Origin of the sequence: Pantoea sp. OXWO6B1 (genome assembly GCF_001641135.1) — a bacterium.
Lineage (GTDB): Bacteria > Pseudomonadota > Gammaproteobacteria > Enterobacterales > Enterobacteriaceae > Pantoea > Pantoea allii.
Genome location: NZ_LWLR01000001.1, coordinates 2,897,450 through 3,012,792, shown reverse-complemented (window position 1 = coordinate 3,012,792; position 115,343 = coordinate 2,897,450). Strand labels below are relative to the sequence as shown.

103 protein-coding genes and 2 pseudogenes (2 of these 105 running past the window's edge) are annotated in these 115,343 nt (G+C 52.5%); 47 read left to right on the top strand and 58 right to left on the bottom strand.

Features of this window, described 5'->3' with window-relative positions:
- Positions 1-422, bottom strand: partial view of an MFS transporter gene (locus A6A26_RS16280; protein WP_063879698.1) — the start only. The gene continues 826 nt to the left of window position 1, outside the view; the window shows 422 of its 1,248 coding nt (coding positions 1-422); its start codon is at positions 420-422; its stop codon lies off the left edge, out of view.
- A gap of 94 nt (positions 423-516) precedes the next feature.
- Between A6A26_RS16280 and A6A26_RS16275 the strand changes: the two genes are divergently transcribed.
- The 3 genes from A6A26_RS16275 to bioD all read left to right on the top strand — a co-directional run bounded on the left by A6A26_RS16275 (position 517) and on the right by bioD (position 3,569).
- Complete coding sequence (locus tag A6A26_RS16275; protein WP_063879697.1) at positions 517-1,401, top strand: LysR family transcriptional regulator; 885 nt, start codon at positions 517-519, stop codon at positions 1,399-1,401.
- A gap of 136 nt (positions 1,402-1,537) precedes the next feature.
- Complete coding sequence (locus A6A26_RS16270; RefSeq protein WP_063879696.1) at positions 1,538-2,755, top strand: sugar metabolism global transcriptional regulator Mlc; 1,218 nt, start codon at positions 1,538-1,540, stop codon at positions 2,753-2,755.
- A 115-nt stretch (positions 2,756-2,870) separates the two neighbouring features.
- The gene (bioD, locus tag A6A26_RS16265) at positions 2,871-3,569 is read left to right on the top strand and encodes a dethiobiotin synthase (protein WP_063879695.1); all 699 of its coding nucleotides are present in this window, start codon (positions 2,871-2,873) and stop codon (positions 3,567-3,569) included.
- 148 nt (positions 3,570-3,717) lie between these two features.
- Here bioD and osmV read toward each other — a convergent pair whose 3' ends face one another.
- Genes osmV through A6A26_RS16245 form a run of 4 tightly spaced genes read right to left on the bottom strand, consistent with a single transcriptional unit; the run spans position 3,718 to position 7,155 of the window.
- Positions 3,718-4,854 (bottom strand): osmoprotectant ABC transporter ATP-binding protein OsmV, encoded by a 1,137-nt coding sequence (osmV, locus tag A6A26_RS16260; protein WP_063879694.1) that lies wholly within the window; start codon positions 4,852-4,854, stop codon positions 3,718-3,720.
- The gene (gene osmW / locus A6A26_RS16255; RefSeq protein ID WP_063879693.1) at positions 4,854-5,501 is read right to left on the bottom strand and encodes an osmoprotectant ABC transporter permease OsmW; all 648 of its coding nucleotides are present in this window, start codon (positions 5,499-5,501) and stop codon (positions 4,854-4,856) included. Before osmW ends, osmV begins: the two co-directional genes overlap by 1 nt.
- A gap of 9 nt (positions 5,502-5,510) precedes the next feature.
- Positions 5,511-6,422 carry a glycine betaine ABC transporter substrate-binding protein gene (locus A6A26_RS16250; RefSeq protein ID WP_063879692.1) on the bottom strand — a complete coding sequence of 304 codons (912 nt, stop codon included), beginning with the start codon at positions 6,420-6,422 and terminating at the stop codon, positions 5,511-5,513.
- Positions 6,423-6,438: 16 nt separating this feature from the next.
- Positions 6,439-7,155 carry an ABC transporter permease gene (locus A6A26_RS16245; protein ID WP_063879691.1) on the bottom strand — a complete coding sequence of 239 codons (717 nt, stop codon included), beginning with the start codon at positions 7,153-7,155 and terminating at the stop codon, positions 6,439-6,441.
- A 378-nt stretch (positions 7,156-7,533) separates the two neighbouring features.
- Between A6A26_RS16245 and A6A26_RS16240 the strand changes: the two genes are divergently transcribed.
- On the top strand, positions 7,534-9,000 hold the full coding sequence (locus A6A26_RS16240) for an MDR family MFS transporter (RefSeq protein ID WP_063879690.1): 1,467 nt from the start codon (positions 7,534-7,536) through the stop codon (positions 8,998-9,000).
- Between the two features lie 89 nt (positions 9,001-9,089).
- Here A6A26_RS16240 and A6A26_RS16235 read toward each other — a convergent pair whose 3' ends face one another.
- Together A6A26_RS16235 and A6A26_RS16230 are read right to left on the bottom strand one after the other, a co-directional pair.
- Positions 9,090-9,386, bottom strand: coding sequence for a DUF1161 domain-containing protein (locus A6A26_RS16235; RefSeq protein ID WP_063879689.1), 297 nt, complete (start codon positions 9,384-9,386; stop codon positions 9,090-9,092).
- Positions 9,387-9,431: 45 nt separating this feature from the next.
- Positions 9,432-9,755, bottom strand: a complete 324-nt coding sequence (locus A6A26_RS16230; protein ID WP_063879688.1) for a DUF1283 family protein — start codon at positions 9,753-9,755, stop codon at positions 9,432-9,434.
- A gap of 133 nt (positions 9,756-9,888) precedes the next feature.
- On the opposite strand from A6A26_RS16230, the gene A6A26_RS16225 reads away from it, so the two are divergent.
- On the top strand, positions 9,889-10,215 hold the full coding sequence (locus A6A26_RS16225; RefSeq protein ID WP_063881184.1) for a YnfA family protein: 327 nt from the start codon (positions 9,889-9,891) through the stop codon (positions 10,213-10,215).
- 28 nt (positions 10,216-10,243) lie between these two features.
- On the opposite strand, the gene ydfG is transcribed toward A6A26_RS16225, so the two are convergent.
- Positions 10,244-10,990: a bifunctional NADP-dependent 3-hydroxy acid dehydrogenase/3-hydroxypropionate dehydrogenase YdfG gene (ydfG, locus tag A6A26_RS16220; protein ID WP_063879687.1), complete on the bottom strand. Its 747-nt coding sequence runs from the start codon at positions 10,988-10,990 to the stop codon at positions 10,244-10,246.
- Positions 10,991-11,374: 384 nt separating this feature from the next.
- On the opposite strand from ydfG, the gene guaD reads away from it, so the two are divergent.
- From guaD to dcp, 5 genes are read left to right on the top strand one after another with little or no spacing between them, the layout of a single operon-like run.
- Positions 11,375-12,703 (top strand): guanine deaminase, encoded by a 1,329-nt coding sequence (gene guaD / locus A6A26_RS16215; protein ID WP_063879686.1) that lies wholly within the window; start codon positions 11,375-11,377, stop codon positions 12,701-12,703.
- Positions 12,700-14,139: a xanthine dehydrogenase small subunit gene (gene xdhA / locus A6A26_RS16210; RefSeq protein WP_063879685.1), complete on the top strand. Its 1,440-nt coding sequence runs from the start codon at positions 12,700-12,702 to the stop codon at positions 14,137-14,139. Before guaD ends, xdhA begins: the two co-directional genes overlap by 4 nt.
- Entirely contained in the window at positions 14,129-16,495 is a 2,367-nt protein-coding gene (xdhB, locus tag A6A26_RS16205) for a xanthine dehydrogenase molybdopterin binding subunit (RefSeq protein ID WP_063879684.1), read from the top strand. The genes xdhA and xdhB overlap by 11 nt, the downstream gene beginning before the upstream one ends.
- Positions 16,482-17,258: a xanthine dehydrogenase accessory protein XdhC gene (gene xdhC, locus A6A26_RS16200; protein ID WP_063879683.1), complete on the top strand. Its 777-nt coding sequence runs from the start codon at positions 16,482-16,484 to the stop codon at positions 17,256-17,258. The genes xdhB and xdhC overlap by 14 nt, the downstream gene beginning before the upstream one ends.
- A 60-nt stretch (positions 17,259-17,318) precedes the next feature.
- Complete coding sequence (gene dcp, locus A6A26_RS16195) at positions 17,319-19,361, top strand: peptidyl-dipeptidase Dcp (RefSeq protein ID WP_063879682.1); 2,043 nt, start codon at positions 17,319-17,321, stop codon at positions 19,359-19,361.
- Positions 19,362-19,398: 37 nt separating this feature from the next.
- Here dcp and hpxO read toward each other — a convergent pair whose 3' ends face one another.
- Complete coding sequence (gene hpxO / locus A6A26_RS16190; protein ID WP_063879681.1) at positions 19,399-20,556, bottom strand: FAD-dependent urate hydroxylase HpxO; 1,158 nt, start codon at positions 20,554-20,556, stop codon at positions 19,399-19,401.
- 260 nt (positions 20,557-20,816) lie between these two features.
- On the opposite strand from hpxO, the pseudogene A6A26_RS16185 reads away from it, so the two are divergent.
- Both A6A26_RS16185 and ampC read left to right on the top strand, forming a co-directional pair.
- A pseudogene (locus tag A6A26_RS16185) lies at positions 20,817-21,997 on the top strand (glycosyltransferase).
- Between the two features lie 333 nt (positions 21,998-22,330).
- Positions 22,331-23,470 (top strand): class C beta-lactamase, encoded by a 1,140-nt coding sequence (ampC, locus tag A6A26_RS16175; protein WP_305790317.1) that lies wholly within the window; start codon positions 22,331-22,333, stop codon positions 23,468-23,470.
- Between the two features lie 54 nt (positions 23,471-23,524).
- On the opposite strand, the gene A6A26_RS16170 is transcribed toward ampC, so the two are convergent.
- Positions 23,525-24,418 (bottom strand): SDR family oxidoreductase, encoded by an 894-nt coding sequence (locus A6A26_RS16170; RefSeq protein ID WP_063879678.1) that lies wholly within the window; start codon positions 24,416-24,418, stop codon positions 23,525-23,527.
- Between the two features lie 609 nt (positions 24,419-25,027).
- Between A6A26_RS16170 and A6A26_RS16165 the strand changes: the two genes are divergently transcribed.
- Positions 25,028-25,777 (top strand): helix-turn-helix transcriptional regulator, encoded by a 750-nt coding sequence (locus A6A26_RS16165; RefSeq protein ID WP_063879677.1) that lies wholly within the window; start codon positions 25,028-25,030, stop codon positions 25,775-25,777.
- Here the strand turns inward: A6A26_RS16165 and A6A26_RS16160 are convergent.
- Positions 25,749-26,381 (bottom strand): acyl-homoserine-lactone synthase, encoded by a 633-nt coding sequence (locus tag A6A26_RS16160; RefSeq protein ID WP_063879676.1) that lies wholly within the window; start codon positions 26,379-26,381, stop codon positions 25,749-25,751. The genes A6A26_RS16165 and A6A26_RS16160 overlap by 29 nt on opposite strands.
- A 525-nt stretch (positions 26,382-26,906) precedes the next feature.
- Between A6A26_RS16160 and A6A26_RS16155 the strand changes: the two genes are divergently transcribed.
- The 4 genes from A6A26_RS16155 (at position 26,907) to A6A26_RS16135 (ending at position 32,655) form a co-directional block, all read left to right on the top strand.
- Positions 26,907-28,286: an MFS transporter gene (locus A6A26_RS16155; protein ID WP_063879675.1), complete on the top strand. Its 1,380-nt coding sequence runs from the start codon at positions 26,907-26,909 to the stop codon at positions 28,284-28,286.
- Positions 28,287-28,308: 22 nt separating this feature from the next.
- Complete coding sequence (locus tag A6A26_RS16150; protein ID WP_063879674.1) at positions 28,309-30,684, top strand: glycoside hydrolase family 3 N-terminal domain-containing protein; 2,376 nt, start codon at positions 28,309-28,311, stop codon at positions 30,682-30,684.
- A gap of 616 nt (positions 30,685-31,300) precedes the next feature.
- A complete protein-coding gene (hipB, locus tag A6A26_RS16140) occupies positions 31,301-31,540 on the top strand; it encodes a type II toxin-antitoxin system antitoxin HipB (RefSeq protein ID WP_063879673.1) in 240 nt (79 codons plus the stop codon).
- Entirely contained in the window at positions 31,540-32,655 is a 1,116-nt protein-coding gene (locus A6A26_RS16135) for a HipA domain-containing protein (protein ID WP_063879672.1), read from the top strand. Before hipB ends, A6A26_RS16135 begins: the two co-directional genes overlap by 1 nt.
- Before the next feature lie 11 nt (positions 32,656-32,666).
- Here the strand turns inward: A6A26_RS16135 and A6A26_RS16130 are convergent, their stop codons facing one another.
- Positions 32,667-33,083 carry a GFA family protein gene (locus A6A26_RS16130; protein WP_063879671.1) on the bottom strand — a complete coding sequence of 139 codons (417 nt, stop codon included), beginning with the start codon at positions 33,081-33,083 and terminating at the stop codon, positions 32,667-32,669.
- 601 nt (positions 33,084-33,684) lie between these two features.
- Positions 33,685-35,553 (bottom strand): low affinity potassium transporter Kup, encoded by a 1,869-nt coding sequence (gene kup, locus A6A26_RS16125; RefSeq protein ID WP_063879670.1) that lies wholly within the window; start codon positions 35,551-35,553, stop codon positions 33,685-33,687.
- Positions 35,554-36,439: 886 nt separating this feature from the next.
- Here kup and A6A26_RS16120 point away from each other — a divergent pair.
- The gene (locus A6A26_RS16120; protein WP_063881183.1) at positions 36,440-38,080 is read left to right on the top strand and encodes a methyl-accepting chemotaxis protein; all 1,641 of its coding nucleotides are present in this window, start codon (positions 36,440-36,442) and stop codon (positions 38,078-38,080) included.
- 127 nt (positions 38,081-38,207) lie between these two features.
- Here the strand turns inward: A6A26_RS16120 and A6A26_RS16115 are convergent, their stop codons facing one another.
- Genes A6A26_RS16115 through A6A26_RS16105 form a run of 3 tightly spaced genes read right to left on the bottom strand, consistent with a single transcriptional unit; the run spans position 38,208 to position 40,010 of the window.
- On the bottom strand, positions 38,208-38,855 hold the full coding sequence (locus A6A26_RS16115; RefSeq protein WP_063879669.1) for an anti-sigma factor: 648 nt from the start codon (positions 38,853-38,855) through the stop codon (positions 38,208-38,210).
- On the bottom strand, positions 38,852-39,406 hold the full coding sequence (locus A6A26_RS16110; RefSeq protein ID WP_063879668.1) for an RNA polymerase sigma factor: 555 nt from the start codon (positions 39,404-39,406) through the stop codon (positions 38,852-38,854). Before A6A26_RS16110 ends, A6A26_RS16115 begins: the two co-directional genes overlap by 4 nt.
- A 40-nt stretch (positions 39,407-39,446) precedes the next feature.
- Positions 39,447-40,010, bottom strand: coding sequence for a fasciclin domain-containing protein (locus A6A26_RS16105; protein ID WP_063879667.1), 564 nt, complete (start codon positions 40,008-40,010; stop codon positions 39,447-39,449).
- A gap of 405 nt (positions 40,011-40,415) precedes the next feature.
- On the opposite strand from A6A26_RS16105, the gene A6A26_RS16100 reads away from it, so the two are divergent.
- The gene (locus tag A6A26_RS16100; RefSeq protein ID WP_156506673.1) at positions 40,416-40,811 is read left to right on the top strand and encodes a (R)-mandelonitrile lyase; all 396 of its coding nucleotides are present in this window, start codon (positions 40,416-40,418) and stop codon (positions 40,809-40,811) included.
- Positions 40,812-40,844: 33 nt separating this feature from the next.
- Here the strand turns inward: A6A26_RS16100 and A6A26_RS16095 are convergent, their stop codons facing one another.
- Positions 40,845-41,753 carry a LysR family transcriptional regulator gene (locus A6A26_RS16095; RefSeq protein ID WP_063879665.1) on the bottom strand — a complete coding sequence of 303 codons (909 nt, stop codon included), beginning with the start codon at positions 41,751-41,753 and terminating at the stop codon, positions 40,845-40,847.
- A gap of 94 nt (positions 41,754-41,847) precedes the next feature.
- On the opposite strand from A6A26_RS16095, the gene A6A26_RS16090 reads away from it, so the two are divergent.
- From A6A26_RS16090 to A6A26_RS16075, 4 genes are read left to right on the top strand one after another with little or no spacing between them, the layout of a single operon-like run.
- A complete protein-coding gene (locus A6A26_RS16090) occupies positions 41,848-42,978 on the top strand; it encodes an alanine racemase (protein ID WP_063879664.1) in 1,131 nt (376 codons plus the stop codon).
- A gap of 34 nt (positions 42,979-43,012) precedes the next feature.
- The gene (locus A6A26_RS16085; protein WP_063879663.1) at positions 43,013-44,485 is read left to right on the top strand and encodes an aldehyde dehydrogenase family protein; all 1,473 of its coding nucleotides are present in this window, start codon (positions 43,013-43,015) and stop codon (positions 44,483-44,485) included.
- A gap of 32 nt (positions 44,486-44,517) precedes the next feature.
- The gene (locus A6A26_RS16080; protein ID WP_063879662.1) at positions 44,518-45,849 is read left to right on the top strand and encodes an NAD(P)/FAD-dependent oxidoreductase; all 1,332 of its coding nucleotides are present in this window, start codon (positions 44,518-44,520) and stop codon (positions 45,847-45,849) included.
- A gap of 9 nt (positions 45,850-45,858) precedes the next feature.
- Entirely contained in the window at positions 45,859-46,248 is a 390-nt protein-coding gene (locus A6A26_RS16075) for a RidA family protein (RefSeq protein ID WP_063879661.1), read from the top strand.
- A gap of 83 nt (positions 46,249-46,331) precedes the next feature.
- On the opposite strand, the gene A6A26_RS16070 is transcribed toward A6A26_RS16075, so the two are convergent.
- Positions 46,332-48,200: a M48 family metallopeptidase gene (locus A6A26_RS16070; protein ID WP_371560335.1), complete on the bottom strand. Its 1,869-nt coding sequence runs from the start codon at positions 48,198-48,200 to the stop codon at positions 46,332-46,334.
- 404 nt (positions 48,201-48,604) lie between these two features.
- Positions 48,605-49,651 carry a GntR family transcriptional regulator gene (locus A6A26_RS16065; protein WP_082875199.1) on the bottom strand — a complete coding sequence of 349 codons (1,047 nt, stop codon included), beginning with the start codon at positions 49,649-49,651 and terminating at the stop codon, positions 48,605-48,607.
- Positions 49,652-49,957: 306 nt separating this feature from the next.
- Here A6A26_RS16065 and A6A26_RS16060 point away from each other — a divergent pair, with 306 nt between their 5' ends.
- From A6A26_RS16060 to A6A26_RS16010, 11 genes are all read left to right on the top strand, one after another.
- Positions 49,958-51,334: an amidase family protein gene (locus A6A26_RS16060; RefSeq protein ID WP_063879659.1), complete on the top strand. Its 1,377-nt coding sequence runs from the start codon at positions 49,958-49,960 to the stop codon at positions 51,332-51,334.
- A gap of 20 nt (positions 51,335-51,354) precedes the next feature.
- Positions 51,355-52,230, top strand: a complete 876-nt coding sequence (locus A6A26_RS16055; protein ID WP_063879658.1) for a polysaccharide deacetylase family protein — start codon at positions 51,355-51,357, stop codon at positions 52,228-52,230.
- A gap of 34 nt (positions 52,231-52,264) precedes the next feature.
- On the top strand, positions 52,265-53,635 hold the full coding sequence (locus A6A26_RS16050; RefSeq protein WP_063879657.1) for an MFS transporter: 1,371 nt from the start codon (positions 52,265-52,267) through the stop codon (positions 53,633-53,635).
- A 9-nt stretch (positions 53,636-53,644) separates the two neighbouring features.
- On the top strand, positions 53,645-54,418 hold the full coding sequence (locus A6A26_RS16045; RefSeq protein ID WP_063879656.1) for an SDR family NAD(P)-dependent oxidoreductase: 774 nt from the start codon (positions 53,645-53,647) through the stop codon (positions 54,416-54,418).
- Positions 54,419-54,427: 9 nt separating this feature from the next.
- Positions 54,428-55,174 (top strand): SDR family NAD(P)-dependent oxidoreductase, encoded by a 747-nt coding sequence (locus A6A26_RS16040; RefSeq protein ID WP_063879655.1) that lies wholly within the window; start codon positions 54,428-54,430, stop codon positions 55,172-55,174.
- A gap of 10 nt (positions 55,175-55,184) precedes the next feature.
- On the top strand, positions 55,185-55,469 hold the full coding sequence (locus tag A6A26_RS16035; protein WP_063879654.1) for a hypothetical protein: 285 nt from the start codon (positions 55,185-55,187) through the stop codon (positions 55,467-55,469).
- Positions 55,470-55,489: 20 nt separating this feature from the next.
- Positions 55,490-56,506, top strand: coding sequence for a CobW family GTP-binding protein (locus A6A26_RS16030; RefSeq protein WP_063879653.1), 1,017 nt, complete (start codon positions 55,490-55,492; stop codon positions 56,504-56,506).
- Positions 56,507-56,510: 4 nt separating this feature from the next.
- The gene (locus A6A26_RS16025; RefSeq protein WP_063879652.1) at positions 56,511-57,707 is read left to right on the top strand and encodes an ABC transporter substrate-binding protein; all 1,197 of its coding nucleotides are present in this window, start codon (positions 56,511-56,513) and stop codon (positions 57,705-57,707) included.
- 61 nt (positions 57,708-57,768) lie between these two features.
- Complete coding sequence (locus A6A26_RS16020; protein WP_063879651.1) at positions 57,769-58,209, top strand: NUDIX hydrolase; 441 nt, start codon at positions 57,769-57,771, stop codon at positions 58,207-58,209.
- Positions 58,210-58,685: 476 nt separating this feature from the next.
- Positions 58,686-59,075 carry a hypothetical protein gene (locus A6A26_RS26040; RefSeq protein WP_253851896.1) on the top strand — a complete coding sequence of 130 codons (390 nt, stop codon included), beginning with the start codon at positions 58,686-58,688 and terminating at the stop codon, positions 59,073-59,075.
- A gap of 253 nt (positions 59,076-59,328) precedes the next feature.
- On the top strand, positions 59,329-59,565 hold the full coding sequence (locus A6A26_RS16010; protein ID WP_063879650.1) for a hypothetical protein: 237 nt from the start codon (positions 59,329-59,331) through the stop codon (positions 59,563-59,565).
- A 976-nt stretch (positions 59,566-60,541) separates the two neighbouring features.
- Here A6A26_RS16010 and A6A26_RS16005 read toward each other — a convergent pair.
- Positions 60,542-61,282, bottom strand: a complete 741-nt coding sequence (locus tag A6A26_RS16005; protein ID WP_063879649.1) for a GntR family transcriptional regulator — start codon at positions 61,280-61,282, stop codon at positions 60,542-60,544.
- 98 nt (positions 61,283-61,380) lie between these two features.
- Complete coding sequence (locus A6A26_RS16000; RefSeq protein ID WP_063879648.1) at positions 61,381-62,484, bottom strand: sugar phosphate isomerase/epimerase family protein; 1,104 nt, start codon at positions 62,482-62,484, stop codon at positions 61,381-61,383.
- Between the two features lie 509 nt (positions 62,485-62,993).
- Here A6A26_RS16000 and A6A26_RS15995 point away from each other — a divergent pair.
- Genes A6A26_RS15995 through A6A26_RS15970 form a run of 6 tightly spaced genes read left to right on the top strand, consistent with a single transcriptional unit; the run spans position 62,994 to position 68,914 of the window.
- The gene (locus A6A26_RS15995; protein ID WP_063879647.1) at positions 62,994-64,100 is read left to right on the top strand and encodes an ABC transporter ATP-binding protein; all 1,107 of its coding nucleotides are present in this window, start codon (positions 62,994-62,996) and stop codon (positions 64,098-64,100) included.
- 20 nt (positions 64,101-64,120) lie between these two features.
- The gene (locus tag A6A26_RS15990; RefSeq protein ID WP_063879646.1) at positions 64,121-65,170 is read left to right on the top strand and encodes an ABC transporter substrate-binding protein; all 1,050 of its coding nucleotides are present in this window, start codon (positions 64,121-64,123) and stop codon (positions 65,168-65,170) included.
- A gap of 9 nt (positions 65,171-65,179) precedes the next feature.
- A complete protein-coding gene (locus tag A6A26_RS15985; protein ID WP_063879645.1) occupies positions 65,180-66,007 on the top strand; it encodes an ABC transporter permease in 828 nt (275 codons plus the stop codon).
- Entirely contained in the window at positions 66,000-66,824 is an 825-nt protein-coding gene (locus A6A26_RS15980; protein WP_063879644.1) for an ABC transporter permease, read from the top strand. Before A6A26_RS15985 ends, A6A26_RS15980 begins: the two co-directional genes overlap by 8 nt.
- Positions 66,825-66,840: 16 nt before the next feature.
- Positions 66,841-68,265, top strand: coding sequence for a M24 family metallopeptidase (locus A6A26_RS15975; RefSeq protein WP_063879643.1), 1,425 nt, complete (start codon positions 66,841-66,843; stop codon positions 68,263-68,265).
- 1 nt (position 68,266) lies between these two features.
- The gene (locus A6A26_RS15970) at positions 68,267-68,914 is read left to right on the top strand and encodes a flavin reductase family protein (protein ID WP_063879642.1); all 648 of its coding nucleotides are present in this window, start codon (positions 68,267-68,269) and stop codon (positions 68,912-68,914) included.
- A gap of 232 nt (positions 68,915-69,146) precedes the next feature.
- On the opposite strand, the gene A6A26_RS15965 is transcribed toward A6A26_RS15970, so the two are convergent.
- From A6A26_RS15965 to A6A26_RS24895, 4 genes are all read right to left on the bottom strand, one after another.
- Positions 69,147-69,683 (bottom strand): C40 family peptidase, encoded by a 537-nt coding sequence (locus A6A26_RS15965; protein WP_063879641.1) that lies wholly within the window; start codon positions 69,681-69,683, stop codon positions 69,147-69,149.
- Between the two features lie 254 nt (positions 69,684-69,937).
- Positions 69,938-70,651, bottom strand: coding sequence for an MgtC/SapB family protein (locus A6A26_RS15960; protein WP_063879640.1), 714 nt, complete (start codon positions 70,649-70,651; stop codon positions 69,938-69,940).
- A gap of 311 nt (positions 70,652-70,962) precedes the next feature.
- Entirely contained in the window at positions 70,963-73,290 is a 2,328-nt protein-coding gene (locus A6A26_RS15955) for an FdhF/YdeP family oxidoreductase (RefSeq protein ID WP_063879639.1), read from the bottom strand.
- 174 nt (positions 73,291-73,464) lie between these two features.
- On the bottom strand, positions 73,465-73,608 hold the full coding sequence (locus tag A6A26_RS24895; protein WP_074181021.1) for a DUF2256 domain-containing protein: 144 nt from the start codon (positions 73,606-73,608) through the stop codon (positions 73,465-73,467).
- Between the two features lie 190 nt (positions 73,609-73,798).
- Between A6A26_RS24895 and A6A26_RS15950 the strand changes: the two genes are divergently transcribed.
- The 3 genes from A6A26_RS15950 (at position 73,799) to A6A26_RS15940 (ending at position 76,876) form a co-directional block, all read left to right on the top strand.
- Positions 73,799-75,100, top strand: a complete 1,302-nt coding sequence (locus tag A6A26_RS15950) for a glycoside hydrolase family 10-like protein (protein WP_063879638.1) — start codon at positions 73,799-73,801, stop codon at positions 75,098-75,100.
- Between the two features lie 22 nt (positions 75,101-75,122).
- Complete coding sequence (locus A6A26_RS15945) at positions 75,123-75,533, top strand: GNAT family N-acetyltransferase (protein WP_253851895.1); 411 nt, start codon at positions 75,123-75,125, stop codon at positions 75,531-75,533.
- Positions 75,534-75,646: 113 nt separating this feature from the next.
- Positions 75,647-76,876 carry an MFS transporter gene (locus A6A26_RS15940; protein WP_082875198.1) on the top strand — a complete coding sequence of 410 codons (1,230 nt, stop codon included), beginning with the start codon at positions 75,647-75,649 and terminating at the stop codon, positions 76,874-76,876.
- Between the two features lie 39 nt (positions 76,877-76,915).
- Here the strand turns inward: A6A26_RS15940 and malT are convergent, their stop codons facing one another.
- A complete protein-coding gene (malT, locus tag A6A26_RS15935; protein WP_063881180.1) occupies positions 76,916-79,618 on the bottom strand; it encodes an HTH-type transcriptional regulator MalT in 2,703 nt (900 codons plus the stop codon).
- Between the two features lie 281 nt (positions 79,619-79,899).
- Here malT and malP point away from each other — a divergent pair, with 281 nt between their 5' ends.
- Together malP and malQ are read left to right on the top strand one after the other, a co-directional pair.
- Positions 79,900-82,302 carry a maltodextrin phosphorylase gene (gene malP / locus A6A26_RS15930; protein ID WP_063879637.1) on the top strand — a complete coding sequence of 801 codons (2,403 nt, stop codon included), beginning with the start codon at positions 79,900-79,902 and terminating at the stop codon, positions 82,300-82,302.
- 8 nt (positions 82,303-82,310) lie between these two features.
- Positions 82,311-84,371 (top strand): 4-alpha-glucanotransferase, encoded by a 2,061-nt coding sequence (gene malQ, locus A6A26_RS15925; protein WP_063879636.1) that lies wholly within the window; start codon positions 82,311-82,313, stop codon positions 84,369-84,371.
- A 246-nt stretch (positions 84,372-84,617) separates the two neighbouring features.
- On the opposite strand, the gene A6A26_RS15920 is transcribed toward malQ, so the two are convergent.
- The 22 genes from A6A26_RS15920 to A6A26_RS15815 form a co-directional block, all read right to left on the bottom strand.
- Positions 84,618-84,821: a hypothetical protein gene (locus A6A26_RS15920; protein ID WP_063879635.1), complete on the bottom strand. Its 204-nt coding sequence runs from the start codon at positions 84,819-84,821 to the stop codon at positions 84,618-84,620.
- A 271-nt stretch (positions 84,822-85,092) separates the two neighbouring features.
- Entirely contained in the window at positions 85,093-86,616 is a 1,524-nt protein-coding gene (locus tag A6A26_RS15915; protein WP_063879634.1) for a sensor domain-containing diguanylate cyclase, read from the bottom strand.
- 301 nt (positions 86,617-86,917) lie between these two features.
- Positions 86,918-87,652 carry an EAL domain-containing protein gene (locus A6A26_RS15910; protein ID WP_063879633.1) on the bottom strand — a complete coding sequence of 245 codons (735 nt, stop codon included), beginning with the start codon at positions 87,650-87,652 and terminating at the stop codon, positions 86,918-86,920.
- A gap of 418 nt (positions 87,653-88,070) precedes the next feature.
- A complete protein-coding gene (locus tag A6A26_RS15905) occupies positions 88,071-88,391 on the bottom strand; it encodes a winged helix-turn-helix domain-containing protein (RefSeq protein WP_063879632.1) in 321 nt (106 codons plus the stop codon).
- Between the two features lie 89 nt (positions 88,392-88,480).
- Positions 88,481-89,422: a Csu type fimbrial protein gene (locus A6A26_RS15900; RefSeq protein WP_063879631.1), complete on the bottom strand. Its 942-nt coding sequence runs from the start codon at positions 89,420-89,422 to the stop codon at positions 88,481-88,483.
- Complete coding sequence (locus tag A6A26_RS15895; protein ID WP_082875196.1) at positions 89,413-91,770, bottom strand: fimbria/pilus outer membrane usher protein; 2,358 nt, start codon at positions 91,768-91,770, stop codon at positions 89,413-89,415. The genes A6A26_RS15900 and A6A26_RS15895 overlap by 10 nt, the downstream gene beginning before the upstream one ends.
- Positions 91,730-92,437, bottom strand: a complete 708-nt coding sequence (locus A6A26_RS15890) for a fimbrial biogenesis chaperone (protein WP_063879629.1) — start codon at positions 92,435-92,437, stop codon at positions 91,730-91,732. The genes A6A26_RS15895 and A6A26_RS15890 overlap by 41 nt, the downstream gene beginning before the upstream one ends.
- A gap of 18 nt (positions 92,438-92,455) precedes the next feature.
- On the bottom strand, positions 92,456-92,947 hold the full coding sequence (locus A6A26_RS15885; RefSeq protein WP_063879628.1) for a Csu type fimbrial protein: 492 nt from the start codon (positions 92,945-92,947) through the stop codon (positions 92,456-92,458).
- 577 nt (positions 92,948-93,524) lie between these two features.
- A complete protein-coding gene (locus A6A26_RS15880; protein ID WP_063879627.1) occupies positions 93,525-93,992 on the bottom strand; it encodes a hypothetical protein in 468 nt (155 codons plus the stop codon).
- Positions 93,989-94,798: a winged helix-turn-helix domain-containing protein gene (locus A6A26_RS15875; RefSeq protein ID WP_063879626.1), complete on the bottom strand. Its 810-nt coding sequence runs from the start codon at positions 94,796-94,798 to the stop codon at positions 93,989-93,991. Before A6A26_RS15875 ends, A6A26_RS15880 begins: the two co-directional genes overlap by 4 nt.
- 493 nt (positions 94,799-95,291) lie before the next feature.
- Positions 95,292-95,837, bottom strand: a complete 546-nt coding sequence (locus A6A26_RS15870; protein WP_063879625.1) for a hypothetical protein — start codon at positions 95,835-95,837, stop codon at positions 95,292-95,294.
- Positions 95,830-96,879, bottom strand: coding sequence for a plasmid segregation protein ParM domain-containing protein (gene parM, locus A6A26_RS15865; RefSeq protein ID WP_063879624.1), 1,050 nt, complete (start codon positions 96,877-96,879; stop codon positions 95,830-95,832). The genes A6A26_RS15870 and parM overlap by 8 nt, the downstream gene beginning before the upstream one ends.
- A 72-nt stretch (positions 96,880-96,951) precedes the next feature.
- On the bottom strand, positions 96,952-97,593 hold the full coding sequence (locus A6A26_RS15860) for a C40 family peptidase (RefSeq protein WP_074181020.1): 642 nt from the start codon (positions 97,591-97,593) through the stop codon (positions 96,952-96,954).
- 137 nt (positions 97,594-97,730) lie between these two features.
- Positions 97,731-98,672 carry a putative lateral flagellar export/assembly protein LafU gene (gene lafU / locus A6A26_RS15855; RefSeq protein WP_063879622.1) on the bottom strand — a complete coding sequence of 314 codons (942 nt, stop codon included), beginning with the start codon at positions 98,670-98,672 and terminating at the stop codon, positions 97,731-97,733.
- A complete protein-coding gene (gene motA / locus A6A26_RS15850) occupies positions 98,672-99,538 on the bottom strand; it encodes a flagellar motor stator protein MotA (RefSeq protein ID WP_063879621.1) in 867 nt (288 codons plus the stop codon). The genes lafU and motA overlap by 1 nt, the downstream gene beginning before the upstream one ends.
- Before the next feature lie 7 nt (positions 99,539-99,545).
- Positions 99,546-100,241: a FliA/WhiG family RNA polymerase sigma factor gene (locus A6A26_RS15845; protein ID WP_074181051.1), complete on the bottom strand. Its 696-nt coding sequence runs from the start codon at positions 100,239-100,241 to the stop codon at positions 99,546-99,548.
- Positions 100,242-100,260: 19 nt separating this feature from the next.
- On the bottom strand, positions 100,261-100,728 hold the full coding sequence (locus A6A26_RS15840; RefSeq protein WP_063879619.1) for a flagellar basal body-associated FliL family protein: 468 nt from the start codon (positions 100,726-100,728) through the stop codon (positions 100,261-100,263).
- Between the two features lie 9 nt (positions 100,729-100,737).
- On the bottom strand, positions 100,738-101,631 hold the full coding sequence (locus A6A26_RS15835) for a flagellar hook-length control protein FliK (protein WP_172823897.1): 894 nt from the start codon (positions 101,629-101,631) through the stop codon (positions 100,738-100,740).
- A 98-nt stretch (positions 101,632-101,729) separates the two neighbouring features.
- Positions 101,730-102,029 carry a flagellar protein FliT gene (gene fliT, locus A6A26_RS15830; RefSeq protein ID WP_063879617.1) on the bottom strand — a complete coding sequence of 100 codons (300 nt, stop codon included), beginning with the start codon at positions 102,027-102,029 and terminating at the stop codon, positions 101,730-101,732.
- Positions 102,022-102,417: a flagellar export chaperone FliS gene (gene fliS / locus A6A26_RS15825; RefSeq protein WP_063879616.1), complete on the bottom strand. Its 396-nt coding sequence runs from the start codon at positions 102,415-102,417 to the stop codon at positions 102,022-102,024. The genes fliT and fliS overlap by 8 nt, the downstream gene beginning before the upstream one ends.
- 13 nt (positions 102,418-102,430) lie before the next feature.
- Entirely contained in the window at positions 102,431-103,735 is a 1,305-nt protein-coding gene (gene fliD / locus A6A26_RS15820) for a flagellar filament capping protein FliD (RefSeq protein ID WP_063879615.1), read from the bottom strand.
- Between the two features lie 196 nt (positions 103,736-103,931).
- Complete coding sequence (locus A6A26_RS15815; RefSeq protein WP_063879614.1) at positions 103,932-104,780, bottom strand: flagellin N-terminal helical domain-containing protein; 849 nt, start codon at positions 104,778-104,780, stop codon at positions 103,932-103,934.
- 661 nt (positions 104,781-105,441) lie between these two features.
- On the opposite strand from A6A26_RS15815, the gene A6A26_RS15810 reads away from it, so the two are divergent.
- Entirely contained in the window at positions 105,442-106,341 is a 900-nt protein-coding gene (locus tag A6A26_RS15810) for a winged helix-turn-helix domain-containing protein (protein WP_253851894.1), read from the top strand.
- A complete protein-coding gene (locus A6A26_RS15805; protein WP_156506672.1) occupies positions 106,319-106,837 on the top strand; it encodes a hypothetical protein in 519 nt (172 codons plus the stop codon). The genes A6A26_RS15810 and A6A26_RS15805 overlap by 23 nt, the downstream gene beginning before the upstream one ends.
- A gap of 107 nt (positions 106,838-106,944) precedes the next feature.
- On the opposite strand, the gene A6A26_RS15800 is transcribed toward A6A26_RS15805, so the two are convergent.
- The 10 genes and pseudogenes from A6A26_RS15800 to flgD form a co-directional block, all read right to left on the bottom strand.
- The gene (locus A6A26_RS15800) at positions 106,945-107,949 is read right to left on the bottom strand and encodes a hypothetical protein (protein ID WP_063879611.1); all 1,005 of its coding nucleotides are present in this window, start codon (positions 107,947-107,949) and stop codon (positions 106,945-106,947) included.
- Positions 107,950-107,953: 4 nt separating this feature from the next.
- A complete protein-coding gene (flgL, locus tag A6A26_RS15795; protein ID WP_063879610.1) occupies positions 107,954-108,871 on the bottom strand; it encodes a flagellar hook-associated protein FlgL in 918 nt (305 codons plus the stop codon).
- Positions 108,872-108,891: 20 nt separating this feature from the next.
- Complete coding sequence (flgK, locus tag A6A26_RS15790; RefSeq protein ID WP_063879609.1) at positions 108,892-110,262, bottom strand: flagellar hook-associated protein FlgK; 1,371 nt, start codon at positions 110,260-110,262, stop codon at positions 108,892-108,894.
- Positions 110,263-110,370: 108 nt separating this feature from the next.
- A pseudogene (locus A6A26_RS15785) lies at positions 110,371-110,661 on the bottom strand (rod-binding protein); the annotation flags it as partial.
- A 9-nt stretch (positions 110,662-110,670) separates the two neighbouring features.
- Positions 110,671-111,762: a flagellar basal body P-ring protein FlgI gene (locus A6A26_RS15780; RefSeq protein ID WP_074181019.1), complete on the bottom strand. Its 1,092-nt coding sequence runs from the start codon at positions 111,760-111,762 to the stop codon at positions 110,671-110,673.
- Positions 111,763-111,773: 11 nt separating this feature from the next.
- On the bottom strand, positions 111,774-112,439 hold the full coding sequence (flgH, locus tag A6A26_RS15775) for a flagellar basal body L-ring protein FlgH (RefSeq protein ID WP_063879606.1): 666 nt from the start codon (positions 112,437-112,439) through the stop codon (positions 111,774-111,776).
- A gap of 19 nt (positions 112,440-112,458) precedes the next feature.
- On the bottom strand, positions 112,459-113,244 hold the full coding sequence (flgG, locus tag A6A26_RS15770) for a flagellar basal-body rod protein FlgG (RefSeq protein WP_063879605.1): 786 nt from the start codon (positions 113,242-113,244) through the stop codon (positions 112,459-112,461).
- Between the two features lie 30 nt (positions 113,245-113,274).
- The gene (locus A6A26_RS15765; RefSeq protein WP_063879604.1) at positions 113,275-114,006 is read right to left on the bottom strand and encodes a flagellar basal body rod protein FlgF; all 732 of its coding nucleotides are present in this window, start codon (positions 114,004-114,006) and stop codon (positions 113,275-113,277) included.
- On the bottom strand, positions 114,006-115,193 hold the full coding sequence (gene flgE, locus A6A26_RS15760) for a flagellar hook protein FlgE (RefSeq protein ID WP_063879603.1): 1,188 nt from the start codon (positions 115,191-115,193) through the stop codon (positions 114,006-114,008). Before flgE ends, A6A26_RS15765 begins: the two co-directional genes overlap by 1 nt.
- 35 nt (positions 115,194-115,228) lie before the next feature.
- A protein-coding gene (gene flgD, locus A6A26_RS15755; protein ID WP_063879602.1) for a flagellar hook assembly protein FlgD crosses the window boundary here: on the bottom strand, positions 115,229-115,343 show its 3' end. The gene runs 560 nt beyond the window's last position; only the last 115 of its 675 coding nucleotides appear in the window; its start codon lies beyond the right edge, outside the window; it ends in the stop codon at positions 115,229-115,231.

Below are 115,343 nucleotides of genomic sequence, written 5' to 3'. Positions count from 1 at the left end.
GCCACACCGCTCAGCGACAGGCCGATTAACGCCCGCATCAGCAAAATGCCGTGCCAGCTGGTCATGGTGGCCGACAGCAGGGTGCAGATTGACGCCAGCATTAATGCCGTCACCATCACGGACTTACGTCCTATCGCGTCCGACAGCGGGCCAGTAACCAGCAACCCCAGGGCCATCATCGCGGTTGAAATGGACAAAGAAATGCTGCTCGCGGCGGGTGAAACGCCAAACTGTGTGGAGAGCACCGGCAGAATAGGCTGTACGCAATAGAGCAAGGCAAAGGTCGCCAGCCCGGCAGAGAACAAGGCGAGCGTAACGCGCATAAACGGGCGTGTGCCGCGCACGATGCCGTCAGACGCAGGAACGTCAGACTGTTCCGGCACGTTTCTGTCCAGCGGCAGCGCAGGTGAGGAGCGATTCACAATGGGTCCTTATGAGTAAAAACATAGCGTTACTCTAGAAAAGGCAGATTAGGTTGTCTAATATATTAATAATCTCAAATAAGATGTTTAACATATGAATATAGAGCTGCGTCATCTACGTTATTTCATCGCCGTTGCGGAAGAACTTCATTTTGGCCGCGCAGCCCAACGCTTACACATCTCGCAACCGCCGCTGAGTCAGCAAATTATGCAGCTTGAGGCGGAAACAGGCGCGCAGCTCTTTAACCGCACCAATCGCAGCGTGCAGCTCACGCCCGCCGGACAGCAGTTTTTACAGGACGCGCGGGCCATCCTGCTGCAGGTTGATCAGGCAACGCAACGCGCTGCGCGTTTGCATCGCGGTGAAGAGGGGGAGCTGCGCATTGGTTTTACCTCTTCTGCTGCTTTTATCGGCGTGATGTCGGATGCGCTTTATCGGTTTCGTCAGCGCTGGCCTGAGGTGCATGTTCAGATGCAGGAAATTAATACCCGCCAGCAATTGGCTCCGCTGCATGAAGGGAAGCTGGACCTTGGGGTGATGCGTAACACGCCGCTTCCGGCGGATCTGCATCATCAGCTTTTGCTGCGTGAGCCGCTGTGTGCCGTGGTGCATAAAGCGCATCCGCTGGCCGCAGCAGGGCAGATTTCGCTACAGGCACTGGCCAGCGAACCTTTTGTGTTTTTTGATCCCCAGGTGGGAACGGCGCTTTATAGCGAAATTCTTGATCTCCTGCAGCGCTATCAGATCCGGCCCTATATCACTCAGGAAGTCGGCGAGGCGATGACCATATTAGGACTGGTGGCGACCGGGCTGGGCGTTTCCATCCTGCCTTTGTCATTCAGCCACGCGCGCCTCGCGAATGTGGTATGGCTGCCGCTTAAGGAACCGGATGCGCTCTCGGAGATGTGGCTGGTGTGGTCGGGTGAAAGAGAGATGAGCGCGCAGATGACGCATATGATGGCTTTGCTGCGTCGCTAAAGGGCAGCTATCCCACAATGTCAGAAAAATTATGTGTGATAAATCACATATCTAAGCAAATCTTTGCCGTAACAAGCCAATCTGCCGCACCATAGCGGATATTTATTTAGAAGCGCGAAAATAACCGGAGCAGGGTGTGAGTTCGGACAGTCAACCTGGCCATATTGACCAAATCAAACAAATTAATGCGGGGGGCGTTTACCGGTTAATCGATCAGCATGGGCCCATTTCTCGTATTGAACTGTCAAAACGGGCCCAACTGGCCCCTGCCAGCATCACAAAAATCGTGCGGGAAATGCTTGATGCCCACCTGGTTCAGGAAACCGAGTTTCAGGAGCCGGGTGCCCGTGGGCGTCCGGCGATTGGCCTCATTCTTGATACGGATGCCTGGCACTATCTGGCTATCCGTTTGCATCGTGGCATATTGACGCTCACCTTACGTGATCTGAGCAGCAGGGCGCGGGTTGAGGATCATCTGCCTTTGCCCGATGACCCAACACAGCCGTTGCTGACGACCCTGACCGACCATGTCGATGCGTTTTTTATTCGGCACCAGAAGCAGTTAGAAAGGCTCACCGCGATTGCCATCACCTTGCCGGGCTTGATTAATGCCGCCTCCGGCGTCGTGCACCGTTTACCGGGTTACCGTTGTCATGATATGCCTCTGGGCAGCACCCTGGCGGCACGCACCGGTCTGCCGGTATTTATCCAGCATGATATCTCAGCCTGGACGCTGGCTGAGTCGTTGTTTGGTGCGTCTCGTGGCGCACAGGACGTGATACAGATTGTGATCGATGAAACCGTCGGCGCGGGTGTCATCACGGGCGGTCAACTGCTGCACAAAAGCGGACGGGCGCTGGTCGAAGTGGGCCATACTCAGGTCGATCCTTACGGTCAGCAGTGCTACTGCGGCAATCACGGCTGCCTGGAGACGGTTGCCAGCACCGGCAGCCTGCTGGCGCTGGTCGCCCAACGGCTGCCAGGCCAGCCTGACAGCCTGTTACATCATCAGGCGTTAACGCTTTCCGCTCTCTGCGAGGCGGCGCAGGCCGGCGATCGGCTCGCCCGGGATGCGATCGCGACGGTGGGACATCACGTTGGCAGAATCCTGGGCATGATGGTCAACATCTTTAATCCTCAACAAATTCTTATAGGTTCGCCGCTAAATCAGGCGGCAGATATTTTATTTCCCGCCGTACAGAACACGATTCATCAGCAGTCTTTACCTGCTTACAGCGCTGAAATTCAGCTAGCACCGACTGAATTTACTGAGCCTGGCACACTTGGCGCCGCCGCCTTGATCAAGGATTCACTCTACAGTGGTTACCTGTTAGTTAAGTTACTGCAAGGTTAAGCATCACTAACCTTGCGCTAACGCAATCTGCCCGGCCTTTTCCTTCCTTAGAATGTTAATTCGCACGAAAGCCTAATCGTCGATTAGCCCATACCGCTTGTGAAGGAGAAGTCGAGTGAAAACGCTATTTATTACTGGAACCGATACCGAAGTGGGAAAAACCGTGGTCTCACGCGCGCTGCTACAAAGTTTTAGTCAGGCGAACGAGCGGGCAGCGGGTTACAAACCTGTTGCCCGCTGCGGGGTCAGGACAGAAGAGGGCCTGAGAAACAAGGACGGTTTATTTTTGCAAAACGCCTCTTCCCTTGCGCTGCCGTATCATGCCGTCAATCCGGTGATTTTTGAGAAAGAGGAGATTTGCGGCTATCCGCCTGAAAAGGTGGACTATGCGCAAATCACCCAAGGGTTGCAGCACCTCAATCAGCTTGTCGACCGCGTGGTGGTCGAAGGCACCGGTGGCTGGCGCAGCCTGATGAACGATACGCAACCGCTTTCGACCTGGGTGGTCGAGCAGCAACTGCCGGTGATCTTAGTCGTCGGTATTAAGTTAGGCTGCATCAGCCATGCGCTGCTGACGGCCGAGGCGATTCTGGCAGACGGTTTACCGCTTGTGGGTTGGGTCGCAAACCGTATTAATCCCGGACTGGCGCACTATGCCGATATCATTGCTGTCCTGCGTGAACAGATTTCCGCGCCCCTTCTGGGTGAGTTACCTTATTTACCGCGCGCAGAGCAACGCGACCTGTCGCCATATCTTGATATCTCGCGGCTTAATGCGGATAACCTGCATTTTGCCCGTGCAAAAATAGCCTGATATAAACCGCAATATCAGGGTAGTCCGCTAATCAGAACGCTTTATTTTTTCAGACGTGATGTGTCTGAGAGCACCAACAGACAGTGATATGGGATGAGAAGCAAGGTCAATCATAAAAGGGCCGCAATGCGATTGCGGCCCTGATTCGTTACGGGTTCAGACGACGACGTGTCCGCCCTGAGCTGAGATAGTCAGCAATATAATCCTGAGAAATTTCCCCGCTGTAGCGTCCATCCTCATCCACAATTGGCATCCATACAGTGTTGTGCTCATAGAGTTTTGACAGCACCACACGCAGGTTTTCCTCGGCTTTGCCGGTGACTTTAAAGGTATGCAGCATCTCTTCGCAGCGACCGCTGGCGTTTCGTGCTTCGCGACGTTTCACAAAACCTAATGGCTTACCGTCGTCGTCCACCACGGTAATGGAACGCATGTCGTTGTCGTCCATGGTGCCAAAGGCCTCCGTTAACGGCGTTGAGCGTTTCACCGTGATCGTTGGCTGCTGGTCGGTGACATCGCCGGCCTGAACTAACAGCAGACGCTTCAGGGTACGGTCCTGACCGACGAACGAGCCAACAAACTCGTTTGCTGGCGTTGCCAGCAACTCATCCGGGCTGGCGCACTGGACAATTTTGCCCTGACCAAAGACCGCGATACGATCGCCTAGCTTTAACGCTTCATCAATATCGTGGCTGACCAGCATCACCGTTTTCTTTAACTGGCGCTGCATATCCAGAAACTCGTTCTGAATCACTTCCCGGTTTATCGGGTCTACCGCGCCGAAAGGCTCATCCATCAGCAGCACCGGTGGGTCCGCCGCCAGCGCGCGGATCACCCCGATACGTTGCTGCTGGCCCCCGGACATTTCGCGCGGATAGCGGTGCAGAAACTTGTGCGGATCAAGCGCCACCATGCTCATCAACTCCGTTGCCCGCTCGCGGCACTGCTTCTTATCCCAGCCCAGCATGCGTGGCACGACGGTAATGTTCTCTTCAATCGTCATATTGGGGAACAGGCCGATTTGCTGGATCACGTAACCGATATTGCGGCGCAGGGTGGTGGTGTCCTGCGTACTGGTATCTTCGCCGTTAATTAAAATCCGGCCGCTGGTGGCGGGAATCAACCGGTTAATCATTTTCAGCGTGGTGGTTTTACCACAGCCGGAAGGGCCCAGGAGCACACACATTTCTCCGGCGGGAACTTCCAGACTCACATTGTCCACCGCTTTCATCAGCGTGCCATTTTTCTGGCTGAAGGTTTTCGTCAGATTTTCAAGTTTTATCATTATCGAATTCCCTTAGGAGTCAGCGCCAGCTGCAAACGGTGCAGCAGCCAGTCAAGAACAATAGCCAACAGACAAATCATCAGCGCCCCGGCGATCAGCATACGAATATCACTGCCGCTGATACCATCCAGCAACAGCATGCCCAGGCCGCCCGCGCCGATTACGGCAGCGATAGCCATCACGCCGACGTTCATGACCACAGCGGTACGGATACCACCGAAGATCACCGGGAGCGCCATGGGAATCTCCACCCAACGCAGGCGCTGCCAGAACGTCATGCCAATGCCGCGACCGGCTTCACGCAGGCCATCTGGCAGATTCTCCAGCGCGGTGTGGGTATTACGTACGATGGGCAGTAATGAGTAGAGGAACACCGCTGTGATAGCGGGCAAGGCACCGATTCCCTTACCAATAAGGGAGAACAGCGGAATCATCAGGCCAAACAGGGCAATGGTTGGGATGGTCAGTACAATCGTGGCAACCCCGAGCACCGGCGTTGCCAGCCATTTGAACCGCACAATCAAAATGCCAAGCGGCACGCCAATCACAATGGCCCATCCCACCGCGACCAGCACCAGCCAGGTATGTTGCCAGGTAAGCGTGAGCAGGTTATTCCAGTTATCAATGATGTAATGAAGGGTATCCATGATGCCTCCTTACAGCATGTTTTTGGATTGAAGGAAATCGCGCGCCACCTGTTCAGGTGACTGGTGGTCGATGTCCACCCGCTTGTTCATCTCGGTGATGGCCTCGTCGGTAATCAGCGGGGAAAGCTGATTCAGCGCCGCCTCAAGACCGGGATGGCTCTCCAGGACGTCTTTACGCACCACCGGCGTCACGTTGTAGCTGGGGAAGAAGTGTTTATCGTCTTCCAGCACCTTAAGATCGAACCCTTTCACGCGCCCGTCCGTGGTGTAAATCAGCCCGGCATCAACAAAACCATCGCGTACAGCGTTGTAGACCAGGCCCGGGTCCATCTGGCGAATCTGTGGCCTGTCGAGCGTCAGGTTATAGGCCTTCTGCAGGGGCTTCATCCCATCGGAACGGCCATAAAATTCCAGGTCCAGACCGAGACGCCAGTTGTGTTTCGGGTCCGTTTTTCGCACCTGTTCCATTTTTGCAACCAGTTGCGACAGAGTAGAAATGCCTTCTTTTTCAGCCCGGGCGCGCTGCATGGCAAAGGCATAGGTGTTGTTCATCGGGGCCGGTTTGAGCCAGATAAGGCCCAGTTTGGCATCCAGATTTTTAACGGTGTTGTAAGCCTCCTCAGAGGACATCGGTTTGTTGATATGGTTGAAGATAATCAGCGAGGTACCCGTGTATTCCCAGGTCATGTCGATCTGCTTATTGATCATGGCATTACGACTGATGGTGGTCGCGATGTTGCGTTTCGGGACAACGTCAAAGCCTTTCTTTTGCAGCCACATCACCGTCATGGCAGACAGAATGTGTTGCTCGGTAAAGCTTTTAGTCGCGAGCACCAGCGGTGTGGCGGCTTGTACGGTCTGGCTGAGTGCCAGCGTGGTCATCAATGCCAGAGTACAACTCTTAATCCAGCGCGTTAGCATTACAAACCCCTTATTGTTATGCCGCAGCGTGCGGACTGAGATAGCGCCCTAATGACGCCAGTAGCATATCCAGCACCAGTGCAACCAGCGCGGTTGCAACCGCACCCAGAATAAGCACAGGGAAGTCGTTAAGATAAATGCCGGGGAAAATCAGCTCGCCAAAACTGCTGGCGCCAATCAGGAAGGCCAGCGGGGCGGTGCCTACGTTAATGGCCGTGGCGATGCGCACGCCGGCCAGAATCACTGGTAAGGCGTTAGGGATTTCAACCTGACGCAGGCGTTGCCACTTGGTCATACCGATGCCGTTTGCCGCCTCGAGCAGGGAAGGCGGCACTGCGCTGAGTCCGGAATAGGTGTTACGGACAATCGGCAGTAAGGAGGCCAGAAACAGCGCGATCAGGGCAGGCTTGTCACCGATGCCGATGACCACCATGGCCAGCGCCAGTACGGCCAGCGGCGGCAGCGTATTACCGACGTTAAAGATTTGCATCACGTATTCCGCCCAGCGACGTGCAAAAGGGCGGCTGAGCAGGATACCGCTGGGAATACCGACCAGCAGCGCGAACAGCATTGACCAAAACACCAAAAACAGGTGCTGCTGTCCAAGGTAAATCAGATCGACTCTGCGGGCGACCAGTGTATCCCAGCCAAGCCCCCAGACCAGTGCGCCCAACACTGCTACAACAGCAAGCAGCGCAAGACCGGCACGTTTGGCCAGTGAAGCGTTATGCATATGGATTCTCCCTGTTAACAGATCTGTTGTTATACATACCCAAAACAGCATGACAAAAGCGGCTAAATTGATTGCAGCTTCCAAAACCATGACTGTCGCTAAAGATCGAAAACCGCTGCCATTTTCTGCGTAATTTCAGCAACTGCAGAAAATACAGCTTTATTCCTATAGCAGCGCCAAGCGAAGCGCGCCAGTTTTTATCGGAAAAATCAGGAAGATAGGAATAGCCCAAAAGCGCCTGAGCCCTTATAGCAACTGGTTTAAGAGCGAAACTACCTAAAAACGCATCTATTAGGTGACGGTGTCACATATTAAGCTGAAGTGATTCCTGTCGCGCTAAATTTGCGCTAGCCTTAGAGGACTCAAAAAGGGAGCATCATGACCAACAGCACCTCCGCACCATCGCGCCGTCACTGGATTCTTCTTGCCTGTATGCTGGCGATGTTTATGGCGGCTATTGAAGTCACCATTGTGGCGACCGCGATGCCCACTATTGTGGCTGACCTGGGCGGCTTTTCGCAGTTCGGCTGGGTTTTCTCGGTCTATCTCCTGACGCAGGCGGTAAGCGTGCCGCTCTATGGACGGCTGGCCGACCTGTGGGGACGAAAAAAGATGCTGTTCCTTGGCATCATCCTCTTTCTTATGGGGTCCGTGCTCTGCGGCTTTGCCCAAAGTATGCTTTGGCTGATTATTTTCCGCGCCTTCCAGGGGCTGGGTGCCGGTGCCATCATGCCGCTGAGTTCCACCATCGTGGCCGACGTCTATTCCCCGCGTGAACGGGCCAGCGTGCAGGGCTGGTTGTCCAGCGTGTGGGGCGTCGCCGCCATTATCGGCCCGTTGTCTGGCGCATGGCTGGTTCAGCACTTTAGCTGGTCAGTGATCTTCTGGGTCAACGTACCGATTGGCATGATCAGTATGCTGATGCTGGCGGCGCTGTTGCCCGCTCACCCGCAGAAAGCACAGCCGTCTCAGTCCCTGAATCTGACCGGCAGCGGCTGGCTGACGTTATGCATCAGCGCCGTACTGATTGCGCTGTTGCAGGCGGAGCAGTTGGGATACTGGCTGTTGCTGTTTTTACTCATTGGCCTGGTGGCGGGCTGGCAGTTAACCCGCCATGAGCAGCGCACCCGGTCGCCATTGTTTCCGTTAGTCATCTGGAAGAGCCGGCTTATCATCGCAGGAAACTTAGGCAATCTGGTGATTGGTGCGACCATGATGGGCGTCAGCGCTTTTCTGCCGACCTGGATTCAGGGCGTGACGGGAGGATCGCCGCTTCAGGCGGGGACCGCGCTGGCGATGATGTCGATAGGCTGGCCGCTGGCAAGCACCCTGAGTGGCCGGTTGATGCTGGTGACATCCTACCGCTTTACCGCGCTGTTGGGCGCGCTGTTGCTGATTAGCGGCAGCGCCTTGCTGCTGCTGTTACACAGAGAAAGCTCGCTGTTTCAGGCCGGATTTACGGCGTTTGTCATCGGCACCGGCATGGGAATGACCAGCACGACGTTTCTGGTGTCCGTGCAGAATCATGCCGATTATGACGTGCGCGGTATCTGTACCGCGTCGGTTATGTTTAGCCGCATGATCGGTTCGGCGTTGGGTACGGCGGTGATGGGTGCCGTGCTGAATCTGAATCTGCAGTGGCGACTGCCGCAGGCGCAGGACCCGGTTCAGCAAATCATGTCACAGGAAACCCGCGATCGGCTGGCCCCCGATGTTCTGCAACATATGCTGCAGGCCATTGCCGCATCGCTGCACTCGGTATTTATCGTGGCGTTGGTGATTGCGTTACTGACGATGTGGGTAGCATGGAAAATGCCGCGCCAACAGCCACAGCAGGCTGAATAAGGCGGGAGCAGCAGTAACGCGTTGCGTGACAGGCGGTCAGAGAGATAGCGCGGCAAAAGAAAGGGCGACAGTTATCGTCGCCCTGAACGTTATTGTGTTGAGGTATCTTGCGAGCTGCCTGCGCTGTCCGGCACAGATGCACCTTCATCGCGGCCCAGCTTTTTATAGACGATTTTCTGGCTGTCGTTGTCGCAATGGCCGACCACCTGACCGCCCGCCTGATCAACCTGATCGTTGGCGACCACGTCAAGGCTAAAGCCAGATTCGGGCACACCGTTTTGAATGATTTTCTGGCTGATATCCGCTTTTACAGATTCGCAGGATGCCTGAGCCAGCAAGGGGAATGCCAAAAACGTCGCTGTCAGTAATGCAGTCTTGATCTTCATAACCCTTTCCTTTTGTCATGCGTCAGTCATTACTATAGCTGAAATTTACGGCAGTACCGGGCGGCCTGTGCGGCGATCTAAACAGCGCAGCGTGTTCGGTTCCCAGTAAGCATTCAGGTTAGCACTTTGTTCGCACTTATCCCGTGTGTCGAAGGCGCGATCGGCCTTATCGAACTCTTTTTCCACCCGATTGTTCACTTTATTACGCAGCATATGCGTATCATTCCACTGCTCTTTACTCTGGCGTGCCGCTTCGTTATTCAGCGCGCTGCTGCCGTTTTCAATAATCAGGTGATCGGTAGCTGCACTCACAGACAGGGCGGTCGCAGAAAGCAGGGCCACCATCAGAACCGGAACCAATTTTTTCATCGTAATATCCTTCGATTAACTCTGCTTTTACCTATGGGTAAAACTATTGCATCAAATGAGGATAGTATACCATTGACGATTACTTGCTCACCAGTTGTGTGCATGTTGTTTACCTGTCAGAGAGATTATCGTGCTGCTCAAAACCACCTTCCTGTTTTTTATAACCGCACTGGCGGAAATTATTGGCTGTTTTCTGCCGTGGCTCTGGTTGAAGAAGGGCGCCTCTGTCTGGTTGTTATTTCCTGCTGCATTAAGCCTGGCGCTGTTTGTCTGGTTGCTCACCTTACATCCTGCCGCCAGCGGACGTGTTTATGCGGCTTACGGCGGCGTTTATGTGCTGACGGCGTTGCTGTGGCTGCGCGTAGTCGACGGGGTCAGGCTGAGCGTATGGGACTGGAGTGGCGCACTCATTGCTCTGAGCGGCATGGTAATTATCGTGGTGGGCTGGGGCAAAGCGTAAACGCCAGCCCGGGCGGCTGGCGCTGCGATCAGGGTTTGTGGACTTTCAGTCCCGCCAGGGTCTGACTGACAGGCATCATTTCCAGAGTGTTAATGTTGACGTGCTTCGGCAGTGTCGCCACCCAGTAAACGGCTTCGGTGACATCTTCCGGCGTCAGGGCTGTCGCGCCTTCGTAAACCCGATCGGCCTTGTCATCGTCGCCTTTAAAGCGCACGTTGGAAAACTCGGTACCGCCGACCAGGCCCGGCTCAATATCGGTCACGCGCAGTGCCGTGCCGTGCAAGTCGGTACGTAAGTTGAGGCTGAACTGGCGCACAAATGCCTTGGTTGCCCCATAGACATTGCCCCCGGCATAAGGCCAACTCCCGGCAATGGAACCAATATTAATAATGTGGCCGACGTTACGCTCTACCATGGCAGGCAAGACGGCGCGCGTCATATAGACCAGCCCTTTGGTATTGGTGTCGATCATATTTTCCCAGTCATTCACATCTGCCCGGTGCGCCGGTTCGATGCCCAGCGCCAGGCCAGCGTTATTCACCAGAACATCAATATGACGCCACGCATCAGGCAACTGCGTGATGGCTTCTTCAATGGATGCCCGGTTACGCACATCTAACTGAACGGTATACAGATTGTCGCCCAATTCCGCTTTTAGCGCCTTCAGGCGTTCTGCACGACGTCCACTGGCGATGACCTTATGACCGGTTTCGATGAACCGGCGGGTAATGCTTTGGCCAAATCCTGCGGTGGCCCCCGTAACAAATATAATCATCTCGCTTTTCCCTTATCCCGTTTCGTGGTGTTTGCATCACCTTAGCATGTCAGTTTTGCGTATGCCCGTTGAATTCTGAGGTAATGATGACCGCGACGTTGCGCTGTTTTAGCGCAGGCTGCACTGAAACCGTGCAGTGCCCGACGCTGCCGGGGAAGCATTCAGGCGGCAGATGGCTTAGCAACCGATTGCCTTGAGTGAGCAATCGGTTGCGTGGAGAATTTGTCAGCGTAAATGTTGCGCAACAAATAAATCCATCTATCTTTATGAAAATAAAGGATTTTAATTAAACTGCTGCTGGCACGACTCTTGCAAAGTGATTACCTATAGAGAGTGTTAAAGGAACAGGACGACGAGATGACGCGTCCGGTAAGAGGAAACCCTATGTTTACAAGCTCGGACACAGCGATTCGCGCCAGCTTTTTCGATTTCGTCGACGTGGCAAAAGATCCTGAGGCTATTTTAGCCCAGGCGCGTTATATCGACGATGGCCTGCTCATTTTACGTGAGGGCCGCGTCGTGGCGCTGCATGACTGGCATGAGGTGAGGGACAGCCTGCGTCCAGACGCCGTGATCGATTTGCGCGGTAAGTTGATCATGCCGGGTTTTGTCGACTGCCATATCCACTATCCCCAAACGGAAATGATCGGTGCCTTTGGTGAACAGCTTCTCGAATGGCTGAATCAGTATACGTTCCCGGTGGAAGGCCAGTACCGCTGCCCGGAACATGCCGCGCAAATGTCGGCGTTTTTTCTTCACCAGTTGCTGGCCAACGGCACCACCAGTGCGTTGATCTTTGGCACGGTTCATCCTCAGTCGGTAGAGGCTTTATTCAGCGCGGCTGAAGCGCTGAATATGCGCATCATTGCCGGAAAAGTGATGATGGATCGCAACGCCCCCGATTACCTCGTCGAAACGCCGGAAGAAAGCTATCAGCAAACCCGTGCGCTGATTGAACGCTGGCACCAGCGGGGCCGCCTGGGCTATGCCCTGACGCCGCGTTTTGCGCCTACGTCTTCGCCCGCCTTGCTGGAAAAAGTGCAGACGCTTCGTACGGCCTATCCTGATGTCTGGCTCCATACGCACCTCAGCGAAAACCCGCAGGAGGTGGCCTGGGTGAGAGCGCTGTTCCCCGACCACAATGGCTATCTCGACGTTTACCACCAATACCAGTTGACCGGTCGTCGCAGCGTGTTTGCACACTGCCTGCATCTGGAAAATCATGAATGGCAGTGCCTGCATGATACCGATTCCGCCATTGCCTTTTGCCCGACCTCAAACCTGTTTCTGGGAAGCGGCCTGTTTAATATCAAACGCAGCTGGCAGCAGGGCATCAACGTCGGCATGGGCACCGATGTGGGGGCGGGAACCACCTTTAATATGCTGCAAACGCTGGGGGAAGCCTACAAGGTCGGCCAGCTGCAACAATACAGGCTGAGTGCGGCAGAAGCCTTTTATCATGCCACGCTGGGCGGTGCTCATGCCCTGGATCTTGACCAGCACATTGGTAATTTTTTACCGGGTAAAGAAGCCGATTTTGTCGTGCTGGATATGGCCGTTTCCCCGTTGCAAAAGCTGCGCATGAGTAACTGCAAGGATATCTGGGAGAAACTGTTTGTGCTGATGACCCTGGGCGATGACAGAAACATCGTTCAGACCTGGGTTAACGGTCAGCCAGTCTGGCAATCCGCCACAAGGGAGAATGCCGCATGATTCAGTTCCTGCTTAACGATTTACCGATTACCGAAGAACAGATCGATCCTAATCTGACGGTGCTGTCTTATCTGCGAACCCACAAGCGCCGTTGTGGAACCAAAGAAGGCTGTGCTTCGGGTGATTGTGGTGCCTGCAGCGTGACGCTGGGCAGTGTGGTAGACGGAAAATTACAGTATCAGACCGTTAACAGCTGCCTGATGCTGGTCAGTGGATTACAGGGCAAACAGCTTATTACGGTTGAAGATTTACGTCAGGGCAAAACCCTGCATCCCGCTCAGCAGGCCATGGTGGACTGCCACAGTTCACAGTGTGGCTTCTGCACACCGGGTTTTGTGATGTCGTTGTTCAGTTTGCAGAAAAACAATCATGGCTGGGATCGTCAACAGGCAGAGCACGCGCTGGCCGGCAACCTGTGCCGCTGCACCGGCTATCGTTCCATCATGGCAGCCGCCGAGCAGGTGGTGACGCAGCCGCAGCCTGACCGCTTTGATCGGCAGGAAGAGAAGGTAGTTGAGCGCCTGACCGCGCTGGACAGCCAGGAAGTCCAGGTGGTGCAGGACAAAGGCCGCTACTGCTATATCCCCAAAACCGTTGAACAGCTCGCCACGCTCTACGCGGCGCAGCCCGACGCCGCGTTGCTGGCAGGGGGCACCGATCTCAGCCTGCTGATCACCCAGCGTTACCAGAGCATTCCGTTGATGATTGCGCTAGGACAGGTTGATGCGCTGAAAGTGTGCCATGAGGATGACGCGTATTATCGGCTGGGAGCCGCGGCCTCGCTGGAAAAAATCGCCAATTTTATGGCGACGCGCATACCGGGTTTGACCGAGATGCTGACGCGTTTTGCCTCACTGCAAATTCGTCAGCTCGGCACCCTGGGCGGTAATCTTGCGAATGCGTCCCCGATTGGCGATGCTTCACCTACGCTGCTGGCGTTAAATGCTTCCTTGCTTCTGCAGAAAGGCAACACGCAACGTACCTTGTCACTCGACGACTTTTTTACCGATTACCGCCAAACCGTGCTCGAGGCAGGGGAATTTATTCATAGCATCATCATTCCAAAAGTGACGGTGTCACCTGGTTTTGTGGCCTGGAAGGTGTCAAAACGCCTGGATGATGATATTTCGGCCGTGTTTGCCGCCTTTAACATCCACACCGAGAACGGCATTGTCACCGCGGCGCGCATCGCCTTTGGCGGTATGGCGGCAACGCCAGTACGCGCGGCGGGCTGTGAGCAGGCCATCGTCGGATTACCCTTAACCGCAGAAACGATGGCAAAGGCCTGCCAGGCGCTGGCAGAAACCTTCCAGCCGCTCAGCGACTTCCGCGCCAGTGCCGATTACCGCCTGCAGGTGGCGGGCAACCTGCTGCGCCGTTATTTCTACCGTCTGAATGGATTATCCATTACCGAGGTAAGCCGCTATGTCTCATAACCGTCCGGCATTGCCCGATTCCGCCTTACCCATTGCCCATGCGCGTGACATCAGCAGCGGCGTGGGGCGCAGCAATAAACATGAAAGCGCCGATAAACATGTGTCTGGCGAAGCGATGTATATCGATGATAAAGCGGAGCAGCCCGGCCTGCTGCATCTCTGTCCTCGCCTGAGTGAACATGCACATGCCCGCATCATGCATGTTGACGTGCAGCCGTGCTATGCCATTCCCGGCGTGGTGCGCGTCCTGACCTGGCAAGAGGTGCCCGGGGTAAACGACGTCGGGCCACTGCAGCCCGGCGATCCGCTGCTGGCGCAGGAAAAAGTCGAATACGTTGGGCAGATCATTCTTGCCGTCCTGGCCGAAACCCCAGACGCGGCCAGGCAGGGCGCGATGGCGGCCATCATCGAGTATGAGGTTCTGCCCGCATTACTGGACGTGGAACAGGCGCTGCAACAGGGCAGCTTTGTCCAGGAACCCCACATTCACCAGCGCGGTGACGTCGAGGCGGCGCTGGCGCGTGCCCCGCACCGCGTTCAGGGCGCATTTCATATCGGCGGACAAGAGCACTTTTATCTGGAAACCCAGACGGCGATGGTCATCCCCGGTGAAGACGATGCGCTGCAGGTCTTTTGCTCCACGCAAAATCCAACGGAAATTCAAAAGCTGGTGGCAGAGGTTATGGGCATCAGCATGAACAAAGTGACGATTGATATGCGGCGCATGGGCGGGGGATTTGGCGGCAAAGAAACCCAGGCGGCGAGCGTTGCCTGCCTGTGCGCGATCGCAGCGAACCTGACCGGGCGCGCGGTTAAAATGCGCCTGGCCCGGCGCGATGACATGCGAATTACCGGCAAACGGCATCCTTTTTATGTGCGTTACGATGTGGGTGTGGACGACGACGGACGGCTGTGCGGTGTAAAAATCGATCTTGCCGGGAACTGCGGCTACTCGCTCGATCTGAGCGGATCGATAGTGGATCGGGCCATGTTTCATGCGGATAACGCCTATTACCTTGGGGATGCGTTGATCACGGGCTACCGTTGTCGCACCAATACCGCATCCAATACGGCTTTTCGCGGCTTCGGCGGTCCGCAGGGCATGGTCGCCATCGAACAAATCATGGACCACATCGCCCGTGAACGGGGGCTGGACCCGCTCACGCTGCGCAAACGTAACTATTACGGCAAACATGAGCGCAATATCACCCATTACCACCAGCAGGTGAAAGACAATCTGCTGGATGAGATTACGGCGCAGCTGGAAACCAGCAGTGACTATTATGCCCGGCGCGAAGCCATCGCAGCGTTTAACGCGACGCATCCCGTGCTGAAACGCGGACTGGCGCTGACGCCGGTTAAATTCGGTATTTCCTTTACCTCCAGTTTCCTCAATCAGGCCGGGGCGCTGATTCTGATCTATACCGACGGTACGGTGCAGCTCAACCATGGCGGGACGGAAATGGGTCAGGGACTCAACACCAAAGTGGCGCAGATTGTCGCCCAGGTGCTGCAAATTGAGGTCGATCGCATTCAAATCACCGCCACCGATACGGGTAAAGTACCCAACACCTCGCCGACGGCGGCGTCCAGTGGCACAGATCTTAACGGCAAAGCGGCACAGAACGCCGCCGAAATCCTGCGTGAGCGCATGACGAACATGTTGTGCACGCTGCACGCGTGCGCGCCAGATGCGGTGAATTTCAGCAACGGCATCGTTCGGGCGGCGGATCACTATTACACCTTTGCTCAGGTCGCCCAGCTTGCCTGGCTGAACCAGGTGCCGCTTTCGGCTACCGGCTACTATCGCGTGCCCGGCATTCATTACGATCGCCAGGCCGGTCGCGGCGAACCTTTTTACTACTTCGCCTACGGTGCGGCCTGCTGTGAGGTGATTATTGATACGCTGACGGGTGAATACCGGCTGCTACGGGCGGATATTCTGCACGATGTGGGCGCGTCGCTGAATCCGGCTATCGACATCGGACAGGTTGAAGGCGGATTTGTACAGGGGCTGGGCTGGCTGACCTGTGAAGAACTGGTCTGGAATGACCACGGCCAGTTGATGACTGACGGCCCCGCGAGCTACAAAATTCCTGCCATCAGTGATGTACCGGCCGACATGCGCGTCACCCTGGTGGAAAACCGCAAGAACCCGCAGGACACGGTTTTTCATTCGAAAGCCGTGGGCGAACCGCCTTTCATGCTGGGGATTGCCGCCTGGTGTGCATTGCAGGATGCGGTGGCCAGCGTGGCCGGTTATCGCCTGCATCCCGGGCTGGATGCGCCCGCCACGCCGGAGCGGGTATTCTGGGGTGTACAGCGCATGACCGGAGGCGCGGATGATTTATCATGACTGGATTACCATTCTGCACGACCTGCGCCAGAAGCGGCAACACTGCGTACTGATCACCGTGCTGAAAGACCGAGGCTCGGTACCGCGTGACGGTGGTGCCAAGATGGTGGTGACGGACAGTGAAACCTTTCTCACCATCGGTGGCGGTCACCTGGAGTTTCAGTGCATCGCTCAGGCACGGGCGCTGTTAGAAGGTGGAGAGCGGCGTCCCCATACCGAAGAGTTCAGCCTGGGCGCGCGACTGGGGCAGTGCTGCGGCGGAATGACCACGATTCTGTTTGAACCGCTCATGCAGGCGCAGCCAGAAATCCTGGTGTTTGGTGCCGGTCATGTCGGTCAGGCGCTGGTTAGCCTGCTGGCTACGTTACCCTGTCACGTTAACTGGATTGACAGTCGGGATAACCAGTTTGCGTCGGTGCCGCCTGGCGTCAACGTCCAGCAGCCCGACGATCCCCTGGACTGCGTGGCCGGGGCGGCCCCCGGAAGCTATTATATCGTTATGACCCACCATCATCCGCTGGATCTTGCCCTGTGCGAGGCTATCCTGCGGCGGGGTGATTTTCGCTATGCCGGCGTCATCGGTTCGCAAAGCAAAAGTCAGCGCTTTCGCTACCGGCTGGAAGGCAAAGGGATTGGCGAAGACCGGCTGGCGCGACTGCGCTGTCCCATGGGCTTACCCGATGTCAAAGGGAAGCTGCCCGCCGAAATCGCCGTCGCGATTGCGGGTGAAATTATCGCGGTGTATCAACAACCACGCGGGTAGGTTGTTCTGTCAAAGGCAACCTGCCACTATGAGACTCTGTGTTGTTCTCCAGGAGCGCCTATGAACGCCCGTCAAAATCCTTTTTTTAGCGTCAGCAGTTTGCCTTATCACACGCCACCCTTTGATCAGATTCAGGAAACCGACTTTCTCCCTGCGCTGCAGGCCGGTATCGAAGAAAAGCGCCAGGAAGTGCAGGCCATCGCCACCGATCCTGATGCGCCGACTTTTATTAACACCTGCGAGGCGCTGGAGAAAAGCGGCCAACTGCTGACCCGCGTAAGCCTGGTGTTCAACGCGATGACCTCCGCCCATACCAGCCCCTATCTTCAGCAGATTGACGAGGACATCGCGCCACAGCTCACCGCACTAAACGATGAGATCATGCTGAACCGGCCGCTGTTCTCACGCATCGATCAGGTCTATTTGCAGCGCAACCAACTTGATGCCGAATCGAAACGCCTGGTCGACGTGCTATGGCAGCGCTTTCAGCTGGCGGGGGCGAACCTGCCGGAAGCGCAAAAGCAGCAGTTAAAGGCGCTGAACCAGGAAGCGGCCCGACTCAGCACGCAGTTTACCAACAAGCTGCTGGCTGCCACCAAGGCGGGCGGGTTGATGGTGAATGATGTCCAGCAACTCGCGGGGCTGAGCCCGTCCGATCTGGCCGTCGCCCAGGCGGCTGCCCGCGCGCGTGGCCTGGAGAATGCCTGGTGGCTGGTACTGCAAAATACCACGCAACAGCCTGCGCTTCAGTCTCTGGAAGACCGCGCGACGCGGCAGGCCTTGTTCCATGCCGCCATGACGCGCAGTGAGAAAGGCGATGACAACGACACGCGAGCGCTGGTGTTGCGTCTGGCACAGGTGCGCGCTGAGCAGGCGAAGCTACTGGGATTTGCCAGCTTTGCCGCCTGGCAGTTACAGGATCAGATGGCAAAAACCCCGGATGCTGCCTTCGCCTTTATGCGTAATATCGTTCCCGCCGCCCGAGCCCGTGCGGAGCGGGAAGCCTCGGCCATTCAGCAAACCATCGACAGCCAGCAGGGCAACTTCACGCTCAGCGCGTGGGACTGGAATTTTTATGCAGAACAGGTGCGGCGGGCACAGTACGATCTGGATGAAAGCCAGATCAAACCCTATTTTGAACTCAACACGGTGCTCGAAAATGGCGTGTTTTGGGCTGCGACCCAGCTCTATGGTATTCAGTTTGCCCCGCGTCACGATCTGCCGGTTTACCATCCAGACGTACAGGTATATGAAATCTTTGATGTTGACGGCAGTGGGATGGCGCTGTTTTATACCGATTTCTTCAAGCGTGACAGTAAAGGCGGCGGCGCATGGATGAGCAACTTTGTTAACCAGTCCACGCTGCTCGACGCCAAACCGGTGATCTACAACGTCTGTAACTACACCAAACCCGCCGACGGTGAGCCCGCACTCCTGAGCTGGGATGAGGTTATTACCCTGTTCCATGAGTTCGGTCATACGTTGCATGGCCTGTTTGCCAGTCAGCGTTATCCCAGCCTGTCAGGAACGGAAACGCCGCGTGATTTCGTCGAGTTCCCCTCGCAGATTAACGAGCACTGGGCAAGTGAGCCGCAGGTGTTTCGCCATTTCGCCCGGCATTACCAGACCGGCGAACCCATGCCGGCGGCGCTGCATGAAAAAATCATCAGGGTTGGCAAATTCAACAAAGGTTATGAGATGACCGAGCTGCTGGCTGCCGCGCTACTGGACCTTCACTGGCACAGCCTTGACGGTCGAACGCCGATGCAGTCCGTTGACGGATTCGAGCAGCAGGCGTTACGCAGCGACGATATTGATTTGGCTGCCGTTCCCCCACGCTATCGCTCCAGCTATTTTCAGCATATCTGGGGCGGCGGCTATTCTGCGGGTTATTATGCCTATATCTGGACCCAGATGCTGGCCGACGACGGCTACCAGTGGTTTGTCGAACAGGGCGGCTTGACGCGGGAAAATGGCGATATCTTTCGACAAAAGATTTTGTCACGCGGCAACAGCAGCGATCTTAAAGCGTTGTATGAAGCCTGGCGCGGCGGTGAGCCGCAGCTCGAACCTATGTTGAAAAACCGCGGCTTAGCGGAATAAGCAAGAAGCGAAAGGGCGGCGATGCCGCCCTGTTTTATTAACCCAACGGACCGCCTTCAATGGTTTCGCACAACCCAGCCAGTACCCGTTCACCCGTTTCCGTCTTCAGCGACTGATACCACGCCGAGGTCATTTGGGGATCTTTAGCATGTGTGATGTCACAGCGTTTACGCGCTTTCAACACCAAATCCTTAACGCGCTCGACACGGCGCATCTGGTAACGCAGTAGCGCATCCTCGATGCCAAGCGAATGCGCAGACAGCGCGGACGCCAGCACAATGGCATCTTCCATGGCCGCACAACCGCCCTGGCCGATATCGGGCGTGGTGCTGTGTGCCGCGTCGCCAAGCAATACCACCCGGCCTTTAACAAAACGCTGAAAAGGTTCAATGTCGTGAATTTCGACCCGGTTGGTGGTGTCCACGTCAATTGCCGAAATAAGCTTTTGCACGGGTTCAGACCAGTCGCTGAAGTAGTGGCGCAAATCGTCCCGCATCGTTGAACGATCCTGCTCCAGACCGGAAGGCAGCGGGACATCGAAGAAGAAGTAAAAACGATTACCGCTTACCGGCATCAGTGAAACGCGCTTGCCATCGCCCACAAAGGTTGTCCATTGGTCAGCGGGCGCGATGGACTCATCAATCCTGACCAGACCGTTCCAGTTCACATAGCCCGCGTAGCGGCGTGGCAATTTTTCATCCAGTACATAATCGCGGATCACCGAATGCGTTCCGTCTGCCGCGACCAGAAAGTCGCCTTGCGCCTGGCTGTTATCGTCAAAGGTGGCGATAACGCCGCTGGCGTACTGCTCCACCTGGACGATACGTTTGCCAAAATTTACCCGACTGCGGCCATAAGCATCCAGCAGCATCGCCTGTAGCTCCGCGCGGGCGATGGGGTAAGGGAATTCGCCCACCTGTTGCACCAGCGGTGACAGGCTAAAGCGGGTCAGCGTGTCACCCGAAAACGCGTCTTGATAGGCCATAAACGCCATGTTACCGCCCAGAGCGCGGACTTTTTCTTTCAGTCCCAGTGCATTAAGGCACTTCACGCCGTTTGGCCAGACAGAAATCGCCGCGCCAACAGGCCGTATCGTTTTGACCGCCTCATAAACTTCAGTTTCGAAACCGGCCTGTTCCAGAGCCAGTGCGGCGGTCATCCCACCCATTCCGCCACCAATGACGATCGCTTTCATATGTTATCTCCTGTGTACATATCAGTAATTTGCAACTTTTGTACCAGAAGCGAAAAGGGCCGGATGCCTGAATCTGTCGGGATAACACAACAGATAACCTCAGTCGATGCACGGTCGCTGTGCAACGATCTGCACCTGGCCGGTGCAGAGAAATCTGTAAACCACAGTAACCCTGCGTTTTTAAGATGTTACCTATAATCCGTTTCATATTTAGCGTGATATAGATCACGTTCGCCCTCACAATGACTTCGGAATCCTCCATGAAAATCGGAATAAGTAACAATCACTATCCGGAGCAGCGCAATATTTTGGTCAATCCGGAAAACGACTATATCAACCTGAAAAAACGTAACGTTTTCTATTTCCTCAATCCGCTGCGTACCCGTTTATTGAAAAAAATAAAAGCTTTGTCTTTTTACCTGTGCCATTTGCAATGGGGCAGAAGCCCGATATTTTGCATCTGTTTAATGAAGTGGCGATCACCCAGATGAACTGGGTGGCGACATTTGAAACAGAACTGCCGCGCGTGCTGCCGGTGGCGGGGGTTGCCAAACAGGACAACCCAGAATTAAAGCGCCTGATTCCGTATTTACTGAAAGACAACTGTTTCGGCCTGATTGCCATTTCAGAGGCCACGCTTCATATTCAGATGAAGCTGTTTAAACCCGATGTCGCCGCAAAAATGCGTGCCAAAACCCTGGTGATGCATCCGCCGCAAACGTTGTTTACCCCAGAAAAAACTGCACGCCAGAGTGACAACATCCGTCTGGTGTTTGTCGGCAACGAGTTTTATCGCAAAGGCGGCGCAGAAATTGTGCTGGCGCTGAGCGAACTGGTTGAAGCCGGCCAGATTGATGCGTCGCAGCTAGACGTTCAGCTTATTGGTGACCTGAATAAGCGGCATAATGTGGCACACCGTCAGTTCCAGGACGATGACGCCTTTTATCGCACTATTCAGGATCGCATTTCCCGCCTCAGCTTTATTACCCATCACTCTCAGATGGCGAATCCGGAACTGTTGAAACTGTTTCAGCGCAGCGATGTTGGCTTATTACCCACCTGGCAGGAAACCTATGGCTTTTCGGTACTGGAAATGCAGGCGAGCGGTTGCCCGGTATTAACCAGTAATGTGCGCGCGCTGCCGGAAATTAACCCCGACAGTGCAGGCTGGACGATCGGCGGTACGCTGAATGACGATCGCGAATATCAGGTCAACAGCGAAGCCGATAAACACCGTCTGCGCCGGGCGTTAATTGACGGCCTGAAATCAACACTGCTGGATATCCTGGCGCATCCACAGGTATTAACGGAAAAGGCTGAAGGATCGATTTTACGCATTAAACAGCAGCACGATCCGCGCCAGTATTGCGCGCGCCTTAACGAAATTTATCGTCGTGGCGTCGTCGATGTTGTTGAACATCCACCCGCGATCTCAATTTAGTAAGATTTATCAGACGTTACGCGCCAGAGTCACCATACTTAACTGACGCGTTTCTCTGGAGATCGGTTATGAAATATCTGCTTGCTTTGCTGCTGTCCGGCCTGATGGTCAGCAGCGCATTGTCACAACCCGCACCTACGTTCCCCTCACGCGCGCCGTTACCTCAGTTAACGCCCGTCGCCGCAAAATGTGATCTCTCCAGCTGTCAGACGCGTTGTTATGTTGAGCAATCGCATTGTAATACGCGTAATTCCGGTGCCTGCAGTACCCAGGCACAGCTTTGCGTGCAATCATGCGCGGCTCAATGTAAATAACCTGCCACCTGAATGAGTGCTGATGAAACGATACCTTACTGCATTACTTGTCGCCCTTAGCGCCAGCAGCAGCGCTGCAGATTTATCCTCGCAGGACATTGCCTCGCGGGTGAAGAACATCATTACGCCGCTGATGGAGCAGGAGGGGATACCTGGCATGTCGGTCGCAGTGCTGTATAAAGGCCGCCCGCAATACCTGAACTTTGGTGTAGCCGATACCGCATCCGATCGACGCGTAACCGAAAACACGTTGTTTGAACTGGGTTCTGTGAGCAAAACGTTTACCGGCTTACTGGCGGGCGTGATGATGCGTAACAGCCAACTTCATCTCAACGACCCGGTACAAAAGTACTGGCCCGCCCTGAAAGGCCCCCAGTGGCAGGCGATTAAAATGGTGCACCTTGCCACCTACAGTGCTGGCGGCATGCCATTACAGCTTCCCGCCAGCGTGACCGACCAGGATACGTTGCTGACTTACCTGCAACAGTGGCAGCCTGACGCCGCGCCCGGCACGCAGCGCCGCTATTCCAATATCAGCCTGGGGTTGCTGGGATATTTGATGATAAAAGGTGAGTTTGAAGAGGCGATGCAGAAGAACGTCTTTACGCCATTGCGGCTGACGCGCACCTTTTACAGGGTTCCGGCTTCCATGATGTTTGACTATGCGTGGGGATATAAAGACGGACAGCCGGTGCGCGTCTCGCCCGGTATGCTGTCAGCAGAAACCTATGGCGTGAAGTCTACCGCGCGCGACATGATGACCTTTATGCAGGCCAATGCAAATCCGAACGGATTATCGTCCGGTAATACCGTTTTGCGAAATGGCATGATGACGGCACAGTCGCGCTACTTAACGGCAGGCAAGCTGTCTCAGGGGCTGGGTTGGGAAATCTATCCCTGGCCGATGGCTACCCAAACGATCGTTGACGCCAGCGACAACAACATGGCGCTACAGGCACAACCGGCAACGCTGTTGAACCCGCCCAAACCGGCGGATCGTGCCAGCTGGATTCATAAGACCGGCTCCACAAACGGATTCGGTGCCTACATTGCCTTTATCCCACAGTTGAACAGCGGCGTTGTGATGCTGGCGAATAAAAACTACCCCAACCCGGCGCGGATAAAAGCGGCTGCCGCCATCCTGGAGGCCATGCAGTAACGCAGAGACTAAAAAAATGGCCGCTGTGCGCGGCCATTAGGGGATCAATGCGGATTAGAGCGTACCGGTACCGCCGTCAGAGCACCATACCTGTCCAGATGCAAAGCTGCATTCATCTGAAGCCAGGGTAACGTAGAGCGGGGCGATCTCTACCGGCTGGCCTGGACGGCCTAGCGGTGCATCGGCACCAAACTGCTCCACTTTCTCCTGTGGCTGACCGCCGCTCGGCTGCAGAGGCGTCCAGTAAGGGCCAGGGGCAACCGCGTTAACGCGAATCCCTTCCGGGCCGAGCTGTTTGGCCAGCGCCTTAGTGAAGGCCACGTTACAGGCTTTAGTCTGGGCATAATCCAGCAGGATATCGCTGGGCTTAAAGGCCTGAACAGAAGAGGTGTTAATAATCGATGCACCGCGCGGCAGATAAGCCAGTGCCGCTTTCGTTACCCAGAATGGCGCATAGACATTGGTTTTGAAGGTGGCATCAAAGTCTTCTGTGCTCAGCGTCCGAATGGATTCATTAAACTGCTGACGTCCGGCGTTGTTAACCAGAATATCCAGCCCGCCCAGTTTCTCAGCCGCTTCTTTAACCAGCTTCTGACAAAAAGCTTCGGAACGCAGATCGCCGGGAATCGCCACCGCTTTACGACCTTCGGCCTCAATCAGTTTAACCACTTCCACCGCATCTGACTCTTCTTCCGGCAGGTAGTTAATGGCTACGTCCGCCCCTTCACGTGCATAGGCAATGGCGACGGCGCGACCAATGCCTGAATCGCCGCCGGTAATCAGCGCTTTACGTCCGGTAAGACGACCGTGGCCGCGATAGCTTTTTTCACCATGATCGGGAGCAGGGTCCATTTCACTGGCCAGTCCGGGTGCCTGTTGCGGCTGCTGCCTGAATGGCGGCTTCGGAAAGCGATCTGGGTCGAGAATTGATTTATTTGACGTCGTCATAGTGAGCTCCTTGAACTGTTGTCAGGAACTTAAGCCTGGCACAGATGTGATGTTTGTCACATTCAACTGCTTATTTAATGCACGAAGCCAGTTAAAAAAGGACTTTATCAGACAAATTCCCCGACGTAATGTCCGCTAAGCGCAGCGGTAATAGCAGAATATATCGATTATCTATTTTGGCGACAGGCGCAGGCACGAAATGGAGGAGAACAGCAGCGACGAATAATCGCGGGTTGCTAACGCTAAGCTATTGAGAAAAGGGCAGTTATGACGGGGATGAATAAGCGATTGTATTAAAGGAGATTAAGGAGGAGAATAAAGCAATGCGCAGTGATGTTAAATGTTTGTACAAATGTTTCTAAGATGTTACTATGAGTGTCCCGGCCAGCACCACTTTATAGTTTGTGACGTCTGGCCGGAAAGTTTTTCCCTGGTGTTGGCTGTTTTAGCGACCTGGCCTTGCAGGTCAGGTTTTTTTTTACCGCTAAACAACTTGAAGCCATTGTAACCTCTGGATGAATCATTGTAAGTTATTCTTAAGTATTATCTTACCTGTACTAAAGTGCAGGTTATGTCATCATTAAGTAAAAGAAGCAGCATGGAGCCTGAATGTTTTCTTTTTTTCTTGAAAATCAAACAATAATGGATACGCTTCAGACTTACATACAGAGAAAGTTATCTCCGCTTGGCAGTCCTGAGTACGCTTACACGGTGGTGAGCAAAAAAAATCCTTCAAATGTTCTGATTATTTCCAGTTATCCTGACGAATGGGTCAGGTTATACCGTGCCAACAATTTTCAGTTAACCGATCCGGTCATCCTCACCGCCTTCAAACGGACCTCGCCGTTTGCCTGGGATGAAAACATTACCCTGATGTCCGATCTGCGGTTTACCAAAATTTTCTCATTATCAAAGCAGTACAACATCGTTAATGGCTTTACCTACGTGCTCCATGACCATATGAACAACCTCGCGTTGCTCTCCGTCATTATTAAGGGCAACGATCAGGCAGCCCTGGAGCAGCGCCTTGCGTCTGAGCAGGGCACCATGCAGATGCTGTTGATTGATTTTAATGAGCAGATGTATCGACTGGCCGGGACAGAAGCCGAAAGGGCACCGGCGGTAAATCAGAACGCCGACAAAACGATTTTTTCGTCGCGTGAAAATGAAGTGTTGTACTGGGCGAGCATGGGTAAAACCTATTCTGAAATTGCCGCCATTACCGGTATTTCCGTCAGCACCGTGAAGTTCCACATCAAAAACGTCGTGGTTAAATTGGGCGTCAGTAACGCCCGACAGGCTATAAGACTGGGTGTGGAGTTAGACCTTATCAGACCGGCAGCGTCAGCGGCCAGGTAGTTACCGCGACGGGCGCACAGCCCGTACGTGAGACAATATCGCCACCCAGTTGTTGTTTATCCTCTTCTCCGGCTGGCAGAGTCAGCAGATAAATCCGTTCCTTTTCAGTCAGAAAAGCCTCTTTGACGACGCTGATTTGCCATCCGGACCGTTTCAAAATTTTCAGCATTGCCCGGCTGACTATCGTATAGATATGGTTGTACGCGTTATCCTGCGCCCAGTTCACCATCGCTAAAAACAATACCTGACTTATAGGATAGTGTTCACCCAGCAGTTCGCGTGCGCGTGCTTTATCGACGAAAAAGCGGCTTGATTCCGTGCCACAGGCGGGCAGGGGGACGTCGTTAAAACAGTGCTGGAAGGTGTGAGTGATCATATTGGGCCGATCCAGACGGGTAAAGCGCACGCTGCACACTAATTGCCCTTCACAGATCCCCAGAATATAGCGCGTCCCTGGCCCATCAAACTCATCCGACTCCATGCCCTGGCTGCATACCACTTCCCATCCCAGGCGGTCGCTAAAAGTTTTTTTTCTGAGCTTATAAAGTTCTTCTGAACGTGTGGTTTGCAGCTCTTCGTAACTGACGTCAAACAGTTCAAGCATTCCATTTCCTCTAAAAAGTTACTGCGGCCCTCACGGCTATCCTGTACTGATTTTACTAACTTTTCGCGCTGACGTTCAGCTAAATAACACTTTATTCGACTGAAATAGGGATTCTCTGTCTGTCAATGGGCAGGATAACGCATCTCAAGCGGTAAAATTCTCCCTGAGGGGATATTATTTGCCATAACGCAACAGAAAACAATACAAATAGTCACTGCCCTGTACTATTTCAATAGTGCATATTCCCGTGTCATACCAATTTTATATGGGACGCCTGCCGGTTTTTAACAAAGTAACCCCGCCGAATGTCATAAATATGTCGCTCAACATTAATTGATTTATTGGTTATCTATATGGCCTGCATCACAAAGCGGTAAAAAAACCAAATATCATAAATTGGCTGTTAATTTCTGGAATTGTTGGCACAGGGCCGTATTACTAATACTTGAGCCGGACCTGCCTGTCCATACAGGCCGTGGATAGCTGACTGATCAAGGTGTTTACCTAATTATAAGGCTCATAACAATGACTATATCGTCTGTGCTTAAAACAAAAGATAAAATTGGTTACGGCATCGGTGATGCCGCCAGTTCCATGGTATGGCAAACCGCTACCTTGTTTCTGGCCTACTTCTATACAGATGTATTTGGTTTACCCGCCGCGATTATGGGGACGATGTTTTTGATGGTTCGTCTGGCGGATGCCTTTGTCGATCCCTGTATCGGGGCGTTAGTTGACCGCACCCGAACCCGACATGGACGTTTTCGCCCCTGGCTAATGTGGTTCGCGATTCCGTTTGGCGTGAGTTGCCTGATAACCTTCTATGTACCTGATGTGGGTCCGACCGCGAAAATCGTCTATGCCTGTGTCACCTATACCATCCTCAGCTTCATATACTCTGCAGTAAATGTCCCTTATTGCGCCATGCCCGGTGCGCTGACGCTCGATCCACGGGAACGCCATTCTCTGCAATCCTGGCGTTTTGCCTGTGCCTTTATCGGCGGACTGGTGGTCACGGTCATCGGGCTGCCGCTGGTGGATCTGTTAGGTCAGGGCGACAAGGCGAAAGGGTACCTGTTTGCCATGGGGTTCATGGGTTTTTTAGGGGTGATTTTAATCTACTGTTGCTTCTTTATGACCCGGGAACGTTATTTACCGCGCGGCGATAGTGCAAGTTCGATGTGGTCCGACCTGAAGCTGTTAAGTAAAAACAGCCAGTGGCTCATCATTGTTATTTTCAACATCCTGTTGCTGACTGCGGTAGTAACGCGTGGCTCGTCCACAATATATTACATGAACTATGTTTTATTGCGGCCTGACCTGGTATTCACCTTTATTATTACCGGCATGATAGCGGCATTGTGCGGTGCATTTTTTTCAGAGCGGTTATTGGGGAAATTTGACCGCGTGCGTGCTTATCAGATTTGCCTGGTCAGTTTTGTTTTTTTCGTCACGACCATTTATTTTATTCCGCCTTCACAGGTTTGGCTGATCATCGGCATAAATATCGTTTTTGGCTTTGTTCAAAATCTGACCACGCCCATTCAGTGGAATATGTTCTCCGATGTCGTGGATTTCGAAGAACACCGCAGCGGGAGAAGGCTGGACGGCCTGGTCTTCTCCACCGCCTTGTTTGCCATCAAATTTGGCCTCGCTATGGGCGGTGCCGTCGTGGGCTGGATTCTGGGGCTGGTGCACTACCAGCCTGGCGTGGCGGCTCAAACGCCTCACGTGATTACCACTATCAATCTGATGCACAACCTTATTCCCGGCGTTTTATTTATTGCCATGCTGCTGCTGCTTTGCCTCTACAAGCTTAACAGCACGCGCGTCAATGCGATTGCCCTTGAGCTGGCCGCAAAGCGTGCCGCTGAAGAGAAAATGGACGCCCAAAACGCTATCTGAAATCAGTACGAAGGAGTGAAACATGACCGTAATCTACAAGGACCCTCAGCGTTCTGTTAGTGAACGTGTTGCCGACCTGCTGCCACGCATGACGGCAGAGGAAAAGTTCGCGCAGATGCATGCTTACTGGCTTATCCTGGATGAAAAGGGCAACCATCTGGAACGGACAGATTTAAGCGACACCTTTACCGGTGTGAGTGCCCAGAATGCCCTTAAAGAGAGATTAACCCGCGGCATCGGCCAGATTACCCGCCCGTTGGGAACACATATTGTTGACGCCGCAACCGGCGTACGGGCGGCGAATCGCCTGCAACGTGATGTGATGGAAGGATCGCGCCTGGGGATTCCAGCGCTGTTTCACGAAGAGTGCCTGGTTGGCCTGCTGTGCAAAGGGGCAACGCTTTTTCCCTCATCGCTGAATTACGGATCAACCTGGGCGCCTGAACTGATCAGGCGGGCGGCTCAGCACATTGGCGACGAAGCCCGCTCAATTGGCTGCAAACAGGGACTGGCCCCCGTGCTGGATGTTTCCCGCGATGTCCGCTGGGGCCGGACAGAAGAAACCTTTGGCGAAGATCCCTGGCTGGTGGGGGTGATGGCAACCGCCTATGTCGAAGGCCTGCAAGGCGATAAGCGCGATCTGCTGGCCACGCTTAAGCATTACGTCGGTCACTCATTCAGCGAGGGCGCACGAAATCACGCGCCCGTTCACCTCGGCTTCAGCGAATTAAACGATATCTTTCTGCTGCCGTTTGAAATGGCGGTAAAGCTGGCGAACGCGGGATCGGTGATGCCGGCCTACCATGACATTGATAATCAACCCGGCCACAGCGATCGCTTTTTGCTGACCGAGGTGTTGCGTGAACAGTGGGGATTTGACGGCATCATCGTGGCTGATTATGGCGGTGTCAGTCTGCTTCACCAGCATCATGGCGTGGCGCAGGATGCGGCAACGTCGGCTGCGCTGGCGTTTAATGCCGGGCTGGACGTGGAGTTGCCGAAGGATGACTGCGCTCGCCATCTGGCCGACGCCGTGTCGCGTAATCTGCTGTCGATGGATAAGGTTGACGAGATCGTGGCACGCATCCTGACCGAGAAGTTCCGCCTGGGCTTATTTGAGCATCCTTATATCAATGAAGCGGCGATTTCTCTGCAGGACGATGCCACCCGTCAGGTTGCACGTGATGTGGCAACCCAGTCGATCACCTTACTGGAAAATAACGGTATTCTGCCGCTGAAAACCGGCGGGCGCGTTGCGGTAGTGGGACCCTGTGCGGACGATCCGCTTGCGCTACTGAGCGGTTACAGCTTTCCCGTTCACCTGATTATCAGCGATATGCTGGAGGAAACGTCGCAGGTCACCACGCCGCTCGCCGCGCTGCAACATTATCTGGGGCAGGAAAATGTCGGCTATGCCAAAGGCTGTCATATTATTGAGAAACGCACTGCAGGTGCCCCTGTGTTCCCCGGCGACAGCGCGGCGAAACCCATGCAGCAATCGCCTGTGTCACAGGATACCCACCTGATTGCCGATGCCGTTCGCGTGGCGCAAGACAGCGATGTGGTGATTGCCTGCGTGGGCGATCTGGCGGGCCTGTTCCAGAGCGGCACCGTGGGTGAAGGTTCTGACACCGACAGCCTGAATTTGCCCGGCGTACAACAAGCATTGCTGGAGGCCCTTGCCGCAACCGGAAAACCTTTGATCGTCGTGATGACCGGGGGACGGCCTTATAGCCTGCAAGGTCTGGAAGACAAGGTTGCCGCCTTTATGCTGGCCTGGGCACCGGGGCAGGAGGGCGGCTGGGCGATAGCGGATATTCTGACCGGCCGCGCGGAACCCCAGGGCCGCCTGGTGGTGAGCGTACCGAAAAACGTCGGTGCGATGCCGTTTTATTACAATCACAAACTGAAAAGCGGCGGTACGCCGATCGCCTTCCATTTTGGCGCGCGCTATCCGTTTGGGTTTGGCCGCGGCTGGACGACCTTTGACTGGGGCCAGCCGCAGCCAGAACAGGACAACGTGGCGATTGATGGGGAGATTCAACTCCGGGTCACGCTCACCAACACCGGCGAACGGCAGGGCAGTGAAGTGGTGCAGCTTTATGTCCGGGACAAGGTGGCCAGCATGGTGCGACCACTTCAGGAGCTTAAAGCTTTCCAGCGCGTCACGCTGCAGCCGGGTAAAACCGCCGAACTGTGCTTTAGGCTTCCGGTGGATATGCTCAACTTTACGCGCCGCGATGGCCAGCGCATCGTAGAACCCGGCGAGTTTGAGCTGCAGGTCGGTTCTTCCTGTCGCGATATCCACGGCGTCAGTACAGTAACGGTGACGGGTGAAACACGCGTTCTGCCTTGCCACTGGCGCATGTTAAGCGACTGCACGATAAACATTGCCTGACCTTTAACCCTGCCCATCATGGAATGGGCAGGGCATCATCCTTGTGTCTTTCATGGCTAATAGTCAGCTCACCTTGTTTAACGCGCGCATCAGATAATGAAGCAGTATGCCGACATCGGGGAAATCCGTCAGTGACATCTGCAATACATTAAGCAGAAGGGCAACGCCTGAAAACTGAAGCTATCTGGCAAGGGCACCACGGCCATCCGCCGCGATAGCTGTTCTGCTGCCTTAACCCAGCGTTGATCCAGCCTGAACCGCCCAGGGATTCGCTGCCCAGCGTAACGCAATACACCGCCTGTTTCCTTTTTGGCTGCCAGTCAGCCCGACCCGTAATTTCCCCTGTTTATCGCGGCAACATCCCGCCAGCTGGCGATATGTCGCGGTATCGATAAACGGATTATGGTCAGCGCGCCGCCCGGCGAGCAAATCCTGCCTGTCCTGCTCTGTACTGTAATACGTTACCCTCAGAGAGAAACGCGTGCGGAGAAAACGGGGCGATGCTTTCTCTCAAATATCCGCTGTAGGGGATATTTTTGCTTTTCAGGTTATGTTGCAGTTAGTCTGATAATATCCTCTGGCGGGGATAAAACTCACTTATTACGGAGCGTGCCACATGATCTACAGCCCCAGGCAGTTGGCGAACCAGGTAAAGCTATTGCGTCAACAAGATGGCTTGACGCAGGCTGAACTGGCGAAGACCGTGGGCCTTAAACAGGCAACCTTGTCCCACTTCGAAAACAACCCGGAGACGACGTCGCTGGCTACCCTGTTCAAAATCTTGCAGGCGCTGAATCTTGCCGTCGTGCTTCAGGGGAATCCACCCGCGTCAGCCTCATCTGAGGATGCCTGGTAATGGCGAAGCTGATTGCCTGGATGAACGGGGCGCGGACGGGCACGCTGACGCTGCATCACAGCGGCGCACTCCGTTTCCAGTATGACGAGGAGTGGCTCAGGCACCCGCTTGCCAGGCCGCTGTCGCTTTCATTGCCCTTGCAGCATGCTGCGATACATTCTGCGAAGGTGGCTTACTTTTTCGAAAACCTTCTCTCACCCAGCACGTTGATTAAAAGCGATATTTACGCTGAGCACCCGATAAAATCCTGCGATGTCTTTGCACTGTTGCAAAAAGTGGGACACCAACTGCCCGGCGCGATCACGCTGCTGCCGGTGAAGCAGCAACCCCTTGCGCCGGATAACGCGACCTACCGCGTGGTCAGCGCTGCAGACGAGGCACAGCAGTCTGATATCGACAATGCCTTTCTGTGTATGGCCCTTGCCCGCGAGCTAAGGCTCCCGGTAGCGGATGCCAGGCTGTTTCATGAGGATGGCCGCCGGAAATTACGCATCGAAAGCTACGATCGCCGCTGGAGCCGTGACGGAAAACATCTTTATTATCTTCCTGAAGAGGATGTGTGCCAGGCGCTGGGATTACCGGCGTCAAGCCGTTATGAACAGCAGGGTGGACCGGGGCTTCAGGATGTGATGGCCTTGCTGATGGGGTCGAGCTGCGCCATGAAAGACCGTGAGGAGCTGATGCGCTATCTGGTTTTTCAGTGGCTGACTGGAGCTACCGGCGGGCACGCTAAACAGATCAGGATACTCATCGCCCGTGGCGGCAGTTTCCGACTGGCCCCCTTTAGCCCGATCCTGTCTGCCTGTCCCGGGCTTTCACTGCGCAGGACAGACAGGCAAGATTTTCAGCTGGCGATGGGCGTGCCCGGCCCTGAGGGGAAACGGCATCACATTGACGCGATCTGGCCAGCGCATTTTGTCGCCAGCGCGGGCAGCGTCGGATTAAGCCAGGCGAAGATGCAGCAGATACTGACGGCCTTTATTGCGGGTTTACCGGCTGCGATCGTTAAGCTGCGCGACAACCTGCCTGACGATTATCCTCTGGCGATGGCTGACGCGGTGTTCAGCCATGCGATGATCATGCTGGAAAGGGTACGCCAGCCTGACTGGCTTTGACGGACTGACCGTCAGGGCTTTTCTGCCACATAGTGGAGATAACCGGCCACACCGCCTTTACCGCCATCTTTGGGATGATGATTACCATCTGTCACAGGAACGGAGGCAAAATCGAAAGGAGAAACCCCCGCCAGACAGGCGGCATTCACGCCGTACTGTTCAGGGTTGGAACGGCTCTGGTGAAAGGTGTAAATGCCGCAGACAGAGCAAAAGTAATGAACCGCCTCACCCGTATTAAACCGATACTCGCTAAGCTTATCCTTACCTTTAACCACCTCAAGCCCGGAGACGGGGGCGAATACCACGACCGCACCGCGCATACGACAAAACGAACAGTTACAGCGCCGGGCGGTTTTCAGGCCATCCAGCAGTTCAACGTTGAACGCAACAGCGCCGCAGTGGCACTGACCCGATGTAGCATCAGACATGGCTTGCTCCTTTTTTCATCCTGCAACCTTGCGTCGCGCGACAGGGATGAAATGTTAGTGGCATTAACAAAACAGGGTGAACTGGTAAGGGTATTGTGAAGGGTTAACGTCAAAGACACCAGCATGTCGCCCGAAGCGTGCAGCGATTTTCTTTAGCATGACGTGCCCGTCAGGGTGAAAGGCGTCAGCACGCTGATGACTCATGAGCCGCTTGTGCCGTCCCCAAACAGGATGCTCGCCGTGTGTCAGTCCGGCCTGATGGGCAATAACCCACGGCTTCCCGATGACAAGAAACAGAGATGGCTGCACGGCATTATGGCGCTGCGCTAAAACAGGCGAACTCAGCAGAAAGTGAACGCCAGAGCAACGAAAGGTTTTTTAGCCACGAGAAGAGCAAGCCTGTCCCTGGGCTGACGTCGCACAGCCTGCGCACATGCGGCTGACGCAGAGTGAAGCCAGCGAGTTTGAAAAAAGCCTGACGAGGCGCAGCGAAGGATTGTGGGCTGGCAGCAGAGGGTTGAACGCGGTGCGCTGGCAGTTAAGATTCATCACGCAAGCGGAAAGCGGCAAAGCCCCTCAGGGACTCTGCCGCAATCCCTTATCAGAACTCTTTTTGCCCACCCAGTTCAATCACCCGATTGGCCGGTATCCTGAACTGTTCATGCGCGCGTAATGCATTACGCTGGAAGAAGTGGAATATCGCCCCTTTAGCATGGGCCAGGCCGCGACGTTTTTTCATTACCAGCGTGTCGTGAGAGGTAAAAAACGACGCTTCATTCAAGGTACAGCCAAATCCTTCCAGCCCGCAAAGGTGCAACACATCTTTCATTGACGGGCGTTCATGCCAGCCGTACGCGGCGGTAACCTGCCAGAACGAAGGCGACAGCTGGCGCAGCGCGATGCGTTTCTGATTGTGCACGCGGGGCAGATCGACCGTTTTGATGTGCAGTAACACGGTACGCTCGTGCAGCACCCGGTTGTGTTTCAGGTTATGCAGCAGGGCCTGCGGGATTTCATACTCTTTGCGCGTCAGGAAGATGGCTGTTCCCCCCACGCGCATGGGCGGAGAGGCTTCCAGAGAGCTGATTAACGCTTTCAGCCTCACAGGATCGTCGGTGAGACGGCGGATAAGCCGGGAGCGTTCACTGCTCCAGATAAGCATCAGCACCAGCATCGTCATCGCCAGCAGCACCGGCACCCAACCTCCCGACAGCAGCTTCATCAGGTTTGCCGCAAACAGCGGTACATCGATTAACAACATGCAGAGCAGGAAAAACAGCGCAACAGGTAATGGCCACTTCCAGTTTTTAAAGGCAACAATACCGGCCAGGCAGGCCGTCAGCACCATGGTTCCCGTCACCACAATACCGTAAGCAGAAGAGAGCGCCGAAGACTGACGGAAAGCCAGGATTACCACCGTAACAGCCGCAAACAGAAGCCAGTTTACGACCGGAATATAAATCTGCCCCGATTCTGTAGCAGACGTAAATATCACGCGCATCGGCGGCAGAAAGCCCTGGCGGATAGCCTGATGCGTCAGCGTATACACGCCGCTGATAATCGACTGGGCAGCGATAACCGTGGCCAGCGTTGACAGCACAATCAGGGGAATCTGTGCCCAGACCGGGGCCAGGATATAAAACGGATTTTTGACTGCGCTGGGGTCGGCCAGCACCAGCGCACCCTGACCAAAATAGTTCAGCACCAGTGCGGGCAGGGTAATGATCAGCCAGGCGAGGCGGATAGGGGTTTTGCCTAAATGTCCCATATCCGCATACAGGGCTTCAGCCCCGGTAACGGCCAGCACCACCATCCCTAAGGCAGCAAAGGACAGGGCTTCATGATTGAGTAAAAAGGTCAGGGCAAACGCCGGATTAAGCGCATGTAAAACGTGGGGATTCATAACAATGCCGCGTACCCCAAGGACTGCCAGGGTAATAAACCACACCAGCATGATTGGCCCAAAGATGCGGCTGACGCGTTCAGTACCGTGCTTTTGAATCACAAACAGCAACGTCAGGATCACCACGGACAGCGGCACGATATAACGATCCAGGGCCGGGGCCACCACTTCAATCCCCTCAACCGCGGAAAGCACAGAAATAGCGGGAGTAATAATGCCGTCACCGTAAAAAAAGGCCCCGCCCGTCAGGCCAGCAAGGACGATAATGCGACTGAGCCGTGCGCCAACATTTTGTCGGGCCAGCGACATTAGCGTCAGTATTCCGCCTTCGCCATCATGGTCTGCGCGCATGATAAAAATGACGTATTTAACCGTCACAATCAGCGTCAGTCCCCAGAATATCAGGGACAGAAAACCCATCACGGCTTCTTCTGTCACCGCCCCAGAGGGAAGAATAGAAAGACACTCTTTTAAGGTATAGAGCGGGCTGGTACCGATATCACCAAATACGATCCCCGCTGCCGCCAACATACCTGCAGGCAGGGACTGCTTTTCAGACTGCGCCATTTAATATCCTGTTTTGCTTCGCGTAATCACCAACGTCCGCCGGGCCATTAACCCGGTCAGAGGTGAGGATGAGATTACGCGGTTTAGCGTGCGTTAGGGAGTAGGTGGTGAAGTTATGAACTACATTTTTACAGGTTTGTGCCTTTTTTTTACGGCATTTTTACACGGTTGTCGATTAACTCATCACTTCTTTTGCGCCCTTGACCGGGTTATTCCGTTACAGCCTAAAACGGCCTGTAAAATAATGATGCACTAAGGCAAATTCCCGACGGCTTCACCACATCAGGGCCGCGCAATGCGCGAGATGAAGCAAGCCAGATAAGTTGCCAAAGGGCACTACCGGGCTGACGCAGAACAGCGTCATCCTGACTGACACCCACTGTCTGCATGTAAGCAATATCACAGAAGCAGGTAACCGGTTTTTTGGAAGACGTGACACAAAAAATGAAAATATTTTAAAAATAGTCCTTACTAATGATTAATTCGCTCGTCATTTTATGCGGTTAATTTATTTCAAAGATGTTGGCAAAGATATCATCCCTCTGCACGTCGTCAGGAACGAGATTTAACTACCCTTAACCGAACTTTCATGCATTAACGTCACATGCTTTTTTTAAAAAGCGTATTCCGCCATCAACAATGATAAATTCCACTTTGATCTATCCATTAATTATTTTTATTGTTTTTAGATAAGATAAGGTTGTCAATTTCTTTATACATTCAACGCACTAATACTTTTTATCCCGATTATACCCACTATCTCCGTTATTCCCCGCAATGATCATTTGGCGCATTAATGCTTATTCCCGCGCTGTCGATACCTGAATAGCGAATGTCATTCAGTACGGTGTACAGACTGGCGAACCTATTATTTTGGGAAATTTACATGACTATTACTCAGCGGCTTTTCCTGACGTTTTCATTACTCTCAGCATCAATGATTGCTATGGTTGTGATCGTCATCATGGTATTAGGCGGCTTTCAGTCGCGCTTCCAGTACGTGCAAACCAACACACTGCCCTCGATTGTTGACCTGGATAAAATGGTTAACGGCAGTAACCGACTTAACGTAGCGCTCTATCGGCATCAAAGCGCGAAAGTCATTGATAAACAGGCCGAATTTGAAAAGGAAATATTCACGCGTATTGAAGCGCTTAAAGCACTGACTGAATTTTATCTCAAGAACGAAACCACTAACGATCAGGATACGAAGCTCAGTGAAAATGCCTTAGCGCTGATTAAACAAATGGAAGCGCGCCTGCCGGCTTTTCTGACAAATTCGCGGACACATAATGATACCGCCCTGGTGGATTTGCAGGGAAATAGCGGCGTCGGTCAGACTATTCGTGATTTAATTGAAAGTTATCAGAAACAACTCCAGCTCAATGTAGAGGTCGGCGCGGTATTTGAAAAAGAGAATAACCGGGTTTACCGGCAAACACTCTGGTCGTTAATTGCCGGTTCAGTCGCGATTATCCTGTTGCTCGGGGCTTTTTCCATCAGGACGATTCTGGGCATCCGTAAAAACCTTAACGGTATGCGATCGGCCATGGAACGCGCCAGTGAGCGGCTTGATCTTACGCTGCGTGCCGATGATTCGCGCAAGGATGAAATTGGTCTGACGGCTAAAGCCTTTAATCATCTTATCGGGAATGTCGCGAACTCGCTTTCATCGGTTGAACGGTCGGCCCATTCGGTCAGTTCAGCCTCCTCGCAAATTTCCGCGGGCAATGAAGATCTCTCTTCCCGCACCGAGCAGCAGGCGGCTTCGCTGGAACAAACGGCCGCCAGCATGTCAGAGCTGAGTGAAACCGTCCGTCAGACGGCAGAAAACACCCGACTTGCCAGTCAACTGTCGAAAAACGCCCGTGAAATTTCCGATGACAGCTCCACGAAAGTCCATACGATGCTCGGCACCATGACTGACATTAAACACAGCTCTGAAAAGATCACCGCCATAATCACCCTGATAGAAGGCGTGGCTTTCCAGACCAATATTCTGGCGCTCAATGCCGCCGTAGAAGCGGCGCGGGCAGGTGAGCAGGGACGGGGATTCGCGGTCGTAGCCGGAGAAGTTCGCAATCTGGCGCAGCGATCTTCGGCTTCGGCGCGCGAAATTAAAGAGCTTATCGAATCCTCCATGCGTTATGTGCAAACCGGAGTGAATCAGGCGGAGCAGGTGGGTGAGAATATGGGGCGCATGAATGAGGCGATCCGTCAGGTGACCGATCTTGTGGATGAAATTGCCGTCGCGTCTCAGGAGCAGTCACTCGGTATTGGTCAGGTGCATCAGGCGGTCAATCAGATGGATGATGTGACACAGCAGAATGCGGCGCTGGTGGAGGAAGCCTCGTCGGCCTCTCGCTCACTGATGGATCAGGCCACGGCCCTGAACGAACTTGTCGCAGCATTTGTGCTGGCGGAGCACGCGCCGGTTGTCCAGGCCAGCCCTGCCGCCATTTCTCCGGCCTTTGTTCAGGCTCGTGCGGCCTATGCTAAGCAGGAAGATAACTGGCAACGCTTTTAGAGTGGATGTCGCCCAGGGCGGTCGCACTGATAGTGACCACCCAGGGGGCGCTATAAGGCTCGAAAGGGGATTTTTTTCACTCGAATATGCCCAGGGTCTGCATCACGTGTCGTATCGCATTTCGATATTATATTTTGCCACTGTAGAGCACCGGACCGGTGGGCTGACCTGTTGGTGAACCGCCCTCCGGTTCAAGGCTAATCGCAATAACCCCGTTTTTTACCGCATCACGTCCTGCGAGTTTAAGCTCGGTGGTGTCCCGCGCGTGGAGCAGTCCCAGAGAAACCGGCTGATGACCGGCAGGAATCAGCCACAGTTGCAGGCTGTTGTTGGCGGCTACCGTCGCGGGCTGCAACGGCGTGACGCGCAATTGTGTGAGCGTCTTGTCTGCACTGACGACCCATTGCCCCTGGTGCTGGGCGTCATTCATCACGGTAAGCGGCGTAAATTCTGGGGCCTTGATGGCCTGATAAGACACCAGCGTCAGGGCGGCAAGGGCGGCGGCAACCATCCAGCCAATATAGGCGCGAGCAGCGCGGGGCCTTTTCCTGGCCGGCAGACTTAACGCAATTTTCTTCCAGACATACGCCGGTGGCACCTGCGGCATGACGTGAAGATCCAGCCCGGACAGCAGGTTTTGCCAGTTGGCGACCTGTTCAGCGAGTCCAGGCTCGGTCTGCAGGCGCTTCTGAAAACGTAATCGCGCGCCACCGCGTAGCGTACCAAGCGCATATTCAGCAGAGAGTGCATCGTCACGTTGGTGTTGTTTATTCATAGTCCGACACACTCCCGAAGGTGCGCCATCGCCCGGCGGATCCAGCTTTTTACCGATCCGACCGGCTGCTGGAGCCAGTGAGCAATATCGCTGTGAGACATGCCCTGATAGTAGGCAAGCGTAATGCTCTGACGCTGCTCACTGCTGAGGTTTCCCAGACAGCGCTGTAAGCGAGCGGCTTGTGCATCATCCTGTCTGTTATGCAGTTCGTCATGTTCAGCAACCAGAAGCGCATCATTATGCGCCTCTTCCGAACTGGCCATACGCGCCTGTCCGCTGCGTAGCCAGTCAATACAGCGATTACGGACAATATGGGTCATCCAGGTCAACGGGGAGCTCAGCTCAGCATTATAGGTTTCCGCCTTGCTCCAGATGGTGATATAGCAATCATGCAGCACCTCCTCTGCCCAGGGGCGGTGCTGCAACATGCGCAACGCGATGGCAAAAAGGTGTGGCGATGTCAGCCGGTAAAGGTGTTCAAATGCCCGGCGATCGCCGTCGACGACTGCCTTCATTAGTTTTACCTGCTCCACTGCCTGCACCTTGTCCATAAGCGTCCCGGATGATCTGTTTCCGTTCGAGTATAAATAATTACTTCGGCATTAATACGGTATCAATCACATCTATCACGCCATTTTTTTGGTTGACGTCATAGGTGCTGATATTGGCTACGTTGCCCTGACCGTCTTTCAGCTGGATGTTATGGGGCCCATTATTCATGATCCACAACGGCTGACCGTTAACGGTTTTCAACTCAGCATGACCGCCGCCTTGTTTAATTTTGGCTTCCAGCGCCTTCATATCATACTTACCTGCAACCACGTGATAGGTCAGTACGCTGGTCAGCATGGCCTTATTTTCTGGCTTCAACAGATTGTCCACGGTGCCAGCTGGCAGCTTAGCAAACGCCGCGTTAGTGGGGGCAAACACGGTAAAAGGGCCTTTACCTTCTAAGGTATCAACCAAACCGGCCGCTTTAACCGCCGCCACTAAGGTGGTGTGATCTTTGGAATTGACCGCGTTCTCAACAATATTTTTCTGAGGGAACATAGCCGCGCCGCCCACCATAACAGAATCCGAGGTCATAGCGGCCATGGATGCGGTGGTAAACAGCAATGCACTTGATACAACGGTAACAGCAATTAGCTTTTTCATCGTAAATCCTCATTAGAGCGTGGAGTAAGTGGCTTTCAATGAGATATACGAGAGCGGGATACAAACTGGATGCAGAAAAAAAATAATTTTTTTCAACGTGGCGCGTTGTTATCACACTCAGTCGCAAAGCCTGGCCTTTTCAACCGGCGTTCTCCTGCCCGCATGGGCGCGACAGGTCGGGTGGTGGGCGACAGAAGACCTGCTCCCATCGGTTCTTCACGTTCCCGTATTGCATGGCTCAGCGCCAAGGGGGAAGACGCAGTATTGCAGCGGCGCGCTAAAACCAATCAGCGCGTTAACCTTCTCTTTCAGCACCTGAGGTCTCGTCTGTGAAAAAGCGAGAAGGGTATTCCTGTTTTTCACGCATAAACTGTATCGATTCCATTCATCAGAGGTAAGGCCATCATGAAAATCATCAAAAATGCATCCGTTCCCTCAGCCAAAGGACCTGAGGCGTATTTCACCGGTCAGGTCCGCATTGACGCTCCGTTCAGCACAACCTCACCGGCCCGGGTCGGGGGCGCTACCGTCACCTTTGAGCCAGGTGCCCGGACGGCATGGCACACGCATCCCCTGGGCCAGACGTTGATAGTCACCGCCGGTCAGGGCTGGATTCAGTGTGAAGGTGAAGAGAAGCACACAATCAATCAGGGCGATATGGTGTGGATACCGCAAGACGTCCGTCACTGGCACGGGGCGACTGCCAACACCGCTATGACACATATTGCGATTGCCGAATCCCTTAACGGCAGTCCGGTGACCTGGCTTGAGAAAGTCACAGAGGCAGAATTTTTATCCTGAGCCACCGCTGGCGGCAGGGGGATGAGAGAAAACCTACCCGGCTTCCCACTGCGGCGAGCTGAAGGTTTTTTTCATTAATTCGATAAAGCCCTGGGTGCGGGGAAGCCGTTTTTTCTCCTGCAGGCTGGTCAGGGCGACGATATCCGCCGCCGGCAGGGTGAACGCGGGCAGCAGGGGGATAAGCAACCCCTGACGAATCTCACTGCGGATATCCCAGGCCGAACGCACCATGATCCCTTTCCCGCCCAGCGCCCATTTTTTGATGATGCGGCCATCGTTGCTGGCCAGGCGCGGCGTAATTCTGACGATGGTTTCGTCACCGTTATGGGTAAATATCCAGCGCGTGACATCCTCGGCATTCTCCCTGATCACCAGACAGTGGTGGCGATGAAGCGCATCAGGATGTGTCGGTGTGCCATAGTGCTGCAGGTAAGCGGGCGAGGCGCAGAGAATACGCGGATTGGCGGCGAGCCACGTGCTGTAAAGCGTTGAGTCACGCAGATGACCAATATAGATCACCACATCCCACTTATCGGCCTGCATCCAGTCGGGGTTATCGGAGAGCGTCAGATCGATACTGAGATCCTCGTGGCTGTCCGCGTAATCGGCCAGTAAGGGCGCAATATATTCAGAGCCAAAGCCCAGCGGGGCCAGCACTCTCAGCGTACCGCTGATACGGTTTCGCGTCTGGTCAATCACGTCCTGCAACTGGTCTATCTCATGCAAAATCACGCGCGCCCGCTCAAGCAAGGCTTCGCCTTCATCGGTCAGGATGATGCGTTTTGCCGGGCGCAGAATCAGCTTAACCCCAATTTTATTTTCAATGCTTTGCAGACGCTGCGTCACCGAGGGCGGGGTGATGTCCAGATAGCGTGCGGCAGCGGCAAGGGTTTGATGTGAGGCGATGACCTGAAAAAAACGTAAATCTTCACTGTTGATCATTAGGTTCAAACCTAATCATTAATTGGGCATGACCGCATTTTAAACAGATTTAAACGATGAGAGCATCAACTAAACCTCTACAGGAATGCCGACGATGCTCAATCATTTAACCCTGACGACACCTTATCTCCTGTTAGATAAAGTTAAGTTCGAACGCAATATCAATCGGTTATACCAGCGGATTGAAGGACAGCACTGTCAGATTCGCCCGCATCTCAAAACACTTCGTACCCTCCAGGCGGCCCCCTGTTTGCTGCAGGATCTGTCTTCGCCTGCCACCGTTTCTACCCTGGCCGAAGCCGAGGCCTTTACCGCCGCCGGCTATAGCAATGTGCTTTATGCGGTGGGCATTGCGCCCGGTAAGTTACCCCGCGTTGCCGCCCTGCGCCGCAACGGGAAACAGGTGCATGTGTTGCTGGACAGCATGGCGCAGGCACAGGCCGTCAGCGACTACGGCTTACAACATCAGGTGATCTTTTCCGTGTTTATCGAGATTGACTGCGACGGCCATCGCGGGGGAATTCAACCTGCTGACGCGGCGCTGACGGCGATTGCCCGTCATTTGCACCAGGCCGGGATGGTGGTGGAAGGTGTGATGACGCACGCCGGTGAGTCTTACCACTGCCGGTCGCAGGAGGAGATTATCCTTGCCGCACAGGAAGAGTGTCAGGCTGCTGTCACGGCAGCAAATCATATTCGTGCCGCCGGGATTCCGTGCCCGGTGGTCAGCGTAGGCTCCACACCGACGGCGCATGCGGCCCATGACCTGCAGGGCGTGACTGAAGTCAGAGCCGGGGTATTTTCCACCTTTGATCTCTTTATGCATAACCTGGGCGTTTGCACCCGCGACGATATCGCGCTTTCCGTCGTCACCACGGTGATCGGGCACAATCACGATAAAGGCTGGATCTTCGTCGATGCAGGCTGGATGGCCATGTCACGCGATCGCGGCACCGCCGCTCAGCACACCGATTACGGTTATGGGCTGGTGTGCGACGACGAAGGTTGCCCGTTGGGGCTGCTCCTGACGACCACGAATCAGGAACACGGGATTATTGCGCTGCCACATTACGGTGATTATTCGACGGCAGACTTCCCGCTCGGCACCGTGCTGCGCGTGCTGCCCAATCATGCCTGTGCGACCGCCGCGATGCATACGCATTACCAGGTGATCGACACCCGGAACGGCGAGCATCAAGTCTGGCAACGGGTTGTGGGCTGGTAGCCGGGTGTTTTTTCATTCATTGTGCGAGGACATCATGTCAGATTTTGATCCAGATAAGGTCCGTCTTTCTACCGGCCACTTTATCAACGGCCAGTTCGTTTCTGCATCCGGCCGCACGCTGGGTATCAAACGTCCCTCTGATGGTCAGCATTATGCCGACATCAACGAGGCGGACGCCGCTACAGTGGCTGATGCGGTGACTATTGCGGATGAAAAGCGCATCAGCAGCGGCTGGTCAAGCTGTTCACCACGGGAACGGGGAGCGGCGATTTCCCGCTGGGCAGATTTAATCGACGGCGACAGAGATTACCTGGCGCAACTCGAAGCGGTCGGTTCCACGCGTCCGATCACGGACACCCGCAATATTGAAGTGCCGTTTACTGCGGCGGCCCTGCGCTTTTATGCAGAATGCGCAGATAAATACAGTGGCGATGTTTTTCCCACCCAGAGCAGCAGCCTGGGAATGCTGGTGCCGGAACCCTATGGGGTGATCGGTGCGATTACGCCGTGGAATTTCCCGCTGTCGATGGCCTCATGGAAGTGCGGTCCGGCCCTGGCGGCAGGCAATGCGGTAGTGCTGAAACCCTCTGAGCTGACGCCGTTTTCTACCGCACGTCTGGCTGAGCTGGCGGTGCAGGCGGGCATTCCGGCAGGCGTGCTCAACGTGATTCAGGGCGGCGGGCAGGTTACGGGTAATGCACTGGTCACGCATCCGCAGGTAAGAAAAGTGTCTTTTACGGGGTCCACTGCGACCGGCGCCGCAATCATGAGCCAGGCCGCGCTGCACGGCACCAAACCGGTGACGCTGGAGCTGGGTGGAAAAAGTCCCCAACTGGTGTTTGATGATGCAGGCGATGCCAACGAGATAGCCGAGCGTCTGTTTCTGGGCTTCACCGTGAATGCTGGCCAGGCCTGCGTCTCAGGCACGCGCCTGATCATCCAGAAAGGCATAGCAGAAGCGGTGATCGAAAAACTGATTGCCTTGTGCAAGAAACCCGTGCCCGGTATGACCTGGCAGGCATCGACCCGTTACTGTCCGCTTATCGACCAGCGACAGGGTGAAAAAGTGGCGGCGATTATCGCGCAGTCCGTGGCACAGGGGGCGAGCATTCTGGCGGGCGGTCAACGTTACGAAAATACCGCGCAGGGCTGGTTCTGGCAACCGACGCTGTTATCCGGTGTCAGTCAGGATAACGTCGCGAATCAGCAGGAGATCTTCGGACCGGTGCTGACCATTCAGACGTTTAGCGATGAAGAAGAAGCCCTTGCACTGGCGCAGCACAATGTCTTTGGCCTGTGTGCTGGCGTGCATACTCTGAACATGCCGCGTGCGATGCGGTTGATGAAAGCGCTGGATAGCGGCACGGTCTGGATTAATCGTTATCGTCGGACCTGGGACTTTATCATCCCAACCGGGGGCTTCCAGGGGTCCGGTTTTGGCAAGGATCTTGGCAGGCAGGCCTTTGAGTCCTGCCAGCGCTACAAAAGTGTATTAATCGATTTTTAATCAGCTAACACCTTCGCTGGAGAGCACCGACTATGCCCGCACCGCTCAGACTTGTTCAGGACAGTATCCATTTCCCCGATTCGGTGGATGTGGTGATTATCGGTGCAGGAATTGCAGGGGCAGCCACCTGCTGGGAACTGACGCAAAAAGGCTATCGGGTTGCCGTGATCGAAAAGGGCCTGGTCGGGGCAGAGCAGTCAAGCCGTAACTGGGGCTGGTGCCGTCAGCTTAACCGCGACGAACGGGAAATTCCGCTCATTATGCATGCCCTGCAACGCTGGCATGCGCTGAGTGACGAAATTGGCATGGACGTGGGGTTTCGTGCCAGCGGGCTGGTCTATGCCACACGGACGGAAAAAGATATCCGCAACTGGGATAACTGGGGAAAAATGGCGAAGCAGTACGGTATTCGCAGTCGGATGCTCAGTGCCGCCGAGGCCAAAGCCATGACGCCGGGCAGTACCACTGCCTGGAATGGCGGGGTACATTCACCTGATGATGGTCACGCCGATCCGGCGTTAGCCGCGCCGGGGTTGATGGAAGCCGCCGTGAAAAAGGGCGCACTCCTGTTTCAGCGCTGTGCGGTGCGCGGCCTGGATATTTCGGCAGGGCGCGTCAGTGGGGTGATCACAGAACGCGGGCTGATAAAAACCGCCAGCGTAGTGTGCGCCGCCGGTGCCTGGACATCGCTGTTTTGTCGCCGTCACGGCATCGATCTACCGGCCGGTAACGTGATTGGCAGTGCATTTCGTACCTGTCCCGTAGAGCAACTCATCACCATGCCTTTTTACACGGATGCTTTTGCCTGTCGTCCACGACTGGACGGCGGATATACCATTGCGCTGTCGGGAACCGGACGACTGGAACCGGGCTTTCAGGGATTACGCTATGCCCGCGAGTTTTTCCCGCTATACAAAGCTCGCCGCTTAAATCTTCAAACCAAAATCCGACTGGCGTCCTTCTTAACGGGCCCAGAGTCGCGGGCGAGCTGGTCCATGGAGGGCGTTTCACCCTTCGAGAAAACCCGTGTACTGGACCCGCAGGTCTCTGACGGCGTCGTCGAAAAGGGGCTGGCGGCCATCGGCAACGAGTTTCCGGCGCTGGCGTCGCTTCGTGTCAGCCAGGCCTGGGGCGGCGTGATTGACTGTATGCCGGACGACATTCCGGTCATCTCAACCGTGCCGCAGCTTCCGGGACTTATCCTCTCGTCCGGCTACAGCGGTCATGGATTTGGCATTGGTCCCGGTGCGGGACGTTTGACGGCGGACCTGGTGACCGGAGACGCACCGATTGTCGATCCTGCCGCGTTCCGCTATTCCCGTTTCCGTGACGGGAGCAGCATGAAAAAGCCGGGCATGATGTAAGGAGGAAAGATGCAACCAGTGATACACGCGCGCGATATCCACGACAAACCGCATCCGGGCCACTATTCACATTATGCTCTGGCGTCGGGGATGATGTTTATCTCCGGCCTGTTGCCGGTTACGTCAGCGGGCGAAATGCTCAGCACCGCGTCGTTTGCCGAGCAGGCTTTGCAGGTAATGGCTAATCTGGAGGCCTGCCTGCAGCAGGAAAGCCTGGACAAGCACCATCTGGTGATGGTGAGAGTCTATCTGGTCGATGTCGAACGTTGGGCGGAATTTAATACGTTGTATGCACAATGGCTTGGCGCGTGGAAACCCGCCAGAGCCATCGTGCCGGTTCCTGAACTTCACTACGGTGTGTTACTGGAGGTCGAAGCAACAGCGGCGACAGGCCGATAACGGGTTCGTGCTGAACCTGACCGGCAACCGCTGTTTGCAGGCGGGAAATAAACCCGTCGCCGGCACGCCAGCGACGGGAGAGGTTACGCCGTGCCCTGGCTGTTTTCGGCGAGTTCCTGTGCCTTCAGCGCCTGCACGGTCTGGTGACGATGCCAGTAATAGTTGAGTGTGTGCTTAACGTTCTCAATCTCTTTTTTCAGACCCGGTAAGCGGATTTTGCTGCGCTTTTTGCCCTGCGCATTGGGCTGGACATGCTGCACATACAAAATATCTCTGCCGAACTGACGGAGAACGTTGATGTTTTTGACATTATCCCATTCCAGCAGCCCGGTGGACTGTGGCTGCACAATGCCCTGCCAGGTAATGGTCAACTGCGAGCCATCTTTAAGCGTAAAGGGCACATCCGGGAAGTACTTTAAGACCAGCGCCGTTTCTTCTTCACCGGTTGGCTGATAACGCCAGGCCAGGCTCTCTTCATGTTGCGACGTAAAGTCACGCTCATATTTCTGCCAGAGCTGTTGTTCAATCTGATCGGCTACGGGGATCAGATCGACCCAACTGTCTGCCGGTGAGGTCGCGGCGATAGCGGCATAATCTGCATCTTCCACAGAATAGTTAACGTTGCGCATCCTTTCAGACAGCGGGGGATGCGAATCAAACGGATGCGGTATGTTTTGTTCGCGCATCGCGCTGACAAAATCGGAAGAACTAACATGGTGAGGCAGACCGGCTGCGATCGCCTGACTGATGCCGGGTTCATTCTCATACAGCGTTTTATTCTCAAAAAGCTTACGCTCCACCTCATAGCGATAGCTGGCATAGGCTGAGATTTTGATCAGCGATTCGATAATCGCCGACGAGGAAACCAGCGTTGCCGCATTTCGGTCCGCGACAAATTCGCGTTCACGACTGTTGCGCTGCCAGGCCAGTTCAAAAAACAGCCGGTACAGATAGAGCGGATAGAAAACGATAAGTGTTGCCAGATTCTCACTCATCAAATGCGTGTACATATCAAACCGGTGCAGCTTCGGCCCCAGTAGTGCACCCGACGCGGTATCGCCTTCATGCAGGTGCGTCAGTTCATGCACCATGACGCCATCCGCTTGTGCGGTACTGAGCTGACGCAGCAGGGGAATACTCACATACAGTTTTCGGCCCTGCAGCGGCTGATCATTCACGCTCAGCGGGGCTTCTGTCACGTAGAAGTTGGTATCGATTCCGGCAATGATGTGATCCGGTGACGTGGTGCCGACCTTCGCGGCCAGCGCATCAACGCGCGCCCAGAGCGCAGGGGCGGCTTCACGGGTCACCACGTCGCCTTCAATGCTGTCCTCCGGCGGCAGCTTTTTAAAGATGCCTTTGATCATGTAATACATACCCGCTAAAACCAGCAGTGCGACCAGCAGCACCAGCTTTGGATAGTATTTTTGCGTGAAAAAGGCGGTGCCCCAGAACGACAGCCATACCAGCATCCCGCCCTGTACCAGCACCTGCAACGAGCACGCCAGCATCAGAAAGGGACGTGCGAGCCTGAGACTGAGTAACTGTCCTTGTCTGCTTTTAAAGGCCAGGGCGCTAAACAGTAAAATCATCAGCAAAATGACGCCGCTGAAAACCATTGTCCACAGGGCGACTTTGCCGATGAGATAAAATTGCGACAGCTCAGAACCCGGGCCGCAGACGGCATTTTTATAGTCGAGCAGATCGTCGGCGACAGGGCCACAAACAGTGGATGGGGGATTAGCTTGCAGGAAGCGCGTTAATTTCCCCACATTCTGATTTTGCGCACGCGCATCATCGATAAAGATTTGCGTATATTCTTTGTCGAGTTCGTTGCTGCCGTATTTGGCAAACGTCAACGTAATAGCAGGGGTTAAAAACAGCGTGAGCAAAAGCCATAAAAAGACCTTTGCATATCCTTTTTTCAATGCCGTTAATTTATTCACAATAATAAGCTCGCTAACTGTCGGTGGGAGGGACAAGCTGTTTATTATCTGGCGATACTGAAAAGGGTTCCCGACATATAAGGAAAATGGCGTGAGATCCGTCTCAGCAGGCTGCAGCTTTGTTAGTGTTATTGAAAAGCGGAGTTATTATAAGCTAACAATTACATTAAGTCTTCTTAACACAAGCAGCGTCAGGTGAAAGACGGGCAGGTAACGCGCGGTGTATTCACGTGAAGGGCTTGCCGCAGGATTCATCGCTATATCGATAATGCGGCGCTACAGCCGCATTTTTACAGGCAACGCGATTTTGGGCTGATAATTTACGATTACACCCGATAATTGCGCAGATTATTTAACGCGGCAGCCGGAGCCAGGTCGGCCTGATGTTTATCTGACTCTCAGTTTCATTTTTACTGGCGCTCCATAAATACCGGCAATTCAGGCACCGGTAATACCGACAACACTTTCAGACGCTGCAACGTCCTGACCTGCGCCCGCTCCAGATGATCTCGCATACAGGCCGCCGCCAGCGCCCAGTTTCGTTTCAGCAAAAACTCATAAACCAGACCGTGTTCATCAAGCATTGCGCTGTCGACGGGAATTTTGAGCAGATCATAAAAAATGCGGGTGACAATAAACGGCGACTGATTTTGCCGCAAAATTTGCATCATCAGCTTATTTCCGGCGGGTTCAAGGCAGCGTATATGCAGATCTTCTTCCAGCGTTTCGAGTTCTGCGGGGTTCAGCTGTTTGCCTCGGTACTTTTGGACGTTATCGAGTCGTTCATTAAGCCAGGTCACACTGAGCCGGTCGCCCGCTTTGTATAATGCCGCAGGTTCCAGGTTCGCTCTGATCTCAAAATGGTCGGCCAGCTCACGCGCAGTTAGCGGCCCTGTCAGCCATTGAGAATAGGGCTCTTTTTCCACCAGTCCTTTGTCACGCAGGCGCATCAGGCTTTCACGTATTACCGCGCGGCTGGTGTTGTAGTGTTTCGCGGCGCCCAGTTCATCAACCTGATAGCAGCCAAAGACCATGGCGGTAGAAAGAATACCTTGCAGGTTCTCCAGCACTTTTTCGCCCGTGCTGCGGGTATCAACCAGTTCATCGCGCTGTTCAAGGCCGAACAGCTCCCGCGTCAGCGCAATGCGGACAGGCTCCACTTCCTGATTATCACGTGCAACAATAAAGCCTCGCCCTTCAAAGCGGGCAATCCAGCCTTCTTCGTGCAGCATGCTTAACGCGCGCCGGACGGGAACACGACTGGTGCCAAACAGCTGCGCCAGGGGACCTTCCAGTAATACCAGCCCCTCAGGCACGCCATCCTGCTGAAAAACTCTCAGTAAAACCTGCCGGATACTCTCGTAACGCGCAGAACCTGCATCGTCCATGTCAGTCCCATTTACCTTGTTTTGCATTGTGTCATCTTCAGTTCCCCGTCCTGCCAGCCACATTAGCATACCTGACACGACTCCCGATGCCTGCGCTGCGCAGCACTGATGCAGCACTGATGCAGCACTGATATAGTGCACCGCGCCCAATAATGGATCAGTTATAAATTAATACATTTAATGTGGGCGCGCCATTTATTCTGCTATGTCGTAATGAAAATTAAATAACGATAATTAACTATTTGATTGACATCATTATTTATTTTTAATGATCGACAAGATCACAATTATGCAACTTAACAGTGCTTTTTTTGGCACCGTTATTGCTATCTTCAAATGTACATTGAAACGTAATATACATTTAAAGGTGATCGCGTGCAGGCCGAAAACGTTCGTCAGTTATTTATGGCTGGTCAGATTGATGCACTGGGCATCAGTGCACTCTATGCACAACAGCGTCTGTCACCGCTGGCGTTTACCGAGGCCTGCCTGAAGGCGGCAGAAAACGCCAACTCTGTCTTTATCGCCATTACCGCCGCGCGTGCCCGCGACGAGGCTGAAGCCTCAACTCTGCGCTGGCAGCAGTGCCGCCCACTGAGTCCGCTGGATGGCATTCCGGTGGCCTGGAAAGATCTGTTCGATATTCAGTCGAGCCAGACCACCGCCGGATCGGCCACGCGAAAAAATGTCCCTGTCGCACAGCAGGACGCGGCGCTGGTGGCCCAGTGCTCGGCTGCAGGCCTGGTGACGCTGGGTAAAACCAATCTCAGTGAGTTTGCCTTCTCCGGCCTGGGATTAAATCTCTATTTTGGCACGCCGGCCATCCGTACAAACACGCCGCACCTTTATGCGCCGGGCGGCTCCTCCAGCGGTGCCGGACGGGCAATCGCCGAAGGGCTGGCCTGCATTGCCTTTGGCACCGACACCGGCGGCTCAATACGCATTCCCGCCGCATTCAGCGGCACCATTGGCTATCGCGCCAGCCGCCACCGTTACGCGATGGACGGCGTATATCCTCTGGCGCAGTCACTGGACACGGTCGGACCGCTTTGCCGAAGCGTGCGTGATGCCATCGCCCTGGATGACATCCTGTGCGGACGGGAAAAGATGCGTTTTCCCGCACCGCATTTTCGTTTCGATGACGCCTTACTGGCCGCATGCCAACCCGCGGTACGCGACAACGGTTATCGCCGGTTAGAGCAGCTGACGGCTGCCGGATTTGACGTCGAGCGCGCGCCTCTGGCGGCCTTTAACCAGGCGCTGGCGTGGATTGAAGACAACGGCTGGCCGGGCGGACGTGAGGCCTGGCTGCTGCATCGCGAGCTGTTAGCCTCGCCTGACGCGGAGGTAATGGACCCGCGCGTACGCGACCGACTGCTTGCCGCCAGCCATCAGGACCCGGCGGTTCTCACGACCTTTCTTACCCAGCGTAAACAGTGGCAACAGGCGCTCGCCGCAGAGCTGGATGGCGCGGTGCTGATTACGCCCACCGTCGCCCATACCGCACCGGAACTTGCGCCGTTGATGCGTGACAGCACCTTGTTTGCCGACACTAATCTGGCCACGTTGCGGTTAACCATGCCGGGCAGCCTGTTGGACATGCCGGGTATCGCTTTTCCGACCGGAACCGATTCGGACGGGCTGCCTACCAGCCTGCTTTTTTCCCTTCCTGCTGGCGAAGATCGCCGGCTTCTTCATGCTGCCAGCACGGTAGCAGGCACGTTCACAGCAGACACGTCTGTCTGCGCTTAACTCCTCCAGAGGAATGAATCATGGCTAAAGAAATTTTGTGTGCATTTGGTGTGGATGTCGATGCGGTGGCGGGCTGGCTGGGCTCGTACGGCGGTGAAGACTCCCCGGACGATATCTCACGCGGCCTGTTTGCCGGCGAAGTAGGCGCACCGCGTTTGCTGAAAATGTTTGCCGAGCACCAGTTACGTACCACCTGGTTTATTCCCGGTCACTCGATTGAAACCTTTCCCGAGCAGATGAAAGCGGTGGTAGATGCGGGTCATGAAATTGGCGTGCACGGTTACAGCCATGAAAACCCCATCGCCATGACGCCTGCGCAGGAAGAAGCCGTGCTGGACCGCAGTATTGAGCTGGTCACCCAGCTGGCTGGCAAACGCCCGACAGGCTACGTTGCGCCCTGGTGGGAGTTCAGCAATGTAACCAATGAACTGCTGCTGAAAAAAGGCATTAAGTACGACCACAGCCTGATGCATAACGACTTTCATCCTTACTACGTTCGCGTTGGCGACAGCTGGACCAAAATTGATTACAGCCAGCATCCCGACAGCTGGATGAAACCGCTGGCGCGCGGTGAAGAGACCGATCTGGTGGAAATTCCCGCCAACTGGTATCTCGACGATCTGCCGCCAATGATGTTTATCAAAAAGTCGCCAAACAGCCACGGCTTCGTTAATCCTCGTCATCTGGAAGAGATCTGGCGCGACCAGTTTGACTGGGTCTACCGCGAAAATGACTACGCCGTGTTTACCATGACTATCCATCCCGACGTTTCAGGCCGCCCGCAGGTTCTGCTGATGCTGGAACGTTTGATCAAGTACATCCAAAGCCACCAGGGTGTGCGATTTGTCACTTTTGACGAAATCGCAGACGACTTCTTAGCGCGCAAACCGCGTTAAGTCTCTTTCCTTTATCTAGCAGAGCGATCGCGACATGAGCATCTACAAAAAAAAATCTGTAAATGGCTGGCAGCCGCAGCAGTTAACCATCAGGGATGTGAAGTTCGCCACATGGATTGCCTTCTTCGCCTGGATTTTTGCCGTCTACGACTTCATCCTTTTCGGCACGCTGCTGCCGGAAATCGGCGGACATTTTGGCTGGAGTGAAGTTGAGCAGTCGGAGATTGCCACCTGGGTGGCCTTTGGCGGGGCGGTAATCGCTCTGGCCATCGGCCCACTGGTTGACAGGCTGGGGCGGCGCATGGGGATTGTGATCACGGTCGGAGGCGCCGCGCTGTGCTCGCTGCTGACCGCGATAGGCGGTTTATGGGGCAAGGGCGCGCTAACCGCCATCCGTTCCGTGGCCGGTCTGGGTTACGCAGAGCAGACGGTAAACGCGACCTATCTGTCAGAGCTGTACAGCGCACTGGACGATCCCAAGCTCAATAAACGCAAGGGCTTCGTTTACAGCCTGGTGCAGGGCGGCTGGCCCGTGGGTGCGCTGGTCGCGTCAGCGCTGACCGCCATTCTGTTGCCGATCATTGGCTGGCAGGGCAGCTTCATCTTTGCCGCCTGTCCCTCGTTAGTCATCGCATTGCTGGCGCTCCGGCTCAAAGAAACGCCACAGTTTGAAGTGCAGAAAAAAATCAAAACGTTGCGCGAGCAGGGTAATGATAAAGATGCGCGTCAGGTGGCCGCGGATTATTTAGTGCCTTATGAGGATCAGCCTAAGTCAGGTTTTGCCTCGGCGTTTCGGGGAACGGCGCTGCGTTCTACGCTCGTGCTGGGCATTGCTATCCTGCTGAACTGGTTCGCGATTCAGATCTTCAGCGTTCTGGGCACCACGGTGATTACCAAAACCCATGCCGTGTCATTTAATAACTCGCTGCTGATCCTGATTCTCTCGAACCTGGTGGGCTACTGCGGTTATTTAGCACACGGCTGGCTCGGTGATCGCATTGGTCGCCGCAACACGATCGCCGGAGGCTGGATGCTGGGCGGTATTGCCTTTGCCGCCATGCTGTTCTGTCCGGACAACTTTGCCATCATCGTGGCCCTGTACAGCGTAGGGCTGTTCTTCCTGATCGGTCCCTATGCTGCGGCCCTGTTTTTTATCAGTGAAAGCTTCCCGACGGCCATCCGCGCCACCGCTGGTGCACTGATCATGGCGATGGGTCCCGTGGGCGCTATCGTGGCCGGTGTCGGCACCACCTCGGTGTTGAGCCAGGGCGGACACTGGCAGGAAGCCGCGCTGTGGTTCGGCGCAGTGCCGTGTTTCGTCTCGGGCATTATTATTCTGTTTGCCCGCCCGGTGACGCAACGGGATAGCCAGGTCGCTACCGCTTCTACCCAGCCTCAGGCTTAAGGACAGCACATGCAGAATGATAAGGGAACACCGGTTGCCGCCATCAGCGGCGCGGCCAGCGGCATTGGTCTGGCGCTGGCAACGCTGTATGCGCAACGCGGCGTGCGGGTGATTGCGGGTTACTACCCGCAGGACCCTCACGATCCGGCGCTGGCGTCCGCGCAGGTTGAAGCGGCGGGCGGCGATGTGCTCTGGCTGCCGCTCAATGTCGCTTCAACCGCCTCAGTCGATGCGTTTATCACCCAAGGTGTGCAGCACTTTGGTCGGCTTGACTACGTGGTCGCCAACGCCGGTATTCTGCGCCGCGCAGGGATTGATGAGATGAGCGATGCGCGCTGGGATGAGATGCTGAATGTCGATCTGACAGGCGTGATGCGACTGTTCCGCGCCGCCGCCGCGCATCTTCAGACCGGGGCCAGCCTGGTTGCCGTGTCATCGATTGCGGGCGGGGTTTATGGCTGGCAGGAACATGCGCACTACGCCGCCGCCAAAGCTGCCGTGCCGGGCATTTGCCGGTCACTGGCCGTCGAACTGGCACCGCGCGGCGTGCGCTGTAACGCAATCATCCCCGGCCTGATCGAAACGCCGCAGTCGCTGGATAAACAAAATTCGCTTGGCCCGGTAGGGCTGGCGAAGGCGGCTCGCGCGATTCCGCTGGGACGGGTTGGTCGGGCCGAGGAGGTGGCAAAGACGATTGCGTTTCTGACCAGCGAAGAAAGCAGTTATCTCACCGGGCAAAGCCTGATTGTCGATGGCGGCCTGACCGTTCGCTGGCCTGATTAAGGAGAGAGTATGCAGTTAGCAAACAAACGCTGTGTGATCAGTGGCGCGGCCAGCGGAATCGGGGCCGCCATTGCCACGCTGTTTGCCAGGGAGGGCGCGCAGCTGATACTGACTGACCGCGACGGCGACAAACTGGAGGCGATGGTCGCGCGCTGTGGCGCGCTGAACGCACCGTGCTTTGGCGTGGTAGCCGATGTCGGTGAGGTGGACGGGGCGACGGCGGGCGTGGATGCCTGCCTCGAACGCTTCGGCGGGATTGATATTCTGGTTAACAATGCCGGAATGCTGACGCAGGCCCGCTGCACCGACATCACGCTGGCGATGTGGGAGCAGATGATGGCGGTCGATCTGCGCAGCGTCTTTCTGGCAACTCAGCGGGCGCTGCCTTCGATGCTGGCGCAGCGCTGGGGAAGGGTAATCAACATTGCGTCACAGTTGGGCATCAAAGGCGGTGCCGAACTGAGCCATTACGCCGCCGCGAAGGCGGGCGTAATCGGCTTTACCAAATCGCTGGCGCTGGAGGTCTCTTCAGACAATGTGCTGGTGAACGCGATTGCGCCGGGACCGATCGAAACCCCGCTGATTGACGGCATCAATCAGGCGTGGAAAACCGCCAAGGCCGCTGAGCTGCCGCTGGGGCGTTTTGGACGGGCAGAAGAGGTGGCACCGGTCGCGCTGCTACTCGCCAGCGAGCCGGGCGGCAATCTGTTTGTCGGTCAGACGCTGGGGCCTAATTCCGGCGATGTTATGCCATAGGGAGCTGGTTATGTGTGGAATGTGTGGATTACTGGATAACGGCCCGCAGTGGAGCGACGCGCTGGAAAACGACTTGCCCCAGCGCCAGCTGCGTCTGAAGCAACTGGCGTTGCTTAACCGGGCACTCAAACCCTGGCGCCTGAGCTTAACGGGATTTCACACCAGTTGGGTGCTGTCCAGCCCGACCGGGCAGCAGGTCATGGTCAGCTCGCTGGACCTGCTGTGGAAAGAAGCGGAGAAGATGACAAAACGCACTCTTGATCCGCTGGATGAAACCTGGCTGGCGGCGCTCTGATGGCCCAAAAAGGAGCGGCTATGCAACATGAAAAACTGCCGCTGCATATCCTGAGCGGTTTCCTGGGCAGTGGGAAAACCACGTTGCTGAAAGGCTGGCTGACGCATCAAAATCTCAACGATGTGGCGCTGCTGGTTAACGAGTTTGGTGAAGTTGGCATCGATCACCATCTGTTGAATGAAGTGGCACCGGATACGGTGCTGTTACCCAGCGGCTGCGTGTGCTGCCAGATTCGCGGTGAACTGAAAACGGCCCTGCTGGATCTGTATGAACGCCGTATCCGCGGCGAACTGCCGCCGTTTAGCCAGGTGATTCTCGAAACCACCGGTCTGGCCGATCCCGCGCCCATTCTGTCGACGTTACTGCACGATGCGCAACTCAAGCACCATTTCAGTCAGGGAACGCTGGTCACGTTGGTGGATGCCGAGCACGCTCGCCTGCAGTCGGCCCATCAGCCGGAATGGTTAGCCCAGGTCAGTGCGGCCGATAAACTGTTGCTCAGCAAACGCGATCGTATTGATCACCACGAGATGATGGCGCTGCAGAGCTGGCTTGCCGGTTTAAACCCCATGGCGGAACTGAGTGACACAGCGCAGGCGCTAGCCGAACCTGAGGCGTTATTTGCGCTGCGCCTGACAAAAGGCACGCACGCGCAGCGGTTTCGCTGGCTCGGTGCCGTGGGCAGCGCCGCGTACAGTCTGACCGGACAGGCGACGCATCATCACCCTCTGACACAAACCTGCGTGATCACGCTGGAAGACGAACTGAACTGGCCGGCGTTTGCTATCTGGCTGTCAATGCTGTTACATAGCCATGGACAATCGGTACTAAGAATGAAGGGCATCTTACGCTTCAGCGGCAGCAGTGCGCCGGTGGTGATCCACGGGGTTCAGCATACGTTACATCCGCCGGTACACATGAATGACTGGCCGGGGGATTTAGAAACATCGAAGCTGGTTTTTATTCTGCGCGGACTCGACGCAGAACGGCTGAAACAAGGGTTTAACCGCTTCCAGCAGGCGTTAAAGGATAAGTAAAACGATGAACTCTGCAGCCAAAGTCAACGATCAACTGACATTACGCGTACTCGGCACCTCCGTCACGCTGCTGGAAATGCTGCGCGTCAGGGCCGAAAAAGATCTGGGCATTCGTATCGAATACCTGCTGCACAGCGTGGAAGATGCGCAACGCATTGCCGTCATGCAGCCGGAGAGTTATGACCTGTACGATCAGTGGTTTCACAACATCGATTTTGTCTGGCCTGCCCGGGCCATCCAGCCGCTGGAAATCAAACGTCTCAAATACTGGGATGAAATTACCCCGCTGGCGAAAACCGGCAGGTTACGTCCGGATCTGCCGCTGGCCGACGGCAGCGTGCCTTCTGAACGGCTGTATGTGCAGCGCGATATGCATCTGGGCAGCCATGCCAGCGATCACATCAGTATGCTGCCGCTCACGCACAATGCAGACAGCTTTGCTTATCACGCCGACCGACTGCCCGCGGCGTTGCAGCAGCAGGAGGAGAGCTGGGGCTGGCTCCTGCATCCTTCGCTGACGGGGCAGGTGGCTTTACAGGAAGATGCGGCAATGGGCGGCATTGATGCCGCGCTTGCCATGCAGGGCGCTGGCCTGGCGCGTTTTGCCAACCCAGGTAATCTTACGCTTGAAGAGATTGATCTGCTGACTCAGCAACTGGCGCGCCTTAATCGCAATGGGCATTTCGCGGCATTCTGGGCCTCGCAGGACGAGGCATGCGACCTTATCGCCAATCAGCAGGTGGAAGTGCAGAGCCTCTGGGCGCCCATCTATTTCCGTCATCATTTTCATCAGCGCGGCTATAAAATGGCACGCCCGCGAGAAGGTTATCGCGCCTGGTATGGCGGCATGTCGCTTTCGCGCTGCGCGACCGGCAAAATCAAAGACGCGGCCTATGACTATTTAAACTGGTGGCAATCCGGCTGGCCGGGCGCTGTCATGGCGCGACAGGGTTACTATATTTCCAACGCGCAGCGCAGCCGGGCGCATCTGTCTGCGGCAGAATGGGACTTCTGGTATGGCGGTCAGCCAGCAAGCGAGGTGCTGCTGGATGCCTGGGGCGCACCGTTGATTCCGCAAGGTGAGGTGCGTGACGGAGGAAGCTACGAACAGCGCATGAGCCATATTGCCGTGTGGAACGCCGTGATGGATGAACACAACTATCTGACGCGTCGCTGGCAGGATTTTTTGCGCGCCAGTTGATGGACAAGGGCAGGCCAGAACGCTTAAATGCGCTTCTGGCCCAATCAAAAAGGAAGATGACATGCGCACTCGTCGTTCGGCCCGATTACTGATCCTCAATGCTTCCCATGCCGTTTTGCTGTTTCGTTTCGTGCATAAACAGGAACAGGATGCGCTGGCAGGCAATGCCTACTGGGCGACGCCCGGCGGTGGCGTAGAGGAGGGCGAATCCTTCGAGCAGACAGCGGTCAGAGAGCTTTATGAAGAAACCGGTATACGTCAGGAGAATGTTGGTCCGTCCGTGGGTGAGCGCAGATTTGAGATGACGCTGCCCTCAGGTGAATGTGTTCTGGCACACGAGCGTTTTTATGTTGTCACTGTCTCGGGTGACGAGATTAACACGCAGGGCTGGAGTGAAAATGAGAAGTCAGTTATTGCCAGCGCACGTTGGTGGACCATCAAGGCACTCAGTGAAACAGCCGACACGATTTATCCTGCCAATATACTGCGTCTGCTACCCTGAAACAGACCTGAATAAAATGAGAACGGTTGTATAAAATATATTCAAAATAACCGTCATCGCCGCGCGGTTTGTATCAGGAAGAGCAGGGCGTGGTGATGGCAGCATCGAATTAACTTCGTTGAATACATAAATTATATTTTATATTTAATTAAAGCTTCCTGTCTGCTCGCCGATAGTCATTCCACATACAATAATAGATTGATTGAGAATGATGATAAAAAGGAATTATTCACTGTTGGCAATGGCGCTGTTATTAAGTGGATGTGCGTCAAAACCACTCCCGCCGACCAGTAAACTGGTTCAATCAGAAACGATTACCTCCGCCAACAGTTCTCAAATAACGATAGAGGCCTGGAATGAGCTGGAAACCGACTTTAATCGACCAACCGATAATCAGTTGCGATACGTGACGCAAGGTGATACTTCAAAAGTCGTCGCACTTAAAACATTACAGTTCGTCTCTCAAAGGCACTGAAGTGAAAGGACTGGCTAATCCATCAGTCGCTTATCTGATGCCGAGAGTCAGTGAGATTCTTAAGACAGAAATGGATAAACATCCTGCCAAAAAATACCCGGACGCAGTGAAAATTAGCCCGTATACATGGAAGCTGATTTATAAAAACTTTGCCGGTGGCGATGATAACTATGAGCTTATCATGACGACAGCCTTATCCCGCGCAACGCAAGATAAAGATGGCAAGTCACTTTATACCAGTATTGTGTGCGGCAGTACGGCCAGCACGCCGCAATATACGTTGCCGCAATGGCGGGCGCATAATTATGCCAAAGTGACTGAAGTCACGCAGCAAATATTAGATGACTGTATAACGCAGTTCACCAACAAATCGCCTTCCTATCTGCTTTAAATTAGTTAATTAGGTCTGCCTGAATTACCGTATTGTCAGGCTGCGGGGGAAACCGTCGCCGACGTTCATTAGGCATATCCTTATTCTAAAATAATTGCGCTCTGTTATCGCTACATAAAAACTATAACGGGGCGTTAAAGTATCGCGTCTTAATTATGTTAAATTAAGTGCTATTTGATGCGCGACTTTTTGCATTAATAAATAATCTGTTTAATGCTGGTTCTCTTTACGCCTGCCATCAGTACAAGGAAGCGTGCGAAAATCTGGCGATGTTCGAGCAGAGCCTGCGGCAGGCTTAAACAAAACTGAGATGAAGTCGTTAACCGGCTCTGGTCAAAACGGCTTAATCAGGATAAAGAAGAAAAGGGCAGCGCTGTTCTTCATTGCATGCCCTGGCGGTGTAAGCTGCCAACGCATCACATCTCAACCTCAGGCACGACTGAAGATGAATGACGAAATTGTGATTACCGACGGGCTGATTTTTTCCTGATAATGATCTGTATGTCGACACCAGACAGCCAAAATTTCGTGATCGATTTGGGTGGATTCTGTGGGGAATGCGGCACCTGAGTACGCTAACTTTCACGTAGCAGCGTCAGTTTTTTACAGGCGTCAGTTTGCAGCTGAGCAGGCTTCAGCAACTGAGCCTGACAACATATCACGACGCGGCATGACGGAACTGAGCGTGAGTTCTGCCATGAGACGTTTTCGAAAAGCGAAGTGAGACGTGGATGACCGTCTTTATGGAAAGCACTGTGAGTTCTCGATGAAGACGTTTTCTAAAAGCAAAATTGATGCGCGTTCCGGGTGATGAACATAAGTCGCAGCACAAGAGATGTGGTCGTTGATCATCATTCAAATTGGGTTGTCTGATTAAATTGAAATGCAGCATAGCAGCACAGGTCTTTATGATGGTGGCCTGAAGACGGCATGAGAGACGAACGTCATCAGACAAAAGCATTGAGATGCAAAACGGGCTCAGATCCTGAAAAGCCGTAGCAGACATAAAAGACGTAAGATGAACCTGTCAAAGCCCACCATATTAAAGTGCGCATAATGTATATTATGTTAAATAAGATATCTAATTACGCACTCAGATGGCTCCCCGGTATCACGGGCTCCTCACCTACGCACTTTTATGTCTTGAAGTGCATTCCTAATCGATCGCGCTACGCGAAAACTGGCGAATAATCCCCCTGCGAGTTATTCAGAATTCACGTAGCGTTGTCGGTTTGAGTCTGGCGATTGCCACGTTTTTTCACAGTAACCTCGCCACGTTTACCCGACATGCGTTTTGTTGGTTCTGTCCGATCTCTTTTCACTGCCGCGCGTTACCGTGAAAAATGGCTTGCGGCTAACAGCCTGTTGCCAGGCCATGCTCAGTTCCAGCCCGGATAACGTCATTCTCGATTAAGCCCCAAACCAACATCAGGCTGAGTGCGGTTGCCTCGGCGTCGGCAAGTTTGTCAGGAAAAATTCTCCAGCACCGACATAAATGAGTGACGGTCGCCCTGACCTGCCGTTAAGCGGACGCGGCTTTCAATGTCCGACAGATGATGTTCCATCAAATGCTGAGCCTGTTTAAGGTCGTTATCCTTCAGTGCCTGAACAATCATGCGGTGATGGTCAGCACCACAATCGTCACTGTGCTTTTCTTCATATAACGCCATCACCAACGATAACCGTGCCACAACTTTCGACAACATCTCGGTTAGTACGGGATTGCCGGCCAACTCCGCCAAAACAAGATGGAACTTACCGGATAAAACGGTTTTGGATTTCTCATCGCCATGCTGATGGATGTGCTCTTCTTCATCGGTTAACGCCGTCAGCGCATCCAGTTGGGCTGGCGTGGCTCGCCGTAAAACCATTTCGAGCAGCAGCCCTTCGATTTTACGCCGCGCTTCAAACAGGCTTTTTGCTTCTTCAATGCCCGGCTCGGCAACAAAGGTGCCCCGGTTGCGCTTACGCTCCAGAAGGTGATCGCTTTCTAAAACGCCTAAAGCACCGCGAACCACAGTCCGGCTGACGCCAAAATGCTCGGCTATGGCTTCTTCCAGAATTTTGCTTCCCGGTTTGAGTGCGCCTTCGCCAATGGCCGCCGCCAGGGTGGCACGGATGCGCTCAGAAACATCGTCATGACCTTCTCCACCTGTCAACGCTGTGCCAGAAACTGCCGCACCTGCCCGACTGCGCGTTTTTTTCATCTCTTGTTCCTTGTCAGGCAATAGCAGGCATCAAGCCGCTATCGCACTTGTTGAAAACCGGATTGTACTATCTCTGTAATAATTTCGCTGCGCAAACCTCAGCTAAGCACAATATTCAGTCGGGCACATACCGCACGGATATGCTCAGAGGATTGTTGAATAAAGCCAATCGCCTGCTCAAAACCGTAGGACTGATACTGATAGCTGGGATAGCCGTAGTTCGCTGTTTCGTAAAACTCAAAGTCAGCCACTTCACCTGCCATGACCCGTTTTTCATACGCATTGAGCATCGCGAAGTACGCCTCAAGTTCTTCTGGCGTCAGGTCCGGATGACCTGCCCGCCAGACAGGATCGTCAATCTGGATGCATTGCCGTGGGTTTGCATCACGACGCTGATCGTCTGACGATCGGGCTATTTCCAGCGAGAGGTTTAGCTGAGGATTCACTTCCGCCAGTAAGGTAAGAATGGCGGTGAAATCCACTATCCCCGTGCCGCATGGCCGCGGCTGGAAATCAAGCCCGCCTTCCGCCCGACCAATATAGGCATCTTTAATGTGCGTCTGACGAATCCAGGGCGCAAGGCGGCGCGTTGCCCAGACCGGATGTTCCCCACGCTGCAACATGTTGGCGGTATCAAGCACCACGCCCAGACAATCTTCCCCGACCGCTTCAATCAGACGTAGAATCTCAAATGAGGTGATCTCATCATGGGTTTCTATGTTCATGTGTACGCCATTAGCGCGTGCCACCGGCGCCAGTTTGCGCAGCACTTTTTCTGTGGCGCTAAGCTGCTCATCCCAGGTGACATCTGTACGAAAGCGATCGACCGCCAGCCGACCGCGATAAGCCGGTTTGAAATTGCCAGGTGACACCCAAAGCTCTCGGCAGCCAATTTCTGCCCCCGATTCAATCATCCGCGTTAACCCTGCGATGATATCGCCGTCGCCAATGTCACGTAATTCGGGTGATTCAGCGCTGCAATAGGGATTAATTTTGCCTAATCCACTTTCGAGGTAAAGGCCTAAATCATCAGCCTTTTGCCGGATGTCTCGCAGTTCAGCGATATCGAGCTGTGGGCTCATATCCAGCAGCGTGCTGAAAAAAATGCCACTCAGCCCCAGATCCTTCACATGATCCAGGCTGGCGAGCGGACCTCGTTTTTTTGCCTCCGGCAGCTTTAACCCATCAATTCCCAATCTCATAGACGAACCCTTTAGATGTCATTGTAGGCTGTTGCGTGCAAGCCTCATGCCACTCAAGGAACAGCTATGGCTAACCCCCTGATGCAAATAACTAAAAAGTAAATTAAAAACATTCGCATATTTTTGCGAATTATTTTCCGATTAATTCTGTACGGAATTTTTTTCGTTACTCTTCTCTCAATCCCTTGCACAGCCTGCATTCTCGCGCGATTACCGCCTTTGCCGTTAACAAGCCCTGCTGCGGCGGTGGCATAAAATGACATCAGGCTGCACCAAATTAAGGAAGTTTCGCACTATAAAAGTGAATGCTGATCGATTATGTATGAATAAAAATTGAATCAAAGATATTCGCAAATATATACGAATAAGTTAATGAAAATAATTTACATTAATAATCAACGTATTGTGCTTTTTCGCCTCCCCCTGTATTTCAGGCTGGCACGCCACTTGCAAAATTCCTCACATCGACTTGATCGTTCCATTAAACGATGCCGTACCAGGGAAGCACTATGTCAACTATGCCTAAAACATCAGAACGTAAACGTCTTAGCGTTCATGGACTTACCCACAGTTACGGCAGCAGTAATGCTATCAGTGATATTTCGTTCACCATTGAGCCGGGTGAAATTGTGGCGCTGCTTGGGCCGAGCGGGTGCGGTAAATCGACCGTCTTGCGCGCCATTGCCGGACTGATTCAACCCAAAGCAGGCAAAATCGTGTTAGGTCATCAGGACCTTGCGCAAATGTCAGCGCGCTCCCGTGGTATTGGCATGGTGTTTCAGAACTACGCTTTGTTCCCGCATCTGACCGTGGCTGAGAACATCGCCTATCCCTTGTCCTGTCAGCAGATGTCGCGCGCTGAGCGCAAAGCGCGTGTGAAAGAGATGCTGACGCTTGTGCGGCTGGAAGAGTACGGCAATCGCCTGCCGCGCGAATTATCAGGCGGACAGCAGCAGCGTGTTGCTGTTGCCCGCGCCATTGCCGGCCGCCCTTCTTTATTATTACTTGATGAACCCTTTGGTGCGCTCGACCGCGCCCTGCGGTTTGATCTCCAGGTTGAGTTGCTGCACCTGCAAAAAACGTTGGGTATCACCACGCTGATCGTCACGCACGATCAAGAGGAAGCCCAGAGCCTGGCGAACCGGTTAGTGCTCATGAACAAGGGGAACGTCGAGCAGATTGATACGCCGATGGCGGTCTATGACCAGCCCAGCACGCTGTTTGTTAACACCTTTATTGGTCAAACCAACCAATTGCCGGGCACGGTGTTGCGCTTTGACAACGATACCACCTTAATTGGCCTGCCTGACGATATGACGCTGCGGTTGCCCAGGCGACTCAACTTTATTCTGGGCGCTAAGGTCATCATCACCTGCCGACCAGAAGACATCACCCTGATGTCGCACCCCAACGAAAACACGCAGCCGGTTACGCTGAGCGTGTCAGTTCCTTTGGGCCCGACGTTGCTCCACGAGATGACGCTTCCCTGTGGTGGCAGCCTGCGCGCGTCTGAAGTGCGTGGTGCCGGTACCCCGCTTCTTCGCCCCGGCGCGCAGTTGTTCGCCGAGATCAATACCACACGCTGCCATGCCTTTCCGGCAGAACCACAATCCTGAGCGCATAAGAAGGAAAAACTATGAAAGACGTTAACATCAGTCGTCGTCGGTTCGGTCAACTGATTGCCGGGGCGACGGCAGCCTCACTGCTGCCGCTTTCGTTACGGGCATTGGCAGCCAATACGCAATCAGCCGTGGTAGCCACCTTCCCTGGCAACTGGGAGGACGCTTATCGCACGGTATTAACACCGATGCTGCAGAAAGAAGGCATTGGCCTGACGATTGCGCCAGCGATGGCCCAGGACCAGCTCGCGAAAGTGATGGCCAGCCCGGGCAATCCGCCCTATGACGCACTGCTGATGTCTCCGGGGCAAACTGACGTTGCTCTGCAAAATAATTTGATTGAAAAAATCGATCCTTCACGGCTGAAAAACTGGCACCTGCTCGATAAAAGTTTTCAGGGAGAATACGGGCCGACGGTGACCGTGGAAGTCAACGGCATTGCCTACAATCCCGATATGGTACCGAGGCCGGATGGCTATGCCGATCTGTTTGAGAATCCCAGGTTTAAAGGGCTGGTCTCCTGGACAGGGTTTGGCTCCAACACCGCCGTCATGGCCTATACCGAAATTGCCAAAATATACGGCAAAGGGCCAGATGATATGGATGCCGTGTTTCAACTGTTCCAGAAACATCCTGAGCAGCTAAAGAGCATCGTCGACAGCACCAATCACCAGATGACGCTGTTCCAGCAAGGTGAAATTGCGGTATTCATGTGCAGCACCAGTAACGTCGCGCGTCTGAAGAGCCTGGGCATGAATGCCGAATTTGTGCATCCTAAAACCGGCACACCGGCGGCACCGGTCAACATTCACCTGACCAAAGGCAGTAAAAACACAGAGGCGGTTTATGCCTATATGGATGCCGCTATCTCACAGGCCGCTCAGGATCAGTTCAAGCTACCGCCAGCAGAAATGTTTCCCACCAACAACAATGTGGCGCTGACGCCTGCCATCTCGGCCTACGTTACTCGCCAGGACCTGCCTTCGCTGGTTTATCCCGACTGGGCCGCGATCAACAAAAATCGCGATGCCTGGATACGCAAATTCGATACGATTGTTGCTGGATAAGGTGGCGTGATGAAACAGAGCGGCTTTCCGTATGTGGTGCCCATGTTGCTGCTGTCCGTGGTGTTTTTCGCAACGCCGCTCGCTGTTTTAGTCGGATTCAGCTTTATCACCAAAAGCGGTATCACACTTGAGCATTACGCTCGCTTTTTTGGCGATGCGTTTAACTTCCGCGTGCTGCTTAATACCGCAAGACTGGGCATTGAAACCGTTATTGGCACGACTTTGCTGGGGATTCCCATCGCTCTGCTGTATTGGCACAGCGGTCGCACAGTGCGTCAGACGATCATTTTCCTGACGCTGATACCGATGCTGACCAGCAACGTGGTGCGAACCTTTGCCTGGATTGTCATTCTGGGACGCCAGGGCCCTGTCAGTGATGCCCTTATGGCGCTGGGCATCACCGGCATGCCAACCAGCCTGATGTTTACCGAGCTGGGTCTGGTCCTGGCAATGTGCCAGATCGATCTGCCGTTAATTATCCTGCCGTTGATTGCGATTCTGACGCGGACTCCCTACACACTCACGGAAGCCGCGCAGGTTTCAGGTGCAGGTCCGTGGCGAATTTTCGTCACCGTACTGCTGCCCTTAATGCTCCCGGGCTTACTGGCCGGCTGGATTCTGGTGTTCGCCAGCACCAGTAGTTCGTTTGTCACCCAGTCCGTGATCGGTGGCGCGCGCAATGTGTATGTTCCACAGCTGATTTATCGCGAAGTCGGCACGCTGTTTGACTGGCCATTGGCCTCTGCCATCGCCGTGGTGCTGCTGCTTTCTACTGGCTGCCTGCTGGTTGCCCTGACCATGATTTCACGCCACCGGAGACTGAGCGGCCATGCGTAATCATCGAGAAAACCCGGTGCCTGCTGCACTGTATAACCTGTTCGTCTATGGCTTTGGCACGCTTTGCGTTATCTATCTGGTTGCGCCCATTGTTATTGCCATCATGATGTCGTTTACCGCCGGTCAAACACTGAAGTATCCGCCCGAAGGATTTTCCCTGCGCTGGTACGAGGCCTTACTGGACCCCGTTCGTTCCGGAACGGAGCAGATCGCGGCCTGGAACTCCCTGAAAATTGCCGGGTTGGCGGTGTTGGGATCGCTGCTGTTCGCCGTGCCCGCAACCATTGGCATGACGCGAATGAAACGTAAAAGCGTCAATGCCATTGAACCATTACTGCTGGCACCGCTGGTGCTGCCCAGCCTGGTCTACGGCCTGGCGGCCTTAATCGTTGCCAACTTTTTTGGCGTGACACCGTCACTATGGTTAACGGTTACGGGCCACATCGTGGTGTTCGGCCCGCTGATGTATCGGGCAGCATCCGTGGTTGCGCAGGGAATGAATCCCTCTCTGGCTGAAGCCTCGACGGTAATGGGAGCGAGCTGGTTTATGACCCTGCGCCGCGTCACCTTGCCGCTGCTGATGCCGGGCATCACCGCCGGGGCGTTTCTGGTGTTTATCCAGTCTCTGGATAACGTTACGGTCACGCTGTTCCTTGCCGACGCACGCACCACAGTCCTTCCCCTGCGCATGTTTGCACTGATTGAAGAGTCGCTGGATGTTCGCGTTGCGGCCATCTCCGGCATTCTGATTGCGATAACCTTGATGGGCATGTTGGTCGCGCGCCGTGTACTGGCACCGCGTCCGCAAAACCCGTAAATAAAAAGGATTCACTATGACTACTCATGCGACCGCCGCCGCAGGATATCGCATCGGCGCGTTATTGGCTGATTTCCAGCCTGACTTCACGTTTTCCGCCCCGCCGCCCTTGCCGCTGGAGGAGTTTGAAGAGCGTCTGCGTAAAATCCGTCGTCAGGCCGTAGAGGCCGGACACGATGCGCTGATCGTTCACGCAGGCAGCGTGGGCTGGTTTCATGCGTCAAATCCCTATCTTCGCTATATCTGCGACTGGATGCGCGAAGGTGTGCTGATCATCCCCACAGATAACAATAAGCCCTTGACGCTGCTCTCATTTTTCACCCAGTCAGTGCTGCTTCCGCCAGCTGGAGAGCCGCTGTTGGTCGAGGACATCTGGCAGATTGGGCCAATAGGCCGCGAATATGCTGACCGTCCCGGCGACGCGGTGGTGAAAACGGCCGAAAAATGTGCCGCGATACTGCGTCAGTTGGGATTAGCGCGTGCGCAGATTGGCAAAATTGGCGATCGTACCAGCCTGACTTTCTGGGCGTCGCTGGAAATCCAGTTACCCGGCAGTCAATGGATTGCAGACAACGCCATTCTGGACCGACTGCAAAAAGTGCGCTCCGCGCGTGAAATCGAAATGTTCAGGGCGGCGGCACAGTTGATTAGCATCGGTACGCAAGCGGCTTACCATGTGGCGAAACCGGGTATCACCGATCATGAAATCTTTGCGGCCTTTACCGCCGCGCAAATGGCATTCGGTGGTGAGACCGGCGATGGCTATCAAATTGGTATCAATGCGTTTGGTACGCACTGCGGTAAACCTTACGGACATATTGTTCGCCCCGGTGACCTGATCAATTTGTATATCTCAAATGTCACCTGGCGCGGCTATACCGCCCAGACGGCGCGCATGATTGCCGTGGGCGATATCACCGCCCGCCAGGAGCTGGTGTTAAACGCCTGTACTGAAGGCGTTAAACGTGCGGAGCAACGCATTAAGCCGGGCGCGTTAATGCGCGATATCAACAATGCAGCCTTTGCGCCCATGATCGCGCAAGGACTGTTGACCTCACCCGAAGCCCGCAGCATGCCGTATAACTGGTCACCCATGCCGGACGGCGAAGCACGTTTAATTCCGCAACAGTATGTCCCGGATGCAGACTGGGAAGCACAGGGACGCAAACTCATGCATGTTTACCCTGCCACTCATGGCCCACATAACCCGAACCTGGGCCATTCAGTCGGCATGGCGGGCGGGCAAAACAGCTTCAACATTTCGTCTCACAATTACGATCGTCTGGAGGAAGGTATGGTGTTTGTGTTGCACACCCAATGGCTTGAGCCGTTATCGGCCGGTTGCAACATTGGGGATTGTTATGTGGTGACCCAGGACGGCTTCGAAAACCTTAGCCGCCATACGCCGCTTGAAACCCACCGTATTGCAGCCGGAGTTTGATATGAATTCGCACACCTGGTTTGATTTCGCGTCATTAGGCGAACGGGAACGCTACAAAATACTGATTGGTACGGTGATACCGCGCCCCGTAGCCCTGGTGACTACCGTTGATAAAAACGGGCACGCGAATGCCGGGCCGTTTAGCTTCTTCAACGTGTTAACTCACGATCCGGCCATTGTTGCTATCGGTGTCGAAAATTATGCCGATATGCGCTTTAAAGACACAGCCCGGAACATTCGTGAAACGGGCGAATTTACCGTGCATATTGTGGACCAGGCGCTGGTCGAACAAATGGAAGTTTGCGCGATTAAATTTGCGCCAGAGGTGGATGAACTGCGTGAAGCTGGCCTGGCTACCGTTCCGGGCAACAAGGTATGCAGCCCGCGCATTCTCGCCGCGCCGGCCGCGCTGGAATGCCGCCGACATACCACTTTGCAGGTTGGCCCCGCGCGCGAAATTATTCTTGGTGAAGTGGTCGGCGTCTATGTGCGTAGCGATGCGGTTAACCCGGAAAACCTGCACATCGATCAGCACCTTATGGACGCGATTGGTCGTATGGGGGGGAATACTTATTGCCGGACGCGCGATCAGTTTGATGTAAAAACGTTGACGCCCGAACAATGGGCATCACGACAAACCATTAAATAACGCGTTGCAAACGAAGGCATCTGTGGAGCCGCAGGCGTAACGCGCGCCTTTACAGTAACCAATAGAAACTCCAACCTGCTACATAACGGCTGCGTCGCCCCGTTAAGCGTGGCTGCAACACATGGCACATTGAGGTTGGGGTGAGCGGAGATAAGCCACCATTCTGTCGTGAGACGCGTGGCTGATCTCCCCATTCACGTTTTACTCGGGCAGAACGCCTGTGTTCAACGCATTAACTTGCCCGATTCAGCGTCACCTGTGCGCCATATTCACGTGTCAGACGGCGAGACTGATAGTAAACGGATTTCCAGTACGGATTATCGAGTGAAGAACGAATCACGCCTTTGCTGGCAGAGGCATGAATAAACTGATGGTCAGTATCGTAGAATCCGACATGCATACCACCGCCGATGCGGAAAAAGACCAAATCGCCCGGCTGCAAATGTTCCGGCGTGACGCGAACGCCCATATGCAGGAGATCGGCGGTAGTCACGCGATCCATCGGCAGATTAAAGCGGTCATGCAAGGTGCGCCAGACGTAGCCCGAACAGTCGACGCCCGACAGTTGCGTTCCGCCCCATTGGTACGGTGTGTCATGCCAGGTATGCATTTGGTCATGCAATGCAGCAACAATCGGGATTAAGTCAGGGTTTTGCGTTGAATCCGATGCGGAAGTGTCCTCGGGAGCGTCTGAGCGAGGATGATGACTGCAGCCGGACATCAGCAATATAAGGCCGGAAAGTAAAAAGAAAGATGTTCTACGCTTCATCGAGTGATCCGCACAGTAAAGATAAGAGGCCAGCAAAGTTAATAGCTTTATAACCTATTCATTCGCCTATAGAAATATCAAAGCTCCGCTTTACCTAACCTTACACTTTGAGCATCAGGTCATAGTTATATAGCGTAAAACCCCCCTTCTGAAAACAGATTTTATTGAACCCAAATAATAACGCTACGTTTAATCTGACTGGGTCGCTCTCCTGCTCATCGTTCAGAATTCACGTAGCGCTGCTTGTTTTTTCCCTACCCGTTTTCACCGGGATCAAGCCCGCACACCTGCCAGCGCACTGAACTGACACCCTTCTCCAGGCTGATACGGCTTACCAGACTTTCCAGCTGCCCGGTCATGCTGGGCTGCCCCATCACTTCGGCATTCACTTCCATGCGGTGCGGCGGGTCCAGATCTTCACTGTGGAGCGACTGCAGGCGCAAGCCGCTGTTGCCCAGGCTGTGCAGCATCAGGCTGCGCACCTGAACTTCATCCTGAGCCAGACAAACGATTTGCACTTTATAATGCTGTACCGCCTCGTCAGCCGACACGATCGACTGACGATTGATGCCCAGCGCCAGCTCGCGCAGCAGGATATTGGCGCACAGAATCACCATGCAGCCAATCGCCGCTTCGAGCAATAACCCCATGCTGCACAATACGCCGACGGCCGCAGTACACCATAAAGTGGCGGCGGTATTCAGGCCGCGCACATTTAACCCGTCGCGCATAATCACGCCACCGCCGAGAAAGCCGATGCCGGAAACCACATAGGCGGCAACGCGCGTGGCGTCGGTGGCAATGCCCGGTACACATTGGGTCATCAGCACAAACAGGCAGGCGCCGGTGCTGACCAGCGCGTTGGTGCGTAAGCCGGTCATGCGTTGACGCAGTTGACGTTCGCTGCCGATGAGCGCACCCAGAATCAGCGCAGCCGACACGCGCAGTAAAAAGATTTTCCAGTCCATGATAAACCTCTCTCCGCCACGCAGTATGCGCAGGACGGAAAAGTAAAGATGAATAAAATGGATTACAGCAGGCGCTGATGCACAGAGCGCATCACGTTGTGGAGGGATGATTGTAAAACCGCCATCTTAACGCGCAGTTAAGACAGCCAGAAGACTATCTTACTGCAGAAGCCAGGTGTAATCGTTCGGGACTTTTGTCCAAGGTTGATTGCCTCATGAGTAAAATTCGCGGCGATTGTATAGCCATCTGAGCAGAGATTTCCACTCAGATGGCTGTTCGTTAAGGTTTGGTTTATGCCAGCAGAAAGCAATTAGCGCAGGGTCGCCGCGTCCGCTGGTACTTCTGACCGGGCGGGTTCCATCATCACCGGGGTGCTTTTATAGGAGGGAATACCGCTCTTTGTGTCGTAACTGTCCAGTGGGATCAGCACATTGGCCTCGGGATAATAGGCTGCGACAGAGCCGTCGGCCATGTCATGGACCGCGATGGTCAGATTATCGAGTCGACGATGGGTAGGTTTACCGTCCGGGTCCAGCGCAATGATGTTGACCTGATCGCCCATGCGAACCCCGTTTTTCTCCGCCTCATTTTCACTGATAAACAACACATCCCGGCGTCCTTTGATACCGCGATAGCGGTCGTCCAGGCCGTAAAGCGTGGTGTTGTACTGGTCGTGACTGCGTAGCGTGGTCAGCACCAAATCATGGCATTTGAACGATCGCGGATCTTCGTTGATGCCGTCCATGAGCAGGAATTGTGCTTTACCTGACGGCGTATGCCAGACGCGTTCCGATGCGCCATTAGGTAAACGAAAACCGCCCGGCTGCTGGAGACGCTCATTAAAGTTGTCGAAGCCTGGCACCACCTTCTCAATGGCGTTACGGATGGTGCTGTAGTCAGCGATCATGCTGTCCCAGTCCACTACAGTGCCCGGCAGCGTGGCTTTTGCCAGACCGGCTACCAGCGCTGGCTCGGATTTCAGATGCGGTGAGGCGGGTTCAAGCGTACCGCGAGAGGCGTGAACCATCGACATGGAATCTTCAACGGTTACGCTCTGCGCACCGGATTGTTGCTGGTCAATCTCTGTACGTCCCAACACCGGGAACAGATAGCTGTGTTTTGCCAGCAACAAATGAGAACGATTCAGTTTGGTGGCCATGTGCACCACTAAATCCAGCTTGCGCATGGCAGGGAACGTCTCCTGCGGGTCGGACATGGCTTCGGCCAGGTTACCGCCCAGGCAAAGCAGGGCATTGATTTTTCCATCGCGAATCGCCTGCACGGCCTGAACTGCGCCGTGGCCGTGTTTGGCTGGGGGTTTAAAACCAAACACTTTTTCAATGCTGTTCAGCAGGCTTTCTGTGGGAATCTCAGTGATACCCACGGTACGATCGCCCTGCACGTTTGAGTGACCGCGCAAAGGGCAGATCCCTGCGCCCTTCTTGCCCATATTGCCGCGCAACAGCAGCAGATTGGCAATCTGCTGAACATTTTGCGTGCCGTATTGATGCTGGGTAATCCCCATGCCGTAGCAAATGATTGTGCGTTCAGCATTGGCATAAAGGTGGGCAATGTGCTGAATTTGCTCACGCTCCATACCCGAGATTTTCAGGATGTGCTCCCAGTCTGTCGCCGCCAAATCGGCTTTCAACGCGTCAATGCCCTGGGTATGTTCTTCAATAAAGGCGAGATCGAAGATGCCCGGATTGCCTTTCGCTCTGGCGTCCTCATCCATCGCTAGCAGGCATTTCATCACGCCTTTCAGCATCGCGGCATCGCCGCCTACCCGAATTTTGTAGTAGGTCGAGGCCAGTTCTGTTGAGCTCAGCGTCAGCATCTGAACCGGGCTTTGTGGTGCGGTAAAACGTTCCAGCCCGCGCTCGCGTAGCGGGTTGATCGCCACAATTCTGGCTCCGCGCTTTGCCACTTCCTGTAGGGTTGCCAGCATACGTGGATGGTTGGTGCCGGGGTTATGGCCAATGCAGATCACCAAATCACAATGGTCAAAATCATCCAGTTCCACCGTGCCTTTGCCTATGCCAATCGATTCAGGCAAGCCAACGCTGGTCGGCTCGTGGCACATGTTGGAACAGTCAGGAAAGTTGTTGGTTCCGAATTCACGGGCAAACAGTTGCCAGAGAAACGCGGCTTCGTTGGAGGCGCGACCCGAGGTGTAAAATTCCACGCTGTCCGGATCCTTATAGCTGCGCAGCCGCTCGCCAATTTCCTTAAAGGCCGTCTCCCATTCAATGGGCTGATAGGTATCGCTGGCGGGATCGTACTTCATCGGATGCGTCAGCCTGCCCTCGCCTTCAAGCTCATGGGCGTTGCGCTGCCAAAGTTCGCTGACGGTATTCGCAGCAAAGAATTCAGGTGTGGTGCGTTTGCTGGTGGCTTCCCATGAAACCGCTTTTGCGCCGTTTTCACAGAATTCAAACGAGGAGGTGTGCTTGGGATCGGGCCAGGCGCAGCCCGGACAGTCAAACCCTTCGGGCTGGTTGACCTTGAACAACGCGATGACGTCCTGCTTGACCGCCATCTGTCCACGAATGGCGCCAGCCACCGCTTTCAGGGCGCCCCAGCCGCCTGCGGCACCATCATAGGAATGAATGCCCGATGTACTCTCTTGCTCTTTCATATTGCTCCACAATCACTGTTATTCGCTTTTCATTAAGCCTGGTACAGTAATTGCGATGGTGCGTGGGAACAGTGATGTAAATGTCAGGATAACCTTTGCTAAATGTTACATCGCTACGTTTAGGGTGAATAACAGGCCGATTATGTGTCCTGATCAGGCTTGCAGCGCATTCCCTCACCGTTGTCTTCGGCAGCGCTCTGAGCAATATTGCACCTCTTCCCAGCATTTCTCCCACTTTTTGCGCCAGGTCATCGGTTTCTGGCACTGTTTGCAATAGCGAACCGGCAATGACTGTTTATTGCCTTTACATGTTTTCATTTATCGCTCCTTTGCTCAGGTTACGCATTAGCATAAAAAGTATAGCCGCCGGGTAAGGCAAACTGCGTGACCTGATGCTGGCAGGGCTGATTGACTTTGCGGCAAATAGGATCAGAATAGCCTGCATCAAGGACTGCGCTACACGGAGTTTATCATCATCACCTTTCGCGACCTGTTCCGCTTCAACGCGGTGGTAAAAACTGGCCTGTTAGCCGCATCGGCCTTGCTGCTGGTCAGTTGTGCCTCTGAACCGCCTAAATCGCTGGTTACGCCCTTCCCGCCCGTCAGTAAACCGTCGCTGCCTTCACAACCGGTGCAACATCATGAACCGGTGCGCGGCGTCTGGCTGACGACGGTTTCACGGCTTGACTGGCCACCGATCGCCTCCGTGAATATCAGCGATGACAACGTGCGCGTCAGTCAGCAAAAAAAAGCGCTGACCGATAAGCTGGATAAGCTGAAAAGCCTGGGCATCAATACCGTGTTTTTTCAGGTTAAACCAGACGGCACGGCCCTGTGGAGATCAAAAATCCTGCCCTGGTCAGACATGATGACCGGAAAGATTGGTCAGGACCCGGGCTTCGATCCGCTGCAGTTTATGCTCGATGAGGCGCACAGGCGCGGTATGCGGGTACATGCCTGGTTTAATCCTTATCGCGTCTCGGTGAATACCAAACCTTCAACGGTGGCTGAGCTTAACCACACGCTGTCACAGCAGCCAGCCAGCGTGTTTGTGCTGCATCGCGACTGGATTCGTACCTCGGGGGATCGCTATGTGCTCGACCCCGGCATTCCGGATGCCCGGGACTGGATAACCAGCATCGTGGCAGAAGTGGTCAAACGTTATGACATCGATGGCGTGCAGTTTGATGATTATTTCTATGCCGAATCACCGGGTTCTGCCCTGAATGACAGCCAGACCTTTATCAAATACGGTCAGGGTTTTGCGTCTAAAGCGGACTGGCGCAGGCACAATACGCAGTTGTTAATCGAACAGGTTTCTCACACCATCAAGCAGCTCAAGCCGAATGTAGAATTTGGCGTCAGCCCGGCTGGCGTCTGGCGTAACCGCTCCCATGATGCGGCAGGCTCGGATACGCGCGGTGCGGCAGCTTATGATGAATCCTATGCGGATACGCGCCGTTGGGTGCAGGAAGGCTTGCTGGACTATATTGCGCCGCAGATTTACTGGCCCTTCTCGCGCAGCGCCGCCCGCTATGATGTGCTGGCAAACTGGTGGGCTAACGTGGTGAAGCCAACCAAAACCCGCCTGTATATCGGCATTGCTTTATACAAGGTTGGCGTGCCGGCTAAAAATGAGCCGGAGTGGACGATTAACGGTGGTGTGCCGGAGCTAAAAAGACAACTGGATCTTAACGATTCCATCCCGCAGATCGATGGCACTATTTTGTTCCGGGAAGATTACCTGAATCAGCCGCAAACCCAGCAGGCCGTTAACTACCTGCGCAGCCGTTGGGGCCAGGCAAAGTGATCCATACCAGGATCGTCCCCGCATGCACACCGGCGCTGCAGACGTTGACGGCCCGTCTGTCAGCCGAGCTGTTGGCAATCACTGGCGACGACGGGACGCATCACTTACTCCCTCAGACGATGCGCTATGGATACTGGCCAGCGATGATGCGGATAACCCTGTTGGCTGCGGCGCATTGCTGCATGTTTCCCCTGATACGGCCGAACTGAAACGCATGTTTTCCACCCGACAGCGTGCGGGAACCGGCGCAGCGCTGCTGGCAGCCATAGAGCAACTTGCCCGGCAGCGGGGATATAAAGCGATTCGGCTTTCTACCCGCGTCATCAATACCCGGGCCGTGGCGTTTTATCAGCGTCAGGGTTATCAGGAAACCGACCGCTATGGCGTGTATGTGGACAGGCCTGCCTCGGTTTGCCTGAGTAAAACATTATGAGCATTAACAATTATTTTACTAATTTGCCATAAATAGCACTTTTGTCAGCACCGCTGTTTTTTCGTGGGGTAAGATACGTCAACAAACGTAAAGCCGCCTATACGGAAATCCTCATGTCTGATTACTCCAGCGACGTAAAATCAAACCCGCCGGGCCTGGCCCCGACCGTTGACGACAGCCAGAAGATTCTGGTGTCGATTCTTGGCGCGGTGGCGGTTTCCCACTGCTGTAACGATTTTATCCAGGCCATGCTGCCGTCGATTTATCCTTTGCTGAAATCCAATTTTTCCCTCAGCTATGCGCAGATTGGCCTGATTACGCTTATCTATCAGATGACCGCCTCGCTGTTGCAGCCCTGGATTGGCCTGTATACCGACAAACATCCTAAACCCTGGCTGCTGCCCTCTGGCATGGTGGCAACCCTGTTCGGCATCGGACTGCTGGCAATAGCCCCGCACTTCTCCGTGGTGTTGCTTGCTTCGGCACTGATCGGCGTGGGTTCCGCAACCTTTCACCCTGAAGCCTCCCGTGTGGCACGCATGGCATCGGGCGGGCACTTTGGTACGGCGCAGTCCACCTTTCAGGTCGGTGGCTATATCGGCACGGCCTTTGCGCCTTTAGTGGCCGCGATGCTGATTATTCCTCATGGGCAGCTGGCGGTGGGCTGGCTGATGTTGATTGCGCTGTTTGCGGTCATTGTCCTTTCCGGCATCAGCCGCTGGACGGTTAAGCACGGCCATGCACACATGAAAAAACATAACGGTCAGGCACTGCGATCGCTGTCCCCGCGAGATGTGAAACTGGCGTTATCGGTGGTCGGTGTGCTGCTGCTGGCAAAATTTACCTACATTGCTTCTATTAGTAACTACTACATTTTCTATCTGGTTGAGCGTTTTCAGCTCCCGATCCCTCAGGCTCAGATCTACCTGTTTACCTTTCTGGCCGCCGTGGCGATCGGCACCCTGGTGGGAGGGCCGGTCGGCGATCGTATTGGTCGTAAGGCAGTGGTCTGGATCTCGTTTCTGGGCGTTATCCCGTTCTCGCTGCTGATGCCGCATGCCAACCTGTTCTGGACCGCCGTGCTGACCGTCTGTATTGGTCTGGTCTTTTCATCGGCTTTTGCCGCACTGGTGGTATATGCGCAGGAAGTCCTGCCGGGCCGCACCGGCATGGTGGCCGGGATTATGTTTGGCACCATGTTTGGTATTGGCGGGATTGCGGCGGCGGCGCTGGGGAAATTTGCGGACTGGTACGGCATCACCACGGTGTACAACGCCTGTGGCTTTCTTCCACTGCTGGGCTTTGCCACCTTACTGATGCCCGATACACGTCGCGTTAAATAACGGCACTGGCAGGCAGCGTGCTGCTGCCTGTCGTCTTTCTCACACGTAGCCCATCATTTTCAGCATCGACTGCGCCTGGGTCATGGCTTCAGCCCGATGCGTAATCCCCAGCTTTTGATAAAGATTACGGATATGGGTTTTGATGGTGGTTGACGCCACCTCCAGCTCCGCCGCAATCTGCTCGTTGCTGTAACCCGAATAGATTAGCCCCAACACCTGCCATTCGCGCTGTGTCAGTGGGCTGGTACGGATCAGCTCGGGCACGTCGGGGTGATTCAGCAGGCGGCTGACAAACCCCTCGTCAAAATGGGCAAATTTATGACGGTGGTATTTATTGATCTCGTTAAGGATGCGCCGTGCCCGATGGTTATCCAGCTCATCCAGTGCATTCAGCTGCAGCACCTGGCGTAGCTGTTGCGCCATGGGTTCGCCCTGGACGACAAAATGGCTGATAAAGCCGGTACTGCGAGCCAGCCTGAGCGCCTCCAACAGCGCGTGCTGGGCGTTGGCGCGCTGATCGGTTTCCCAGTAGATATGGTTCAGCAACAGTACATTACGGTTAAGATCGCTCATTAACTGCAAGGCACGTGCGTTTTCATTCAGCTCATCCAGAATCACTTCGGCCTGAGTGTAATGCCCCAGTAAAATTTGCGCCCGCGCGACGTTGCGCCACTGCCCCTGCAAAAAATGGTTATTGGCACAGGCCGGTTTGGGTGTCTGACGCAGCCACTCACTGGCGCTTTGCGTGTCTCCGGTCATTTGCCAGTACAACACCCGCACCTTATCGGCATTGGCGAGCCAGTCATTGTGCCAGCGTCCATTGTTAAGCAGGTTTTCCAGCCGGTTTAACAGGTTGCGGGCGTTGTCCAGGTTTCCCCGGGCAATCGCGCTCTGCACCAACAGTCCAAGGCACTGGATCTGCTGCTGAGGCTGATAACCCTGCAACACCTTCATGCCTTCACGTGCGGCCTGCTCGGCCTCATCCAGCCTGCCCCAGGCCCACATCAGCTGGGCACGGATACGCAGCAGAAACTCATGCAGCGGGAAGTGAGAAAGATGCTGCTCTTTCACCAACACAAAGGCGCGCTCCTGGGTTTCATAGGCGGTCTGCAAAAAGCCCTGGGCAAACAGGATTTCGCTTTGCTGGATCAGGCTCCAGAGCACATAGTGCCAGGCCTCATACCGTCGCGCCATGTGCTCCGTCTGGCGCATGAGATCCAGCGAATTGCTCAGCTCGCCTTTGCAATGCATGACCTCGCCATGCACGGATGTGGCGACAATACGGCTGTAATGGCGACGTTCAGGCAGGGCGTCCAGCGCCAGCATCGCCAGACGTTCGGCCTCATCAGCATTGCCGTCATTAATCGCAACCTGCGCCCGTAACGCATTGAACTCACCGCGCAGCACCGCATCGATTTCACACTGGCTCTCCTGTTCAAACCGGGCCAGCAGGCTGTTAACCTCTGCGAAACGGTGCTGGCTTTGCATCAGCCAGGCCTGCAGCAGCACCAGGCTGGGATTCTCAAGTCGCATCGCCCAGGGCAGCGCATTGAGCGAGGACTCCAGTAAAGGCAGTTCGCTCTGATTAAACAGTGACCACGCGTGCTCGGTTAACACATCCCGCAGCATCTCCGCGTCACCCGAGGCGCGCGCATGATGGATAGCCTCGCTGGGGAAGCCCTGCGCCATCCAGCTTGTCGCCGCCGCCCGATGCAGTGCCGGCAACTCGGCTGCCAGTTCCCACTGACAGCGCTGTTGCAGGAAACTGCCAAACAGCGGGTGATAGCTAAACCACTGACCCGAGTCATCCATTCGTTGCAGAAACAGCCCCTGACGCTCAATCTCTTCCAGCCAGCGCTGACCGTTATCCTCACCTGTCACCTGGGTAATCAGCGCCGCATTGAGCGAACGCAATAGCGAACTTTTAAGCAGGAAATGGCGTGTCGTCAGACTGACGTTATCCAGAACTTCCTCGACCAGATAGTCGGTTAAATGGCTGGCGTTAATACCAGACAGGCGACGTGCCGAGTGTTGCGCGGCGCCTGCGCCCTGCCGGGCCGACAGTGCAATAAGCTGCAGCGCGGTAGCCCAGCCCGCCACATCATCACACAGCCGCCCTGTCTCGTCGGAGGCCAGCGGCGCAGGCAGGCGGGCATCAAAAAACTGTTGTGCTTCGTGATGGGTGAAGGCCAGTTGCTGACTGCTTAGCTCCAGCAACTGCTCGCGAACACGCAGATTGGCGATGCCTAACTGCGGCAGATTGCGTGAGAGCACCACCAGGGTAATGTTTTCGGGCTGATGGCGTAAAAAGAAACGCATCGCATCATGAATCACAGGATTCGTGATGTGATGGTAATCATCGATAATCAGCCACAGCGGCTGATGCCAGGCCTGGAGTTCGTTAAAGATCTGGGTAAAGAGCGCATTCAGGTTAACGTACTGGCGCTTGTGGGCCAGCGCCTCGCTGCGGCTACAAGCGCCCTGCGTGGCCTGCTGAAGCGCAGCAATGAGATAGTCTGCAAAACGCTCCGTTTGATTGTCACTTTCATCAAGAGAATACCAGCCTAAATCGGCCTTATCTGCTGCCCACTGAGACAGTAATGTGGTTTTGCCGTAGCCCGCCGGACTGGTCACCAGTACCAGCCGATAATTACCCGCAGCCGATAATTTTCGTATCAGGCGGTCCCGTTTTACCGTGGTTTCATGGCGGACAGGACGGCTGAGTTTTGAGGGGATTAACATGAACGCACGCTTCTCCGTTAACGTCTGGCGCATCATTTTTTTACGCTTCGTAATTATTCCTCACACGTTCAGCTATCGCCTCTGATAAAGCAAGTGGACGCTTAAGTGGATCTTCACAAAAGCGAGTCTAATCACACTTAAGTTAAATTTTCAGGCTTGCCTTATCCTCTCCTCCCTTGCCCTCATCCTGACGGAACCTTTGCCGGGATGAGGAGCGGGCCTGCGCGCCAGGGCAGACTGAATGTCATCCCTTTTCTACTTTATCGACAGGACACCAGGCTATGACACAGCACCCTTTTGATCACGCCCGTTTTACCGCTGCGCTGACGCGCCAGTGGCAGCATTTTGGCCTGCATGAGGCAGGTGACATGACCCCGCATCAGTGGTGGCAAGCCCTGAGTGGTGCGCTGGCAGAGATGCTGAACGCACTGCCCGCCCGGCCTGCATCCGGGGATCAGCGCCATGTGAACTATCTCTCCATGGAGTTTCTGACCGGACGCCTGACCGGCAACAACCTGCTGAATCTGGGTTGGTATGACGCTGTAAATGACGCATTAAAACGCTGGGATGTTTCGCTCAGTGAGGTGCTGGAGCGCGAGAGCGATCCGGCGCTGGGTAATGGCGGACTGGGCAGGCTGGCGGCCTGTTTTCTCGACGCAATGGCCACGGTGGGCCAGCCCGCAACGGGCTATGGTCTTAACTATCAATATGGTCTGTTTCGTCAGCGCTTTGTTGAGGGTGCACAGGACGAAATGCCCGATGACTGGCAGCGTGACCGTTATCCCTGGTTTACCCACAACGCTGCACTGACTGTTACGGTGGGATTAGGCGGTAAAGTGATTTCCGACCAGGGTTCGGTGCGCTGGCAGCCTGCGTTTCAGCTGGAGGGCGAAGCCTGGGATCTGCCGGTCGTGGGCTTTGAAAATGGCCTCACTCAGCCCCTGCGGCTGTGGCAGGCTAAACATGCGCATCCTTTCGATCTCCAGAAGTTTAACGCCGGCGATTTTTTACGGGCAGAAAAGCAAGGTATCGATGCCGAAAAACTGACCAAAGTGCTTTATCCCAATGACAATCATCTGGCGGGGAAAAAACTGCGTCTGATGCAGCAGTATTTTCAGTGCGCCTGTTCGCTGGCTGACATCCTTCGTCGTCACCGTCTGGCGGGACGCCGGATTGACACCTTAGCCGATCACGAAGTTATTCAGCTTAATGATACGCATCCTACGCTGGCGATCCCTGAACTCATGCGGCTGTTGCTGGATGAGCATCAGCTCAGCTGGCAGGACGCCTGGGATATTACCCAGCGTACCTTTGCCTATACCAATCACACGCTGATGCCGGAAGCCCTGGAATGTTGGGATACCGCCATCGTGCGCAGCCTGCTGCCAAGGCATATGGCGATTATTAACCGTATTAATGCCCAGCTTAAAGAGGTGGTAAATGCGCGCTGGCCGGAAAACGAGACGGTCTGGTCAAAACTGGCGATCGTGCACAACAAACAGCTGCGCATGGCCAATTTATGCGTGGTGAGCTGTTTTGCGGTGAATGGCGTGGCCGCCCTGCACTCACGGCTGGTAAAAGAAGATCTGTTCCCGGAATACGTTGCCCTGTGGCCTGAAAAATTCCATAACGTGACCAATGGCATTACCCCGCGCCGCTGGATGCATCAGTGCAATCCCCGGCTGGCGGCGCTTATCGGAAAAACGCTCAATAAGCCCTGGCTTAACGATCTGGATGCCCTTCAGGGGCTGGAAAACCAGGTGGACAACCCCGCGTTTTGCGCGGAATACCGGGAGATTAAGCAGCAAAACAAAACGGATTTAGCCCGCTGGATTGCGCAACGCACCGGTATTGCGGTGAATCCCGAGGCGATGTTTGACGTGCAGATAAAGCGGCTGCACGAGTACAAACGTCAACATCTCAGCCTGCTGCATACCATCGCCTTGTGGCAAACCCTGGTGAGCGATGCTCAGGCAAACTGTTGTTCCCGCGTGGTGATATTTGGTGCAAAAGCGGCACCGGGCTATGCGCTGGCCAAAAATATTATCTTCGCCATCAACAAGGTTGCCGACGTCATCAACAACGATCCGCGCGTGGCCGATCGTCTCAAAGTGGTCTTTATTCCCGACTATAACGTCTCGGTTGCGGAACGGCTGATCCCTGCCGCAGACCTGTCAGAGCAGATTTCACTGGCAGGCAAAGAAGCCTCCGGTACCGGCAATATGAAGCTGGCCCTGAACGGGGCACTGACCATCGGCACGCTTGACGGCGCAAACGTGGAAATTTCTCAACAGGTCGGCGATGAGAATATCTTTATCTTTGGTCACACCGTGGAACAGGTCAACGCGCTCAAGGCGGCTGGCTACGCACCTGCACAGTGGCGTGAAAAAGATGCCCAGCTCGACCGGGCGCTGACCTCACTTGAAGATGGCACGTTCAGCGCAGGTGACCAACATGCTTTTGATCTGCTGATACATAGCCTGGGGGCCAGAAACGGCGATCCTTATCTGGTGCTGGCCGACTTCCGGCATTACCTCCACGCCCAGCAACGCGTTGAAGCGCTGTGGGCCGATAAAGCCGCCTGGACGCGCGCAACGATATTAAACACCGCACGCTGCGGTATGTTCAGCGCTGACCGGGCGATTCGCCACTATCAACAGCGCATCTGGCAGCGTCAACGATAAGGATCATCATGAAACCACTTCATTATCCTGCCGGGATCGGCAGGATAGCTACGGACTACATTGATGCACATGGCGCGGTCCGCCAGGTGTCTGCGTTAACGCGTCAGCGTTTACTGGCCGCTATGCAGCCGGGTTCGGCTTCGGAAATGATCCCGCCGGTGGCGGTTTTTACACAGGGCAAGCCCATCACGTTAACGCCCTCTCTGCCTGGCCCGGCTCGCTGGTGTCTGGAAAGCGAAGCGGGAGAGCGCTGGTCGGGGCACGTTGAACCGGGACAACCGTTAGCGCTTCCTGATTTGCCTGAAGGTTATCATCGTTTGACCGTCATCCTGGATGCACAGCGCACGACATGCCAGATAATAGTGACACCGTCACGTTGCTATGAGCCGGACGCGTTACGCCGCGGCGAGAAATGCTGGGGCACCTGTGTTCAGCTCTATTCTTTACGGTCAGCACAAAACTGGGGAATCGGCGATTTTGCCGACTTGCGTCACATGGTGAATGAAGTGGGCCTGCGCGGTGGTGCTTTTGTGGGCTTGAATCCGCTGCATGCCCTTTTCCCCGCCTTACCCGAGCAGGCCAGCCCCTACAGCCCCTCTTCCCGGCGCTGGCTTAACGTGCTCTACATCTGTGTTCCCGAAGTTGAGGACTTTAACCTGAGTGACGCCGCGCAGCGCTGGTGGCAGTCCGCGGATACGCAAAACACACTGCGGCAGGCGCGTCACACACAGTGGGTAGACTATGCTGCGGTGGCATCACTTAAGCTGAATGCCCTGCAATTTGCGTGGCAGCGGTTTATGCAGCGTGACAAAGACGATAGTCAGGTCGTGGCGTTTGACGACTTTGTGGTTCAGGGCGGAGAAAGTCTGCTACATCAGGGGTTGTTTGATGCCTTGCAGGCCCGGCTTATCAAGGAAGATCCGCTGCGCCACGGCTGGCAAACGTGGCCCCTGGCCTACCAACAGCCGGACACGGCCGCCGTGCACGCGTTCAGAATTGAGCATGGCGATGAGATTCGTTTCTACCTGTGGCTGCAGTGGCTGGCGGCGAGTCAATTTTCCGCCTGTTGGCACGACAGTCAGCAGCATCCGATGGCACCTGGACTTTATCGCGACCTCGCGGTGGGCGTTGCCGCAGGCGGATCAGAAACCTGGAGTCAGCGGGCGCTGTATTGCCTGGACGCCAGCGTGGGCGCACCACCTGATATCCTGGGCCCGCTCGGGCAGAACTGGGGATTACCGCCAATGGACCCGCAGGGTTTATATGACCGGGCATATGAACCCTGGATTACGCTGCTGCGCGCGAACATGCGCGATTGCGGCGCGCTACGTATCGATCATGTCATGGCTCTGCTGCGACTATGGTGGATTCCGCAAGGTGAAACGGCTGCATCAGGTGCCTATGTCGCCTATCCGATCGACGATTTGCTGGCCATTCTGGCACTGGAAAGCCAACGTCATCGCTGCATGGTGATTGGCGAGGATTTAGGCACGGTGCCGGAGGCGATCGTCGATAAGCTCCACAATGCCGGGGTTTACTCGTATAAAGTGCTCTATTTTGAGCAAACCTCGCACAAGGGATTCCGCCCGCCTGCGGCGTGGCCGCGTCAGGCCATGGCGGTTGCGACAACGCATGACATGCCCACGCTGCGCGGCTGGTGGCAACGCGATGATTTAACGCTGGGCAGCGAGTTAGGATTGTATCCTGATAAAACGGTACTTGCCGGGCTGTATCATCAGCGCAGGGCGGCCCGACTGGCGCTCCTCCAGAGCCTGAAGCGCCACGGTTATCTGAAGGAGCGCGCGTACGTGCAGGTAAACAGTCCGCAGATGAGCCGGTTACTTAATCGGGTGGTCCATCACTATCTTGCGGACAGCACAAGCGCCCTGCTGGGTTTACAACCTGAAGACTGGCTGGACATGGCCTCACCGGTCAATGTTCCCGGCACGGTAGCCGCTTATCCAAACTGGCGGCGTAAGCTCAGTATCTCGCTGGAGGCAATGTTTGCGGATGCGCAGATTAACGCCTTACTAAACGAGATCACAAGGCGGCGCAACGGCAAAAAATAATCCACTCCCCTTACCGGTTTTATCATGGGCGTAAGGGGAAAAGATATCATCCTGAGTGATGATAAGGATTTGGTTACTCAGGCTTCGATCCCTGGCCTTATGACGACCTCCCTTACTCTTGCCCTTTATGCCTGCTTAGAGCAAGGTTACGTAAATCACGTCGCCAGTGCGGTTGCAACCTAACGACCCAGGACGCTGGTCATAACTGACAGATTGGATATCGCGTCGGTAGTCATCCTAACGCGCTTAAAGCATCGTGCTTCGGCTTACCTTGAGCCTTTCTTCCAGCAATTTACCTTCCAGCAAAGCCAACCTGTTTTCCAGGTAATCGACTTGCTGAAGAAGTAATTCATTTTCTTGTCTCAGGATTGAAAGCGTGTTGTGCCAGCGCGTTAACAGTTCCGTCTGCGCAATATGGACATTTTCTATTGCTGTAAGTAGCGTATTCATTACTTTTTTCCTTTCGTAATAACATTGCCTGATTTTTCTTGTACTCATTTAGTTTAAAGCGTCTCAATGCATCGGATTGTTAAATGATAACTTTCCAGTTATTGGCGATTACTGAAATTCAGGATAAAAACACGCTTAATTTAGGGGTTAGATTGACTAAATATTTACATGTGAAAGCATTTACCAACAAAAAATATTCATACTTAACATGAGAAGCATTTACCACAAGCTCACTCCCTCTCTGTAATTGTCATTTTTGCAGCACTTATCCTTAGCTTTCTGTCAGTCTGTTTTTCCCTAGCCTTTTCGAATAATATAACGCGTTATCAACCTTGCTGATTAAATCCTCTAACGACTCTCCCCGCCATTCACCAAAGCCACCACTAAAAGTAACACTCAGTCCCTTTTCCCGCCATGTGCGTAATTCAACGTTACGCCGCCAGTCATTCAGGAGTACGCAGGCCTCCTCGGGATTAAGATCTGGGAAGATAACCGCGAACTCTTCTCCACCATAGCGATAGATTGAAATGTTTTTAGTCGTCAATACATTCATACCTTCACGAACGACATTTCTTAAAACAATATCGCCAACCAGGTGTCCGTAGGTATCATTGATAGATTTAAAATTATCAATGTCAATCATGGCGAAAACAAACGGATGCTTTTCCGACATCAAAAGGGAAATCTCAGCATCAAAGGCGCGTCGGTTTTTACAGCTTGTCAGGGCATCATGTACCGATTCTTTTAACAGTGTACTTTCCCTTTCCTTAGAGCTGGCGATTGCTTTGCCGAGCATCGACTCAAGTTTCGGCTTTTTATTCACTCCACCTGTTTGGATGGCATTTATAATGCTGATAAGGACATTTCTTGATGCATAATTTAGATACAAACCAAAACCTATAATTAACATTATCAAGACGCAAAAGCTGAATCCCATGATAATAAAATACTGAGTGTGCATTTCATTAATATCATTTTCACTAACTTTGTAAACAACAATCCAGTCAGGATTGGTTAAGGAGTGAGTGTAATACCATGACATGGTGGCCTTATCGTAGAAGTGGCTTTCTGCTCTGGAGATTTTCTCCATAAGATCGTGGTTAAATCTTTTTTCCAGGATGATGCCTGTATCGGCATTCATTAAAATATCACCTTGCGGGTTGATGACAAACAACGCGCCCTGTACGGGTAATCTCATCTGCCGCAATGATGTACTGAGATAGGATAAATCCAGTTTGAACGCGAGCGTACCTTTGTCTTTGCCATCAATAGAAATAATCGGCTTATAGAGCAACACAGATAACTCATTAGTTATCGGATCTTTATAAACACCTGTATATTGACTCAGTGTTTTTCTGTCTGCTTTTCTTGTTAACCATGGTGATGTCTTTGATGATAGTTTTATACATTCGCCTGCTTCTGGGACATGTATATATTCCCCGTCCGTATCAACTAAAGTAATGGATGATACCGATGGCAACAGCTTCAGTAGCTGCATTAACTGGATCATACCCTGGTTATTTTCATTTTTGATTGCTCTACTAAGCGTGTCTTTTTGTGCATAATAACGCGCCGATTGCGTCAGGAAGTTTTCCGCCTCACGCAGTGCAACACCCGTATAATTAAGCGTTAAATTGTAAGTGACATCGCTGTTTCTTTTATGATTATCTCCAATAAGACTCTTTTTTTGTAAGAAAATGAGCGTGACTGCAACAATAACACTACAAAAAAGCAACCCTGATATACCAGTAACTATAGGGATATTAAAAGATAGTTGTTTGTTTTCTGAGGGCATAAGTATTTCCATTTAAAACCCGACGGCAAGAGTTAACCATTTAAACAGGAGAAAAATATCAGATAATATGAATTCATTTTACGCACATAAAAGCCGTCCACATGACGCTCTCTTTGAGAGTGCGGTGCCAGGCGAAAAGCGAGTCTGAACAGGCCCAGCAAGCCTTCTGTCAGGAGAAGTAAAATAAGTGCAATTATATCTCTTCACGCGACGTCGCTAAAAAATAGCTTTTTCCATTGTCGTTAATGCAATAACCCATCACAGGAAGCAGACAAGCTGGCGCTCAGCGTTAATTAAAAAATTATTCATGTTGGAATCGGGTGCACTTTATAATTTTTTCCTTCCAAAGGTAGCCTTGTGCAAACAGAACGTCTTGGTTTGATACCAAAGAGAGATCTTCTTCACTCTCAATACCTTCAATGATTACGGGAATATTGGTTAGGGTTTTCCGCAGAATTCTTATTTCTTCTTTTAGCCAGGGTTTATGCAGCTCTCTTCTGTCAATTTTCACACCATCTATGTGGCCCATGATAACGTTGAGGATAATCAAATCATCGATGTAAAAATCATCAAACCACACCTCAAAATTTAATTTTCGCAATTCATCTATACGACGAAACAAAACCACCCTTACTTCATTCGTTAAACGCTTAATGTTACTTGCGTTTGAAATCTCGAACGAAACGCCTTTGAATTGTGAGAAATAATTGAGGTCTTTGATGTTCATCCCCAGCAAACTTTCAATGGAGATGTTAAATAATAATTTCAACTCATCCGGAAGAGAAAGCTTTTTTATACATGCAAGCTGAAGTTTTAACAAAGACATCAGATGCGAAGGTTTCTGTAAGGCAAACCACTTTTCAGCGCTTGTCCCATCCGTTAATACACTCAGCACTTCATAACCCACTATTGAGCCATCTCTTAGATTAATCAGGGGTTCTAGCTTTAGTCCGCACACGGCACTTAACTGATTGTATTTTTTTTCTACACCTACGTTCGCGTTCAGAAAGGACTCCCTTTTAAATTGCATTTCCATAACAACCTCTTTTTTACAATTAAGCTATTTAATCTTTACCCTGTGCTGTCACTTATTCGGAAGGATTACTCTCCTGAAGACTCCGCAGAAACCACAACGTTAACATGCTATTACTGTCTGGTTTCTGCACACGTAGCACTCCTGTGATTATTGTTAAAATTATGCTGAATTAAATTATTAATTCACGTCATAAAAACCTCAGGAAATTTTCTCTTAAAAAATAATTTATGCAAGTTAATTTAGCAGATAAACACACTAAGCCCATGATTAAATTATGTTACTACGTAGATGTCTTTAAAACATAGTTAAAAATTGATTGTTTTATGGCATGTGCAATGAGATGGCATATAACATAAAACTTACAATTAGTAGAAAATAACTACAAAACCTCTATTCATACGGCCGAACAAGCCGTCACTTACTCATTGGCGATATGAACATGTGAAGCTGATTCCATATCTATATAAAAACCATATCCCGGCACGGTCATGATAATTTTCCATGGCTGTTTGTCCTGAAAAACATAGCGTAAGGTATGAATTGCCTTAGTCAAACTGCCGGACGAAACACATCTTTTTGCCCATGCCTTTTTAATCAGTTGCTCTTTGGAAAAATAATGGCCGGGTTGACTCAGCATAACGGCAAGCAATTTTGATTCGTATTCACCCAAAATATACGTTTTATCTTTGGATATATTCTCAACTACGCCAGTTGACGGATAATATTTGTAGGTCATCATTACTGTCTCTTTTTAGATCGAAGCAATTTACAGGGCAGTATTAATATGCCGACATTATCTGTTTTTACTTTCTTAACGTGCACTTTTCTTTAATAGGTTAAGGTCACGATAACCGTATCCTTATAGTCCCCTGCTTTTACCCACTCTTGCGACGGTATGTTTCCATACACCGTTAATGACATATTATTCCCTGTCGCTGAAAGTTCCGTTTTTTTCATATCACTATCATTCCACGCAAGACTATGTCCTGAATCCTGATAGAGTTCATACACCACACAATCAGCGCCATTGCACATACGCCGGCTATTACCGTCATTATGTTGACCGGCTCCCAGTCCAACAGTAAAGCTACTGTTGACCGGACAGCGTACCGTGATATTACCCGTGGCATTACCTGAAAGCTTATCGTTTGCCGCCGGGTTTTTTCTGCCAAACGCGATAGGATCTACACTCACCAGTTCACATCCTTCTTTGACATTCGCGGTGACGTCAAACGAGTCTGCCACACCGTTATCGGTAACCGATGAGCAGGCCGGCAATCCTGCTAAAGTCGAATGATAGGCATACTTTAAGGTCAGGTTAACCCCGTAGTTATGATAATCGCCTGCTTTGAGTCCGGTCTGACCTGCCGGTATTTTTGCCAGGAGTTCAAAATAATGGGAACCGTTACCTTCATTCGCAGCAAGGTGAATTATTTTTTCTGCATATCCCGTATCCAAATCTGTGTTGGGATCATCTGCTGAATAAACCATAAACTGTAGCGGCGTACTGGCAGGGTTAGTGTTCAATTCCAGTGGCCCGCCTGAGGTTAACGCAAGGCAAAGCCGTATATATTCAGCGTCGGGATCGTAATCATTACATTGGTATTCGAGCGTTGCATTGGTCTGAGCTGCTTCTCCACTGGTAACATCACCAAATGCAAAATGCGCTGGGTTCATACTCCAACAGGAAGCCGCATGGCTTTTGGCGCTGAAAACGCCCAAAAAAATGCATACCGATAGTAGGATTAAACCTGTTTTTTTTATTGACATGTGATCTTGCTCCGGATAGAGGTTTTATTAAGCGCGTCTGACGCTGGCAACGTCATCTTGCATTTTTCGCCTGCCCAGTTAATTTCTGCATATCCCCCTGGCGGTGGATCTTCCAGGTAAACCTCACCCTCGTAACCGACAATAGTATTAAGGGTTCCATGAGTCGGGGTCTTTCCATCTTTATCACGTACCTGAACCTCTGCAGCAGCAGGTATCACACTGCCATCAGATGCAAAAACTGACAGTAATAGTGCGCGCGTCTGGTAGACATCGAATTTTGTGAAGACACCACTTTTGCTTCTGGGAATAGCCACCTGACGGGTATAGGCAGCCCGATAGTCTTCCGGTAAATCCAGAATATCGATGTCGATACTATTGGGATGATTTGGCACCAGGTTTGTCAGGAATAATCGCCCACGGCTGTCTGTTTTCCCTGCCGGACGATGATCAAGCTGTACCGGCACGTTGGGCTGTCCATTCGTATCAACTAATAAGAAAGCCTCACCTAATTCTCGGGTGGCATACAGGCTTCCCATAAAAAAGCCTACCGATCCGGACATGGAAGCGTAGTATTCGTGCTGATTAGGATATTGGTTGGTTCCCAGGGCCATATCACTCCAGCTGTTACGACGCTGTAAGCTGGCATGTTGACTCGACATTTTTCCGCTACGGGCAGAGGCATTCCATCCCCAACCTGGCTGGTTTGATTCCAGCGAGCGACTCAGGCTCAACTGATTATTACGGCTATGAGAACCGGCGTTATGCCTGAGGCTCAGATAGTTTCGGTTGCTAAATAACGGTAATGAATAGCCTAAATAGAACGTCTTATCCCGCTCATTATTTAACGACTGTGAGAAAGTGGCGGTAATCGTTCCACTTTCGGAAAAAGATTTGGACCATGTTAAACCGACGTATTCAGAAGTTTGTTGCGAATAAGCCTGCCTGATCCAGCTGGTGCCCAGACTGCCTACATAAGGAATACTCAGGTTAACAAAGGCACTATCTTGTTGCCTGGGCAAAATATTATTTGCCAGGGCTGTAATATCGCGATACTGCTTGCCTCTTTGAGTATGATTAAGACCCACACTCAAATAACGATTATTCCATTGCCAACCTGCTCCCCATTGAATACCGCTGTCCTGCTGGTAACGTCCCCATGCAAGGTCAGCATGCATAATCCCCATCGAAGGAGAAAGCAGATAGTTCATTCCTGTGCCGATATTGTTTAAATGTTGGCCCTGTTCAGTGTGAGATTCCATTGTCAGCTGATTAGTGACGCCAGAACGCCAGTCAGCAACGCCGATAAATTCACTTTGATAACTGAACGAACGTGAACCGTAATCTTTACGAACCCAACCAACATTCGCTTCCCAAAGGTTTAAGCCGCGAGTCAGAAGTTTGTTGGTGCCATACAGGTCAAGATTGACCATTCGCTGCTGACCATTAATATCGGTAATCACCACCTGTGCGCTGCTGTTGCCCGAGAGAATCGGTGCAGTATTCAGCGTGAACTGGCCTGGCGAGACCTGTTGGGATGCTGTTTTGATTCCCTGAATATAGAGATCCACCGTTGAAGGCATCGCAACGGAATCCGTTAAAATGTCCCTTGACGTGGTGTTCACACCTGGCTGCATCGTATAGTTATGGGCAATACTGATACCACCAAAACGGACACTGTTGCTCCACGAATTCCTGGCGGTATAGCTGTCACCTAATGTAAAGGAGAGCAATTTTTCCACATCATCTCTTCGCCAGTTAGTCATCAGCCTTGTTGTACCGGATTTATTGCTCAGTCTGTTCTTTTGATAAAACTTACTGTTGAACGAAGACGAAAATGTGCCCTCTCCCATTCCAAAGGTTCGTAACTCAGAGAATGCGGTGAACTGTTCATTACCTTCGTTACGGCTGGCAAAAAGACTATAATTTACAGCCGCACCATTTACCGAAGGTGAATACTGGTCTGCACTCAGAAAACGCGCATCGCTGTTCGTTTTTATATTTTGTTTGTTTTTCAACCGCGACGGATCTGCGGTAATCAACAGCGTCTGATTAAGATCATCATAAATATAACTAAACCCGTTCACCGGTTTCAGTTCAATATAGTCGCCAGATGCTGGCATATCATCCATACGGACATTGAGTTTTTCAGCATCGATCGCCATAATACTCAGCTTTTCATTTTGCTTAATCACCTCATAATAACCGTCAATGGGAAAACCATTAACACTGACGCTGAGATAGAGTGACTCGGCATTGGTCGCAGCGCTGACAACGTCAGCGCTGAGTAAAAGCGCGATTAATAGCGTCTTACTTTTTAATGTCAATCGTGGTAAAAGTGGATTCATCATTGATATTTGCAATTAATTTCACACTGTTATTTAGCCCATTAGGTAGTTTCCAGGACATTTCACTCGCGGGCAAAACATAACCCATCAATCCCCGATTAACTACACGCTGGTCATGACCTGAAGCAAGAGAGACATTGCTTAGCTTAATACTTTCGGAACCACTATTTTTAATGACAAGGTAATTAAGGTTATTTCTTTTGCTGATCGAAGCGGTAATTTTTGCTTTATCAATTTTGACAGTTTTACAAGAGGTAAAAACAGGCACGGAATATCTCAACAAAAAATTAACGTTCGAGCGACTATCTGATGAAGTTCTGTCAGGTAACTCATCAACAATTAACCGATAGGTTCCTGCTTTTTTTTCTTTTGGAATGATGATGCGGATCAGTTGTTCCTTCCCCGCAGGAATTTTAGCCATGGGAGGACTGCTGATGACATCACTCGCTGGCGTTAACACATCTTTGTTATCTATTTGCTGCCATTTATAAAGACGTATTTGCGTACTAATTGGGGATGCCCCCGTGTTTCTGATATAAACAGGTCTTGCTCGTTCCTGATTGCAAAAATTTACCGTTGACGGATACATTTGCAAACTGGCCGCATATGAACCAGTGATATGCGTCCATCCGGTTAAAATACACAGAGCGGAAAAGAGTAAAGGTTTCATATACGGCCTCTGTTACTGTTAATAAGTGAGCTGTAGCATGACGGTATCGCTGTATTCGCCCGCTGAAACATCGTGGAGTTCGGTGTCCAGGAGTGCGCCATAAATATCGACAGACTGAGCCTCGCCATTGCCAATATTGGACGAGCCCGCAACGGCGGCTTCATCAGGCGCCGCCTGAGCGAGTTCCTGCGTCATGGCTGCATCTAAATACAAGGCATATTTAACTGGGTGCGCATCGGGGTCTGACGTATTTTTTAATTCATAGCTATGAGTAACATCTGACGTTAGCAAATAGGGCGTGCCAGTCGTACAGGTCACATGTGCTTTCGTATTAGCCTTAATATTTTCATCAACAATAACGTGGTTACCAAATTCCAGAGGATCGACCGTCAGTACACAGGATTCCTCTACAGTCAGCGTCACGTCCATATTGGCTGTTTTAGTGCCGGCATTTGCCATACCAGACAGCAACATTAATACAGCAGCAGTTGTGGTGATTTCTTTTAACATGTTGGTTCGAACTCCCTACTCTTTTATCTCTGATGGGTAGCATGGATATCGGGCTACCGGGTGATTAAAAATTCATGCCATTACAAACCCGTTAAACGCTGTTAGCCCACGCTCGTGAGGCCCTGTTTAACAGATGGTGTGAACAGCAAAAGTCATAAAAAATAAAACCTGAGTAACGCTTTATATGAGCATTTGTTTATTCCCAGCCCCTCATCACAAGATCAGGTGGCGAATAAAATCTTACTCAGCACGGCAAATTGCCGCAACATAGTATTGATAAACGCCATTTTACGATATATTGTGCTATTTTTATAAAAAATTACGATACTAATTATCGCGCGTTGATTTGTTCAACGTTATTTTGGGTAAGTTGATGAATGAAAATTGAGAAGGAATACAAGCAGAGCGCGTAAAAAAAACGCCAGGGCGGGATGCAGAACGTGAGTTAAGGTGAAAAAAAAGAATGATTTTTTTCTAATGTGGATTTTTAGTAAAAAAAACGCCAAGCCCATTCAGGTTTAGCGTACAAGTGGCGCAGTGGAGTCGTCTTACGTCCTTCTGAGTCCGCTACAGAACGTTAACCCGTCTTGCAAATAAAAGCAGGGATGATATGCGTTCCGATAAGGAATGCACTATCAATTTTGGATATCCGGTTTATCTTAACATAGGAAAAATTCGTAATGAGTAAGTCATTGGGTACCGTATCCCGGTTCCCCACAATAAGCTCTTTATCAGAGAGTTTGTATAGCGAGGAACTAAAATGCGAATATGTAAAGTTAAGTGTTCGTCGGACGACGTATTCCTTATTGTTCGAGCGATAAAAACCGTCTAATGAAATGACGCCATGCGAATTTTCAGCCATAGAGAAGACCACGCTGACGCTGATGACCTCATTGCTTAGCTCATTTTTTTGAAGAACGTTTCCTGAGCAGGCAAAGTTGTAAGTGTATTTTTTATGTTGATGATAGTTATAGAATGCATATGCAAGAAGACATACAGATAAAAACAACGCTCCCAATTTTAAAATTTTTTTATTGGCTGTCATTTCGTTGACCTCCAGTTAAGGTATGTCGCGTTCTGACATGACTCATTCCCTTTGGATACTTTCCGGCAATAGGCAACAAAGACGTTGCCAATGTCTCCAGCATGAATATTTCGGTCAGCATAAAACATAATTTCATCACCTTCTGAACAGGTGAAACCGCTCGTCTTAATGATTTCGCCGACAGTCTCTTGATTAGGGTAAGCATGATGATCCGGATAAACCGGCAGAAAACTCACCTGACATTTTCCAATGGTTGCCAGGTATTGTGGATAGATAAGGTTGGGTTCGCTAAGAAACATCGATAATGTTGCCAGCCCCCCTGAAATAAGCATCAGCAGGTAAAAAATCCATTGCTTTGACTGTGATTTATAAACCGTTTCAGTATTAACTTTCGGCATCACTGAAGGTACGGCAACGGCCTCATTTTTCTCGATAGAAATGAGTAAATCCGGATTAACGACAAAACCGACTTTGTATACTGTTGTGATGACCTCCTGTGACAATCCCAGAGAAACAAATCCTCTTCGTATGGCTGACACATAAGAGTTTATACTGTTTGAAGAAGGCGTTGTGCCGGCATTCTTCCAGAAGTAATCCAGTATGACCTCCCGCGAGAGGACGACGCCCTGATTATTTAAAAAGAGTTCAAGAAGTTGATTACACGCAGGTGTTAGGGGAACGTTTGCCTCCGGACTGTCCTTCAGGCAAAGGAGACATTGAGACGGTATGAAACGGATTAACTCCTCAATGATATAATTACTATTCTGAGCTGGTTGGGGGGTTATTGCTACTGATATATCATTCATATTTAGCATTTCCATAGTCAACAGAATGCGTTACTGGGTGAATGTTAACGAGTTCTCTGTATTGTGCTTCGAAGTGAAGACTGCTCTACGCGTTTTTTGCCAAAAAAACGTATCCCTCCTCCTCACGTCTGTCGTGAAAGTTAAGATAACCGACTCCCGAGTGTATATCAGGTTGTGGACTGAAAGTGTAAGGCTTAACGAACTGTGAAGTTATTTATTGCTGAATTAACAAAGAGATGGCTATTTTTAAATAGCGATTTGACAAGGTGGTTAGCAACCCTTTTCACATGAAAACGGACGGTCGCAAAATAAGCATATATATCTTCTCCCCTGGACTATTTTGCGTAAATATGGCGAAAAAAAATAATAACCCGAAGTAAGCTTTTTCTATAACTGTGCGGGTCAGCGGCGTGCGTGCAAAAAAGAACGATAACAGTCGATGGACGATACTGCTACCGCTCCAAATCACAATATATAACAGTCATTCTTGTTTTTAGAAAATGCCTTTCTGCCGTATCTTCTGCATTTTCTCTGTGGGGGCATCAAACTTGTCCAGCTCAACTTCTTGCGTTGTAGGCGCTCTAGGGCCTTCCTGATTGTTAGACGGTTTCGTCGTCAAGCGTAGCTGCTGCATGGCCAACTTTTGTTGTTCCAGCAACGTTTTGAGTACCGCCACCTCTTGTAAAATCTTATCGAGCTGCTCGCCAGATGTTTCAGGCTGTGGAGCGGGAAGTTGCAGAGGCAGCAACTTCTGCTCGACCAGTTCTTGCATTAGCGCTGTCAGCGTAAGATGTTCTCGTCCAACCGATTCGGCGATATGACGACATAATGCCGGTTCCATCTGGTGGAGCTGCAGCCCCGCCAGATAGATACTCCGATGAAATGACCGGATTTCCATATTCGCGTCATCAATATCATCAGTGTGATTCAGCGATCGATGCCACTGCTCTAATTGTTGCATTGCGCGCAAATCGGCACGGGACTGTTCTGGCGTCAGATAAAGGGACAGATTGACGCGGCGTATCTGTCCCTTACGCATTATCATCCACCTCAGCCATTACGGGCTCTTCAACCGAGGTGGCTCCGGCCCCAGAGTGATACAGGCAGATTTCACGAGACAATGCACTCTGCGGATTTTCGATAGTAACCACACGATCGCCGAGCGAGAGATACGCCTGACGAACAGCGCCTTCAACCAAATGCGCCCCGCCACCGACTAAATAAACCCGGTTGGGGTTTTTGGCAAATTTCTTCGCTTCATAGGCAACCTGATCACCGAGCTCTTGAATTTTAATTTCGATTTTTTCCAGAATCGAATCAATACGCGAATCATCATTGATGACACTGGCGACGAAATGACTGTCATGGCGACGTTTTATCAGTTCATTTGCCACCAGGTAGCTTGAATCACTGTCTGCCGCAGCCAGTAGTTTACGGGTTGCATCTGTGACCATCGCCACGCCAATTTCATTGTTCCCGTATATCGCAGAAACATCGTCAAACTCACCGATCACTATTCCCATATCCAGGGTGGTACCACCGCAGTCAATCACCAAAGATTTCGTAAACTCATTAACATCAGAATTCAATAAGTGCGACAGCGCAGCGGGCAAACTTTCCGGCATAACTTCAACATCTACAATGCGAAATAATTCACCTTTATTCAGCGAGATATCACGCATGAGGTTACGCCGTTTTGCTTCTATGCACTCTTCATTGCGCTGACAGTCATCCGGTTTATAAAACTGGGTGATGGGCAGCGTGACAATGACGGTGACGTCACAGGGTGTGATACCGGTCTGCAGCAGGGCATGATGTACAGCCAGTAAATTCAGATCGTCATATTGATAGTCAATATGCGTGGTTGACAGCGCTTTATCTGACGTCGCGTCATAAGTATATTTTGTGGTGCCAATGGTATAGTTATAAACGGTCTGACCACGAAGTAACGCCGCACTTTTCCAGTCTTTGCGGAAGGAGTTAGGTGAAACCACCGTTTTCAGAATACCGTTGTCAATCCAGCTAATTTTTACGTTAGTTGACCCATCGTCAATGGCGAGTTTCATGTGTGTCTGTGTCATGGTTTGTTCTCAATCAATTTCATAATAAAGCTGTCAGATTACAGCGTCGCGTTTTAAGCATAAGCGGCAGCGTTACAGAATCGCCTCTTCCGTTAAAATCCGTCGCGCCCCAAGAAAACGTGCCTGCCAGAAGGCATTAGAAAGCTGGCTGATGCGAATATTCAGACCATGCCGTGGCGCTTCAATAAACTTGTCATCACCGAGGTAAACGCCTACGTGATCGGCTCCCGGACGCTGATTAATATTAAAAAAAACCAAATCGCCAGTGCGTAATTTATGCGGTTCAACCTGATGTAAGGTCCGGTCCTGATACAGGCCATCTGCGGTACGGGGTAATGTGCGATTGAGCACCGGCGAAAAGGCAAAAAATACCAGGCCACTGCAATCAAAGCCTTGCGCAGGGCTTTGTCCGCCCCATACATAAGGTTTGCCAATCTGCTCGTGCAGGCGACTAAGCACGTTTGTCAGCGAGGCGTGCAGCCGTTGGCTAATGTGTTCGCCGAACCGCAATTCCTCACGCGGGTCTTTTGACGTGTGTCCGGGCTTACGGCGTTGATACATGGCCAGCATGTTACGGTTAGCGGCACGTTCAAGCCGACGTTGCTCGCTGAGACTGTATTTCTGTTCAGGCGTAAGCGGCACCAGAGCGGTACGGCTGCGCCCTTTTTTAAGTAACACATCACGGTTATGCATACGTGCTTGTGCTGCTTGCAATGCTGTATCTGGGTTATTATTGGGCCGTTTATTATTGTGGGCTTGAGCGGGTATTACCGCACTCACGAATAATATTGCAGCAAACACCTTAACGCGGCTTCGGCCTGATTTAACTATGCTGAACATCCGATAACCATTTAATTCTGCTGAGAAAGCCTGTTAGCGATTGGTTTGATAACTTTCCCCCCATTAGTGCCAAAAAACTGATATAGCGACTCACTCGCCGATTTTGTTAACACCATAATTTCAATACGTCGGTTAGTCGAGTTGAGCGGATTAGCCTCGTCGATTAACATCTGATCAGCCATGGCGCTGACCTGCAAAATCTTTTTCTGATCCAAACCCGCAGCCGTTAATATCTTTCTGGCCTGTAAGGCACGTTCCCCTGATAAATTCCAATTGTTGTAGCGATTTTGATCGCGAAAACGGGTCGAATCCGTATGACCGGTAATAATGATTTTATTATCAATGGTGTTAAGTACCGAGGCGAACTCTGTGAGTAATCGTTTAAAAAAAGGTGTCAATATGGCGCTACTGCGCTGGAACATTTCTCGTTTCTGATCGTCAGCGACCAGGATACGTAGCCCTTGCGGCACAATTTCTATCTTGAGATTCGAGTGGGCATCGTAAGCAGACGTGATCTCCATAATAATGCGCGCCAGTTCCTCTATTTCACGCTGTGAGCGCGCATTAACATCTTCAAGGCTTTCACCACTTGCCGCCAGCACCTGATTTTTTACTGTCTGAGCGTGCTCCTGTTTCGCGTCTTCTTTATTTTTTTGCGCGTCGCGATCGCGCTTATCGGTAACCGCAATTTTCCCGCCGCTGCCATTGGGCTGAGTAATGGCTTTTAACGTATGGCCTTCAAAAATAGATTCGCCCTGAAGCTGTGAAACAATCTCTTTGCGTTCGTCTTCCGTGACCGATCCCATAATCCACAGCACCATAAATAGCGCCATCATCGCCAGTGTAAAATCGGCAAAGGCCACCTTCCATGCACCGCCATGCATAGCATCATGACTTTTGTGCATTGAACGCTTGATGATGGTTGTATTTTCTTTACTGCGATTACCACGCATCAGAGTTCACCCGTCATCTGATTGACCCAACCGTCCAGGGTGGCAAAGGTCGGTTTTGAATCCAGAGGTAACATTTTGCGCCCGGCATCCACCGCTAACAGCGTGGGTTTCCCTGCCACATGGCCAACCAGCACGGTGCGAATGCATTCAATCACCGACATCAGCTTCTTAGTCCGTTGTTCCATGGCATTTGCCACGGGGTCCATCAGGCAGTAACAAAAAAACACGCCAAGAAAGGTGCCGACTAATGCTGCCGCCACTTTTACGCCAATAATGGCAATGGAACCATCAATAGACTGCATGGTGATAATAATCCCCAGTACCGCAGCACAGATACCAAACCCCGGCATGGCTTCAGCGGTACGTTGCAGTGAGCGTGAGGGCTGCAGCAGATTCTCTTCCATTGAAACCAACTCTTGTTCCAGGATGCCTTCAAGCTCATGCTCATTAATTTTACCCATCGCCATGAGCCGAAAATTATCCGCAATAAAGGTGATGATAGTGACGTTCTGTAAAATTAACGGGTATTTTTGAAACAGCGCGCTGCTTTGGGGGACTTCAATATGCTCATCCAGTACCTTTAACCCACCGTCCTGTACCAGTTCCAGTAATTCATATAACAGCATGAGTAGCTGACGCTGATATTCCTCCGTGTTGTACTCATTTTTTTTCATTATGCCCCGAAACTGACGATACATTTCTGCCAGCACAGGCCGCGGATTGGCCAACACCATGGCACCCAATCCGGCCCCTAAAATAATGATAATTTCGCCCGGCTGCCAAAATGAAGACAGGTTGCCGCCGGACATCATAAAGCCACCAATTACGCAGCCGAAAATAATAAAAACACCAAGAATCTTTTGCATTAAATGTTCACTTCTGAAAAAAAGATTGAATTTTCTGAGCTATCTTTTTATTGATCTGACAAACTCTGGCCTCAGTCAGGTCGAGAACCAGTGCAATTTCTTTCAGGTTCATTTCTTGCTGATAATAAAGCGTAAGAATTAACTGTTCACGCTCATCGAGTTCAGCCAGTGCAGCTCGTAATGTTCGGCCAATGATAATTTCATCTTCCAGCGGTCTGCTGTTCAGGCCGTTTTGAATGGCATCCTCACTGAGTAAATCATCAAGGCTCTCCAGAGATTTGGCACAATCCAGCAGCAGATATTCCTGATACTCCTCAGCCGTAATGGTGAGATGCTGTCGCAGGTCGTTAAGGTCAGGAACCCTTCCCAGCTTGCGTGTCAGTTCGCGTATGGCGTCATTGGTTTTATGACTTTTCTGTCGTAAACGACGTGGACGCCAGTCGAGCTGCCGTAACTCATCCAGCACCGCTCCACGAATACGCTGTACGGCATAGGCCGCGAATTGATCGTCAGGATGCCCATAGCGGCGGAGGGAAGTGAGCAGGCCCATCAGGGCTATCTGCTCCATATCTTCCCGGTCCATAACACTACTGGTTTGCCATGCTAATTGTTTAACCACTTTGTGAACCAGCGGTAAATAGGCGTCAACGTATTGCGCCTCCTGTTTGGGCGTCAATGCGTCATGAGCAATAAAATCCATCATTTCCATCAGCGATTGTTCATTACTGGAAAACCATTTTATTAATGATCACGTCTTTAAATGGGATACGCGTATTCAGACTCTTAAAGCTTTCCCTATAGGCATCCATCAACCTGTCGTGAAGTTCTTCGATGCTCATTGCCCGCACGGCTTTATAATCTATGCTGGATAGCAGATTCACCGTGGCACCACGAATCGCCGGCGACATATCTTCGGTACGCGTGGCATCCTCTTTTGAATTTGTCGTCAGTGCGAATTCAAGTAATAAATATCGGACACTTTTTTCATCACTTCTTAAAGTAACTACAACATTTTTTATTTCAACAAATTCCACCACACTCTCTTTTGATGCACTAAAAAAGTCATTTATCAGTGAGCGCTTTTGTTCATCCCCATTCAGATACTGTGTCGCAAAAACAGTTAGCCCGGCGGCAAAAATGGCCGCGATAAGGGCAATAACCAGCCCCAGAGAAAAATTTTTAATTGTCATAATAAATCGTTAAACCGTTAGTAAAAGTAAATCGTCTTCCCCTTCTGCGGACGAATGATCCTCAGAAGCGATCTTAGCGCCAGCGTCGGGGCTTTTTATCGGGGTGTACATCTGCTGTCCGCGTTCCTGCTGTTGCCCGGACTGGGATGAAACATTAATGTTTACCTGCAAAGCATATTGCTCAGTTAAATGCTGCCTTAACTCGTTACAGCTCTGCTGCAAGGCACGAAGCGTCTCATGGTTGCTGGCGCTGATATGTATGTTTAAACGCCCATTATCAAATTGCAGGGAAATATCCATTTTTCCCATTTCGGGTGGGTCCAGTCGCAACGTCGCATGCTGGACCCGATTATCTATCTGAACCTGTAAACGCGCCTTCAAGGCTCCCTGGAGTTGCTGTGCCCATAATGAATCGTCAGTATCGGGGTTGATCGTAGAAAGCATCACCGGTTGAGGGTGTTCTGACGTCATCACACCCGGTGACATGGCCCCTGCTAATGCTGGTGAAACGACCGCAGTCATTCCCGGCTTTGTATTATCAGCGGTCATTTGCCGTAGCTGGTTAACCGCTGTTTCAGTTAAAGCCGGCGGCAATGCGGGCGACGGCGTTGCCGATAAACGCGCAGACGACGCTGGTTCTGCTGAAAAATCCATCGTTATCAAACGGTCATCAGCCCGGAGGAACGCGTTCCGGTTTGCCGTATTGTTCAGTGGCAACTCGCTTGCCATCAGCAATGTATCAAGTAGTTGTTGAGGATCGGTTTCCTCCGTCAAATAATGTGCTTCGGCGGGATTCTCAACGTCATTCCCGGCGAGCACCAGGCTGGTATCTGGCTCTGCATCTGGCGTGATCAGGGTGTTTAGCATACCCAGCAGAGCATCATTAAAGGCGGACGAGGTCACATCTTCACTCAGTATCGCCGCTGTGCCAGTGGAGACAGGCAACGCGGATTCACTCTTAACGGATAACGGCGTCAGCTGTGAAAGAACCGGATTCATGTTTAATCCTTTGCGTCAGAAAACTGCGCGTATGCCATTGCACCTTGCTGGTTATTACGCGTGCGGGCCATCTCTGTTTCCAGTTCGTCGCGCTTATGTTGGCAATATTGATTAACGCGCTGGTGAACAGCGCGAAGCTGCTGGAGAGCTTCGCGCTTTTCCGTATCCATCGACTGCCCTTTCAGGGAGATCAAGAGCGATGCAATCTGCGCATCCACCTGTTGTAGCCTTGACCAGTCCTGATGCGCGGCGGCCTGCTCAAGTGAGTCAGCCAGCGAGCGCATGACGTCGATATCATCCATTTGCCTGTCCCATTTTTACCCATCCGTCCTGAATATTGCCCAGAATGAGTTCAACCTCCTCAATGGCAACCACGGAAAGCTTATGGCTGGCATCGTAAAGCCGATAAACGCAGTAGTCATAAAGATTGGCCAGGCTCAACGCCAGTTCGTTGCCTTTATCAAAATCCAGGGCACTCGTCAGTGCATTCAAAATATCGATACATTTATTGATACTGTTGGCTTTACGGTCATAACGACGGGCATCAATGTGACCTTTGGCACGGACCAGTTCATCCATCAGACCGCTAAAAAGCATAAGAACCAGCTGGTGTGGATTAGCCGCCGCTGCCTGAATAGACAGGTCGGATTGCTGATATTCACTGAGGCTTGGTTGTTCGGGGTGATACATGACATCGTGTTCCTTAAACTAATCCAAACATACTCATGGTGCTATTCATCTGCGCCATGGCCTGTTGTAACTGGGTAAATTGTTTCAGATAGCGGTTATAAGAAGAGTTGTAGCGGGTATTCATGGCGTCAGTTTTGGTATCAATATCTTTTTGCTGACGATCGAGTACATCCTGACGGCTTTGTAATAATCCAGAGCTGGAATTAAGGTAGCGATCAAGGGATTTATCGATAGAAGACAGCAGACCTTCTTTGCCATTAAATAAGTTGGTCAGAGACTGTGGATCTTCCTTCAACACGGCCGTGAGCTTGGTATCATCAATTTCAAGCTTGCCCTCTTTATCGGCGGTAATACCGAAGGCTGACATCTGTTTACCACCAAAAACCTGACGCATGACCTGATTTAACTCACGATCAAGCGACACCATAGTGGCATCCCCAGCAAAAGCACCGCGCGTCTCCTCTTCACCACTGCCGCTTTTGGTCAGTTTGCCTAAGGTGTCCTGCAAGGTGTTATAAGCGTCAACAAAGGTTTTTAATTGTTCTTTGGTCCCTTCCGTGTCAGTTTCCACGGAGATCGTCAACGGCTTGCCGGCTTCTGTTGTTGATTTCAGATTTATGGTCACGCCATCAATCAGCTTATCCAGTGTGTTAGTACTGTTGGTGAACGTCATATCACCCATAGCAACAATGGAATCGGCCGCTTTGGAAATTTCCGTGGCATTGGCTGAATCAATGCCTGCCGTTCCCCCAATGGATATGGTGTTGGCAGCACCCGTTTCATCACTGCTGAACATCAGAGCCACATTGCCATCGGTGCGCATCAACGAAGCGGTTACACCGGGATTATCCTCATGATTGTTTATTTTCCTGGTCAGGTCGCTGAGTGTTTCCATGTCAGTGAGATCGACCGTGATGGTTTTTGCCGTCTCCCCTTCACCAAGCGTAATCTCCATCGTTCCGGACGCGTTTCTAATGGATTCGTCGGTCAGGTCGCTAAAGCCAATTTGGTGTGAGGAGGCAAGTTGCTTAACATCCAGGTTATAGGTGCCCTTTAACGCGTTCGAATTCGCCGTCACATTTGCAACACTGGTACTGCTGAGCGTTGCGCTGTTCTTCAACACGCCGTCGTTCGTGCTGTTTAAGCCTGACATCGCAGTGCGGAAATCAGTCAACGCCGTGCGTAATTCATTCAATGCCTTCTTTTGAGAATTCATTGTTGTCGTTTTGGTACTCAGCTGGTTTTGTAAAGATACGATGTCATACGCTGCCAACTGCTGAGCCAGGCTCTGCGGATCAATACTGCTAAAATCGGCCATGTCTATCTCCTTGTTCGCACCTGCTACTAAAATGACACTTCTGTATAGCAAGGTTCATGCCAACTTAATAATTACGTATTTACAATGAGTTATATTGAGCCACGGAAAGAAAACTTCCTTCCTCCTGGATAAAGGCGGAAGCGCTTTCCGCAAAAAAAAACACCGCGCAAAGCGGTGTTTTTTCTGACAGTGTGACTTAGCCCAGCAGGTTCATTACCATGCTTGACATGCTGTTAGACTGTTTCAGCATTGACATACTGGTTTGCACCAGCATTTGGTTACGCGTCATGTTCGATGCTTCTGAAGCAAAGTCAGCGTCACGAATATTGCTCAATGCTAAATCCGTGTTGTCTTTCATATTCGCCAGGTTAGAAGACGTATGACCCAGACGATTAATATTGGCACCTAATTTGGAACGCAGTGTACCCACCTGAGTCAGGGCATCTTCAACTTTGCCAATCATATCCTGCGCACCGGATGAGGTGGTTAATGCATCAGCGGTTTGTAATCCTGCCATACCGCTGGCACCAGTCACGCCGGTCAATTCCGCGCTGAAGTCGACTTCCAGTTTTTCATCTTTCGACGCACCGATCTGGAAGTTCATTGCTTTACTTAATTTGCCAGTGCTGCCAAACAGGCTTTCCCCGGCATATTTGGTGTTGTCCATAATGTTTGTCAGTTCTTTATTCAGTTCATCCATTTCAGACTGCAGGGCTTTGCGATCCTCTGCACCGTTGGTGTCATTCGATGCCTGGGTAGCAAGATCTTTCATGCGATACATAATGTTGCTCACCTCATCAAACGCGCCTTCAGCCGTTTGCAAAAGTGCAGTGGCATCCGAGATATTACGCTGAGCCACGTCCATGCCGTTCGTTTGCCCTTGCAGACGTGTGGCAATCTGTAAACCGGCTGCGTCATCGGCTGCAGAGTTAATACGTTTACCGGTGCCCAGGCGCTCCATCGCAGTAGAAAGCATACTGTTGGATTTATTCAGCGCGTTCACGGAAGCCATAGAAGAAGCGTTAGTAAAAATTGAAAGTGCCATATTTATAATCTCCTGGTGAATCTGCCTTTCAGATTCATTCATCTGGTAGTCCTATAAAACGGCACAGGGATTCGGCAAATTAAACAGGTGATGAAAATAATTTTATGATAAGAAAAAAAAGAACCAGGCCGTGCAATAAACAGGCACTAAAAATGCCTGTCAGACGACACCCAGGGGCTGAGGTTAATATTACTTACCTGGCATAGCGCGCTATTTCTCTTTCTTCATCCTGCACTGACAGCGCATTACAATATTGTTAATTTACGTCATAAAAAATCCCATTTCGCGTTATTAGTTAACGTTAAGCCTATTAGCGCTACAAGTTTGCAGCATCAAACCTTAATAATGTGTTGCGCATCACATTCTTTCGCGTGAAAATAGCCCCCCATAGGAAGTCGCCCTCATCCGGGCGATGCGGTACAGACTACACTTATGGCAGGTAAGCTAATAAGGAGGTCAATAAAAAGCGACGTTATTAGCCGAAATAATCAGGCCCCGTGGCAAGATCCGCAAGGCACACGAAAGAATAACGATTCATGTACGGTTAATAATATTCATCCGTATTATACTGCAGCTTGAAGATAGTCCATTCAGGAGTGGTAATTCACCTTTACCTAACATGTGTAAGACTCACTACGTTGTTAATAACTGGCTCCTTGACGTGCCATCTTGCTCAATCATCCATTTAAAATCGGGTGAGAAAAAACGTCTGGGTGAATTTCAATTAAAATTACTCGGTATTTTAGCTGAAAACGCGGGGAAAATACTCCTTCGTGATGAGTTGACTACGCTGGTATGGGAAGGCCGGATTATTGGCAACAACAGTCTGCCCAGTGCAATTCATGCGCTGCGTATTGCGCTTGAAGATGACGGTAAAACGCAAAAAATCATTAAAACCGTGCCGAAGAAAGGCTATGTGTTAGAAAAGAAATGGTGCCAGTCTTTTGAAAAAGATGTCACGGAGAGTGAACCGCCGCCTAAAACAGATGCCGATCTGGTTATCCCCGAGCCCGTCATTGCCATAGCGAAAAGCGACACGCCCACGCTTCCCCTTCTCTTGCCTTCACCCGCAACATCGCCGCTTCCCGGCTCAAATCTGCCCACCGCAGACGGCCCGATGCCGGGCCGCCATTCGCTGACCGGCTTTCTTATTATGCTGCTTGTCGTTGTATTCAGCGCGGCAATCAGTTGGGAGTGTGCGAACTCCCGCACTGCACGGTTGGCCGCTGTCGAACAGCACGCCGGAGAATACAGTCATATTCAAATGTATGAAATAGCCAGCCCTGACCGCACCGCGATCGATGAAGATCATGTTTATTTCAGCATTAAAGATACGCTTTTTGCTTTGAATGAGCAGATCAAAAGCAGGGGAATGACCCTGAAAATCTACTACCGTACACAGGATCAAACGCTCAATTACTCTTTTGCTTTAGCCAGTCAGTGTGACAACAAACAACTGGTTATGGTCATTTACCACTGGCGTACCAGTCATGCGCGGTCAAACAGCCTGATATTTAATGAAACAATGAGAAAAATGAATGAGATGGTTAGTTGTTCCTAAAGGAAAATGGCTTGGAGCCGGCGTGCTTTGCGCGGCGCTCGTTTTTGCATTTGTTTTCTATTTTCACCCCATTATCCCTGCCCCGCATCATGCGGGTGCTTCGTTGCAAATTGGGTTTTACGACGTGATGTCAGAGCGACAGGAGATTTATAACGCGGAGGTTAAAACCGAAGACGGCAAACATCTCGCGACAATAACCAGTGCGCAAGATAGCCACTTCATGCTTAAAACGAATTTTACGGAAACCAATGAGATCAGCGGACATCATTTTTTTTCTTACAATCCCGTCATCTACCAGCCTTCGCAATCAAATGCGATGCTTGAAGGCATGGCAGACATGTTGCAGCATACAGGTATCTGGGCACAAACGATGGATGTGCATGGGCAGCCCCTGATAGCAACTGAAAATGGCGTGCTCATACTTTACACGCCGCACTCCCCACCACCGCTTCCCCCTGCAAGCCCTTCTGAAAATCTGCACCCCCATGATGGCTGAAACATCAGGCCGGAACCCAACAAAGAGGGATAGGTTCCTGTTGGCGCGCGGTTAACCGGTTTCAGTGCGTCACCGTGCTTGCACGCTTTTATCCGCAACCTACCGCATTACCCCAGGATATTCCTGACGGTTGCTGCCCGAACGTTTCCCTGTACCGACAGCGCTTTTGACAGCAGTTGATACTGGTCGATGCTGTTTGCCAGAATCTGGCTCAGCGCACGGGACGTTTCCAGTGCCTCCTTTGGCGTATAGAACGTCGACATATCCTTGATGCGGGAGGAAACCCGCTCCTGATGATGATGCAGGGTTGTTCTTTCGCGGGTGATTTTGTTTAGCGTGTTCTGAAGCTTAGCCGAAGCACCGCGCGTCCATTGTTGGCTTAATAAACCGATTTCATCTTCGCAACTGGCTTCAGCCTGCGAAGTTAGCAGGGTAAATGCATCAGCAGGAAAATGCAGACCTTCACCGCGAACACTCAGGTATTGGTTTACCCGTGTCCACCGATCTTCACTTACCTGAAAAACACACTTGCCCTGATCGTTTAAAGCGGCGTGAATCCCCAGGCGTCCGAGCCCGATATTCAGTTGTATCAATGTCTGGCGAGGGGAAGGCTGCTGCGGTAAAGACACTGCCGTATATTCACGTTTATTCCCGCCCAGGGCAAATACCAGTATCTCCCCTCCTGGCTGTTGCAGGACGTTTTCTATCGCAGGCAACGTGAAATTAACATGGCTTTTTTGTTGCAGCGTCACGTTAAGATTTCGATCTACGGTGCCGCCTGAAGCCTGACTACGCTGTTGAAGCAGTTGGTGTAGTGACGCCAGCGGCGCGACGACATTGCCTCTTGCTGCCTGGTGACGCAGCACTAACAGGTGCTTCTCGGTTTCAGAAAGATAGTTTTCCGCCTGCTGCATGGCGGTCAGCTGGCGGTTGAGTTGAATATTGTAACGCAGCGGCCGACGGGAAAGCAGCGCAGCTTCTGGAAACTGCGCCACAACCGCACGATCGCGAGCTGTACGATCAATGGCCGTAATGGGCTGCGTCGTGTCGGCCGGCGTCCGGATAAACGCAGCCGTCGCCGACCCTGTGGTTGTTTTTAAGCCTATTTGCATGGCATCACAACATGCTGAACAGCGATAGCTCATTGATCATGCTATACGCTTTGTTGGTAATCTGGACGGAATTAACATACAGCTGCAAATTGATACTCGATGTTGCCAGGTCAGTATCCGACAAATCACTTATCACTCGCTCATTCGCCATGCTGACATCGACATGCGCATCCCCTACCATCGTCAGACGATTTTGGCGGCCGCCGAGTTCGGTAAACAGGGCGGCCACTTTATCGCGGCTGGTTGATGAAAGTGCAAGCACATCATCTATCTCACTTTGGTATTCCGTGCTCGGTATATCGGGGTTTTTCATCTTCTCACTCAGGTCTTTCAGTTTATTCAGTAACGCCAGGTCGTCACCTTCACTGGAAAATGCCTGAACCACATTGGTGTTCTCTGTAATGTTAACGCCATTTGCTACCGTTGTTTCACGCACGCCGTGGTTGCCCTGATAAAGATAAACGCCTTTCTCTTCATCCCAGACGATCGGCTGTGCATTCGTTTTCGTGCCAGAAAACACATAACCACCGCTTTCATTTTGGGCATTTACAGACGCCACCAGAGAATCCAGCATCGACGACAATTCGTTACCGAAACCTGCCATGTCGCTGCTGTTGTGCGTACTATTTGCGGCGACCAGCAACTTATCATTTAGCGCTAAAAGCTGATTACTCATTGCACTGACGTGGGACTCCTGAATAGCCAGTGAGCCACTCAGTGCCGTAATGTTCTTTTGATACTGCTTGATGGCTGCCTGCTCGCGGTTAAGTTGTACCATACGCGTCGCGGCGACAGGATCATCCGACGGGACGTTGACCCGCTTCAGCGTCGACATCTGCTCCATCAGCTTAATCAGGCGTGATCCGTTTACATTGAGCTGAGATTGCATGGCATCGGAATTATAAAGACTACTCACTCGCATAATTACGCTCCTTGCTGAGGTTAAAACAGGCCAAGTAAATCACCGAAAATCTGATTGCCTGTAGAAATGACTTTAATGTTTGCCTGATAGGCTTGCATGTAGACCTGCAGATTGATTGCCTCTTCATCCTGATTGACCGAGCTAAGATTGTTGCGTTGCAACTGCGACTGTTCATACACACTTTGTGCCGCCTCCAGCTCACTCTGCGATTTTTTACTGGCAATGCCGATGTTAGAAATAATCGCCGCCGCCCCTTCGTTAAGGCTCATGTTGCCCATTCCGCCGATATTGACCTTTTGATTTTTCAGATCGATCAACTTTTGCAGGTTATCCCCGTTCCCCTGCTCATCCGGGTTCGCAGACAGGGCCAGTTCATCCGGCTTAAGATCGTTAACCTTTAAGATGCCATCAGGGTTTTTCAGATCAAAAATAAACAGGGGCTTACCGGGTTCACCATTCTTGTCAAAACCCTGGGCCAGCTGTTCATTGAATACGTTGGTGAGCGCTTCGGCCATCCCCTGAATGGATGACTGCATGTCAGCCAGATCGCCGGTTTCATAGTCGTACAATGCGCCCAGCTGTCCTCCTGTCGAGGGCGTTAATGAAAACTCGCTTTCGGCGAAACGCAGACCTAACAGCTGATTGCCATTGCTGTCTGTGGTGATGTTTAGCTGCCCGGCGACATTGCCGCTGACGAGCGGCTGACCGTTTTTCATGGCAACGGTGTAACTGCCCGTGCTGTCTTCAGTCACGTTAATATCACTGTAGGTACTAAGCTGTTTTACCAGTTCGTCGCGTTGATCGCGCAGGACATTGCTATTCCCGCCCGTCGACTCCATCTGGATGATTTTTTGGTTATAATCCGCGATACCGGACGTCAGCGTGTTCATCTGCTCAACCAACGTATTACGCTGGCTCGCGATGGCGCTTCTCTGGCTATTGATAAAGTCATTCATATTATTGAAGCGCGTTGCCAGCGAATCTGCCTGATTGAGTAACTGCTGGCGGTTAGCTTCACTTTCTGGCTGGGTGGTTAACGCATTCAGTGCCGAAAAGAAGTCATCCAGTCCTGTGCCCAGACTGGTTGAATCTGTGCCAATCACCTTTTCCAGTGAGCTGAGATATTGATTGCTGAGGCTGTAATAGTTAGCCTGGCTGTTACTCTGCCAGACCTGATTGGTTAAATATTGATCGGAAATACGGCGTATGCTTTCAACCTGTACCCCGGCACCGCCTGATAATCCTCCCTGCCCCATAGTGACCACTGAACTCTGGATAATACCCTGACGACTGTAGCCTGACGTCAGCATATTTGAGATGTTCATTGAGGTGACACTCATCCCTAACTGGGCGGCCTGCAAACCGCTCCAGGCGATATTTATCATGTTCATTTTTTACTCCTGCCCACGGTACATTACGGGGAGCACAGGGGGCGCTAATTGCTGAGAATGTTGATTTAAAGCGACCCTGTCCGGTGCAATCTTAAGCGCCTCATCAGCCCGACTTCCCAGTTGTGAGATGATCATGTGTGCAATGCCGGTGCTACGTTGTGATGCCAGCTGAGAGGCCAGCTTGTCATCATAAAATTCCTGCATCATTCGCTGCTGTTTGCTGTCGAACGGATTATTGTTGTCCGCCAGTGCCTGAGAGGCTTTACGCATCTGTTTCATCATTGAACGTAGAAACATCGCTTCAAACTGCTCGGCGGCCTGCTCCAGATTTTGCGGTTTGACCTCACCACCCATGTCTGCTGGCAACATGTTTTTGCCAGAAGTAATCGCCTGTACCATGCGTTCTCCTTAAATCACCACCAGTTCTGCATCAAGCGCACCGGCTTCATGCAATGCCTGTAATATCGCCATGGTGTCATCTGGCGAAGCACCCAAACTGTTTATGGTATTCACGATACTGCGCAAACTGGTACCGGCGGCGATGGTCAGCATTTGCCCATTTCCACGATTCACATTGATGTCGCTGTCTGGCGTTACCGCCGTTTGCCCCTGACTAAAGGCACCCGGCTGGCTGACATTCGACGATTCACGAATAGTCACGGTCAGATTACCGTGGGAAACCGCTGCAGCACGCACCACGACGCCATCACCAATTACGACCGTGCCGGTACGGGCATTGAACACCACGCGCGGCTGCTGTTTGCCGGCATCGATTTGTACATCTTCCAGCGTGGACATAAATGCCACACGCTCGCCGGCCGACAAGGGAGCATTCACCACCACGTTGGTGGCGCTTTTTGCCGTTGCAGTTCCCGCCCCAAATGTGCTGTTCAGTGCCACTGCCACGCTGTTGGCAGATTTAAAACCAGGACGTTTCAGGTTGAGAATGACCTGATTATTTTGTTGAAAGTCAGTGGGGATTTCGCGTTCCACCGAGCCGCCATTGGGTACGCGACCTACCGTGGGCGTATTAATGGTAATGCTTGAACCACTGTTCCCTTCGGCTTTTACCCCACCTACCACCACATTCCCCTGAGCAAGGGCATAGACTTCACCATCCGCACCCCGCAGCTGCGTCAACAGCAATGTGCCGCCTCGCAAACTTTTAGCATCGCCGATGGAAGAAACGGTGACATCAATGTTCTGCCCGCGGGCATAACCGGGCGGCAACGTTGCGCTGATAGCCACTGCCGCCACGTTTTTCACTTTTGGGTCAATTTTGGTCGGCAACTGTACGCCAAACTGACGCAGCATATTGGTGACTGACTGACTGGTGAACTTCACCTGATTCTTGTCACCGGTACCGTCCAGGCCCACGACCAGGCTGTAACCGACCAACTGGTTACCGCGCACGCCCTGAATATCCACAAGATTCCCTAGCCGCTCTGCCCGTAAGCCGGGAGTGCATAACAGCAGCAAAATGAGTATGGCTTTACGCATAGCAGGCTCCATTAAATTGGGAAGAGTGGATGGTTAAAGAAACGGGTCAACCAGCCGGCGGAATTGGCATCACTCAGCGCCCCACGTCCGGCATAAGAAATACGCGCATTAGCAATGCGCTGGGATGACACTGAGTTATCCCGTTCAATATCGTCTGCACGGACCAGGCCGGTCACGCGCATATATTCATCCCCTTGGTTTAGGGTCAGCCATTTCTCGCCACGTACCGCCAGAACACCATTTGGCAATACCCGGTACACGGCGACAGTAATGGCGCCGCGCAGGCTGTTTTGCTGCTGGCTGGTCGCATTACCATTAAAGTTTCGGTTGCCGCTGACGGCGCCAGAAAATTTCTCCACTGTTTCACCTAAGGCTTCAGGAATGCCCAGCGCGACATCGTTTTTCTTATCGAAATTTGTTTTCGCCTGTTTGCTGGCCTGGGTGGACTCATCCAGTTTTACCGTCAGAATGTCCCCCACCCGGTAAGCCCGGCGATCCTGGATGAGTGACCAGTTATAACCGGCGTTATAAAGACCACCGCCCTGCACTTGCACGGGTGGCATGTGAAAATCTTCAGGTGGCGCATAGGCCACATCATCTTTATGCACCAGCAGTGCCGGGCTTTCACAACCTGACAGAAGCACTGCGATAAAGAGTAAAGCTATCTGCTTTTTCATTTCGTCTTCACTTCATGCATTACATCGACTGCGTAACAAATTTCATCATGTCGTCAGCGGCAGAAACCATTTTGGCGTTCATCTCATAAGCGCGCTGAACCGTGATCATATCGACCATCTCTTCAACCACCTGGACGTTTGAGCCTTCAAGTGAGCCTTGTTCAAGTTGACCAAATGCCTCTTCCCCTGCGATGCCCTCTATCGCTTCACCACTGGCTGCGGTTTCGCGATACAGATTGCCGCCAATGGCCTCAAGGCCGGCCGGATTGACAAAATTAACCAATGTGATCTGGCCCAGTTCCACCAGGTCGGTTTCCCCCGCTATCGTGGCCATTACCGTGCCATCTTTACCTATGTGGAGATCCGTCACATTATCGGGTAACTCAATGCGTGGGTTCAGCGGTAGCCCTTGGGAGTTGGTCAATAAACCATCAGCATTCTTTTGAAAAGAACCCGACCGGGTATAGGCCAGATCGCCATTGCTGTTTTCGACCTGGAAAAAACCCTGCCCGGTTATCGCCACATCCAGCGTTTGCCCGGTATTTTGAATGTTGCCGGTGGTGAACTCTTTTTGTGTGCCTAAAATTTTCACCCCGGTGCCAAACTGTATTCCGGTGGGAGACATATTGTTTTCGTCTAACTGACCGCCGGGAACACGCTGATTTTGATAAAAAAGGTCGGAAAACATGACCCTGTCACGTTTAAAGCCGGTGGTGTTGACGTTTGCCAGGTTATTAGAGATGGCGCTCATCTTGGCGTCCTGCGCCGCCAGGCCGGTTTTACTGATCCATAAAGCGGGATTCATGACGTTTCCTTTTCAGTTGTAACCACGAAATTAGCTATTACGCAGCAGGCGGTTGCCAGCCGTAGCCAGTTCTTCCGCCGCTTTCATCATTTTTATCTGTGCTTCAAACTGCCGATTCAGCGCAATGCTGGCGACCATTTCATTGATAGCCGATACGTTCGAGTTTTCGAGATGGCCCGCTACCACTTCCACCTCTTCGCTGCGCGGATTTTCATTGGCAGTGGTGACTAAAAAACCGGCGGCGTTTTTACTGAGGTCGGAGGCGGGAATATCCACCAGTTTGATACGATCAACATCCATCGGTGCCGCGATATTGCCGTCTTCGGCCACGATAGTAATGATGCCATCGTCGGCAATACTGACAGAGGAAAAAGCGGGCAGCACAATCGGGCCGTTATCACCGGACACGGGTAATCCATCAATGGTGAGATCCCCGTCCGGGCTCACGTCGATCTGGCCGTTGCGGGTGTAAACTTCGCGATTACCGCTGACAAGGGCAATCAGCCCGTTACCTTTAATCGCGATATCGAGCTCACGCCCTGTCTGACGTGTCGGGCCAGGCGTCATATCGATGCCTGCCTGCTGCTGCTGAACCAGATAGCGAGAGGAAAAACCTTCCCCTTGAATCTGTTGCGACAGCGCCTTATCCAGGTCATGCCTGAAACCAGGTGTATTCACATTGGCCAGATTATTGGCATGGATTTGTTGCTGAGACAGACTCCGCGATGCGCCACTGACGGCGGTATAGATTAAGTGGTCCATTACACCGCCTGGAAAAGCGCAGTCATCATGCTGTCATTGGTGCTGATGACCTTGGTGTTTGCCTGATAGTTTCGCTGTGCCGTCATCAGCGAGACCAGTTCCGACGTCAGGTCAACGTTAGAACCTTCAAGCGTACTTGAGCTAAGTGCACCGAGTAGCCCTGTGCCGGGCGTGCCCATCAGCGCCTCTCCCGACGCAGAGGTCTGGGACCAGGTGGTGCCATTCTGCGAAGACAAACCATTGGGATTCGAAAAGGTGGCCAGAACCAGTTGTCCTTGTAGCATCCGTTTTCCATTGGAGAAGGTGGCATAGACGCTGCCATCGCTTTCAATCGCTTGCCCGGTTCGTTCGCCTGACGTGTAGCCATTGCCATTGTTTTTGCTGACGGACAAGTCGGCCCCAAACTGCGTGGTGCCATTATAATTAATCTCAAGTTCAATCGCTTCAGCCCCCACAATGTTCGCAGTGACACTTACGCTGCCGTTAGGTACAGTCAGCCCGCCCTGCTCGCTAAAGATCATCTCTTGTGTGGCATCCAGCCTGGTATCATCCATGTAGTAGTGGACGGTCCATTGATTATCATCTGTTTTAACAAAGTACTGCTTCAGGGTGTGTTCTCGTCCTAAAGAGTCATATACCTGGCTTGCATAGGTGTGGTTATAAGATGACTCATCGGCAGGATCGAATGTGGTGGTTTCAGGTAAGGCGACGTTGGCGTTGAGGTTAGCCGTAAAATCGAGTGTGCTGGTCGCTTTCGCGGGGATAGAACCACTGCTGATATTAATATTGCCGATCGTTCCCGTTTGCACGACACCGTTGGCATCAACCGGATATCCTTGCAAATACATCCCCTGGTTATTCACCAGATACCCACTGCTGTCAATTTGCATATAACCGGCACGGGTATAGGATGTCGTACCGGAACTGTCGCGCAGCATGAAGAAGCCGTTGCCGTTGATTGCCTGGTCAAGGCTGTTGGAAGAGGAAAAAATGTCGCCGCTTTTGGAAATACTTTGAGCGAGATTCGTCACTCCCACACCAAGCGCTTGCCCTTCCGCATACTGTGAAGCAAACTCGGCCCGGCCGGATTTAAACCCTACAGTGCCACTGTTAGCGATATTATTTGAGATGGCCCCAAGCTGTTGGTTTATGGCATTCAGGCCTGAAATTGCGATATCAAAACTCATAATAGATCCTGGTTAACGTATAACTTGTTGATTGTTTAGTCGTCGGGTTGGCCAAACTGGGTAATCTTGTTGTAGGCGACCTCTCCCAGCCCAATGATATTCAACACCGTCGCGCTGCCATCCAGAGGAATGCGCACGTTGCTGACTCGT

What these genes read in the sequence shown, in the direction of transcription:
- A6A26_RS16105 (WP_063879667.1), bottom strand. Translation starts at nt 40,010, where the DNA reads ATGAAAAAGCTAATTGCTGTTACCGTTGTATCAAGTGCATTGCTGTTT.
- fliS (WP_063879616.1), bottom strand. Translation starts at nt 102,417, where the DNA reads ATGTATCACCCCGAACAACCAAGCCTCAGTGAATATCAGCAATCCGAC.
- A6A26_RS16085 (WP_063879663.1), top strand. Translation starts at nt 43,013, where the DNA reads ATGTCAGATTTTGATCCAGATAAGGTCCGTCTTTCTACCGGCCACTTT.
- A6A26_RS16025 (WP_063879652.1), top strand. Translation starts at nt 56,511, where the DNA reads ATGAACTCTGCAGCCAAAGTCAACGATCAACTGACATTACGCGTACTC.
- A6A26_RS15915 (WP_063879634.1), bottom strand. Translation starts at nt 86,616, where the DNA reads ATGCCCTCAGAAAACAAACAACTATCTTTTAATATCCCTATAGTTACT.
- A6A26_RS15995 (WP_063879647.1), top strand. Translation starts at nt 62,994, where the DNA reads ATGTCAACTATGCCTAAAACATCAGAACGTAAACGTCTTAGCGTTCAT.
- A6A26_RS16000 (WP_063879648.1), bottom strand. Translation starts at nt 62,484, where the DNA reads ATGAGATTGGGAATTGATGGGTTAAAGCTGCCGGAGGCAAAAAAACGA.
- flgE (WP_063879603.1), bottom strand. Translation starts at nt 115,193, where the DNA reads ATGAGTTTTGATATCGCAATTTCAGGCCTGAATGCCATAAACCAACAG.
- A6A26_RS16095 (WP_063879665.1), bottom strand. Translation starts at nt 41,753, where the DNA reads ATGATCAACAGTGAAGATTTACGTTTTTTTCAGGTCATCGCCTCACAT.
- xdhC (WP_063879683.1), top strand. Translation starts at nt 16,482, where the DNA reads ATGATTTATCATGACTGGATTACCATTCTGCACGACCTGCGCCAGAAG.
- A6A26_RS16135 (WP_063879672.1), top strand. Translation starts at nt 31,540, where the DNA reads ATGGCGAAGCTGATTGCCTGGATGAACGGGGCGCGGACGGGCACGCTG.
- A6A26_RS16275 (WP_063879697.1), top strand. Translation starts at nt 517, where the DNA reads ATGAATATAGAGCTGCGTCATCTACGTTATTTCATCGCCGTTGCGGAA.
- A6A26_RS16075 (WP_063879661.1), top strand. Translation starts at nt 45,859, where the DNA reads ATGCAACCAGTGATACACGCGCGCGATATCCACGACAAACCGCATCCG.
- A6A26_RS16240 (WP_063879690.1), top strand. Translation starts at nt 7,534, where the DNA reads ATGACCAACAGCACCTCCGCACCATCGCGCCGTCACTGGATTCTTCTT.
- A6A26_RS16245 (WP_063879691.1), bottom strand. Translation starts at nt 7,155, where the DNA reads ATGCATAACGCTTCACTGGCCAAACGTGCCGGTCTTGCGCTGCTTGCT.
- A6A26_RS15955 (WP_063879639.1), bottom strand. Translation starts at nt 73,290, where the DNA reads ATGAAAGAGCAAGAGAGTACATCGGGCATTCATTCCTATGATGGTGCC.
- flgK (WP_063879609.1), bottom strand. Translation starts at nt 110,262, where the DNA reads ATGAACATGATAAATATCGCCTGGAGCGGTTTGCAGGCCGCCCAGTTA.
- malT (WP_063881180.1), bottom strand. Translation starts at nt 79,618, where the DNA reads ATGTTAATCCCCTCAAAACTCAGCCGTCCTGTCCGCCATGAAACCACG.
- A6A26_RS16080 (WP_063879662.1), top strand. Translation starts at nt 44,518, where the DNA reads ATGCCCGCACCGCTCAGACTTGTTCAGGACAGTATCCATTTCCCCGAT.
- A6A26_RS15875 (WP_063879626.1), bottom strand. Translation starts at nt 94,798, where the DNA reads ATGAATGATATATCAGTAGCAATAACCCCCCAACCAGCTCAGAATAGT.
- kup (WP_063879670.1), bottom strand. Translation starts at nt 35,553, where the DNA reads ATGGCGCAGTCTGAAAAGCAGTCCCTGCCTGCAGGTATGTTGGCGGCA.
- A6A26_RS16045 (WP_063879656.1), top strand. Translation starts at nt 53,645, where the DNA reads ATGCAGAATGATAAGGGAACACCGGTTGCCGCCATCAGCGGCGCGGCC.
- hipB (WP_063879673.1), top strand. Translation starts at nt 31,301, where the DNA reads ATGATCTACAGCCCCAGGCAGTTGGCGAACCAGGTAAAGCTATTGCGT.
- A6A26_RS16115 (WP_063879669.1), bottom strand. Translation starts at nt 38,855, where the DNA reads ATGAATAAACAACACCAACGTGACGATGCACTCTCTGCTGAATATGCG.
- osmV (WP_063879694.1), bottom strand. Translation starts at nt 4,854, where the DNA reads ATGATAAAACTTGAAAATCTGACGAAAACCTTCAGCCAGAAAAATGGC.
- ydfG (WP_063879687.1), bottom strand. Translation starts at nt 10,990, where the DNA reads ATGATTATATTTGTTACGGGGGCCACCGCAGGATTTGGCCAAAGCATT.
- A6A26_RS15885 (WP_063879628.1), bottom strand. Translation starts at nt 92,947, where the DNA reads ATGTTAAAAGAAATCACCACAACTGCTGCTGTATTAATGTTGCTGTCT.
- A6A26_RS16170 (WP_063879678.1), bottom strand. Translation starts at nt 24,418, where the DNA reads ATGACGACGTCAAATAAATCAATTCTCGACCCAGATCGCTTTCCGAAG.
- xdhB (WP_063879684.1), top strand. Translation starts at nt 14,129, where the DNA reads ATGTCTCATAACCGTCCGGCATTGCCCGATTCCGCCTTACCCATTGCC.
- A6A26_RS16250 (WP_063879692.1), bottom strand. Translation starts at nt 6,422, where the DNA reads ATGCTAACGCGCTGGATTAAGAGTTGTACTCTGGCATTGATGACCACG.
- A6A26_RS16090 (WP_063879664.1), top strand. Translation starts at nt 41,848, where the DNA reads ATGCTCAATCATTTAACCCTGACGACACCTTATCTCCTGTTAGATAAA.
- parM (WP_063879624.1), bottom strand. Translation starts at nt 96,879, where the DNA reads ATGACACAGACACACATGAAACTCGCCATTGACGATGGGTCAACTAAC.
- dcp (WP_063879682.1), top strand. Translation starts at nt 17,319, where the DNA reads ATGAACGCCCGTCAAAATCCTTTTTTTAGCGTCAGCAGTTTGCCTTAT.
- A6A26_RS15960 (WP_063879640.1), bottom strand. Translation starts at nt 70,651, where the DNA reads ATGGACTGGAAAATCTTTTTACTGCGCGTGTCGGCTGCGCTGATTCTG.
- A6A26_RS15965 (WP_063879641.1), bottom strand. Translation starts at nt 69,683, where the DNA reads ATGAAGCGTAGAACATCTTTCTTTTTACTTTCCGGCCTTATATTGCTG.
- A6A26_RS15920 (WP_063879635.1), bottom strand. Translation starts at nt 84,821, where the DNA reads ATGAATACGCTACTTACAGCAATAGAAAATGTCCATATTGCGCAGACG.
- flgG (WP_063879605.1), bottom strand. Translation starts at nt 113,244, where the DNA reads ATGAATCCCGCTTTATGGATCAGTAAAACCGGCCTGGCGGCGCAGGAC.
- A6A26_RS16055 (WP_063879658.1), top strand. Translation starts at nt 51,355, where the DNA reads ATGGCTAAAGAAATTTTGTGTGCATTTGGTGTGGATGTCGATGCGGTG.
- A6A26_RS16050 (WP_063879657.1), top strand. Translation starts at nt 52,265, where the DNA reads ATGAGCATCTACAAAAAAAAATCTGTAAATGGCTGGCAGCCGCAGCAG.
- A6A26_RS16005 (WP_063879649.1), bottom strand. Translation starts at nt 61,282, where the DNA reads ATGAAAAAAACGCGCAGTCGGGCAGGTGCGGCAGTTTCTGGCACAGCG.
- A6A26_RS16035 (WP_063879654.1), top strand. Translation starts at nt 55,185, where the DNA reads ATGTGTGGAATGTGTGGATTACTGGATAACGGCCCGCAGTGGAGCGAC.
- motA (WP_063879621.1), bottom strand. Translation starts at nt 99,538, where the DNA reads ATGCAAAAGATTCTTGGTGTTTTTATTATTTTCGGCTGCGTAATTGGT.
- A6A26_RS15970 (WP_063879642.1), top strand. Translation starts at nt 68,267, where the DNA reads ATGAATTCGCACACCTGGTTTGATTTCGCGTCATTAGGCGAACGGGAA.
- A6A26_RS16150 (WP_063879674.1), top strand. Translation starts at nt 28,309, where the DNA reads ATGACCGTAATCTACAAGGACCCTCAGCGTTCTGTTAGTGAACGTGTT.
- flgL (WP_063879610.1), bottom strand. Translation starts at nt 108,871, where the DNA reads ATGCGAGTGAGTAGTCTTTATAATTCCGATGCCATGCAATCTCAGCTC.
- A6A26_RS15945 (WP_253851895.1), top strand. Translation starts at nt 75,123, where the DNA reads ATGCACACCGGCGCTGCAGACGTTGACGGCCCGTCTGTCAGCCGAGCT.
- A6A26_RS15905 (WP_063879632.1), bottom strand. Translation starts at nt 88,391, where the DNA reads ATGATGACCTACAAATATTATCCGTCAACTGGCGTAGTTGAGAATATA.
- A6A26_RS16120 (WP_063881183.1), top strand. Translation starts at nt 36,440, where the DNA reads ATGACTATTACTCAGCGGCTTTTCCTGACGTTTTCATTACTCTCAGCA.
- malQ (WP_063879636.1), top strand. Translation starts at nt 82,311, where the DNA reads ATGAAACCACTTCATTATCCTGCCGGGATCGGCAGGATAGCTACGGAC.
- A6A26_RS15900 (WP_063879631.1), bottom strand. Translation starts at nt 89,422, where the DNA reads ATGTCAATAAAAAAAACAGGTTTAATCCTACTATCGGTATGCATTTTT.
- A6A26_RS16040 (WP_063879655.1), top strand. Translation starts at nt 54,428, where the DNA reads ATGCAGTTAGCAAACAAACGCTGTGTGATCAGTGGCGCGGCCAGCGGA.
- lafU (WP_063879622.1), bottom strand. Translation starts at nt 98,672, where the DNA reads ATGCGTGGTAATCGCAGTAAAGAAAATACAACCATCATCAAGCGTTCA.
- A6A26_RS15990 (WP_063879646.1), top strand. Translation starts at nt 64,121, where the DNA reads ATGAAAGACGTTAACATCAGTCGTCGTCGGTTCGGTCAACTGATTGCC.
- A6A26_RS15815 (WP_063879614.1), bottom strand. Translation starts at nt 104,780, where the DNA reads ATGGCACTTTCAATTTTTACTAACGCTTCTTCTATGGCTTCCGTGAAC.
- A6A26_RS15805 (WP_156506672.1), top strand. Translation starts at nt 106,319, where the DNA reads ATGAGATGGTTAGTTGTTCCTAAAGGAAAATGGCTTGGAGCCGGCGTG.
- guaD (WP_063879686.1), top strand. Translation starts at nt 11,375, where the DNA reads ATGTTTACAAGCTCGGACACAGCGATTCGCGCCAGCTTTTTCGATTTC.
- A6A26_RS15870 (WP_063879625.1), bottom strand. Translation starts at nt 95,837, where the DNA reads ATGCGTAAGGGACAGATACGCCGCGTCAATCTGTCCCTTTATCTGACG.
- A6A26_RS16130 (WP_063879671.1), bottom strand. Translation starts at nt 33,083, where the DNA reads ATGTCTGATGCTACATCGGGTCAGTGCCACTGCGGCGCTGTTGCGTTC.
- fliD (WP_063879615.1), bottom strand. Translation starts at nt 103,735, where the DNA reads ATGGCCGATTTTAGCAGTATTGATCCGCAGAGCCTGGCTCAGCAGTTG.
- A6A26_RS16160 (WP_063879676.1), bottom strand. Translation starts at nt 26,381, where the DNA reads ATGCTTGAACTGTTTGACGTCAGTTACGAAGAGCTGCAAACCACACGT.
- A6A26_RS16065 (WP_082875199.1), bottom strand. Translation starts at nt 49,651, where the DNA reads ATGCTAATGTGGCTGGCAGGACGGGGAACTGAAGATGACACAATGCAA.
- A6A26_RS16020 (WP_063879651.1), top strand. Translation starts at nt 57,769, where the DNA reads ATGCGCACTCGTCGTTCGGCCCGATTACTGATCCTCAATGCTTCCCAT.
- A6A26_RS15765 (WP_063879604.1), bottom strand. Translation starts at nt 114,006, where the DNA reads ATGGACCACTTAATCTATACCGCCGTCAGTGGCGCATCGCGGAGTCTG.
- malP (WP_063879637.1), top strand. Translation starts at nt 79,900, where the DNA reads ATGACACAGCACCCTTTTGATCACGCCCGTTTTACCGCTGCGCTGACG.
- osmW (WP_063879693.1), bottom strand. Translation starts at nt 5,501, where the DNA reads ATGGATACCCTTCATTACATCATTGATAACTGGAATAACCTGCTCACG.
- hpxO (WP_063879681.1), bottom strand. Translation starts at nt 20,556, where the DNA reads ATGAAAGCGATCGTCATTGGTGGCGGAATGGGTGGGATGACCGCCGCA.
- A6A26_RS15895 (WP_082875196.1), bottom strand. Translation starts at nt 91,770, where the DNA reads ATGATGAATCCACTTTTACCACGATTGACATTAAAAAGTAAGACGCTA.
- A6A26_RS16235 (WP_063879689.1), bottom strand. Translation starts at nt 9,386, where the DNA reads ATGAAGATCAAGACTGCATTACTGACAGCGACGTTTTTGGCATTCCCC.
- A6A26_RS16100 (WP_156506673.1), top strand. Translation starts at nt 40,416, where the DNA reads ATGAAAATCATCAAAAATGCATCCGTTCCCTCAGCCAAAGGACCTGAG.
- fliT (WP_063879617.1), bottom strand. Translation starts at nt 102,029, where the DNA reads ATGGATGATATCGACGTCATGCGCTCGCTGGCTGACTCACTTGAGCAG.
- A6A26_RS16165 (WP_063879677.1), top strand. Translation starts at nt 25,028, where the DNA reads ATGTTTTCTTTTTTTCTTGAAAATCAAACAATAATGGATACGCTTCAG.
- A6A26_RS15985 (WP_063879645.1), top strand. Translation starts at nt 65,180, where the DNA reads ATGAAACAGAGCGGCTTTCCGTATGTGGTGCCCATGTTGCTGCTGTCC.
- A6A26_RS15980 (WP_063879644.1), top strand. Translation starts at nt 66,000, where the DNA reads ATGCGTAATCATCGAGAAAACCCGGTGCCTGCTGCACTGTATAACCTG.
- A6A26_RS15910 (WP_063879633.1), bottom strand. Translation starts at nt 87,652, where the DNA reads ATGGAAATGCAATTTAAAAGGGAGTCCTTTCTGAACGCGAACGTAGGT.
- A6A26_RS16230 (WP_063879688.1), bottom strand. Translation starts at nt 9,755, where the DNA reads ATGAAAAAATTGGTTCCGGTTCTGATGGTGGCCCTGCTTTCTGCGACC.
- A6A26_RS15890 (WP_063879629.1), bottom strand. Translation starts at nt 92,437, where the DNA reads ATGAAACCTTTACTCTTTTCCGCTCTGTGTATTTTAACCGGATGGACG.
- A6A26_RS15840 (WP_063879619.1), bottom strand. Translation starts at nt 100,728, where the DNA reads ATGACAATTAAAAATTTTTCTCTGGGGCTGGTTATTGCCCTTATCGCG.
- xdhA (WP_063879685.1), top strand. Translation starts at nt 12,700, where the DNA reads ATGATTCAGTTCCTGCTTAACGATTTACCGATTACCGAAGAACAGATC.
- A6A26_RS15780 (WP_074181019.1), bottom strand. Translation starts at nt 111,762, where the DNA reads ATGCGTAAAGCCATACTCATTTTGCTGCTGTTATGCACTCCCGGCTTA.
- A6A26_RS15845 (WP_074181051.1), bottom strand. Translation starts at nt 100,241, where the DNA reads ATGATGGATTTTATTGCTCATGACGCATTGACGCCCAAACAGGAGGCG.
- A6A26_RS16110 (WP_063879668.1), bottom strand. Translation starts at nt 39,406, where the DNA reads ATGGACAAGGTGCAGGCAGTGGAGCAGGTAAAACTAATGAAGGCAGTC.
- A6A26_RS15880 (WP_063879627.1), bottom strand. Translation starts at nt 93,992, where the DNA reads ATGACAGCCAATAAAAAAATTTTAAAATTGGGAGCGTTGTTTTTATCT.
- A6A26_RS16155 (WP_063879675.1), top strand. Translation starts at nt 26,907, where the DNA reads ATGACTATATCGTCTGTGCTTAAAACAAAAGATAAAATTGGTTACGGC.
- A6A26_RS15940 (WP_082875198.1), top strand. Translation starts at nt 75,647, where the DNA reads ATGTCTGATTACTCCAGCGACGTAAAATCAAACCCGCCGGGCCTGGCC.
- A6A26_RS24895 (WP_074181021.1), bottom strand. Translation starts at nt 73,608, where the DNA reads ATGAAAACATGTAAAGGCAATAAACAGTCATTGCCGGTTCGCTATTGC.
- flgH (WP_063879606.1), bottom strand. Translation starts at nt 112,439, where the DNA reads ATGAAAAAGCAGATAGCTTTACTCTTTATCGCAGTGCTTCTGTCAGGT.
- A6A26_RS16030 (WP_063879653.1), top strand. Translation starts at nt 55,490, where the DNA reads ATGCAACATGAAAAACTGCCGCTGCATATCCTGAGCGGTTTCCTGGGC.
- A6A26_RS15800 (WP_063879611.1), bottom strand. Translation starts at nt 107,949, where the DNA reads ATGCAAATAGGCTTAAAAACAACCACAGGGTCGGCGACGGCTGCGTTT.
- A6A26_RS15975 (WP_063879643.1), top strand. Translation starts at nt 66,841, where the DNA reads ATGACTACTCATGCGACCGCCGCCGCAGGATATCGCATCGGCGCGTTA.